This is a genomic window from Metapseudomonas cellulosilytica, assembly GCF_049334135.1.
Classification (GTDB): domain Bacteria; phylum Pseudomonadota; class Gammaproteobacteria; order Pseudomonadales; family Pseudomonadaceae; genus Metapseudomonas.
In genome coordinates this window covers 230,686-337,452 of record NZ_JBHZGN010000002.1, presented here as the reverse complement: position 1 = coordinate 337,452, position 106,767 = coordinate 230,686, and the positions used below count along the sequence as shown (strand labels likewise).

The window sequence follows — 106,767 nt, the reverse complement described above, 5'->3', positions numbered from 1 at the left end:
GCTGGAGGATGCGCCATGAACATTGAGCCCATGTCCTGGTTCTGGCTGGGCCTGACCCTGGCCGGCTATCTGGCCAGCCGCTGGATGTACCGCCGCACCGGCCGCTACCTGCTGTCGCCGCTGATCTTCGTGCCCGCGCTGCTGCTGGCCGTGGCCGTGCCGCTGCACACCGCCTACGCCGAATACGCCGGCGCCACCCACTGGCTGATGCTGCTCCTCGGCCCGGCCACCGTGGCCTTTGCCGTACCCATCTGGCAGCAGCGGGCCTTGCTCGCCCGTCATTGGCCAGCGCTGCTGCTGGGCATGCTGGCCGGAAGCGCGGTGGCCATCGGCAGCTCCTGGGGCCTGGCCAATGCGCTGGCGCTGGAATCCCAGGTGAGCCTGTCGCTGGTACCGCGCTCCATCACCACGCCCTTCGCCATGCCGGTGGCCCGGGACCTGGGCGGGGTGCCCGAGCTGGCGGCGGTCTTCGTCATGCTCACCGGGGTGTTCGGCGCCCTGGCCGGCAGCCTGCTGATCCGCTGGCTGCCGCTGCGCAGTGCCTTGGCCCGTGGCGCGCTGTTCGGCGTCGGCGCCCATGGCGCGGGCGTCAGCCGGGCCCAGGAAGTGGGCCGGGAAGAGGGCACCGTGGCTGGTCTCGTGATGGTGCTGATGGGCCTGCTCAATCTTTTCGCCGCGCCCCTGGTGGCGAGCCTGATCTGACCCGCAAGGCCACTAAGCTGGCCGCCAGGGCGACTATCGCCGTGGCGGCCCCTGGCTAGACTCGTCGGACACACGACAACAACGAGGTTTCGCCATGACCGCCGCCCAAGCCCTCCCTTCGCTCGACCTCAAGGACAAGGTGTCCGCCGCCGAGTGGCAGACCCGCGTCGACCTGGCCGCCTGTTACCGCCTGATCGCCCTCTACGGTTGGGATGACCTGATCTTCACCCACATCTCCGCCAAGGTTCCCGGCACCGAAGACTTCCTGATCAACCCCTACGGGCTGATGTTCCACGAGATCACCGCCTCCAGCCTGGTGAAGATCGACCTCGCCGGCAACAAGCTCATGGACACCCCTTACGACATCAACCCCGCCGGCTACACCATCCACAGCGCCGTGCACGAGGCGCGCCCGGACGTAGGTTGCGTGCTGCATATCCATACCCCGGCCGGGATCGCCGTGTCGGCGCAGAAGCAGGGCCTGCTGCCGCTGTCCCAGCAGTCGTTGTTCGTCCTCGCCAGCCTCGCTTACCACGGCTACGAGGGCGTCGCCCTGCACCACGAGGAGAAAGCTCGCCTGCAGGCCGACCTTGGACCAGCCAACTTCATGATCCTGCCTAACCACGGCTTGCTCACCGCCTTCGGCAGCATCGCCGATGCCTTCCTCGGCATGTTCACCTTCCAGCGTGCCTGCGAGATCCAGGTGATGGCCCAGGCCGGTGGCGGCGAACTTATCCACATCCCACAGCAGATCCTCGACGGCGCCAGGGCGATGATCGCTGGCGTGATGAAGACCTCCCAGGGCATGGGCGGCTCGCTGCCCTGGCCGGCGCTGTTGCGCAAGCTCGACCAGCAGATGCCCGGGTACGCCCAGTGACGGCACTGGCCGGCATCCCCCTTGTTGACTGGCGCGCCTGGGCACGGGACATGGACTTCCACGGCCAGCGCATCCGCTACTGGACGGCGGGGGAGGGCGAGCCGCTGCTGCTGATCCACGGCTTCCCCACCGCTTCCTGGGACTGGCATTACCTCTGGGCGCCCCTGGCGCGGCGCTTCCGGGTCATCGCCTGCGACCTGCTGGGGTTCGGCTATTCCGACAAGCCGCGAGTCCACGACTACCGGCTGCTGGAACAGGCGGACATCAACCAGGCCCTGCTCGCCCACCTGGGCGTCGACGGCCCGGTACATGTGCTGGCCCACGACTACGGCGACAGCGTTGCCCAGGAGTTGCTGGCGCGGCACCACGAAGGACGTTTGAAGCTGGCCAGCTGTGTCTTCCTCAACGGCGGGCTGTTCCCGGAAACCCACCGGCCGGTGCTGGTGCAGAAGCTCCTGCTCAGCCCCCTTGGCGGTCTCGTGGGCCGGCTGTTCTCGCGGCGCAAGCTGGCCGCCAGCTTCGCCCAGGTGTTCGGGCCCGGGACACAGCCCAGTGAGATGGAGCTGGACGACTTCTGGCGGCTGATCGCCGAGCAGGACGGTCCCGCGGTGATGCATCGGCTGATTCAATACATCCCCGAGCGGCGCCAGCAGCGCGATCGCTGGGTGGCCGCCATGCAGAAGGGCGGGGTGCCGCTGCGGGTGATCGATGGCGCTGTGGACCCCATTTCCGGTGCCCACATGGTGGCGCGCTACCGCGAACTCATCCCGGATGCCGACACCGTTCTGCTCGAAGGCATTGGCCATTACCCGCAGACCGAGGCCCCGGACCAGGTGCTGGAGCACTACCTGGCTTTTCGAGACCGACACGGATAACAGAAATATCCACAACCGAATCGGACCTGGCCGCCTCCTGCAACCGGAGGCGCGGCACTAGCATTTTCGGCCTCATCCACTGGCCGGGCGATGGCTGCCCGGCGACTCCGAGGCCTGACCATGATGTTCCGCACCCTAGTGTTCCTCTACCCCGTGATCCGCACCCTCGGCCCGCCCGTGGCCGCCCTGCTGTTCATTGCCGGCCTCAGCTTCGTCGGCTACGCCTGGCTCCGCGAGCCCGGCCTGTGGGGCTGGCTCGCCGCCGTCGGTTGTCTGCTGGCGGCGGGGCTGCTCGCCCTGCTCTGCCACAGCTACCACTGGTGGCTGTTCAAGCTGCGCCCGCACGGCTGCCTGTTCATCCCCATCAAGTAGCGTCGTCCTTATCGGCCACCATTCATGGCGGCTCCAATTCTTGTGGACCCGGCCGAGCTGCCCGAGACTCGGCGCAAACCCAGGCCTGCCAAGGAGCCCAACCCCCATGAGCGATGCAATCCGCTTCGAAGACAAAGTCGTGATCGTCACCGGCGCCGGTGGCGGCCTTGGACGTGCCCATGCCCTGCTGTTCGCCCGTCATGGCGCCAGGGTGGTGGTCAACGACCTGGGCGGCAGCACCCACGGCGAAGGCGCTAATGCTTCGGCGGCGGATCGCGTGGTGGCGGAGATTCGCGAGGCCGGCGGCACCGCCGTGGCCAGCCATGATTCGGTGACCGACGGCGAGAAGATCGTGCAGGCCGCCCTCGACCATTTCGGCCGCGTCGACGTGGTGGTGAACAACGCCGGCATCCTGCGTGACAAGACCTTCCACAAGATGGACGACTCTGACTGGGACCTGGTTTACAAGGTCCATGTCGAAGGCGCCTACAAGGTCACCCGTGCCGCCTGGCCGCACCTGCGCGAGCAGGGCTACGGGCGGGTCATCTTCACCTCGTCCACCTCGGGCATCTACGGCAACTTCGGCCAGTCCAACTACGGCATGGCCAAGCTCGGCCTCTACGGCCTGACCCGCAACCTGGCCATCGAAGGCCGCAAGAACAACATCCTGGTCAACGCCATCGCCCCCACCGGCGGAACCCGCATGACCGAAGGCCTGATCCCGCCGCAGGTGTTCGAGCAGCTCAAGCCCGAGCTGGTCAGCCCGCTGGTGGTGTTCCTCGGCAGCGAGCAGTGCCAGGAAACCTCCGGCCTGTTCGAAGTGGGCGGCGGCTGGATCGGCAAGGTGCGCTGGGAGCGCAGCCTGGGCTGCGGCTTCGACCCCAAGGCTGGTTTCGACGCCGAGGAGGTGGCGGCCAACTGGCAGCGCATCTGCGACTTCAACGATGCCGCGCACCCGGCGGACAACGTCGAAGCCTTGCGCGAGATGATGGCCAACCTGCAGAAGTACGCCCTCTGATCACGCCGTTCAGCGGAGCGGTTCGGCCAGCGGGCTGAACATTCTTCCGGGAAAGCACTATGTTGAAGGCCGGCATCGTTGCCGGCCTTTTTCATTGGCGATGTAGTGTCGTTAGGGCGAAATCCTGTAGGGGCGAATTCATTCGCCAAGGGTTGCGCAGCAGCCCCCTTCGGGCCAGGCAGGGCAGACCTTCGGCCTGCATGGCGAATGAATTCGCCCCTACAAGAACGTTTGCTATCCACGGTTCACCAGGAGCCCCCATGAACATCAGAGTCGAGAAGAACGGCCCGGTCACCACCCTGATCATCGACCGCCCCGAGGTGCGCAACGCCGTGGACAGGCCCACCGCCGATGCACTGGCGGCGGCGCTGCGGGCCTTCGAGCAGGATGAGGAAGCACGGGTGGCGGTGCTCACCGGGGCCGGCGGCACCTTCTGCGCGGGGGCTGACCTGGGCGCCGTGGCCGAGGATGGTGCGCGGCGCAATCGCCTGGAGCCCGAAGGCGACGGGCCGATGGGGCCGAGCCGGATGCAACTGCAGAAACCCCTGATCGCTGCCGTCGAGGGCCATGCGGTGGCCGGAGGGCTGGAACTGGCGCTGCTGGCGGATATCCGCGTGATGGCCGAGGACGCGGTGTTCGGGGTGTTCTGCCGGCGCTTCGGCGTGCCGCTGATCGACGGCGGCACCGTGCGCCTGCCGCGCATCATCGGCCAGGGCCGGGCCCTGGACCTGATCCTCACCGGGCGCCCGGTGAAGGCCCAGGAGGCGCTGGCCATGGGGCTGGCCAATCGTGTAGTGGCCAAGGGCGAGGCGCGTGCGGCGGCCGAGGAGCTGGCCCATGCCATAGCGGCCTTCCCGCAGCGCTGCATGCTGGCCGACCGCGCCAGCGCCTATGCCCAATGGGACCTGTCCTTCGAGGAGGCAATGGCCAATGAGTTCGCCGGCGGTATGAAGGTGATCCGCAGCGGCGAGACCCTGGCCGGTGCCCGCGCCTTCAGCGCCGGCAAGGGCCGCCATGGCAGTTTCAGCGGCTAATGATCACGTAGGTCTTGCGCAGGGTTTCCTTCACATCCCATACCCCCAGGCTGTTGGCCGGCAGCAGCAGGGCGTCGCCGGCCTTGATCTCGATGGGCTCGCCACCATCGGGGGTAAAGGTGCAGCGGCCGTGGGTGAAGTGGCAGAACTCCTGCTCGACGATCTGACGGCGGAAGCGGCCGGGGCTGCATTCCCAGACGCCGGTTTCCACGCCGTCGGTGCGCTCCACCGAATGCACGCGGGTATGCGGCACCGGCTCGCCGATGGGCACCGCCACCGGGGCCGGGGCGGATAGCGGATGTTCGTGGGTGTTTTGCAGCAGGGTGGCTTTCATGTCTAGGGCTCCCGAGGTGGTTGGGTGTTATGCGGGGGTCAGCGCATCAGGCCTTCCATCAGGTCGGCCAGTTTCAGCGCCATGGCGCGGCGCCAGGGTGCGCTGTGGGGATCGGCCAGCACCCGGTCCTCGTGGACGAAGCTGCGGATGATGGCGTTGTAGCCGAGCCAGCGGCAGGGTTCGGGTTCCCAGGCGCCGAGGCGGTTCAGCGGACCGTCGCCCAACACCCAGGGTTGGCGGGTCAGCAGGCTTTCCTTGCCGAGGATCAGGTCGGCGAGGGTCCGCCCGCCCAGGTTGCTGGCGCCCACCCCTTCACCGCCGTAGCCGCCGGACAGGGCGATACCGTTCCTGCGGTCCACCAGCATGTGGGGGCGGAAGCGCCGCGCCATGCCCAGGTTGCCGCCCCAGCTGTGGCTGATGCGCACGTTGCGCAGCTGCGGGAAGAGTTCGCCGAGCAGGTAGCGGCGCAGGCCGACTTCCTCGTCGCTGAGCTGGAAGTCTTCCCGCAGCCGGCCGCCGAAGCGGTAGCCGCCACGGGCGCCGAAGGCCAGGCGATTGTCGGCGGTGCGCCGGCCATAGGTGACCTGGCGGCTGCTCTCGCTGAAGGCCTGGCCATGTTCCAGGCCGATCTCCGCCCATTGGGCGTCGGTGAGCGGCTCGGTGGCGATCAGCAGGCTCTGTACCGGCAACTGGTACTTGCCGAGCGGCGGCAGGCTGGCGGCATAGCCTTCAATGGCGGGCACCACCCAATGGGCCTTGAGTTCGCCCTGGGCGGTGCGCACCCGGCCCGGCTGCCAGTGCGTGGCGGGGCTCTGTTCGAACAGCTGCACGCCCAGGCGCTCCACCGCGCCGGCCAGGCCGCGTACCAGCCGCGCGGGCTGGATGGTGGCGCAGTGCGGGGTGTGGATGCCGCCGTAGGGGTTGGCCACCCGCAACTGGCCGTTCAGCTCATCCGGGCTGAGCCAGCGGTAGTCGGCTTCGCTCAGGCCTTCGGCATGCAGGGCCGCCAGTTGCTCGCGCAGGCGTTGCTCCTGTTCCGGGTAGCGGGCCGCGCAGTAGAGGATGCCGGCCTTGCGGTAGTGGCAATCGATGCCTTCGCGCTGCAGCACTTCGGCCACTTCGTCGGGGATGCCGTGGAGCAGATCGAAGGAGGCCTTGCGCACTTCGGCCGGCAGTGGCGCCAGGGCGCGGTCCTCACCCAGCAGGTTGCCCATCAGCCAGCCGCCATTGCGGCCGCTGGCGCCGAAGCCTGCGATCTGCGCCTCGACGATGGCGATTCTCAACTCGGGGGCCTGGCGCTTGAGGTAGTAGGCCGTCCACAGCCCGGTGTAGCCGGCGCCGATGATCGCCACATCCACCTCCAGCGAGCCGGTCAGCGCCGGTCGCGGCTTGAGGTCTTCATCGAGCTGGTCCATCCACAGGCTGATCGAGCGCCAGTTCGGCATAGGCAGGTCCCCGTTGGCAGGTTGTCGTCGCTGGCAAGGCTAGAGCCTGGCCGGGCGCTTGTCGTGTGCGCGGGCACGCTGGGAATGGGAAGGGCGTGTGCGGTCCGGTCGAGGTACAGGTTGTAGGGGCGAATTCATTCGCCAAGCAGGCCGCAGGTCTGCCCATTGACCTTGCAGGGGGCAGCGTTGCTGCCCTTGGCGAATGAATTCGCCCCTACATGTTTATTCGTGCATTTGCCTGAGATACGCCTTGGGCGACAAACCGGTGTGCTGGCGGAAGCAGCGGTAGAAGGCCGACAGGGAGTTGAAGCCGGCATTGAAGGCCAGTTCGTCGATCCGCACCGGCGGCACGACGGTCTCCAGCAGCCGGAGCAGATGCTGCAGGCGCGCCTGGTTGACGTACTGGTAGAAGCTTTGGCCAAGCATCTGGTTCAGCAGGTAGGAAATCTGGTTGCGCGTGTAACCCGTGGCGTTGGCCACCTGGTGCAGGTCCAGGGCCGGGTCGAGGTAGGGCTGGGAGCGCTGGAAGTAGTCCTCCAGATCCCGCGCCAGCAGGCTCAACTGGCGTGCCGAGAGGCCCAGGCGGCTGGCGGCCGGCCGTTGTGCCGATGCCTTGCCGGTCGGGGCGACGGGCTTGACCAGCAGGGCGTATTCGTTGATCCGCCAGATCAGGCCTTCGCGCACGGTGATGGCCTCGCTGGCGCGAAAGGTACCGCCGCCGCTGACGCGGATGGCGTACTGGATGAAGGCGGTGTCGCCGTCGATGCGGATGCGGTCGCTGTGCTCGAGGAAGTCATCTGGCCCACAAGGCATGGTGGCGCGGACGTAGTCCGCCAGCTCTTCGCGGTGCATGCAGCGGTTCTGGAAGAAGTCGTTGTATTCCACCCCGGGGTGGTAGAGCGCCAGTACGGCCTCGATGTCGCGGGCCTTCCAGCTCAGGTGATAACGCATCACCACTTCGCGGGTGATGGCGGTCTGCGGATCGGGGGCGTGGTCTGGCGAACTCATGGGGCGGTCACGGCAAGCGGAAGACCACAGCATGCCCGAGCCGCCCCGGGGGCTTCAATGCAGCGCCTGGATCTGGCCGAGCCGACGCAGGCGCTGGGCCAGCTGCAGATGCTGGGCAGGGCTGTCGCAGAGCAGCAGGGCGCGCTCCAGGTCGTAGCGCTCGGCCTGGGGGCAGTCCAGGCGCTGGTAGATGTCCGCGCGGGCCAGGTGGTCGTGCATGGTCGGCGGGCCAAGCAGCAGCACGCGCTCGGCGTCCTTCAGCGCGGCGAGGAACTCGCCGGCTTCCTGGTGCAACAGGCGAAGGTTGCGCGACAGGCGCTGGATCATCTCCTTGGCGCTGGCGGTCTGCAGGTGGACGGCCTGCAACTCGGTCTGCGGACCCACGGCCCGGGCCAGCAGGTCGCGGCAGTCGCGGGTATAGAGGCGGCGCCCGCTGCAGGGGTCGAGCAGGTGGTCGGCACCCGGCACCCGCAGCAGGAAGTGACCAGGAAAGCTGACGCCGGCCAGGGGGATGCCAAGACGTGCGGCCAGTTCCAGGGCGATCAGCGCCAGGGACAGCGGTTGGCCGCGCCGACGCGCCAGCACCTGCGGCAGCAGGGCCGCGCGCGGACGCAAGGGCACGTCGTCATCTTCGTGGAAGTCCAGCTCGTTCAGGCGGCGGAGCAGGGGCTGGGCCAGTTCCGCCGGCGGCAGGTTCGGCAGGCCGGCGGCCACCAGTTGGAGCAGGCCGCCGAAATCGCGCAGGACCTGTTCCGGGTCCAGGCGCGGGTCATGCTCGGCGGCGATCCACAGTGCCGCCTCGAGCATCGCCGGCGATTCGCGTTCGAGGCAGTCCAGACAGCGTTGGCGCGGGTCCATGGGGCATCTCCGAAGGGTTTTTTCCTTGTAGCCAACTGGTTGATTTTCGTCCAGTAGTGGCACTCGCCGCGGTTATCTCGGTGCCTCGGCTTATGTTCGGTTGCAAGCGGGCGCGTGCTGCAGTTCGGCCTATACTGGCCCTAAAGTCAGGAAGGGAGCCCGCCATGTTCGCCATGATGGAAACCGCCCGGCTGGAGGCGCTGCATCTCGCCAACGATCCCGCCACCGGACTCAAGGCCATCATCGCCATTCACAACACCCGTCTCGGCCCGGCCCTGGGTGGGTGTCGCTACCTCGCCTACCCCGATGATGAAAGCGCCATCCGCGATGCCATCCGCCTCGCCCAGGGCATGAGCTACAAGGCTGCCCTGGCCGGTCTCGACCAGGGCGGTGGCAAGGCGGTGATCATCCGCCCGGCCCATGTGGATAACCGCGCCGCGCTGTTCGAAGCCTTCGGGCGCATGATCGAATCCCTCGGCGGCCGCTACATCACCGCAGTGGACAGTGGCACCTCCAGTGCCGACATGGACTGCATCGCCCAGCAGACCCGCCACGTCACCAGCACCACGGCTGCCGGCGATCCCTCGCCGCACACCGCCCTCGGCGTCTTCGCCGGAATCCGCGCCACCGCCCATGCGCGCCTGGGAAGCGACGACCTGGAAGGCCTGCGCGTCGCCGTCCAGGGCCTCGGCCATGTCGGCTATGCGCTGGCCGAGCAGCTCCATGCGGTAGGCGCCGAGTTGCTGGTCAGCGACCTGGATGCCGGCCGGGTGCAGCTGGCGATCGAGCAGCTGGGCGCGCAGCCGGTGGCCGCCGCGGCCTTTCTCACCACCCCGTGCGACATCCTCGCGCCCTGCGGACTGGGTGGCGTGCTCAACGCCCAGACCGTCGGCCAGTTGCGCTGCGCGGCGGTGGCCGGCGCCGCCAATAACCAGCTCGCCAGCACTGATATCGCCGACGAGATGGAAGCGCGCGGCATCCTTTATGCGCCGGACTATGTGATCAATTCCGGCGGGCTCATCTACGTCGCCCTCAAGCACAAGGGCGAGGGGTTGCCGGCGATCACCGCGCACCTGTCGCGGATCAGCCAGCGCCTCACGGAGATCTACGCGCACGCCCAGGCCGACAAGCGATCCCCCGCACGGGTCGCCGACGCCCTGGCCGAGCGCTTGCTGTTCGGCTGAACGGCTGCCAACCAGCGGCCCGACCAGCACGCTCCCGGAGCCACAAGCCCCGGGCCCTGTACAGGCACCCAAAAGGTGTGAGGAGTGTTGCCATGTCCAATCGGATCGATCTGCCCTATACGCGCATCCTCGACCCCGAGGGGCGGCTCGTTGGCGAGCTGCCTGCCTGGGCCGACGACTTCAACCTGCTTACCGATCTCTACCGCCGCATGGTGCTGACCCGCCTCTTCGACCAGAAGGCGGTGGCGCTGCAACGCACCGGCCGCATCGGCACCTACGCCCCGACCCTGGGCCAGGAAGCCATAGGCGTCGCCATCGGTAGCCTGATGCAGGCGGACGACGTGCTGGTCCCCTATTACCGCGACACAGCCGTGCAGCTGATGCGTGGCGTGCGCATGGAGGAAATTCTCCTCTACTGGGGGGGCGACGAGCGCGGCAGCGACTTCCAGGACCCGCGCTCGAAGGAAGACTTCCCGATTTGCGTACCCATCGCCACCCAGGCGCTGCATGCCTGCGGAGTCGCCACGGCGATCAAGATCCGCGGTCAGCACCGCGCGGTGGTCACCACCTGCGGCGACGGCGCCACCAGCAAGGCCGATTTCCTCGAAGCGCTGAACGTGGCTGGTGCCTGGCAATTGCCAGTGGTCTTCGTGGTCAACAACAACCAGTGGGCGATCTCGGTGCCGCGGCGCATCCAGAGCGGCGCACCGACCCTGGCGCAGAAGGCCATCGGCGCCGGCTTCCACGGCGAGCAGGTGGACGGCAACGACGTGCTGGCTGTCTACGACCGCGTGCAGTGGGCGCTGGAGCGTACCCGCCACGGCAAGGGCCCGATCCTGCTGGAGTGCATCAGCTACCGCCTGGGCGACCACACCACCGCCGACGACGCCACCCGCTACCGCAGCGCCGAGGAGGTCAAGGCGGCCTGGCTGGAGGAACCGATCAAACGCCTGCAGGGCTTCCTCGCCAGCCACAAGGTCTGGGACGAAGGCCGCGAGCAGGCGCTGATCGCCGACTGCCAGCGCCAGGTCCAGACCGCTGTGGACAACTTCGAAGGCGCGGGCATCCAGCCGGTGGAAGCGGTGCTCGACCACGTCTACGCGCGCTGGCCGGCAGCCCTCGGCGAGCAGCGCGAGATGCTCCTTGAACGGGTAGCCCGCAGGGAGGGACAGGGTCATGACTAACCTCAATGCCACCACCGAAAAACGCGCCATGCTCGAAGCCGTCAACCTCGCCCTGCACCGGGCCATGCAGGAGGACGAGAACGTCGTGGTCCTGGGCGAGGACGTGGGCGTCAACGGCGGTGTGTTCCGCGCCACCCTCGGCCTGCGCGAGCGCTTCGGCTTCAAGCGGGTGATCGACACGCCGCTGGCGGAAACCATGATCGCCGGCCTGGCCGTGGGCATGGCCGCCCAGGGCCTGAAACCGGTCATGGAAATCCAGTTCCTCGGCTTCATCTATGCCGCCATGGAGCACCTGGTGTCCCACGCCAGCCGCATCCGCTGCCGCACCCGCGGCCGGCTGACCTGTCCCATGGTGCTGCGCAGCCCCATGGGCGCCGGCATCCGTGCGCCGGAGCACCACAGCGAGAGCACCGAGGCGCTGTTCGCCCATATCCCTGGCCTGCGGGTGGTCATTCCGTCATCGCCGGCGCGCGCCTACGGGCTGCTGCTGGCCGCCATCGACGACCCGGATCCGGTGATTTTCCTCGAACCCACGCGGCTCTACCGGATGAATCCGCAGCCGATCATCGACGACGGCAAGCGCTTGCCGCTGGACAGCTGCTTCACCCTGCGCGAGGGCTCGGACATCACTCTCGTCAGCTGGGGAGCCAGCGTCCATGAGACCCTGCAGGCCGCCGCCAAGCTGGAGGAGCAGGGCGTCTCGGCCGAAGTGATCGACGTCGCCAGCATCAAGCCGCTGGACCTGGACACCCTGGAGGCTTCGGTACGCAAGACCGGCCGCTGCGTGATCGTCCACGAGGCGCCGCGCAGCTGCGGCGTGGGCGCGGAGATCGCCGCCAGCCTCTACGAGCGCGTGCTGCTCGACCTGCAGGCGCCCATCCAGCGGGTCACCGCGCCGGACATTCCGCCGCCGCTGTATCGCCTGGAGCAGCTCTACATCCCCAGCCCGGAGGACATTCTCGCGGCCTGCGACCTGGTGCTGAACTACGCCTGAGACGAGGAGCACACGATGAAATACTTCAAACTGCCCGACCTGGGCGAAGGGCTGCAGGAAGCCGAGATCGTCCAGTGGCACGTGAAGGTGGGGGACAGCGTCAAGGCCGACCAGCTACTGGTCTCGGTGGAAACCGCCAAGGCCCTGGTGGACATTCCGGCGCCCCACGACGGCGTGGTTGCCCGGACCTTCGGCAAGGAGGGCGACATCCTCCACGTCGGCGAACCGCTGCTCGGCTATGAAGGCGAGGATGCCGACGCCGGCACCGTGGTCGGTCGCCTGGAAGGTGGGGGCAATGCCCATACCGACAGCTTCTTCGTCGGTGCCGCGCCCTCCACCCGTGAGCACCTGGCGCCGCGCGCCACCCCGGCCGTGCGCCAGCTGGCGCGGCAGCTGGGTGTGGAGCTGGCGGCGCTGGCGGGCTCCGGTCCCGACGGCCTGGTGACTCGCGCGGATGTCGAGCAGGCCGCGCAAAGCGCTCGCGACAGCTTCGGCGGTGAACGCCTGCGCGGCGTACGCCGCAGCATGGCGATCAACATGGCGCGCTCCCATGCCGAGGTGGTGCCGGTGACCCTCTTCGGCGACGCCGACCTGCACCGCTGGCCGGAAGCCCGCGACCCGCTGGTCCGCCTCGGAAGGGCCATCGCCGCCGCCTGCGAAGTGGAGCCCATCCTCAACAGCTGGTTCGATGGTCGCGCCCTGTCCATCCGTCGGCACGACAAGCTCGACCTCGGCATCGCCGTGGACACGCCGGACGGCCTCTTCGTGCCGGTATTGCGGAATGTGGGCGGACGCAGCGCCGAGGACCTCAAGGAAGGCATGGCGCGATTGCGTGCCGATGTGAAGGCGCGTTCCATCCCGCCGCAGGAAATGATGGGCGCGACCATCACCCTGTCCAACTTCGGCACCCTCTTCGGGCGTTACGCCAACCCGGTGGTGGTACCGCCCCAGGTGGCCATCATCGGCGCCGGTGGCATTCGCGATGAAGTGGTGGCCTGGCAGGGCAAGGTCGAGATCCACCCGGTGCTGCCGCTGTCGCTTACCTTCGATCACAGGGCGGTGACTGGAGGTGAAGCGGCGCGCTTCCTCAAGGCGCTGGTGGAGGCGTTGGAGCAGCCCTGACACGCTTGCGGTTCTGCACTTCCGTGTAGGGTGGATAGCGTCTTTCTATCCACCAGCGAGGCATGGCAAGACACCGCTGGTGGAAATCCCGAAAGGGATTTCCACCCTTGGACTGAGCACCCTCTTCCATCGATCGACAGCACGAGCACGGAGGCGGATTTGGCAGGCACGGAATGGCGGGGCGCCCTTTGGCTGGCACGGGATTTCTGCTTGCTGGATGGCCATGCGGGCAGCGCCGGCCCCCATGCCCACTATGCCCATCAGGTGCTGCTGGCCCGTGAGCGGCCGGTGTGCCTGCTGCTGGAGGGCGAGTCGCAGTGCGCGGACCTGCACTTCGTCGAATCCCTGCGCGAACATGCCCTGGTGGAACCCGGCCAGCCCGTGCTGGCGGTCTATGCCGAACCGCTGCGCCTGTCGCTGGCCACCTTGCGGGCGACGATCGAAGGCGCCATGCCTGAACTCGATGATCTGGCGGAACGCCTGCTGGCCGCTCCCCGGATCAAGCTCGATCCGCGTGTCGAACGGGCCCTGACCGCCCTCGATGCCATGTTGGCCGAGAAGATCAGCGCCCAGGTCCTGGCGCGCGAGGCCTGCCTTTCCCTTAGCCAGCTGGAGCGGTTGTTCGGCGATCAGGTAGGGCTCTCGGTACGGCGTCTGGTGCTCTGGCGTCGTCTGCGCCTGGCCCTGCGTCTCGCCCTCGAAGGACAGTCGCTGACCCGGGCCGCCTTTGACGCCGGCTTCGCCGATGCCGCGCACTTTTCGCGCACCATGCGCGCCACCTTCGGCATCCGCGCCGACCGCAACCTGGCGCGGCTGACGCTGAGGCTGATCGACTAGGTACGGCGCAATCCATCCGGCGCTTGCGGGTTCGTCCCGTGGGGCTGGGGACGGAAGGGTTCGACCAGTTGGGCCAGGTAGTCCCGGGGATAGTCCGGGCGACTGCCGATGCCCAGGTCATCGCCGCCCATGGGGTAGTCGCTGTGGAAGGCCGTGCCCAGCAGGCGGTCCCAGAAGCTGAAGAACAGGGCGAAGTTAACGTCGCCAGCGCGGCCGTACTTCATGTGGTGGAAGCGGTGCACCGGCGCCCAGGCGAACAGGTGCCGCAGGGGACCGACGCGGATGTCGACGTTGCTGTGCTGCAGCAGCAGTTGCAGGGCGATGGCGAAGGCGAGCAGCGCCGCTACCCGCTCCGTCATCCCCAGCGCCAGCAAGGGCGCGGTGCCTGCCAGCGCCTCGGCGGCCAGGTGCAGCGGGTGCTTCATCAGGCCGTTGAAACCGTACAGGCGCTCCACGCTGTGGTGCACGGCGTGCAGGCGCCAGAGCGGCTCCACCCGGTGGCTGAGGTAGTGCACCAGGGTAAGGCCGAGGTCGGCGATCAGGATGGCCAGCAGCAGCTGGAGCGCCAGGGGCCAATGCTCCGGCCAGGCGCCGAGGTCCGGTAGCCACACGGCGATCATGGGGACGGCCGCCACGCCGAGCAGGTTGAGGCTTTCGTTGACCAGCGCATGCAGCCCGTCGCGCACGCGGTCCCCCCGTGGACGGTTCCACTGCGGCTCATAAGGCAGCCAGGCTTCGGCGAGGAAGGACAGGGCGATGGCAGGGAGCAGCAGGAGCACCAGCCAGAAGGGCGGGTGATGGGCAGCGGTCCACAACGCGAGGGCGAGGAAGCCGGCGAGGAACAGTGGGGCGTAGAGGCAGGCGAAGAGTGAGCGCATGGGAAGGCTCCTTGATCAGGGCCTCCAGCGTGGCGCTCGGGAACCGGTCGGGATTGAAGAAACCGCGCAAGGTGGGCCGGGCGATTCCCGCCGGAGGGGAATCGCCCGGCTAGCCTCAGTCGTTCCTCTTGCCCATGCTGAACACCAGCACCAGGCCCGCCAGTATCCCGCCCATTCCCGCCATACCCAGAGGCGCCAGGGCGTTACCGAGGAAGAGGTAATCCATCGCTGCCGTGACCACCGGCACCAGGTAGAACAGGCTGGTGACGTTCACCAGGTTGCCCGCCTGCATCAGCCGGTAGAGCAGTAGCTGCGCCAGCACGGAGATCACCAGGGCCAGCCACAACAGGGGGATGGCGAAGTCCAGGGTCGCCTCGAAGTGGAAGGGCTTGTAGGGCACCAGCAGCAGGCAGGCGAGCAGGCTGGCGCCGTACTGCACCGGCAGCAGCTGCATGGGCGATTGCTTGAGGCCTTTCTGCAGGATGGCGCCGAAGGTCATGCTGCCCAGGGAGGCGAAGCCATAGACCAGCCCCAGCGTGGAGGCCTGGGCCTGGCCGATGCTCTGCCACACCAGCAGTACCAGCCCGCCAAGGGCGATCGCCAGTCCCAGCAGGCGCGCCAGGGGAAAGCGTCGTTCCATTACCAGCAGGGTGAGAATGGGCTGCACCCCGAGCAGCGCGGCGAGCACACCCGGGGTGAGGCCATGATCCAGCGCCAGCAGGTAGCAGATGGTGTAGCCGCCGATCAGCAGCAGGCCGATGCCCGCTACCTTCAGCCGGCTGCCGCGTTCCGGCAGTCCCTGGCGGCGCCATCCACAGACCAGCAATAGCGTGCCGCAGGCCAGGGCGAAGCGCAGGGTGAGGAAGGCGAAGGGCGAGGCATGGTCCAGGCCCAGGCGGGCGAAGATCGCGCCACTGCTCCAGAGCAGCACGAAGAGCGAAGTCGAGGCGAGCGAGCCCCAGACGGATTTGTCCAACGTCATGAATGTTCACCTGTCAGTGAGCAGCAACAGGCTCCGGCGTGCGCGAACGCCGACCGATTGAGGTCAGGACCGGAGCGGTTTCAGCGGCTGGTGATCAGCCGAGCAGCGCGTATGGGGGCGGCGGCGGAAAGCCGGCCCGCACGGCAGGCGGCGGTGCGACAGGTGGGGACATCGGCGACAGGCAGGCGCGCAGGCGGGCACCGAGGGGGTCGGTGGTCATCGCGAAATGGGCGCTTGCGTTGTTGGGCATCTGGGCTTCGCCGAAGAGGATGGGCCCCGGAATGGGGTCCTGGCGAAACTAGACCTTCCCGGTCCGGGCGTCAATTGGGAAAAAGGAACCCTCCCCAGGAACGGGGGAGGGCAGGGGAAAATCACTCGCCGGGCAGTTCCAGCTCCGCCAGGGCGTCGGGCTGGTTCTTGAAGGCGCGGGCGAAGGTGTCGCGGTGCTTGGCCATGAAGATGCCGATGTCTTCCACCTGCTGCTCGCTCAGGGATGGCACCGCCTTCTGCAGGACTTCGGCCAGGGACTCGGCCAGTTCGAGCATCTTGTCGTAACGGTCGGCTTCGGCCTTATCCATGAACAGGCGCTCCGGATCGCGGCTGCTGCGGTACACCACTTCGACGGCCATTCATCACCCCTCACCTTCATCGGTTGGAAAATACTGGATGTGCATACAGTATTCGGAATGATGGCAAATGGAAATACCCCGTAGGACATTTCCACCTGCCGACCGACTTCAGCGATCGCTGCGGATCGGCCCGTATTCCGCTGGAACCCAAGCATAGCCCTTGCCTTCACCTTCGCTGCGCACGTGGCCGAGGCCGGGGAAGGGCAGGTGGGCGCCAGCGACCCAGAGCTTGTCCTTGGCGGCCGCGGCGAATACCTGCTTGCGGCTGGCGATGGCCTTGGCGTTGTCCACGTCGAATTCGATGGCCACATCCGGGTTGGCGAACTGGGCGGCGTGGTTGTGCACCACATCGCCCCAGATCAGCAGGCCCTGACCCGCGGAGCTGAACAGGTAGCCGCTGTGGCCGGGGGTATGGCCCGGTGACGGGGCAGCGCTGACGCCTTCGACCAGGGCTTCGCCAGGGGCATAGGTCTTCAGCTTGCCGGCGGCCTGGTAGGGGGCCACGGCCTTCTGCGCCATCTCGAAGAACGGTTTTGAATCCGCCGGGGCCTTGGCGGCTGCCTCGGGGCTCAGCCAGTAGCCGGCCTCGTCCCTGGTGACAAAGACCGTGGCGTTGGCGAAGGCTGGCTTGCCCTCGGCATCCAGCAGGCCGCAGGCATGGTCGGGGTGCAGGTGGGTGAGCAGCACGCTGTCCACCTGCTCGGCTCGGTAGCCGGCTGCCTTCAGGTTGCCGAGGATGCCGCCGAGGGTGGGGCCGAAGCACTTGGACGACCCGGTATCCACCAGCACCAGGTGTTTGCCGGTGTTGATCAGATAGGCGTTGACCGCGGTCTGCACACCCTTGCTCGACTCGATGAACATGCGCGCCAGCAGGCTCTGGATGTCTTCGGCGCGGGCGCCCTTGAGCAGCTCGGTGCCGAGGTCGACGTAGCCATCGTAGAGGGCGGTGACTTCCAGCTCACCCACCGCCATGCGGTAAAAGCCGGGTACCTGGGTCTGCTGCTTGGCCACCGGTGCGGCTTGGGCGGCGATGGGGGCGGTGAATGGCAGGGCCAGGGCGAGGGCAGCGAGGAGGGCATGGCGGGGATGCAGCGGGCGGATCATGGCGAAGCTCCTTTTCTTGACGAATCGTGTTTATGCGGGCTGCGCCCCGGACTTGTCCAGTACGCAGCTTTTCCTGCGTGACCCACCTGGCGGTAAGGGCTGCGACAACCTGCCTCGTGGCGCGAGACCTGCCGCGGCCCCCATCCTGCATAACCCCAATGTCACCTTGTCCCGTCACCATCGGGCTCGTCGTACCAAGGAGCTGCATCGTGAAGATCAACTGGGCTGAAGAGTTGCGCGAAAACGTGCATGGCCTGGCCGAATCGCTGGGCAACCTGCTGGTGGAGAGCTTCCACTACCTGGCGCTGTTCGCCATCGGCGGCATCACCGCCTGGGCGGCGGTGGTGGCCTTCCTGGGGATGGTGGAGAAGGGGCATGCCACGGTGGATGACATCCTCCTGTTGTTCATCTACCTCGAACTGGGCGCCATGGTCGGTATCTACTTCAAGACCAACCACATGCCGGTGCGCTTCCTGATCTACGTGGCGATCACTGCGCTGACGCGGCTGCTGATCTCCGACGTTTCGCACCACCATCGCCCGGACCTGGGCGCGGTGTTCGTTTCCGGTGCCATCCTGTTGCTGGCCCTGGCCATCCTGGTGGTGCGTTATGCCTCTTCGCGTTTCCCGTCCGTGCAAACGGACGCCCCGCCGCGCAGGCGGAGCCTGGCGCGTCAGGTCGAGGCGGAAGAGGAAGCCTGAGCCCGTGCACAGATAGCGTGCATCAGACGCGCGCTATCTGTGCGACGTTGACCTGTCCCGTACGTACCGGTGCCACGTAGCCGCCGGTCATGCTGGTGAGCAACTCGCCCACCTTGTTCCCGCTCTCGATGGCGATACCCAGGCGGATGCTCTCGATCACCCGCTTGAGGCGTACCGGGTCGTTGCGCTGGGCCGCGCTGATCATGCGCCGTGCCACCACGCCGCGTTCGTTGGTCAGGGTCAGCATGATGTTGCCGCCCTGGCTTTCAAGGCTGAGGTTGACCCGGTATTCGGCCTGGAAAGCGTCGGTGAGGATCTGGAAGGGGTTGTACATGGCCTGTCACCTGGTTGATCGAGCGATGTGTCGATGGACGCCAGGAGAACTGCAAAGTTCGAACCGCAATGACCGGCGGCGCCTGCCCTATCCGACCGGATGTCGCGCATAGCCTGAATGGAGTCGTTCCGGCACGGACGAGCGTGGTGGCGCTGCTCCGACCCGCTCGACTGGTGCTGCTTCCCGTTCGCAGCGACGGGCGTACACTGATTCTGGCGGCGAGCCCCGCATCACCGCCAGGAGGTGTTCCATGCGACCCACGCTGCCCCTCATCGTGCTGGCCGTGCTGATCCTTTCCCCGGCCGCGCTGGCATCCACAACCGAGGTCAGCTTCACCCATCCGGAGAAGTACAGCGACGCACGCCTGTACCGCGACTACGGCCGCGGTGCGGATGACTTCGTGCTGAAGGACCTCAAGGCCCATATCGAGAAACTGGGCAAGCGCTACCTGCAGCCCGGGCAGACCCTCAAGGTGGACATCCTCGACATCGACCTGGCCGGCCGGTACGAGCCCTGGCGGGTGAACTACCAGAATGTGCGCTTGATGCGTGAGGTGACCTGGCCGCGGATCAAGCTGCACTACAGCCTGGAGCAGGACGGCAAGACCCTGGTCAGCCGCGACGCCACGGTGATCGACCAGACCTACCTGCAGCACGGCAACACCTACTTCAGCAACGACAGCCTGCGCTACGAGAAAACCATGCTGGACGACTGGTTCCGCTGGAATATCGGCCCGAAGGACAAGACGGTGTCGTATTGAGTTGGCTTGCAGGGCGGACCTGCGGTCCGCTTGGCGAGTGAATTCACCCCACAGGTGCTTTCACAGGTTTTGCATTTGCCCGTCCGGATTCCGCAATAATCTGAAAACGTGAAGAAATTCTCACTTTGCGCGTTGGATTGCGGGAACCGCAAAAACCGACGTGTGGTCAATTGCCAACAAACCTGGAGAAACCCTCATGCTTTCGCGTTCCTGCAATCGCCGTCTGGCGTCCTTCCTGATTGCCAGCCAGTTCGTCTTCCTCGCCCAGATGCCCGTGGCCCAGGCTGCCATGATCGGCACGCCGCAGGCCATGCAGGAACAACAACTGCCGCAACACCAGCCGGTCGACCAGGCCCAGCTGCGCGCCATGCTCGATGACAAAGAGGTGCAGCAGAAGCTCGAATCCCTCGGCGTGCCGCGCGAGCAGGTGGAGGCGCGTATCGCCAGCCTGACGCCGGCCGAGCTGCAGCAGTTCAACCAGCGCCTGGAGCAGGAGCCGGCAGGGGGCTGGGTGGGCATCATCGTGCTGTTCCTGGTGATCTTCATCATCACCGACATGCTGTGCGCCACTGACATCTTCAGCTTCATCAAGTGCATCAACTGATGCGCGTCTGGCTGGTCGCTCTGGCCGTGATCCTGTCCGGCTGTGCCGGACAGCAGCCGCTGCTTTCCCCGCAGAGCGACCACCTGCCGCAGCGTGTGGAGCTGATCCAGACGCCGTTCTATCCGCAGGAGATCTACCAGTGCGGCCCCGCCGCGCTGGCGACCGTGCTGGTGCAGCGTGGCGTGAAGACGACACCCGAGGCGCTGGTGCCCAAGGTCTACCTGCCGGCGCGGCAGGGCAGCCTGAAGCTGGAGCTGGTGGCTGCGGCACGCCAGCATGGCATGCTGGTGTATCCGCTGGAGCCGAACCTGGACGCGTTGCTCGCCCAGGTGGCAGGCGGCAATCCGGTACTGGTGATGCAGAACCTCGGCCTGGACTGGTTGCCGCGCTGGCATTTCGCAGTGGTGGTCGGCTTCGACCGGGCGAGGGGGGAGCTGGTACTGCGATCCGGTACCACCAAGCGCTGGGTAACCGACCTGCGCAGCTTCGACCGCACCTGGCAGCGAGCCGAGCGCTGGGCCGTGGTGACCGTGCCGGCGGATCACTTGCCGGCCGAGGCGCGCCTGGAAGCCTGGCTCAAGGCGGCCAGCGACCTGGAGGAAACCGCCCAGCGTCCGGTGGCCGAACGCGCCTATCGCACCGCGGCCGAGCATTGGCCGGATGAACCCTTGCCGCTCTTCGCCCTGGCCAATGCGCGCTATGCCGAAGGCGATCGCGACGGCGCCGAACGGGCCCTTCGGGAAAGCCTGAAGCGCAAGCCGGATTACGCCCTGGGCTGGTTCAACCTATCCGAGGTGCTCAACGAGAAGGGCTGCGCGGCCCAGGCTGGCCAGGCTCGCGCCTGTGCCCGGCAGCTGGCGCCCAACGATTCGCGCCTGGCGGTGCCGCTGGGTGCTGCGGCCACGGGCAAAGTCCAGTGCGAGGCGTTGCCGGTGTGTGGGGAAGGTGCGGTGATCCGCCAGTGAGGTAGGGCGCCAACCTGCGAGAAAGCGCCTTGCCGGAAACGAAAAAGCCCCGCGATTGCGGGGCTTTTTCATGGAGCCGAGCCTTACATGCGCAGGCCGCCGTCCAGTTCCAGGACACGACCGGTGAAGTAGTCGTTCTCCATGATGTAGGCCACCGAGTGGGCGATTTCCATCGGCTTGCCCAGGCGCTTGAGGGGGATGCCGGAGGTCATTTTTTCCAGGGCTTCCGGCTTCATGCTGGCGACCATGTCGGTTTCGATGAAGCCCGGGGCAACGCCGGCCACGCGAATGCCGTAGCGCGCCAGTTCCTTGGCCCAGACCACGGTGTCGGCGGCGACGCCGGCCTTGGCCGCGGAGTAGTTGGCCTGGCCCATGTTGCCGGCGCGGGAGATGGAGGAGATGTTGACGATCGCGCCTTCATTGTTCAGCTCGATCATCTTGGCGGCGACTTCGCGGGTGCAGAGGAACACGCCGGTCAGGTTGACGTCGATCACCGACTGCCACTGGGCCAGGCTCATCTTGGTCAGCTCGCCGTCCTTGACCTTGATGGTCAGGCCGTCGCGCAGGATGCCGGCGTTGTTCACCAGGCCGTTGATGGCGCCGAAGTCCTCGGCCACCTGGGCGACCATGTGGGTCACCTGCTCTTCATTGGCCACGTTGCAAATGTAGGCGCGGGCGTCACCACCGGCGGCCTTGCAGGCGGCTACGGCCTCATCGAGCTTTTCCTGGTTCAGGTCCACCAGGGCCAGTTTCGCGCCCTTGGCCGCCAGATACTCACCCATGGCGCGGCCGAGGCCCTGGCAACCACCGGTGATGATGATGACCTTGTCTTTCAGTTGCATGCGAATCCCCTCGAATAACAGTCGCTTTGCCCCCGCTGGCGCCGGTAAACCGCTATTCTGGGCGCTCGTCCGTTTTAGACGGATTCTCTGCGAGGAGTCATAAGGTGAGCGTGAAAGCCGCAAAGCATGCACGAGAATTGCTGCTCAAGGAATACCGTGGGGTGTTATCCACCCATTCCAAGGCCATGCCGGGCTTCCCTTTCGGATCAGTGGTGCCCTACTGCCTGGATGCCGAGGGCCGGCCGCTGATCCTGATCAGCCGCATCGCCCAGCACACCCACAACCTGCAGAAGGACGCCAAATGCTCGCTGCTGGTCGGCGAGCGCGGCGCCGAGGACGTCCAGGCTGCCGGGCGCCTGACCCTGCTGGCCGAGGCGCGGCAGATCAGCGACGCCGTCGAAGTTGAAGCCGCCGCCACCCGCTACTACCGCTATTTTCCCCAGGCGGTGGATTACCACCGCACCCACGATTTCGACTTCTGGCGCCTGGAGCCGGTGCGGGCCCGCTTCATCGGCGGCTTCGGCGCCATCCACTGGGTGGATCAACTGGTGCTGGCCAATGCGTTCGCCGGTGATGCGGAAATCGGCATGCTGGAGCACATGAACAGCGACCACGCCAACGCCATCGCTCATTACGTGGATCTGGCCGGGCTGCCGAAGGAACCCGCAGCGGAAATGGTCGGGATCGACACTGAAGGATTTCACCTACGTATCGGTCAGACGCTTCACTGGCTTCCGTTCCCAACATCCTGTAACAACCCAGGTGCTGTGCGTCAGGCCTTGGTACAACTGGCTCGCGCCGAATCCTGGCCGACCGGCGGAACGGTCGAGGCTTGAATTGGGGGGAGGGCGGCTTCATGTAGTGGGGTATCGGAAGCTGATCTTCCACCAAGGAAACCCCTGATGCGCGCCTTTCTCTTTCTGTTCCTGCTCTTTCCGCTGATCGAGCTGGCCGTCCTGATCCAGGTCGGCAGCGTGATCGGCGTCCTGCCTACCCTGCTGCTGGTCATCGGCACCGCCGTGCTCGGCAGCGTGCTGCTGCGGGTGGCCGGAGTCGCCACCGCCTGGCGCGCCCGTGAGCGCCTGGCCCGTGGCGAGGTGCCCGAGCAGGAAATGCTCGAAGGCCTGCTGATCGCCGTCGGCGGTGGCCTGTTGCTGCTGCCGGGTTTCATCAGCGACGTATTCGGCCTGCTTTGCCTGATTCCCTTCACCCGCCGCCTGTTCATCCGCAAGCTGCGCGAGCGTGCCCAGATCCAGGCCATGCGCCAGCGCGCCTTTGCCGACGACCTGGCCGCACGCAGCGGCCAGACCCGCCCGCACGTGATCGAAGGCGAATACGAGCGCCGCGATCAATAAAGTGCATATTTTTTTGCGCGTGCCCTTGAAATGCCTCTGGGCGCCCCTATGTATCAGTCACCGCAAGGTTCCTGCCCGAGGGCAGGTCTGATTCCAGCGGCGCGCCCTTAGCGCCGCAACCGGCCCCGCCGGACATTACCAACCCGCCGGTGCCCGCACCGGTAGAAAGAAAAAACAGTATTGGGAGAGATCGACAATGAAGCTTCGTCCTCTGCATGACCGCGTCGTCATCCGTCGCAGCGAAGAAGAGACCAAGACCGCTGGCGGCATCGTGCTGCCGGGTTCGGCTGCCGAGAAGCCGAACCGTGGCGAAGTCGTCGCTGTGGGCACCGGTCGCCTGCTGGACAACGGCGAAGTGCGTCCGCTGGCCGTCAAGGTCGGTGACCAGGTGGTGTTCGGCCCGTACTCCGGCAGCAACACCATCAAGGTCGATGGCGAAGAGCTGCTGGTGATGGGCGAGAACGAAATCCTCGCCGTCGTCGAAGCCTGAGCTCCGCGAATCTCCGTCTAATCACAAAAGAATTGAGGATCAATCAACATGGCTGCTAAAGAAGTCAAATTCGGCGATTCCGCTCGCAAGAAAATGCTGGTCGGCGTGAACGTACTGGCCGACGCCGTCAAGGCCACCCTCGGCCCGAAAGGCCGCAACGTGGTTCTGGACAAGAGCTTCGGCGCTCCGACCATCACCAAGGACGGCGTTTCCGTTGCCAAGGAAATCGAGCTGAAAGACAAGTTCGAGAACATGGGCGCCCAACTGGTGAAAGACGTGGCCTCCAAGGCCAACGACGCTGCCGGTGACGGCACCACCACCGCTACCGTCCTGGCTCAGGCCATCGTCAACGAAGGCCTGAAGGCCGTTGCCGCCGGCATGAACCCGATGGACCTCAAGCGCGGCATCGACAAGGCCACCAACGCCATCGTCGCCCAGCTGAAAGAGCAGGCCAAACCCTGCACCGACACCAAGGCCATCGCCCAGGTAGGTACCATCTCCGCCAACTCCGACGAGTCCATCGGCAACATCATTGCCGAAGCCATGGAGAAAGTGGGCAAGGAAGGTGTGATCACCGTTGAAGAAGGCTCGGGCCTGGAAAACGAACTGTCCGTCGTGGAAGGCATGCAGTTCGACCGCGGCTACCTGTCCCCCTACTTCATCAACAAGCCGGACACCATGGTCGCCGAGCTGGACGGCCCGCTGATCCTGCTGGTCGACAAGAAGATCTCCAACATCCGCGAAATGCTGCCGGTCCTGGAAGCCGTTGCCAAAGCCGGCCGTCCGCTGCTGATCGTGGCTGAGGACGTGGAAGGCGAAGCCCTGGCCACCCTGGTTGTGAACAACATGCGCGGCATCGTGAAAGTGGCTGCCGTCAAGGCTCCGGGCTTCGGCGACCGCCGCAAGGCCATGCTGCAGGACATCGCCATCCTGACCGGCGGCACCGTGATTTCCGAAGAAGTCGGCCTGTCCCTGGAAAGCGCTTCCCTGGAGCACCTGGGCAACGCCAAGCGCGTTGTGCTGAGCAAGGAAAACACCACCATCATCGACGGCGCTGGCGCCCAGGCTGACATCGAAGCCCGCGTTGCCCAGATCCGCAAGCAAGTCGAAGAAACCACTTCCGACTACGACAAGGAAAAACTGCAAGAGCGCCTGGCCAAGCTGGCCGGCGGTGTTGCCGTGATCAAGGTCGGTGCGGCTACCGAAGTCGAGATGAAAGAGAAGAAGGCCCGCGTTGAAGACGCCCTGCACGCTACCCGTGCTGCCGTCGAAGAAGGCGTGGTACCTGGCGGCGGCGTTGCCCTGGTTCGCGCCCTGCTGGCCATCGAAGGCCTGAAAGGCGACAACGAAGACCAGAACGTCGGTATCGCCCTGCTGCGTCGTGCTGTAGAAGCGCCCCTGCGCCAGATCGTGGCCAACGCCGGTGACGAGCCGAGCGTGGTGGTTGACAAGGTCAAGCAAGGTTCCGGCAACTACGGCTTCAACGCTGCTACCGGCGTATACGGCGACATGATCGAGATGGGTATCCTCGATCCGGCCAAGGTCACCCGTTCCGCGCTGCAGGCTGCTGCCTCCATCGGCGGCCTGATGATCACCACCGAGGCCATGGTTGCCGAAGTGGCTGACGACAAGGCCGGCCCGGCAATGCCTGACATGGGCGGCATGGGCGGCATGGGCGGCATGATGTAAGCCACCCGGCCATCCGGTCCGAAGAAGCCCCGCTGATGCGGGGCTTTTTCTTTCCCGGGGAATGCGCCATGCAATGGAGCATGGGTATGATCGGGCGACATGCGCCGATCGGAACACCGGCCGGCCCCCCCGGCCCGGTCAAAGGCGCTCGGGCCGGCAACTGGCCCTCAGTGTAAAGATGAATGGAGCTCAGCCGATGCGTATCCTGCTGGTCGAAGACAATTCCGACATCCTGGCCAACATGGTCGATTTCCTCGAACTCAAGGGCTATGGCGTCGACTGCGCGCGAGACGGGCTCTCCGGGCTGCACCTGGCAAGCAGCGAACACTATGACCTGATCGTGCTCGATATCATGTTGCCGGGTCTGGATGGCTACAACTTGTGCCGCCGCCTGCGCGAGGAGGCCCGCCGCGATACCCCGGTGATCATGCTCACCGCCCGCGATGCCCTGGACGACCGCCTGCAGGGCTTCAAGTCCGGCGCCGACGACTACCTGCTCAAGCCCTTCGCCCTTTCCGAACTGGCCGCGCGTATCGAGGCGGTGCTACGCCGTACCCAGGGGGGCGGCAAGCGCACCCTGCAGGTGGGCGACCTCAGCTACGACCTGGATACTCTCGAGGTCAGCCGTGGCGGCAAGCCGCTGAAACTCAACCCCATTGGCCTCAAGCTGCTCGCCGTGCTGATGCAGAAAAGCCCGCACCTGGTGCGTCGCGAAGCGCTCGAAGAAGCCCTCTGGGGTGACGATTGCCCCGACAGCGACAGCCTGCGCAGCCACATCCACCAGTTGCGCCAGGTGATCGACAAGCCTTTCGGCAAGCCGCTGCTGCACACCCTGCATGGGTTGGGCTATCGGCTGGCGGAGTCCGCGGATGGAGTTTAGGCAGAGCCTGGCACGGCGGATCCTCATCGCCTTCGTGCTGATGACCGCTCTGGTGGGCGGCACGTTCGCGGTGGGCATCATCGAGGTGGTGCATGTGATCGAGGAACAGCTGATTTCCCGCGATCTGAACAACGAGCTGAACCGCGTCCTCAGCCAGAACATCGCCAGGGGCCGTCCGCCGAGCTTGGACAGCGATACGCGCTTCTACAGCAGTGAAGGGCCCGTGCCCTACGCCATTCCCGAGAATCTGGCCGACCTGGAGCTGGGTTTTCACGAAGTCTTCGAGGGTGAGAATTCCTATCACGCGCTGGTTCGCGAGATCGAAGGCCGCCGCTATGTGATGATGCAGGACCAGAGCGACTTCGAGGCCCGCGAGCAGGTGCTCTACCGGGTGGTGATGGTCGGCTTCGGCCTCAGCGTACTGCTGGCACTGCTGCTGGGCTGGTTGCTCGCGCGCAAGGTGATCGAGCCGGTGGTACGCCTGGCCGGCCAGGTGCGTCATCGCGACCAGTTGCTGGGCATGGCGCCGCCGCTGGCGCCGGACTACGCCGCCGACGAAGTCGGCCAGTTGGCCCAGGCCTTCGACGACACCCTGGGCCGCCTGCATGAGGTACTCAACCGCGAGCGCTTGTTCACCAGCGATGTCAGCCATGAATTGCGCACGCCGCTGATGGTGCTGGCCAGTTCCTGCGAGCTGCTGGTGGAAAACCCAAGCCTCGACGCCCGGGCGCGCGCCCAGGTACAGCGAATTGCCCGCGCTACCGAGGAAATGCGTGACCTGGTGCAGACCTTCCTGATGCTGGCGCGTTCGCAGCGCGATGAAGCCAGCCTGGCGCCCCAGGCCAGTCTCAATAGCGTCGCCGACGAACTGGCCAGCCAATGGCGCGAGCCCATCGAGCACAAGGGCTTGCGTTTCGAGTACCGCTCCGGCGCGCTGCAGGACGAGCATTACAACGCCTCCTTCCTGCGTTCGGTGCTGGGCAACCTGCTGCGCAATGCGTTGCACTACACCGACACTGGCAGCATTCGCCTGGTGCTGAAAGATCGAGGGTTCGTGGTCGAGGATAGCGGCGTCGGCATCCCCGAAGCGGACCGCGAGGCCATGTTCCGTCCCTTCGTCCGCGGTCCCGCGCGGCGCGGCGACGGCCTGGGACTGGGGCTCTCTCTGGTGCAGCGGATCTGCGACAACCAGGGCTGGACCGTCAGCCTGACCGCGGTGGAACCCACCGGCTGCCGATTCGAAGTGGAATTGAAGGGGCAGCCTGACCCCGCGCCTTGACGCTTTTTTCACCTGCCTTTGACCAGCCTTTGACCGGGACCTGAGTACCCTGGTGCCGTCCTTCAGCGTGGGAGGGCCGGTTCGCTCCGATCAACCTGCCTGGGGTGACCGAGTCTGTCGCGAAGAGGGCCGGCGCCTATTCCTGCAACAATTGGCAGCTACCCTCTGCGGCCTGTGCGAGGAGGGAATCGCGTCCTCCGCAAGGCGACCTTGACTGCCCCGGGGAGGCCACGCCGGACCCTGTCCGGGCCCGGACCGGCCGTCTAGCGGTCAAGCGCCGGGAGGCAGCCTGTGGCAGTTTAGGCGCCATTCGTCACTGGATGAGGCGGAGTGGATAAGTCTGAACTACGGTTATGAAGCAGCGTTTGGCAGCGCTATCAAGGGGTTGCGATCATGAAGTTAGAAGTCACGCGAGCTATGTTTCTCGTCGGCGCCTTGGGAGTTGCTTCTCTGGCGGTGGCTGCCTGGCATCAGCCGTCGCCCTCGGTGGTCAGCGTCAACGGGCTGGGCTACTGCCCCTTGCCGCCTAACGCGCGGCTGAAGCAACAGGTCAGGCCTGACCACAATCTGCTGCTGTTCATGTTCGGCCTGTCCCAGGGACTGCGCGGCCAGGAATAAGCACTGGATTCACAGGAAACCCCGCGACAGCGGGGTTTTTTGTCAGCAGGGGATTCTCCAAGGGTGGATAGCGCTTCTTCCATCCACCATCGTGCCCTGGCCTGGCTCCGCTGGTGGACCGGTAAAGCGTGGTCCACCCTACGGGAAGACCTCACCACAAAAAGAAAGCCCCGCAATCGCGGGGCTTTCTTCATCGTGCCGGGGCTCAATGGCTCGCAGCCGGCTGGCCCGCCGGGTGCAGATCCTTCTTCGCCAGCAGCGTGTAGACGCAGGGCAGGACGAAGAGGGTGAAGAGCGTGCCGATGGACATGCCGGTGGCGATCACCAGGCCGATGTCGAAACGGCTCACTGCGCCGGCGCCGGTGGCGATGATCAGTGGCACCATGCCGAACACCATGGCCGCGGTGGTCATCAGGACCGGACGCAGGCGGATGGCAGCGGCTTCTTCCACTGCCTCGCGGGGGGACAGGCCTTTGTCCCGGCGCAACTGATTGGCGAACTCCACGATCAGGATGCCGTGCTTGCTGATCAGGCCGATCAGGGTCACCAGGCCCACCTGGGTGTAGATGTTCATGCTCGACCAGCCGAGGAACAGCGGGATCAGCGCACCACAGATGGACAGCGGTACCGTCACCAGAATCACCATCGGGTCGCGGAAGCTTTCGAACTGCGCCGCCAGCACCAGGAAGATGATCGCCAGGGCCAGGCCGAAGGTGACGTAGAGCGCCGTGCCTTCCTGCACGTACTGGCGCGAGGCGCCGGCATAGTCGAAGCCGTAGCCGCGTGGGGCTTCCTCGCGGGCGATCGCCTTCACGGTGTCGATGGCCTCGCCCATGCTCACCAGCGGGACGCCTTCGATGATGGCCGAGTTCAGCTGCTGGAATTGCTTGAGGCGGGTCGGCCGGGCGCTGTCATGCACGCTGATCAAGGTGGACAGCGGCACCATGGCGCCGCTCTCGCTCTTCACGTAGTAGTTGCTCAGCCAGCCCGGATTGTCGCGGTAGGCGCGTTCCACCTGGGCGATCACCTTGTAGCTGCGACCGTCGATGGTGAAGCGGTTGATCTCGCCTTCGCCGAGCAGGACGGCCAGGGTCGATCCCAGGTCTTCCATCGACACGCCCATCTGCGCGGCCTTCGCCCGGTCGATATCCACCACGACTTCCGGCTTGTCGAAGGCCAGGTCGACGTTGAGGAAGGCGAACTTGCCCGACTCCATGGCGCGCGCCTTGATGCGCTCGGTCACCTGCAGCAGCGACTCGTAGTCGTTGGGGGTGTTGATCACGAACTGGAACGGCAGGCCCTCGCCGGTACCCGGCAGCGACGGCAGGTTGAAGCCGAAGATCTGCAAGCCGGGAATCTGGTCGAGTTTGCCCTGAACGTCGTGGAGCAGCTGCATCTGCGTGCGTTCGCGCTCGTCCCAGGGCTTGAGCAGGAAACCGCCGATACCCGACTGCACACCGTCGAAGCCGTTGATCTGGAACGACGAGTAGTACTCGGGGAAGGCCTTGAAGATCTTCACGAACTCGTCCGTGTAGGCGTTCAGGTAGTCCAGGTTGGTCGGCTGCGGCGCCTTGGACATGATGAAGACGATGCCCTGGTCTTCGTCCGGAGCCAGTTCGCTCTTGGTGAACTTCAGCAGCACCGGGATCAGGCACAGCACGATCACCGCGAACACCACCACCACCGGGCGGGTGTTCAGGGTGCCGTGCAGGGCGTGCTGGTAACGCTGCTTGAGGCGTTCGAAAATCACGTCCAGCCGGTGCGCCAGGCCGGTTGGATTCTCGTCGTGGCGCAGCAGCTTGGAGCACATCATCGGCGACAGGGTCAGGGCGACGATGCCGGAGATGATCACCGCGCCGGCCAGGGTCAGTGCGAACTCGCGGAACAGCGCGCCGGTCAGGCCTTCGAGGAAGCCGATGGGCGCATAGACCGCCGCCAGGGTGATGGTCATGGAAATCACCGGCACGGCGATCTCGCGGGCACCCTCGATGGCCGCATCGAAGGGCGTCTTGCCCTCTTCGATATGCCGGTGGATGTTCTCCACGACCACGATGGCGTCGTCCACCACCAGGCCGATGGCGAGCACCATGGCCAGGAGGGTCAGCAGGTTGATGGAGTAGCCCATCAGCTGCATGAAGAACAGCACGCCGATCATCGACAGCGGGATGGTGATCACCGGGATCAGCACCGAGCGGAAGGCACCGAGGAAGAGGAACACGACCACGATCACGATCAGCACCGCCTCGCCCAGGGTCTTCACCACTTCGTCGATGGAGGCCTGGATGAAGCGGGTGGCGTCATAGGCGATGGACACCTTGAGATTCGGCGGCAACTGCTCTTCCAGCTCCGGCATGATGGCGCGCACGTGCTTGATCACGTCCAGCGGGTTGGCGCTGGGGGTGCCCTTGATACCGATGTAGACCGAGGGGATGCCGTCGAACGAGCTGATGGAGTCGTAGTTCTCGGCACCCATTTCCACCCGCGCGATGTCGCGTATCAGGACCCGGCTGTCGCCGACGGTCTTCACCGGGATGGCGCCGAAGGCTTCGGGCGACTTGAGGTCGGTGGCGGCGTTGATGCTGGTCACCACGTACTGGCCCTTCACCTCGCCGGCGGCGGAGAGGAAGTTGTACTTGCGCACGGCGTCGCTGACGTCGTTGGCGGTGATGCCGTAGGCGGCCATGCGCACCGGGTCCAGCCACAGGCGCATGGCGAAGACCTGGTTACCGAGGATTTCCGCCTCGGCCATGCCGGGCAGGGTGGCCAGCTTGGGCTGGATCACCCGGGACAGGTAGTCGGTGATCTGCGGGTTGGACAACTCGTCGCTGTAGAAGCTGATGTACATCAGCGCCGTCGAGTCCGCCGCTTCCTTGGACAGCACCGGGTCTTCGGCGTCCTGGGGCAACTGGTTCTTCACCTCGTTGGCCTTGGCCAGCAATTCGGTGAAGAGGCGGTCAGAGTTGGCGCCGATGCGCGCGTAGATCTGGATGACCGAGGCGTTCTGCTGGCTCGCCGAGGTCATGTAGTCGATGCCTTCGGCACTGGCCAGGCTCTGCTGCAGCGGCTGGGTGATATAGCCCTGGATGGTCTCGGCGTTGGCGCCCGGGTAGGCGGTGGTCACCGTGATCAGGGCGTTTTCCATCTGCGGGTACTGGCGGATCACCAGCTTGCTGAAGGCCTGCATGCCCAGCAGCACGATCAGCAGGCTGATCACGGTCGCCAGTACCGGGCGACGGATGAAAGGATCTGTGAAAGCCATGTTCCGTTCCTTCGCTCCAGCGCTTATTGCTGGACGCGGGCCTGGTTGTCCGTTTGGGTGTCCATCGTCTGGTCAGGCACGACGGCAATGGGGGAGCCGTTGTCCAGCTTGAGCTGGCCGGAGGTCACCACCTGCTCGCCGGCCTGCAGACCCTTGAGGACCACCACCTGGCCATCGCGGCGCTCGCCGGTCTCGACGAAGCGGCGCTCCACCACCAGTTGCGGCTTGCCGTCCTGGCCTTTCTCCGGCTGGCCTTCGGCGTTCTTCTTCTCGCCGATCACGTACACCGAGTTGCCGTAGAGGGTGTAGGTGATGGCGCTTTCCGGCACCACCACGCGTTCCTGGTCGCCCGGCAGCAGCACTTCGAGATTGGCGAACATGCCCGGCAGCAGCTTGCCGTCGGGGTTCTGCAGCATGGCGCGAACCTGCAGGTTGCGGGTGCTCTCCTCGACCTTCGGGTTGAGCGCGGCGATATCGCCTTCGAAGAATTCGCCGGGGAAGGCGGCCACGCTGATGCGCACCTTCTGGCCGACGGCCAGCAACGGGGCGGCCTGCTCGGGCAGGAAGAAGTCGACGAACAGGGTGTTCAGGTCCTGCAGGGTGGCGATGGTGGTGCCGGAGGAGAGGAAGTCGCCCACGTCCACCTGGCGGATGCCGATGGTGCCGGAGAAGGGCGCGACGATGCGCTTCTTGTCCAGCAGTGCCTTGAGCTGGGCGACCTTGCCACTGGCGGCCTGGAGCTCCGAGGACAGGCGGTCGAACTCGCTCTTGGAGATGTTCTGCCGGCTGACCAGGCTGCGGCCGCGCTGGAATTCGACCTGGGCCAGGGCCAGTTCAGCCTCGGCGGTGGCCAGGCTGGCGCGCTCGACGTCGCTGTCCATCTGGATCAGTGGCTGGCCCAGCTTGACCTTTTCACCGGAGAGGAACAGCACGTCCTGCACGGTGCCGCTGGCTTCCACGGTGAGGTCGACGCCCTGGAAGGCCTTGAGCGAGCCGATGGCGGGCAGGCGGCTCTGCCAGGGAACCTCCACGGACTCGGCGGCGGAGACGTTTATGGGAGGCTGGGGCGCAGAAAACCGCTGGATCTGCTGATAGATCGAGAAGCCTTTATAGGCGGCGAGGGCGAGCACCACGAGGGCAACGACGCCCAGCATGATGAGCATGCGGCGGAGCAACATATTCCGGTTCCTTGGCAGGGAAAAGAGGCCTGGGAATAGGCGAGGGAAGCACCTTAGTACCAGAGTTAGACCAAGTCAAAGACAAGAAATTGCAGAACGTTGCTTCCAGGGGAATCGACGGTCATGCGAGTAGGTGATCGCTGAAGATCGCGTCAGATCGATACAAGTCCATTGATGGCTATTTGGCATTTCCTGATCAACGGGCCAGGAGCGGGCGGCATATCCCTGTGCCGTTTCACCAGGCATGGAGTCGCGCCGTCAGCCGGGTGAGGACCTGGCCACGCTGGTGGACAGAAAAGCGCTGTCCACCCTACGGGCTACGGGCTACGGACGCGGGAAGCCTCGGTGCCTTTGTAGGGTGGAAATCGCGAAGCGATTTCCACCAGTTCCGCAGGATGAATCAGGCGAGATGCAGGTGGTTGTCCCAGAAACTCGCGGGCAGTTGCAGCGGGGTGGCGGTGAACGTTTTGCCCCGGCAGTCATAGAGGCGGCAGCGGCCCTGGCCGGAGGTCACCACGAAGCCGTCCTGCACCGCGCCGACACCGGCGCAGTCGGGCAGCGGCGCGTCCAGGCGCACGGCGCCGCTGTCCAGGTCCCAGATGAAGAAGCGGTTGCCGCGCGGCGCGGTCAGGGCCACCAGGCGCAGTTCGTCGTGGATGGCGACGCTGGCGGTGTACTGGACCATCGCCAGGCGCTGCTCGTCTTCCAGCGGGAAGGGCTGGAAAGGTTGGCCGGGCCGCTTGATGGCGAGCAGGTCGGCGTGGTCGCTGGCGTCGCCCATGTACTGCTGGCCGGCGACGATGGTGCCGTCGGCGCCGATGGCCAGGTGGCGGATGCTGTTCATCTGCTGCGGCAGGGTCTCCTTCGACAGCAGGCTGCCGTCGCGGCGCATCAGCACCAGGCTAGGTTCCATGGCGTCGAGGTTCATCTCCACCCGGCTTTCCGCCTCGGTGCGGATACCGCCGTTGGCCACCACCAGGGTCTCGCCGTCGGGCATCCAGGACACCTGGTGCGGGCCCAGGCCGTGGGTGGACACTTCGCCGTCGTGGATCAGTTGGCCGTCCTGGTAGCGGTAGCGGCCGAGCACGCCACGGCCGGGATCGGTGGTGTCGTTCTCGGTGGCGTAGAGCCATTCGCCACTCCTGTGGAACACACCATGGCCGTAGAAGTGGCGGTCCTTCTGCGAGACCAGGGTCTGCAGCAGGCGGCCGTCGGTGAGGTCCACCAGATAGCTCTCGGTGCCCGGCCGGCGGGCGACGAAGAGGGCTACCGGCTCGCTGGGATGCTCGACGATGTCGTGGCAGCGCTGGGCGACCCGGGTGGCGAACACCTGGGTGCCGTCCAGTCTGTAGCCCACGGCGTAGTGCTGGCCGTCGGCGTCGTCGCGGGCCGAGAGCAGCAGGGGGGAACCGCCCTTGCGGGCCAGGGTCCAGCCGCCCAGGCCGACGGCGCCGAGCAGCAGGCTGGCGAGGGTGAGGACCTGGCGACGCAGCATCTCAGTCACCGTCGTTGGCGTTGAAGCCGAGTTGCACGCCAAGGGCCTTGGCGAGTTCGCCGGAGTGCAGGCGCTGGAGGCGGTCGAGGCTGTCGTAGAAGTCGTTGAGCTGCTTGAGGCCGTCTTCGCTGGCCAGCAGTTCGCTGAGGGGCTGCTTGAGGGCGTCGAGCTTGCTGCGGCTTTCGGTGTAGGCGGCATCGATCTTCTCGGCCAGGGCCTTCTGCTCGTTCCCCAGCAGGCTGCGGATGCCGTGCTGGTCCTTGCCCAGCCAGAGGGCTTCGGCGCTGGCCAGGCTGGCGCTCAGGCTGCCCAGGGACGAGTCGCTGCGCCAGCCGTCCGCCTGCATCGGCTGCGGCAGGCTCTTGGTCTGGCGGCCCATGGGGGTGCCGAGTTTCTTCTTCAGGGTGTCCAGGGCAGTGACCTGGACCCGCAGCAGCTCGGAAATGGCTTCGTGGGAATCGGCGTAGCGCTGGTTGGGGAACTTGCTCAACTGGTCGAGCATGCCGTCCTTGCCGTTCCAGCGCGTGAGGATTTCCTCGGCCAGGCCCTTCTGGCGCTCGCCGATGGCTTCCAGCAGCGGACAGTAGCGGGATTTCTGCGCGTTGTCGGCCAGGTCCAGGTTGCTGTCGAAGAGGATGTACTCATAGGCGGACAGGCCCTGGACCACCACGCTGGCCTTGGCCAGGGCGGCGGCGTCGACCTGCGGCTGGGCCTTGATCAACTGCTCGACCTGACGGCCGACCAGGTTCTTCTTGTCCGGCCAGAACTGCACCTGCCAGGCGCGGTTGCCTTCGGCCAGCGGACCTACCATCAGCGGCTGCAACTCGGCCCAGGCCTTCTGCGCATTGATGAAATCGGCACGGGCCTTGGCCAGGTCTTCCTTGCCGGAACAGAACGCCAGGGCGCTGCTGGCGAGCTGGCGGTCCGCTTCGACCCAGCGGCTGTAGGCCGGCAGTATCACTTCCTTTGCCAGGGCGGCAGCAGTCTGCGCTTGCGGGTCTTGCGGGGCGCAGGCGCCCAGGGCCAGGGCGGCGAGGCTGGTGAACAGCAGTTTGGGGCGGAACATGCGGGGCTCCTTAAAGGGAATTCAGGAAGGCGAGCAGCGCAGCGCGCTGCTCGGCGTCGTATTTGAGGACTTTCTGCTTCGCCGCCTCTGCTTCACCGCCGTGCCAGAGGATGGCTTCCAGCAGGTTGCGTGCGCGGCCGTCGTGAAGGAACTGGGTGTGGCCGGTCACTTGTTCGGTCAGGCCGATGCCCCAGAGCGGCGGTGTGCGCCAGTCGCGGCTGCCGGCCTGGAACTCGGCGCGGCCGTCGGCGAGACCTTCGCCCATATCGTGGAGCAGCAGGTCGCTATAGGGGCGGATCAACTGGTTGGCCAATTCGGGTTCGGCGGCATCTTTCGCGGTGGTGAAACTGGGGGTGTGGCACGCCTGGCAGCCGGCCTGATGGAACAGACCCTTGCCTTCCAGCACCTGCGCATCGTCCACCTGGCGCCGGGCCGGCACGGCCAGGTTGCGGGTGTAGAACAGCACGAGGGAGAGGATGTTGTCGCTGACTTCAGGCGTACCGCCATTCACCGCGGCCTTGCAGGCGGTCTGCGCCGCGGTGCAATCGTCCTTTGGCAGGTGACTGGTGGTCAGGCCCATATCACCAGAGAAGGCGTGAAAATTCTGTTGATTCAGATTCGGCTGTCCGGCCTTCCAGCCGAAGCGGCCGAGCACGGTCTTGCCGGCGATGTCGTCCCATACCAGATTCGGGCGGCCGCGGATCCCGTCGCCGTTTGCGTCGTCCGGGTCGGCGTTGGCCCGGACAGCGGCTTCGGGAATGGCTTCCAGCAGGCCCAGTCCGATCATGGGCGGGGCCACGCGGGCGGAGAACAGAGTGTCCGGATGCATCGGGCCATAGCCGAGCTGGCTGATCTCCAGGCGCGGTTTGCGCAGCTCCACCCTGGTGCCGTCAGCGAAGCTCACAGGCACCGGCTCGTAGCTGACCCGTACCTTGCCTTCGGGCGTGACGCCGGGAATCGACACGTCCTGCAACTGGCCGCCGTACACCGGTTCCGGCACTACGCCCAGGCGCTCCAGCAGCCGCGCGTGCTCGGCCGAGGCGTCGGCCGGGATCGACAGGCGTACCAGCATGGACACGGCATTGTTCGCCCCCGGAGCCGGCGGATGGCCGCGGCCGTCCTTCACGTGGCAGTTCTGGCAGGCGTTGGTGTTGAACAGCGGACCCAGGCCATCGCGCGCGATGGTGGTGGCGGGGGCGATCACCCAGGGATTGCGGAAGAAACTGTTGCCGACGCTGAAGTCCAGGCGGCGCATCGGCGTGAGATTGGCCGAAGGCATGGAGAAGGCGTTGTGGTCGAACTGGCGAACCGTCGCGGCGCCGCCGGACAGGTGCTCGCCGGGTTCGGCCTGGGTGAACTTCGGCGCGTCGTCACAGGCACTGAGGCCAAGGGCCAGCAGCAGGGGCGACAGGCGGCGAAGGGCCGGTGGAGCGAGCATTGGCGAGGTCCGGTCGGCGAGAACAGGGCGGCAAGCTTATCAGGACTGGGGTGTTTGAATAAGAGGGATTTGCGTTTGGCAAAAAGGGCGAAGGGATTTCTGTAGGGGCGAATTCATTCGCCAAGCAGGCCGCAGGTCTGCCCTGGAAGGCCCATGGGGGCCGCTGCGCGTCCCTTGGCGAATGAATTCGCCCCTACAAGGTGAGGCCCAGGAAACAAAAAAACGGATGCGGCACTGGGCCGCATCCGCTTTTGTCTTACCGCTGCGTCGATCAGAACTGGTGATCGGCGTTATCCGGCTTCAGGTCGGTGATGCCGAGCTTGCTGGCGGCTTCCTCGATAGCGCCGGTCTGCTTGACCAGGGAGGCGATGGCGTCGCGTACCAGTTGCTGGCCGGCGGTGTTGTCGGCGGCGATCAGCTGGTCGAAGTGCACGCCTTTGTTGGCGCTGTCCACCAGGGCCTGCAGCTTGCCTTCGGTGGCTTCCAGGTCGGTTTTCACGGTGGTGTCGGTCTGGGCGTCGGCCTTGGCCACCAGGGAGGACAGGCTCGGGCCGGTCAGGGTGGTGCCGTCGACCTTCTTGTACTCGCCCAGGTACACGTTGCGGATGCCCTTGCCGTTGTAGAAGTGCGAGTTGTGGGTGTTATCGCTGAAGCAGTCGTGCTCGTCTTCGGTGGAGTTGGCTTCCAGGGCGACCTTCATGCGCTCGCCGGCCAGCTCGCCCAGGGACAGGCTGCCCATGCCGAACAGCATCTTGCGCAGGCCGGCGTCGACCGGCTCGGCTTCCAGCTTGGCGCGGTAGTTGTCGGCTACACCCTGCTTCCACTGGCCGACCATGTATTCCAGGTCGGCGACCAGCAGGTCGGTGGCGGCCTTCAGGTAGGCGCGGCGACGCTCGGTGTTGCCGCCGGTGGCGCCTTTGCCAACCACGTAGTCGGTGGCGGGACGGTTGCCGGCGCCCGGGCCGGTGCCGTTCAGGTCCTGGCCCCAGAGGAGGAATTCGATGGCGTGGTAGCCAGTGGCGACGTTGGCTTCGGAGCCGCCCAGTTCGTTCAGGCTGGCCAGCTTCTCGCCGGTGATCTCGGTGACATCGATCTTGTCTTCGCCGACCTGGATGGTGGTGTTGGCGATGATGTTGGCAGTGGCGCCGGGGTTGCCCAGGGCGTGCTGGTAGTCACCGGCGACGTAGTCGATCAGGCCTTCGTCCAGCGGCCAGGCGTTCAGCTGGCCTTCCCAGTCGTCCACCACCGGGTTGCCGAAGCGGAAGACCTCGGTCTGCATGTAGGGCGCGCGGGCGGCCAGCCAGGCTTCGCGGGCGGCCTTCAGGGTGTCGGCATTCGGTTTGGCGAGGAAGGCGTCGACGGCCTTCTGCAGGTTCACGCCAGTGCTGTGGGCATCGGTGAACACCGCCAGGGCGAGGTCGGCGTAGTGGGCAACGACCTTCTTGGCCTCGGCCTCGTCGACCTTGGCGGTTACAGCCGGAGCCGCGGCAGTGCTGGTGGCGGCCGGTGCGGCGGCTTGCGGTGCGGCGGCTTCTTTCTTGTCGTCACCGCAACCGGCGAGGGAGATGGCGACGGCGAGCAGGCTGGCGGTGGCCAGGGGCATACGAATCATGTGCGAGGTCCTTTGCTTCTGGTGATGGCAATGAGAATTTGCGCAATGGAAAACTGCGACATAATGCGAAAGATTTTCATTTTTGGAAAGGCTGTCATCGGGCCTTTTGCAATGGCTGTGTGCAAGGTCTCCGCGCCCCCGGCCAATTGCCATTAGAATCGCCGGAGCCCCCATGCCTCGCAGCCTGAAGGAGAAGCCTGCATGAGTCTGACCAGCGTTGCCCTGATCGTGGTCCTGCTGCTCGCCGCCGCCTACACGGTGATCCTCTATAACGCCCTGGTGCGCCTCAAGCACGGGGTTGGCAAGGCCTGGTCGAACATCGAGGTGCTGCTCAAGCAGCGCCATGACGAGCTGCCCAAGCTGGTGGAGACCTGCAAGCAGTACATGCAGCACGAGCGCACTACCCTGGAGCGGGTGATCGCCGCGCGCAACGCGGTGGCCAGCGCCCGCGAGAAGGGCGATATCGGCGCCCTCGGCCAGGCCGAGAGCGGCCTGCGCGCCGGCCTCGGCCAGCTCTTCGCGTTGGCGGAGAATTACCCGCAGCTCAAGGCCAACGAAAGCTTCCAGTTCCTCCAGCAGCGCATCAGTGGCCTGGAGAACGGCATCGCCGACCGCCGCGAGTTGTACAACGAGGCGGTGAACCTGAACAACGTGCGCATCGAGCAGTTCCCCGACGTGATCATCGCTGGGCTGTTCGGCTTCAAGGCTGCCGAGTTGCTGGAGTTCAGCGAGGCCGAGAAGGCCGACGTCGACCTCAAGAGCCTGTTCGGCTGAGATGGCGGTGGACGTAGCCGGGCTGGCCATCAGCCTGGGGTTCAGCCTCGGCGCCTTCGCCGGCGGCGGCTGGTGGTGCCTGCGCCGCCTGGCCCAGGCGCGGCTGCTGCTGGATACCCCGACCTCGAAGATCCGTTCCGCCGCCCAGGGCTACGTGGAGCTGTACGGCATGCTGCACGCCCAGGGCGACGGCCAGCTCAACGCGCCGCTGACGGGCAAGCCCTGCCTCTGGTGGCGCTACCGAATCGAGGAGTACAGCGAGAGTGGCAAGAGCAAGAGTTGGCGCGTGGTGGACAGCGGGGTCAGCGATGCCTGGCTGCGCCTGGCCGATGCCACCGGCGAATGCCTGATCGACCCGCGTGGCGCCGAAGTGCGCCCGGCTACCCGCGAAGTCTGGAAGGGCAGCTCGCGCCACCCGCGTGGCCTGGCCACTTCCGGCCTGGGCTCATGGATTGGCGGCGGCGAATACCGCTACACCGAGGAGCGCCTGCAGGCCGGCGAGCCGCTCTATGCCATTGGCGATTTCCATACCAGCGGTGGCGGTCGCCAGGGGTTGGACATCACGGCGGCCCAGGGCGCCGTGATCCGCGAATGGAAGGGTGATTTCTCCGGCCTGCTGACGCGCTTCGACGGCAATGGCGATGGTCAGCTGGACGAGGTCGAGTGGGGGCGTGTACGGCTGGCCGCGCGGCTGGAAGCCGAAGACCGCCATCGTCGCAGCAGCGCGGCGCCCGCGATGAACCAGATGCGTCGGCCGGCCGAATCCCAACCCTTTCTGTTGTCCAGCCATGGCGAGGATGTGCTGGCCCGGCAGTTCCGCTGGCAGGCCCTGTTCGGCGCCGTGCTCTGCGTGGGCGGGGCGGTGGCGACCGTTTACCTGCTGCGGGTGACCGGCCTTTTGTAGGGTGAATCACGCTTTACCGATCCGCCATCGGCGTTCGGCACCTGGGCTGGTGGATAGAAAGAGCGCTATCCACCCTACGGGGCCGCTGCGCGGCCCTTCGCGAATGAATTCGCTCCTACAGGAAAGCGGTTTCAGAGCGTCGCCGGATTCGAGGCCGCGTTGCTCAGGCGGCGGGCCTGCTTGAGGTGGAGGGTGAGTTCGCGGGCGGACAGGGGCTTGCTGTAGAGGTAGCCCTGACCCTCATTGCAGCCCTGGGCGATGATGTAGGCCTCCTGCTCGGCGGTCTCCACGCCTTCGGCGATCACCTGCATGCCCAGGTTGCGCGCCAGCTGGATGATGGCGCGGACGATGGTGGCGTCGTCCTCGTCTTCCAGCACGTCCTGCACGAAGCTCTTGTCGATCTTGATCTTGTCCAGCGGCAGGCTCTTCAGGTAGCTCAGGGAGGAGTAGCCCGTCCCGAAATCGTCGATCGCGATCAGCGCGCCGGAGCGGCGCAGGCTCAGCAGGTGCTGGGCGGCGGTGGAGATGTCCTCCATCAGGCCGGTTTCGGTGACTTCCATCTCCAGGCTGCGCTGGGGCAGGCGATAGACCTGCAGCAGGTTGTTCACCACCCGCGGCAGCTCGGCGTGGTGCAGCTGAACGGTGGAGAGGTTGATGGCCATGCGCAGTTCGGAGAATCCCTGGTCGTGCCATTCGCGCAGCTGGCGGCAGGCCTGGTCGAGGACCCATTCGCCGATGGGGATGATGGAGCCGTTCTGCTCGGCCAGGGGGATGAACAGGTCCGGCGGCACGAAACCGTGTTGCGGGTGCTGCCAGCGCAGCAGGGCCTCGACGCCGACGATGCGGTGGTCGCGGTAATCCACCTGGGGCTGGTAGACCAGGTGCATCTCGCCGCGGTTGAGGGCTTCGCGCAGGTCCTTTTCCAGTTCGCGGCGGCGGCGCATCTCGCTGTCGACGCTGGCGATGTAGAACTGGTAGCGATTGCGCGAGCGGCTCTTGGCCAGGGTCATGGTCTGCTCGGCCTTCTGCAGCAGCTTCTCGGTGCTGTCGCCATCCTCGGGGAAGAGGGTGATGCCGATGGTGGCGCGCAGGCGCACTTCCTGTTGTTCGAGGGAGAAGGGCACTTCCAGGTCGTCGAGCACGTTCTGGGCCAGTTCGGCGGCCTCGTAGGGCTGCTCGATGTCGGCCTGAACCAGGGCGAACTGGTCGCCGCCCAGGCGCGCCAGGGCACCGAGGCGGCCGCTGTGGCTGCGCAGGCGGTCGGCCAGGGCGATCAGCAGCTGGTCGCCAGTCTGGTAGCTGAACTGTTCGTTGACGCCCTTGAAGTCGTCCAGGCCGACGCAGAGCACGGCCACGCGGCGCTGCAGGCGGCCGGCGTCCTCGAGGATATGGTCGAGCTGCTGCTGCAACTGCTGGCGATTGGGCAGCCCGGTGAGGAAATCGTACTGGGCCATGCGCAGCAGGCTGTTCTCGGCTTCGCGGCGCAGGTGGGTATTGCGTTCGATGGAGGCCAGCAAGTCGTTGGCGGTATTTATCCACAGGCCCAGCTCGTTCCGTTCGTTGCCCTTGAGCATGGGCAGCTTGTGTTCGCTGGGGCGGTCGGGGTTGATGCTGGTCAGGTGTTCGATGATTTTCGACAGCGGCTTGGTCAGCAGCCAGTGGTAGACCAGGTAGAGCACCAGGCCCATGGCCAGGGCACGCAGCACGCCGGAAATGAAGATGATCACCGAGCTGGTGACGAAGTCCTCGCCGTAGGGCGCGGTGTCGAGGGTGATGCTGAGGTCGCCGTAGTACTCGCTGTAGGGGCTGCGGCCGATCAGTTGGGTGGTGAAGGTCTGTTCCTTGCCGAGAATGGGGTCGGTCAGCCAGCGTGTGGAGAGCTGCATGAGCGGCCTGTCCTTCTCCGCCAGCATGGGCTCGTTGGGATGACCGATGGAGGCGTGGCGTACCGATTCGTGCTGGAACAGGCCCTCGATCACCTGCATGCCCATCTCGCGGTCCAGGCTGTAGACGGCCTGGGTAGAGGGGTCGCGGAACATGCCAAGAATCCGATTGGCATCGCTGTAGACCGCCTGTCGCGTCTTGTAGATGTCGAACACGATCTGCGCACAGCTGAGCACCACACCAACCACGAGTGCGGACAGCAGCACCACGCGTAGCAGCTTCAGCGACAGGCTGTGCTTGAGATCCAGCTTCAAATGAAGATTCCTTGTTCGATGCCGCCAGGCGTCAGACGGATGTGAGTATTGGCAAACAGGACTTGGCCGTCAAAGGGCCAGCATGTGAATGCCACTATTCATTCAGTGACGTCGTAGCCACTTTCCGCCGCTTTCAACTCCACCCTTGATTCATGTCGGCGCGAACCCCGCCGAGCTGGAGGACCCATCTGCAGATATTTCCCTTCTACAGCTGGGCGACTAACGACACGCAAAAATGAAGAAACCCGGCGATTGGCCGGGTTTCCTTTAGCGCTGGAACGGGTCTCAGGCAGCGTAGTTCTGAGCTACGAAGTCCCAGTTGACCAGGTTCCAGAAGGCCTCTACGTACTTCGGACGCAGGTTGCGGTAGTCGATGTAGTAGGCGTGTTCCCAGACGTCGCAGGTCAGCAGCGGGGTGTCACCGCTGGTCAGCGGGCAGCCGGCGCCGATGGTGCTGGCCAGGGCCAGGGAGCCGTCAGCCTTCTTCACCAGCCAGGCCCAGCCGGAGCCGAAGGTGCCGATGGCGGTCTTGGTGAACTCTTCCTTGAACTTGTCGAAGGAACCGAAGGCGGCGTTGATGGCATCAGCCAGGGCGCCGGTGGGCTGGCCACCGCCGTTGGGCTTCAGGCCGTTCCAGTAGAAGGTGTGGTTCCAGATCTGGGCTGCGTTGTTGAAGATGCCGCCGGAGGAGGTCTTGATGATCTCTTCCAGGGTCTTGCCTTCGAATTCGGTGCCCGGAACCAGGTTGTTCAGGTTGACCACGTAGGCGTTGTGGTGCTTGCCGTGGTGGTATTCCAGGGTTTCGGCGGACAGGTGCGGCTCGAGGGCGTTCTTCTCATAAGGCAGCGGCGGCAATTCGAAAGCCATGTCTATCTCCTTCATCAGGTCGGGATTTTTGCGCCAGGCGCGGGGCCGTTCACGGTCGGCCGAATATGCGGCTGCGAGTTCGTACTCTTTTTTGCCGCGAAGCTCGGATCATAGCACCGGGCAAGGGGCTTAACCACGCAGCAACTGTGTGGTCATGCCGTTGCCAGGGCCTCTGGCACGCCTATCCCATCTTGACCCGGCCGCTTCAGAGTCCGTTCAACAATTGCGCGGCCATGCCGAACATCATCAGCGCCACGGCCAGGTCCAGCAGGCGCCAGGTGGCGGGGCGCGCCAGCCAGGGCGCGAGCCACGCCGCGCCCAGGGCGAGGGCGAAGAACCACACCAGCGAGGCGCTGGCGGCACCCAGGGCGTAGGCGCCGGGAACGCTCTGCTGGGCGCCGAGGGAGCCGATCAGCAGCACGGTGTCGAGGTAGACGTGGGGGTTGAGCAGCGTGACCGCCAGGGCTGCCATCAGCACGGTGCGGCGTGAGCGCGGCCCGGCTTCGTTGGCCTGGTTCAGCGCATTTGGACTCAGGGCCCGGCGCAGCGCCTGGACGCCGTACCAGGTCAGGAACGCCACGCCGCCCCAGCGGGCCACGGCCAGCAGCAGCGGGTTCTGGGCCAGCAGGGTGGCCAGGCCGAAGACCCCCGCGCTCACCAGCAGGGCGTCGCACAGCACGCAGAGCGCGGCGACCGGAAGGTGGTGTTCGCGACGCAGGCTCTGGGCGAGGACGAACGCATTCTGCGCGCCAATGGCAATGATCAGGCCGGCGGCCATCAGCAGGCCGTTCAGGTAGCTCTGCCACATGCTGATTACTCCGACTGAGCGTTGGCCGCCAGGGCCCGCAGGGTGGACAGTGCGCGCTCGGCGTCCCGGCTGGCGACGAACAGGTGGTCGTGGAAGTAGCCGGCCACCACATTGCAGCTGATTCCGGCCTGGGCAAGGGCACCGGCAAAGGTCGCGGTCAGGCCCACGGCGCTGAGGGAGGAGTGCACTTCCAGGGTGATCCAGGCGGCGGTGTAGTCGTAGGCCAGGCCCTGGCGGTCGGCCGCGTCGCGCTCGAGGATCACCGTCAGCCCCTCGCGTTCGCGGAAGCTGCCCAGCGGCGTGCAGCCTTCGAGGTGTTCGGCGTCGTCCAGGGTGCAGAACACGTACTGGCCGGGGTTGAGTCGTGGCGACAGGTTGCGGATAAGGGTGGTGAGAGCGGTTTCGCCGGCCATGGTGATTCCTTTTTATGGAACGGGTTTGGATGTGGCGAGTCTGGGGTCGAAGGTTGTATAAGGAAAACAAATCCTGCTGATAAGTCATTAGAAAAACTGATTTGTTCGACTACAAGTTGCTGTCCGCCCTGGCGGCGGTGGTGGAGCAGGGTGGCTTCGAGCGCGCCGCCCAGTTGCTGGGCTTGTCCCAGTCGGCAGTCTCGCAGCGGATCAAGCTGCTGGAGGCCCGAGTCGGCCAGCCGGTGCTGGTACGTGCCACGCCCCCGGCGCCCACCGAAGTGGGAACCCGCCTGCTCAACCACGTGCAGCAGGTGCGCCTGCTGGAGCGCGACCTGCAACGCCAGGTGCCGGCCCTGGAGGAGGGTGCGATGCCGGAACGGCTGCGCATCGCGCTCAATGCCGACAGCCTGGCCACCTGGTGGGCGGCGGCAGTAGGGAGTTTCTGCGCCGAGCAGCAGGTGCTGATGGAGTTGGTGGTGGAAGACCAGGAAGTGGGTCTGAAACGCATGCGTGCCGGCGAGGTTGCGGCCTGCGTCTGCGCCGCCGAGCGCCCCGTGGCCGGTGCCCGCAGCCTGCCGCTGGGGGCCATGCGCTACCGCGCCCTGGCCAGCCCGGACTTCCTCCATCGGCATTTCCCCAATGGGGTGACGCCGGAGGCCCTGCCTCGCGCGCCGGCCATCGTGTTCGGCCCGGACGACACGCTTCAGCACCGGTACCTGGCTGCACTCGGCGTCGAAGGCGGCTTCGTTCACCACCTTTGTCCGTCATCCGAAGGTTTCGTGCGCCTGACCGAAGGTGGCCTGGGCTGGGGGCTGGTGCCGGAACTACAAGTGGGCACCCTGCTGGCGCGGGGTGAACTCCAGGAGCTGATCCCCGACCGTCCCATCGACGTACCGCTCTACTGGCACCACTGGCGTCATGGTGGCGAACTGCTCGGCCTGCTCACCGACCATCTGGCCCGCGCTGCCGCGCGCTGGCTCGTGCCATTGAGGGCATAGCGCGGGCCAGGCTTCAGCGGTGCCGCCGTTCCATACGGCAGGACGTTATCGGCAGCGCGAGCCGAGTGCCGGGGAACGTTGTGCATCCCCGGTGTTCAGAGTCGCAGGATTGGCTTGCGACGCCACCTGCGTTGCGCTGAAGGGCTGCTAGAGTCGCGAGCACGACGACGAATTCCGGGGGTGATGGATGAAGATTCTGGTGACGGGGGCGAGTGGCTTCATCGGTGGGCGTTTCGCCCGTTTCGCCCTCGAGCAGGGGCTGGCGGTGCGGGTGAACGGTCGCCGTCCCGAGGGGGTGGAGCATCTGGTGAAACGCGGTGCCGAGTTCGTCCAGGGCGATCTGTCCGATCCCGGCCTGGCGCTTCGCCTCTGCCACGATGTCGAGGCGGTGGTGCACTGCGCTGGCGCGGTGGGCGTCTGGGGCAAGTACGAGTACTTCCACCAGGCCAACGTCCAGGTCACCGAGAATCTCGTTGAGGCCTGTCTGAAGCAGCGGGTCCGGCGTCTCCTGCACCTGTCGTCGCCGTCCATCTACTTCGACGGCAAGCCCCATGTGGGCATCCGCGAAGACCAGGTGCCCAAGCGTTTCTCCGATCATTACGGCGCCACCAAGTACCTGGCCGAGCAGAAGGTCTTCGCCGCCGAGGAGTTCGGCCTGGAGGTCCTCGTCTATCGCCCGCGTTTCGTCACCGGTGCCGGCGACACCAGCATCTTTCCGCGGCTGATCGCCATGCAGCGCAAGGGGCGCCTGAAGATCATCGGCAATGGCCTGAACAAGGTCGACTTCACCAGCGTGCAGAATCTCAATGACGCCCTGTTCAGTGGCCTGCTGGCCGCAGGCCCGGCGCTGGGCCAGGCCTACAACATCAGCAACGGCCAGCCGGTGCCGCTCTGGGACGTGGTCAACTACGTCTTGCGCAAGCTCGGCGAGCCCCAGGTGACCCGCCATGTGCCCTACGGGCTGGCCTACACCGCCGCGCTGCTCAACGAGTCGGTCTGCCGGCTGCTGCCGGGCCGACCGGAACCGTCGCTCTACCGCCTGGCCGTGGCGGTGATGGCCAAGGATTTCTCGCTGGATATCAGCCGCGCGCGACAATCCCTCGACTACGACCCCAAGGTGAACATCTGGTCGGCGCTGGACGAGTTCTGTGCCTGGTGGGGCGCGCAGCAGCCCTGAAGACTTCAGCCGCGCAGCGGGCCGGCGTACTGGGTGTACTTGCGCACCAGTTCCTCTTCGCTGAGCGCCGGCGGCATGAGACGCACCCCGGTGAGGCTGCTGAGGCGTTCGCCGAGCTCGCGGGTGGCGTCGTGCTGGGATTCGGCGCAGGCGCTGAGCATGGACAGGATGGCATCGGGCTGGCTGAGGCGGATATCCACAGCCTGTTCTTCACGAAGCTGGCGCCGCAGCGTCTGCATGCAGTCCAGCACGGCCTTGGTCAGTTCCATTCCTTCTTCCCCCACGGTCGAAGAGTGCTCCGCTTCCCTTCGTCCCGAGGGGGCTCGGAGCCTGCTGGAGCCATCCGCTCCACCTTGCGCTTCCCTGGCATGCCCCGTCCGGGGCTGGCAACTGGCTAGCAAGCCCCGTACCAGGCCGGAGGTCCCGGAACTGCTGGGCTGTGCGGTGGTCAATCGAGGACCACTGCTCCTGTGCAGTGCATCGCGCACCAACTGGGCGCGACGCTGAAGACCGTGGTGCGAACCGGTATACTTCCGGGCATCCGCGGTTCTGCTTTCTCTCCAAAGGTTCCCCCATGCGCAACGACGCCCTCGACGAAGTGGATGATGTCCCCAGCCTGACCACCGATGACCGTGATCGCGACGAGTTCGGTCATCACCCGGCCGCTGCCGAGTCCCTGCATCGCCAAAACAGCTACACCGCCACCGCCCCCACGGCCAAGGCCTCCGGCACCGGCCCGCTCTGGGCCCTGGTAGTGGCCTTGGTGGTCGCCCTCGGCGGCCTGGGCTTTTGGAGCTTCCAGCAGATCAGCCTGATGGAGCAGCAACTGGTCGCTACCCAGGAAAGCTTCGCCCGCATCAGCGAAGAGGCCGCCGGCCGCATCCAGGACATTTCCGGCAAGGTGGTCGCCACCGAATCCAACGTCACCAGCGGCAGCGAGTCCCTGAAGCTGCAGATCAAGCAGCTGCAGGCGCGGGTGGCCGAGCTGGGCAAGCAGCAGCAGAACACCAGTGCCCAGGTGGGCAGCCAGGGCAAGCGGGTCGACCAGCTCGCCGCCGACGTCAAGTCCGCCCAGGGTGCCGCCAGCCAGGTGGGCGCCCAGTTGAGCGGCAAGCTGGACAGCCTCGCTGCCGAGCAGAACAAGCTGAAGGCCTCCCAGGGTGATATCGCCGAGTTCGACAGTCGCCTGAAGGGCCTGGGCAGCGATATCGAAGCCCTGAAACGGCAGGGCAACCCGAACCAGGCCATCAAGAGCCTGGAGCAGGACATGCTGGTGCTGCGTAGCGAACTGGACAACCGTCCGGCACCGTCCCAGGGCGCCAGCACCGCCGAGTTCGATGCCTTCCGTGCACAGATGACCCGCAACATCAGCGCCCTGCAGAGCCAGGTGCAGAACCTGCAGCAGCAGCTGAATATGCGCTGAGGCACTGTCGCCCAATGAAAAGCCCCCAGGCTGTAGCGGCCTGGGGGCTTTTTGTTTTCCACACGCGCGTGCTCGGGCTGGGCTCCGATGGTGGATCGGTGAAGCGTGATCCACCCTTGTGGCGGTGGAGGTGCGAGTAGGGGGATAGATTTGTAGGATGGGTGGAGCTTGCGATACCCATCAGCTCTGTCTGCATGGGTATCGCTCCGCTCCACCCATCCTACGACTTCCGGGAAAACGAGTAGGGTGGATAGTGCTTTTCTATCCACCAGCGCGCTTCGGGGCGGGCTCAGAAGCTGTAGATGTAGCTCAGGTAGAAGCGCTCCGCATTGTGGGTGATGATCCCCGCCGGGCCCCGGGAGGTGGCGAAACGGTGGATGCCATCCGGCTGGCCCTTGGTGTGGAATTCGTTGTGCAGCCAGATCAGACTCAGGCCTTTCAATGCGCCGGTGAAGTTGTATTGCAGCAGGCTCTGGAATTCCCGGCGGGAGAAACCGTCATATCCGGCGGCGTGATCGGAAAAGGCGTAATGGACATCCAGTCGCAATTGCGGAAGTCCGATGGCGGAGAAGTTGCTGCCGCCCAACAGCTTGAACATCTCTTCATCTTCCAGTCCGAAGAAGTAGAACAACTTGGCGCTGCTGTTCCAGGCACCGTGATCCTTGCTGAAGAACAGCCGGTCGAAGTCGTCGCCGCGGACTTTGTTATAGGTCATGCCTGCGTAATAGTCGGCTGTCCTGTATTTGGCTGAAAGATCTACATAACGCGCATCGTGGGAAGACTCGGCTTCATAAAGTCCAGGTACTCCTTCCTGTTCGAAGAGTTTGCCGGCGTCCTGCTGCATGCCGTGGGTAGCGTAGAGCTCGATGGAGCGGCCGGCACCCAGGTCGATGACCTGCTCCAGCTTGACGGAGGCGGCGCGCAGGTACTGCTCGGACTCGGCGTATTCGGCCAGCAGGCGAGTGTTCGAGGGCAGTTGGTAACCCAGGGCGAAGAGCTGCAACTTGTCGATGGCTTGGCCACGGAAGTTGGTCAGGTCGTCGCTCCAGCCATTCTCGTTGCGCGGGCTGAAGCCGTCGATATGGCTGTAACGCATGTTCAGGCCGTCGACGCGGTAATCCAGGTCGAGGCCCAGGGTGGCTGCAGGCAGGATACGGCTGGTGTCGTCGTAGTACTGGGCGTAGCGGCGGATCTTCTTGCCGCCGCCCAGCACCAGTTCGCCGGCGTCTCCCTGCAGCCGCCCGCGCAGGTAGGCTTCGATGGGCTTGGCCAGGCCGTGGGGCGACTGCACCGAACCGTCCGGCTCAAGGTTGCTGATGCTGGTGGCGTGGTCGCCGACGTACAGGTCGTCGGCCAGTCCGTAGCTGTAGTCCAGGCCCAGCACGTCGCGGAACCAGCCGGAGTTGAAACTGAACTGGGCGCCCTGGACCCATTCGTCACGGGTGGGGCCCACGCCGTCGCCATTGTTTTCCTTCCAGTAGAACTGGCTGTAACGCAATGACGTGATGCTGTTATCGATGAAGCCGTCGGCGTTTGTACTTCCGACCAATAAGCATCCGGCAATTCCGGCCAGATAGTTGCAGCGAACTTTGCGCATCTCATCACCTTTATTCTTGTGTTCTGACGACGGGGCCGATGTGCGGGCCGGGGTCTATTGTCTAAACACGGAAATAAAGGGCAATTGAATTGGGTTCCACGCTATGGAATCGTCGCTCGATATCAATAAAAAAATGGTGCGCGAAGTTGTTTCCGCAAGTTATTGAGGGAACTTCGCGTATCTACAGGACGTTCGGTCAGCCGAGGCTGAGCTGCAACTGGCTGACGGTTGCGGCCAGGCTACCCAGGTGGCGTTGCTGCACGCTTGCCACGCTGTAGGTGTCCCGTGGCCAGTGCAGGGCGATGCTGCCCACCAGGCGGTCCTGGCTGCGTACCGGCAGCGCCACGGCGCGGATCAGGAAGGGCAGGCGCACGGCGTATTCCCAGGTGCCCTCGGTGCGTTCGCCGAAGCCCTGGGTATGGGCCTGCTTGTGAATGCGCAGCAGCTCGTCGCCGCTGAGTCGGTGGCGCAGGGCCAGGCGCTGCACTTCTGCACTGTCCAGTTCGCCCAGGCAGGCCTTGCCCATGGCCGAGTGAAACAGGCTGGCCTGCAACCCGATCACCAGGCGGTTGGCCGGGTAGCGCTTGCGCAGCACTTCGGGAATCGCGCTTTCCATCACATGCAGGTCGTCGCCATCGAAGAACGACAGGTCCGTCACCAGGCCGGTACGTTCGCTGAGCTCCTGCATCAGCGGCGCGGCCTGTTCCACCAGGTGGCGGCTGAAGCGCTGGCGCGGGTCGCCGAACAGTCTCCGGGAGCAGAGGCGGTAGCGCCGGTCGCACAGGCCACGGTAGAGCCAGCCCTGCTCCAGCAGCGTATGCAGCAGGCGCGAGACAGTCGCCTTGGGCAGGCCGGTGAGGTAATGCAGCTCCTCCAGCCCCAGTTCCCGGTGTTCGCCGAGCAGCTCGACGATCGCCAGTGCGCGCTCCACCGACCGTACCGTGCCGCCCTCGTCTCTGCCGTGCATGTTCGTTCCCTGTCGTGCCCCTTGTGGGCTCACCGCGAAGACGCTGCAAGATACAGGCCCATGCGTGGTGGCGGGTGGCTTCACGCGTCTAGGGAGCATCTTGCAGCAGCGGCGGCGGGCAATTGCGTACCCACTGGGTGAGTTGTTCATGGGCATGGGCCAGTTGCAGCACCGCCAGGTCGGCCTGGGCCGGACCCATGATCTGCAGGCCCATGGGCAGCCCGGCCGGGCTGAAGCCCACCGGCACGCTCATGGCCGGGATGCCGGCCAGAGTGGCGCCGATCACCACTTCCATCCAGCGGTGGTAGGTGTCCATGTCCCGTCCGGCTATGGCCTTGGGCCAGTGCAGGGTTGCATCGAAAGGAAACACCTGCGCACTGGGCAGCAGCAGGAAGTCGTAACGCTCGAACAGCTTATCCACGGCGCGGTACCAGTCGCTGCGGTCCAGGGAGGCCTGGTAGACGTCCGCCGCGCTGAGGCGCAGGCCGTTTTCCACTTCCCAGACCGCTTCGGGCTTGAGCAGGGCGCGGCGGGCCGGATCGGCGTGGGCCTGGGCCAGGTTGCCGGCCACCAGCCAGGCGCGGTGCGCCAGCCAGCAGCGCCAGAGGCGCTGCGGGTCATAGTCCGGCAGGCAGTTTTCCACTTGGCAGCCGAGGTCGCGGAAGTCCGCCAGGGCGCTTTCACACAGGCTCAACAGGCCGGGCTCCATCGGCAGGTGGCCGCCAAGGTCACCGAGCCAGCCGATGCGTGCTCCGGCGAAATCGCGTTGCAGCGGGCCGATCAGGTCGGCCGTGCTGGACAGTGCCAACGGCGTGGCGCGATGGGGGCCGGCCTGGGTGCGCAGCAGGGCCGCCACATCGGCCACGCTGCGGCCCATGGGGCCTTCGGTCGCCAGTTGCTGGGCGAACAGCTCGGGTGTGGGGCCGAAGGGCACGCGCCCCTGGGAGGGGCGCAGGCCATAGACGTTATTGAAGGCCGCCGGGTTGCGCAGCGAGCCCATCATGTCGCTGCCGTCGGCCACCGGCAGCAGGCGCAGGGCCAGGGCCGTCGCCGCACCACCGCTGCTGCCGCCGGCGCAGAGCGTCGGGTCATAGGCGTTGCCGGTGGTGCCGAACACGCTGTTATAGCTCTGCGAGCCGAGGCCGAACTCCGGCACGTTGGTCTTGCCGACGAAGATCGCCCCCGCGGCGCGCACCCGCGATACGGCGATGGCGTCATGCTGCGCTACCTGCCCGGCGAACAGCGGCGAGCCCATGCTGGTGGGCAGACCGGAGCAGGCGGCGAGGTCCTTCACCGCCTGGGGCATGCCGTGCATCCAACCCAGCCATTGGCCGTTGGCCAACAGGTGGTCGCGCTCGTCGGCCTCGGCCAGCAGTTCCGTCGCCGGGCGCATCGCGACCAGGGCGTTGACCTTCGGGTTGTAGTGCTCGATCTGCTCCAGGTAGGCCTGCATCACCTCGCGGCAGGACAGTTGGCGGGTGCGGATGGCCTCCGACAGGGGCAAGGCGTCCAACCCTACGATTTCCTGTTGCAGCGAGGCAGGGACGTTCTGGGGAATCTCGAAACGGGTCATTCACAGGCTCCGGGCAGAGGTAACGATGGGGTTGCGGCGCTGGCGGCGCTCCAGCGCGGCGGGGGCGCCCTCGCGCAGGAAGCAGGTGGCGGCAAGGCCGATCAGCGAGGCGAAGAGCACGTACCAGGCCGGCGCCACTGGCGTGCCACCCACCTGGGTCAGCCAGGTGACGATGAAGGGCGCAAAGCCGCCGAACAGCATCACCGCGACGTTGTAAGCCAGGGCCAGGCCGGTGGAGCGCACGCGGGCGGGGAACTGCTCGGCCACGGCGGTGGGCGCGGGGCCGTAGGAAATGCCGATCATGGTGCACAGCAGCACTTGCATGACCAGCAGGCGCTCGATGCCGGGGGACTGGGCCACCCAGGCGAACAGCGGATACACCAGCAGGAAGAAACCCAGGGTGCCGCCGAGCAGTACCGGTCGCCGGCCGATGCGGTCGGACAGGGCACCGGCCAGCGGGATGATCAGGGTCATCAGCGCCACCGCCAGCATCTGCACCATGAACACCTGGTCCAGCGGCAGGCCGAGTTGCTTGTGGGCGAAGGTGGGCATGTTCACCAGCACCACGTAGAAGGCCACGGTACCGCTGATGGTCGTGCCCATGGTCACCAGCACCGCGCGGCGATGTTCGCGCAGCACCTGCAGCAGGCCGAAGGATTCGCCCTGGTGCGCGTCGCGGGCGTCGAGGAAGGCCTCGGTCTCCTCCATGTGGCGGCGCATCCACAGCCCCACCGGGCCGATCAGCAGGCCGAGAATGAAGGGCAGGCGCCAGCCCCAGCTGTCCAGCGCCTCGGGGGAAAGGGTGTGGGTCACCAGGGCGCCCATGCCGGCGCCGGCGAACACCGCCAGGCACTGGCCGAACAACTGCCAGGCGCCGTAGAGACCACGGCGGTTGGCCGGCGCGCTTTCCACCAGGAAGGCCGTGGCGCTGGCGTATTCGCCGCCGGTTGCGAAGCCCTGGAGCATGCGCGCGACCACGATCAGCACCGGTGCGCCGATGCCGATGGCAGCATGGTCGGGGGCGAAGGCGATCAGCGCGATGGACAGGGTCATCAGCAGGATGATCAGCTGCATGGCCGCCTTGCGACCCTTGCGGTCGGCGTAGAGCCCGAGCAGCACGCCACCCACCGGGCGCATGAAGAAGCCGACGCCGAAGGTGGCCAGGGCCATCAGCAGCGAGGCGTATTCGCTGTCGGTGGGGAAGAAGAGACGGGCGATGATGCTCGACAGGAAGCCGTAGACGATGAAGTCGTACCACTCGAGGGCGTTGCCGATGACGGCGGCGGTCACCTGACGGGCGCGCGAGGGTCCGCTCTGGGAAGCGTGCATGGGGAATTCTCCGGAAACGTTGAGGTCAGGCGGCAGTGGTTCGAGCCTGGAAATCGGCCGGCGTCGCCTGCAACCAGGCCTCCGTCAGCGCGGCCCAGTACGCGGCGCCGCGTACCAGGATGTCGTCGTTGAAGTCGTATCCGGGGTTGTGGACCATCGGCCGGTCGGCGCCGGAGCCGTTGCCGATGAACAGGTAGCTGCCGGGGCAACGCTGGAGCATCCAGGCGAAGTCCTCGCTGCCCATCACGGTGGGGGCGTCCAGCACCTGTCCGGCGCCGGCCAGTTCTTCGCCCACCTGGCGGGCGAAGGCGGTTTCCGCGTCGCTGTTGACCAGCACCGGGTAGGCCGGGCGGTGCTCGATGCTGGCGCGGCAGCCATAGCTTTCGGCCTGGCTGTGGATAATCGCCTGCACCCGTTGCAGCACCTGCTCGCGCACCCCGGCGTCGAGGGCGCGCAGGCTGAGGCGCAGCAGGGCGCTCTGGGGGATCACGTTGGCCGCTTCGCCGGCCTGCAGGGCCCCGACTGTGACCACCGCCGCCTGCTGCGGGTCGACATTGCGCCCGACCACGGTCTGCAGCGCCATCACGGCGCTGGAAGCGGCCACCAGTGGATCGACCGACAGGTGGGGCATGGAGCCGTGGCCGCCGACGCCTTCGATCACCACTTCCAGCAGATCCTGGGAAGCCATGAGCGATCCTGCGCGGAAGCACAGGTGGCCGGCTTCCAGGCCGGGCATGTTGTGCATGCCGAACAGCGCTTCGCACGGGAAACGTTCCAGCAGGCCATCGGCGAGCATCGCCTCGGCGCCGCCCTGGCCTTCCTCGGCGGGTTGGAAGATCAGGTTGAGGGTGCCCTGGAATTTGCGGGTGGCCGCCAGGTAGCGTGCCGCACCCAGCAGCATGGCGGTGTGGCCGTCGTGGCCGCAGGCATGCATGCGCCCGGCGTGGCAGCTGCTGTAGGCGAGCCCCGTGGCTTCGATGATGGGCAGTGCGTCCATGTCGGCGCGCAGGCCCAGGGTGCGGCTGGCATTGCCGTTGCGCAGCACGCCGACCACGCCGGTCTGGCCGATGCCGGTGTGAACCTCGTAACCCCATTCGCTCAGCAGGCGGGCCACCAGGGCGGCGGTGCGCTGTTCTTCGAAGCCGAGTTCGGGGTGGGCGTGGATGTCCTGGCGCAGCGCCTTTAGATCGGCGGTGATGTCGTCGAGCCAGGCCTGGATGTGTGCGTAACGGGCCATTGTTGTTGTTCTCCTCGTTGGGTCGGCTGCCGCTTGCGCGGCTGGGCATCAGCTAACCGCGCGGGCGAAAGGAGGACAATCGAAGGTGGTTCCGCAGGGTGGAACAGTGCGCCCTCACCCCCGGCCCCTCTCCCTGAAGTGGAGAGGGGTGACTCGCGCTTGATCGAACGATTCAACCCTGATGCATCCTCATGGCCTGAAAAATTGTGAAGAAGGTGGGGCGGCGACTCCGCCCCTTCAGGAGGCCGAGCGGAATCGCTGTGGAGGGGGATGAGCGGCATGGATGCCGCGACAGGCGCGCAGGGCCATGGATGGCCCTTCGCGCCGTGCCCCCGGAGCAGCGATGGAGTGAGGGGAGTCCGGCGAAGCCGGACCCGGATGCAGGGGCAAGCCTTTGGTTTCTTTTGGGTGGTGCGGCATTCCGACGACTGCCAAAAGAGACTCGCCGGGAGGCGAAACAAAGAGCTGAAGCCCGCTCGGTAATGAGCTGAAAAACGAGTCGGGTGCTGTGTTTCAAAGTGTACCGTCCGCCTCCGACATCAACCGACAGCCCTGGTGCGGACTCACCCACGCAGCCGTGCTGCTGCGGCCCAGGCCGCCGGCGGTCACGCGCTTGTGTTCGGCGTCGTCGACAAAGCCGCTGGTGGGCACGTACTGCTTCACATAGCCCTGGCAGTAGTCGGCATCGTTGCCCATTACATAGCGGCAGGAGCAGTACTCCTTGGCGGTGTAGGCGCTGATGATGCCGGGGAAGGCGGCCAGGTGGGCGCGGTTCTGCCAGGCCAGGGCGGTGAGCAGGAACAGGGCCAGCGCCAGCAAGCTGAGGACGGGACGGCGGGCGATCACGGCTGCACCTCCGGGGCGAATGCGGCCAGGGCCAGCTTGAGGAAGTCGTTGTGCCGGTAGCTGCCGTCGCGGTCATCGGCGTAACGCACGATCACCAGCTTCTGGCTGGGCAGCACGTAGAGCGCCTGGCCCCAGTGGCCGAGGGCGGCGAAGGTGTCGTCCGGCGCGTCTGGCCAGGGTTTGGGGGCTCCTTCCAGTGGCGTGTTAAGCCACCAGTGGCCGCCGGGCACCGCTTCGCCGGGGGGATCCGGGGCCGGCTGGTACTTGGCGAAAGGCGTGCGGTTGAAGGCCACCCAGTCCGCCGGCAGCAATTGGCGTTCGCCCCAGCGGCCGCCGCGTTGCATCAGCAGGCCGACGCGGGCCAGGTCGCGGGCGGTCAGGTAGCTGTAGGAGGAGCCGACATAGGTGCCGGCGGCATCGGTTTCCCACACCGCCGAGCGGATGCCCAGGGGCTCGAACAGCGCGGTCCAGGGATAGTCGACGTAGGCCCGCTCGCCGACCATGCCGCGTAGTGCAGCGGAGAGCAGGTTGCTGTCGCCACTGGAGTAGCGGAAGCGCTGGCCCGGCACCGCGTCCAGCGGATGCCCGGCGGCGAAGGCAGCCATGTCGGCGCGGCCACGGGTATAGAGCATGGCCACCACCGAGGATTTCAGCGGCGCGTACTCGTAGTCCTCCTGCCAGGCCAGGCCCGAGGCCCAGTGCAACAGGTGGGCGAGCTGGACGTCGGGGTGACCGGCGAAGGCCGGGTAGTAGCGCGCCACCGCGTCATCGAGCTTGAAGCGGCCCTCGCCGTAGGCGACGCCGAGGACAGAGGCCAACAGGCTCTTGCTCACCGACCAGGTGAGGTGCGGTGTCTCGGCACGGGTGGGGCCGGCATAGTGTTCGTAGATGAGTTCGCCGTCGCGGATCACCACCACCGCGTCGGTGCGCACGCCCTTGCGGCTGGCATCGTCGCGCTGGGCAAAGGCGTAGGTCTCGAAGGCCCGCACCGCGGCGCCGCCGGGAGCCGGACCCCGCTGCCAGTCGGCGGCGGGCCAGGTTTCGGCCTGGGCCAGGCCCGCCAGCAGACCAAGGGCGAGCGCCAGCGGACGAAGGAAGGGGATGGGCATCGGAGCGCCTCTCCTGGTTATCGGAGGGCGCAACCTAGCACGGGGTTCATGACCGTAAGTAGCGCCGGCTGATGGGGCTATTCGGCGGGGTTGGCCGGTTCAGCGCGGCAGTCGGTAGTCGTCCGGGCCCATCAGGTCAATGCCGCATTCCAGGCTCTCGATCCAGTAGAGGAAGGCGCTGATCATTTCCTTGCCGACGAAGGGCCGGCCGTGTTGCGGGACGATCATCGCCACATCCATGCGGCGCACCATCTCCGCCCACAGCCGGCAGATCTTGTTGCTGGCCATGTAGCGCCGGTGGAAACCTTCCATGTTCGGCACGTGGTTGACGAAGTCGCGCACGGGCGTGGCGTCATCCACCAGCGAGGCGCCCATGTCGCCCGAGAAGAGGATGCGGCTGACCGGGTCGTAGAGCTGGAAGTTGCCCACCGAATGGAGGAAGTGTGCTGGCACCGCCTTCAGCTGACAGCGGCCGAGGGGGATGGAATCGCCGCGGTCGGGCAGGGCGATGATGCGGTCGTAGGTGGAAATGCCGTGGCTGATGGCCAGGTAGTTGGCCGTGAGGTGCGGCAGGAAACGCGCCCAGAGCTTGGAGCAGATCACCCGTGCGCGGGTGTGCAGCAGCCACTTGTCCAGGGAGGCGATGATGTCCGGGTCCTGGTGGGAGGCGAAGATGTAGGTCAGGTCCTGCACTGGCATGTGCTTGGACAGTTCCAGCGACAGCGGGGTGTAGGTCAGGTCGCCGCCCGGGTCCAGCAGCAGGTACTGCTCGTGGTCGGTGATCAGGAACTGGTTGGACTGCACGCCGTCGCCGCTGACCAGATCGTCGAACATCAGGCATTGGTGGGTGCCGTTGTCGAACAGCACGATGGGGTCGCGACGCATGGAAACCTCGAATGAAATTGCGGCGCGCATTTGTAGGACATTTCTGAAGGGCGAGTGCTGACCTGGATCAAGGGGACCGGCGCCGCCCGACCCATCCTACGGGGCCGACGTCGCCGCAGGATGGGTGGAGCGGAGCGATACCCATCGATCGGTTTTCGCCCTGGAGGGCGAGGGTGCATCAGTTGTCAGAGGCCCAAGGCGGCCAGCGCCTTCTCCAACCGCTTCGCCCGCGGCCCGCTGGCGATCTCCAGCACACCCTGGTCGCGCTGCCAGAGGCTGGCCCATTCCGCCGGGCCGCCGGCGACGGCGGCGTCCAGCTCCGGCTTGAGGGCCTTGAACTCGGTGAAGAGCGCCGCCAGCAGCAGGTGCATCGCCGGGGCGGTGGCACACTGGCGGGAAACCTCCGCAGCGCCGGCGAGCAGCCCCAGGAGGCGCAGTTGCAGCGCCTGGGGCCAGGCGCAATCGCAGCCTACGCCGTACAGCCAGGCGCAGAGGGCGGCGAGGACGTGCAGGTCCTCGATGCTGCGGAAAGGCTTCACGTAGGCGTCCCAACCATCCCCGGCCAGGCGCTCGCAATGGGCGCCTTCCAGATGCAGGCGGGCGTGGGGCACGTCGGGCATCAGCGGCAGCGGCTTGAGGGTCTCGATGCGCACGCCCGGATCGCCGTTGCGCACCACGGTCAGAGCCAGGCGCGGCGACTGCCCTGCGGGCTCCTCGCGGGCCGCCACCAGCAGCCAGTCGGCGGCATTGCCGGCGGTGACGAAATCCTTGCGGCCCTGGAGGCTGAGTCTGTCGACGCGGGTCTGCATGTCCGCCGGCCGTACCGAGCGGTTCTCGGTAACGCACAGCGCGCCGAGGCTCAGCGGTGCCGACGGCCAGAGCAGGCGCAGGGCGCCCTGGTAACCGGCGAGAAAGGCCAGCCCCGGAGTGGGTGCCAGCCTGCCGCCGAGTACGGCCAGTTCGAATGGCGTCACTTCGCCCAGGCGTTCCAGCAGGGCGTTGAACCAGTCGTCCAGGGCCTGGCCGGAGGGCAGACGGGCGGAGGCTTCGAACAGGCGTTGCCAGGGCATCGGGGATTCCTCAGGGGGCTGTCATACAAGGATCATCGGAGCGTCACGGAGGTGACACCGGGTCTACCTAGCCTGAGCTTGCACAACAAGATCGTCCGGCTGCAACCGGGATCGAGCCGGCCTACGGAGGCTTATTCATGACCCAGATCGCCATGACCCGCGACAGTGTCGCAACCAACGGGAAAAGCCCTCGCCGCCTGCAGGCCGAGCGCCTGGACGGCATTGCCGCGCTGCGCGAGGCGCAGGCCCTGCGCTTCCGCGTATTCAGCGCCGAGTTCGACGCCAAGCTGCAGGGTGCCGAGTTCGGTCTCGACATGGATGACTACGATCCGCACTGCCAGCACATCGGTGTGCGCGACCTGGACAGCGGCGAGCTGGTGGCCACCACCCGACTGCTCGACCACCACGCCGCCCGCGACCTGGGCCGCTTCTACAGCGAAGAGGAGTTCCGCCTCCACGGCCTCGGCGAACTGCAGGGCCCGGTGCTGGAAATCGGCCGCACCTGCGTCGCCCCGGCCTACCGCAATGGCGCCACCATCGCCGTGCTCTGGGGCGAACTGGCCGAAGTGCTCAATCAGGGCGGCTATCGCTACCTGATGGGCTGCGCCAGCATCCCCATGCAGGACGGCGGCATCCAGGTCCAGGCCATCATGCAGCGCCTGCGTGATCGCTACCTGTGCACCGAACACCTGCGTGCCGAACCGAAGAATCCGCTGCCGGTGCTGGAAGTGCCGGGCAACGTGATCGCCGAGATGCCACCGCTGCTCAAGGCCTACATGCGCCTGGGCGCGAAGATCTGCGGCGAACCCTGCTGGGACCCGGACTTCCAGGTCGCCGACGTCTTCATCCTGCTCAAGCGCGACGAGCTCTGCCCGCGCTATGCCCGCCACTTCAAGGCGGCGGTCTGAGCATGCTGAAGTCCCTGCGCTTCTACGCCCGTGTCGTCCGCCTGCTGGCGGTGATCGGCCTGGGCATTGCCCTGGCGGTCTGGGTCGGTGCGCTGGAGCGACTGGGTCGCAGTGAGCTGATGGCCACCCGGCAGCGCCTGACCTGCTGGTTTCTCGCCCGCCTCGCCGGTGCCTTGCCGTTCCGCGTCCGGGTCAGCGGCGTTGTGCCGGAGCAGCCGATGCTCTGGGTCAGCAACCATGTGTCCTGGACCGATATCCCGTTGCTCGGCGCCCTGGCCCCGCTGTCCTTCCTTTCCAAGGCCGAAGTGCGTGCCTGGCCCGTGGCCGGCTGGTTGGCGCACAAGGCTGGCACGCTGTTCATTCGCCGAGGGTCCGGGGATAGCGGTCTGGTGGGGCAGCAACTGGCCCGCCACCTGGGGGATGGGCGCAACCTGCTGATCTTCCCGGAAGGCACCACCACCGATGGCAGCCTGCTGAAGACTTTCCACAGCCGCCTGCTGACCAGCGCGGTGGAAACCGGAGTGCCGGTGCAGCCAGTGGCCATCCGCTACCTGCGTGATGGTGGGCGTGACGAGATCGCCCCCTTCATCGGTGAGGACGACCTGCTTTCGCATCTGGTGCGCCTGTTGCGCAGCGATCGGGCGGAGGTGCAGATCCAGTTGCTCGAGCCCATCGCCAGCCAGGGGCTGAGCCGTACGGCCCTGAGCCAGCAGGCCAAGAGCGCCGTGCAACAGGCGCTCTTCGGTGAGGAAGAAGAAGCGCTGGCAGCCTGACCTGGCCCCAGCGCTCCGGATCACTCCTTGTCGTTCTCCGGCCATTGGATCGGCGGCACCGCCAGGATGTCGCAGTCCAGTTCGCGCATCGCGGCGTCCGCCACGCTACCCATCAGCACCCGCTTCATGCCCGTGAGCCCGCGCGTGCCCATCACCAGCAGATCGACGGGTTCGCGTTTGAGCACCTGGCGCAGGGCCGTTATCGGCTGGCCTTCCTCGATCAGGCGCTGGTCGATGAAGGTTCCCAGTTCTTCCTTCAGCAGGAACTCATCCAGGGCGGCGGTGGCGCGACGGCGTTCGGCGGCGGCGTAGTCGCCGGGAATCGCCCCGGCTCCGGCACCGGCTGCCAGCAGCATGGCACCGCCCAGCGGATCGAAGGCATGCAGCACGCGGGCGCCCGGCGCTGGCAGCAGGCCCAGTTCATGGGCGGCGCGGGCGGCCTGGGCGGAGGCCGCGGAGCAGTCGGTGGCCAGCAAGGGGGCCAGGTAGTCGCCTTCGGCGGCCCGGTTCACCAGCAGGATCGGCACATGGCTGGTGCGCACCAGGCGTTCCAGGGTGGTGCCGACGAATATGTCGCGCAGCGGATTCTTGCGATGGCTGCCAACCACCAGCAGATCGACGTCGGCCCAGCGCGTGCATTCGGCGATGTGCTTGGCCGGATCGCCCACTTCCACCCAGAGTTGCGGTGTACAGCCAGCCAGTTCGCTGTAGAAGTCGAGCTGTTCGTTGAGGTAGCGCCGGACCTGCCCCACTTCCAGCTCGATCCGCAATTGCGGCTGGTCCTCGTCGACCACATGGAGGATGAACCAGGGGCAGTCGAACTGCCGGACCAGGCGAGCGGCACGGCGCAGGGCGCGCTCGGAACGATTGGACAAATCTGTCGCCAGCATCAGAGCTTTCATCAGGCACCTCCAGAATAGGGTTTATGAACCCATTGCACTGCAGGTACCGGAGTCCGCTCTTGATGCAGGTCAAGCGATGGCTTGCTGAGTCCCGACGAATTGCTGGAGTTGTGGATAGAACAGGCGGAAGTCGTCGGACAACGGCTGATAGAGGTCTTCCAGCTCGGTCATGGCGCCGGCCAGCGCCTCGGGCCGCGAGATGCGCCGCGCCATGCCGGCGATGACCAGTTCCAGGGTTTCGAAGTCGCGGTAACTGCCGAGCCAGTCCTGTGCCGCCATGCGCGGGGCGATCAGCGCCAGGCGACCGGGCAACTGCGGCTCGCTGACCAGCACCTGGTAGACATGGCGGGTGAAGGCATCCAGCGGCTCGGCGGCATAGAGCCCCCAGTCGCGGGCCAGGCAATGGTCGAAGAAGACGTCCAGCAGGATGCCGGCGAAGCGCCGTCGCCCGGTGGGGAAGCGCAACTTGGCCTGGGCGATCAGCGGGTGGCTGTCGGTGAAGGCGTCGATGCGCCGGTGCAGGCGGATGGCGGCTTCGATATCCGCCGGCCAGCGTCCGTCCAGCGGCCCCTTGACGAAGTCGCCATAGAGGCTGCCGAGCAGTTGCGCCGGCTGCGAGCCGCCGAGATGGAGGTGGGCGAGGTAGTTCATTGGCTGAGCTTAACCCAGGGGCGTTCCATCATGACGGTCGATGATGACTATCGGCACAAACGATCCTGTATCGTCTTCGATCGATATAAAGTTCGTTCCATCTCGATATACGAATCCGGCCATGAACACATCCATAGACCTCGACGAAATCATCAAGGCGCTGGCGCACCCCGTACGGCGGGAGATGCTGCAGTGGCTCAAGGATCCGGAGAAGTACTTCGTCGAACAGGACCACCCCTTCGAGATCGGCGTCTGCGCCGGCAAGTTCGATCAGCGCTGCGGGCTGTCCCAGTCCACCGTCTCGGCGCATCTGGCGACCTTGCAGCGTGCCGGGCTGGTGACCAGCCGCAAGGTGGGCCAATGGCACTTCTTCAAGCGCAATGAAGCCGTTATCGCTGAATTTCTTCGCCAGATGAGCGACGAGCTGTAACTGCAGCACCTGCCTACAACCCGAAATTTCCAAGGAGCAGGCCCATGCCTACTGCGCTTCTCGTCCTCGCCTTGTCCGCGTTCGCGATAGGCACCACCGAATTCGTCATCATGGGCCTGTTGCCCGAAGTCGCCGCGGACCTGGGGGTATCGATCCCCGGCGCCGGCTGGCTGGTCACCGGCTACGCACTGGGCGTGGCCATCGGCGCGCCGATCATGGCCATGGCCACCGCCCGGCTGCCACGCCGCAAGGCGCTGCTGGTGCTGATGGGGGTGTTCATCGTCGGCAACCTGCTCTGCGCCATCGCCGCCAACTACGGCCTGCTGATGCTGGCGCGGGTGATCACCGCGCTCTGCCACGGCGCTTTCTTCGGCATCGGTTCGGTGGTCGCTGCCAGCCTGGTGCCGGCCAATCGCAAGGCGTCCGCCGTCGCGCTGATGTTCACCGGCCTGACCCTGGCCAACGTCCTCGGCGTGCCCCTGGGGACGGCCCTTGGCCAGGCCGCTGGCTGGCGCTCGACCTTCTGGGCAGTGACCCTGATCGGCATCGCCGCGCTGATCGGCCTCTGGCGTGTGCTGCCGCGCCAGCACGATGAAGAGGCCACCGACATCCGCGCCGAATTCGCCGCCCTGCGTGGCGCCGGCCTGTGGCTGGCGCTGTCCACCACCGTGCTGTTCTCCGCCGCGGTGTTCTGCATCTTCACCTATGTCGCGCCGCTGCTGGGCGAGGTGACCGGCGTCTCGCCCCGTGGCGTGACCTGGAGCCTGCTGCTGATCGGCCTGGGCCTGACCCTGGGCAATGTGATCGGCGGCCGCCTGGCGGACTGGAAGCTGGCGCAGACCCTGATGGGCGTGTTCATCGCCCTGGCCATCGGCTCCAGCGCCCTGACCTGGACCAGCGCCGCGCTGATCCCCACGGAAATCACCCTGTTCCTCTGGGCCACGGCGGCTTTCGCCGCGGTGCCGGCCCTGCAGGTCAACGTGGTGAACTTCGGCAGTGCCGCGCCGAACCTGGTTTCCACCCTGAACATCGGCGCCTTCAACGTGGGCAACGCCCTCGGCGCCTGGGTCGGAGGCCTGGTCATCGGCCAGGGCTTCGGCCTCACCACTGTTCCCCTGGCCGCTGCCGTGCTGGCGATCCTCGCCCTGGTCGCGACCCTGCTCACCTTCAGCAACCGTAATTCCGAGCTGCAAGCAGCGCTCGACTGACCCGAGGAATACGACATGACCACACTCTTCGACCCGATCAAGATTGGCGACCTGGAACTTTCCAACCGCATCATCATGGCGCCCTTGACCCGCTGCCGCGCCGACGAAGGCCGCGTGCCCAACGCGCTGATGGCCGAGTACTACACCCAGCGGGCATCCGCCGGTCTGATCATCAGCGAAGCCACCTCCGTCACCCCCCTCGGTGTCGGCTACCCGGATACCCCCGGCATCTGGTCCGACGAGCAGGTGAAGGGCTGGAGCAACATCACCAAGGCGGTGCACGCCAACGGCGGCAAGATCGTCCTGCAGCTGTGGCACGTGGGCCGCATCTCCGACCCCAGTTACCTGGGCGGCGAAGCCCCGGTGGCGCCCAGCGCCATCGCCGCCAAGGGCCACGTCAGCCTGCTGCGCCCGCTGCGTGACTACCCGGTGCCCCGCGCCCTGGAAACCGAGGAGATCGCCGACATAGTCGAGGCCTACCGCGTGGGTGCCGAGAACGCCCAGGCTGCCGGTTTCGACGGGGTGGAGATCCACGCCGCCAACGGCTACCTGCTGGACCAGTTCCTTCAGGACAGCACCAACAAGCGCAGCGACCAGTACGGCGGCTCCATCGAGAATCGCGCCCGCCTGCTGCTGGAAGTCACCGATGCGGCGATCAAGGTGTGGGGTGCCGGCCGCGTCGGCGTGCACCTGTCGCCGCGCGCCGACTCCCATGACATGGGCGACTCGGACCTGGAGGCCACCTTCGGCCATGTCGCCCGCGAACTGGGCAAGCGGGGCGTGGCTTTCATCTGCGCCCGTGAGAAGGAAGGCGAAGACAGCCTTTCGCCGCAGCTCAAGGAAGCCTTCGGTGGCGTATTCATCGCCAACGAGCGCTTCACCCGGGACAGCGCCAGCGACTGGCTGGAGTCCGGCAAGGCCGATGCCGTGGCCTTCGGCATCCCCTTCATCGCCAACCCCGACCTGCCCGAGCGCCTGCGCCTGGACGCGCCGCTGAACGAGCCTCGCCCCGAACTGTTCTACGCCAAGGGCCCGGTGGGTTATATCGACTATCCGCGCCTGTAAGCAGCGCCGCCGCCGTTGGAAAAGCCCCGTGCCGCAAGGCCGGGGCTTTTTCCGTTGGTGGGGAAACGCGTTGCCGCGCCCAAAAATCCATTTCCTCTGGTAGCTTTGCACCCATTGCCCGCTCACCGGCTGGAATTTCGCCGGCTCGCGGCGGAACCCGGACGCGATCCTTGTGACCAATGGAACCCGGCCCGAGTCTTTCCGCCGTCAGCGACATGCCAAAGGAAGCCCGCATGCACAAATCGATACGCCCCCTCATTGCCCTGCTCGGCGCCCTGGCCCTGCCGGTCCAGGCCAGCTGGTATCTGGACAACGAGTCGTCGCGCATCTCCTTCATCTCCACCAAGAACGGCAGCATCTCCGAGGTGCACCGCTTCCTCACCCTGCACGGCAAGATCGCCGGCGGCGGCAACGCGCGCCTGCGTATCGATCTGGAATCGGTGAGCACTGGGGTGCCGCTGCGCGACCAGCGCCTGCGGGAGCAGTTCTTCGAGATTGCCAAGTACCCCGAGGCCGAGGTCAGCGCCCAGCTCGACCTGCGCCCGATCACCGACCTCGCCCCGGGTGCCCAGCTGGAACTGGGCCTGCCGCTCAAGGTGAGGATTCGCGACAAGGAACAGCAGTACCGCGCCGAACTCCTGGCCACGCGCCTGGACGACCACCGCTTCCAGGTGGTGACCCTGGCGCCGCTGGTGCTGCAGGTGGAGGACTTCGGCCTGACCTCGGCGCTGGATGGGCTGCGCCGGCTGGCCGGCCTGCCGGGCATCAGCCTGTCGGTGCCGGTCGGTGCCGTGCTGATCTTTACGGAGCGCTGATGGGGCAGATCTTCCCCTGGAAGTCCGGCAACCGCTTCGAGCTGTTGATCGACGGCCCGCAGTTCTTTCCGACCATGCTCACCGCCATTGCCCGCGCCGAACACCAGGTCGCGCTGGAGCTCTATCTGGTGGAAGACGGCCGATGCAGCGAGGCCCTGGTGGACGCCCTTTGCGTGGCTGCCGTGCGTGGGGTGCGGGTGCGCTGCCTGTTCGACGGCTTTGGCTGCCTGAAGCTGGGCACGGCGCTGCGCCAGCGCCTGACCGGGGCCGGCGTGCTGCTGCAGTTCTACAACCCGCTGCGCTGGCGGCGCGGGTTCAGCAACCTGTACCGCGACCACCGCAAGATCCTGGTGGTGGACGACCGCGTGGCGTTCATCGGCGGCACCGGCTCCACCGACGAGTTCTGGAACCCCAGCCAGGAGACCAGCCGCTGGCATGAGGTGATGGTGGCCATCGAAGGGCCGCTGGTCGCGCACTGGCAACTGATCTTCGACTACCAGTGGCTGGCCAACCTCGGCCGCCGCCCCTGGAAGCCGGGCGAGGCGCCGGGCCTGGCCCATCTGCCGCCTTATCCGGCGGTGGGGGAGGGGCTCGGGCGGCTGGCCTACGCCGACGCCAGCCAGCACCGCGACATCGTCCAGTCGCTGGTCCGCAGCCTTCGCACGTCGCGCAACCGCGTCTGGCTGGCGACGCCCTATTTCCTGCCGAGCTGGAAGGTCCGTCGCGCCCTGATCAAGGCGGCCCGGCGCGGCGTCGAGGTGCGCCTGCTGCTCACCAGCCGGCACACCGACCACCCGCCGGTGCGATTCGCCGGCCAGCGCTATTACCCGCGTCTGCTGCGTGCCGGCGTGCGGATCTTCGAGTACCAGCAACGCTTCCTGCACCTGAAGATGGTGCTGGCCGACGACTGGGTCAGCGTCGGCTCCTGCAACTTCGATCACTGGAACCTGCGTTTCAACCTGGAAGCCAACCTGGAGGCGCTGGACCCGGAATTCACCCTGGCGGTGGACGCCTGCATGCGCCAGGACTTTGCCGACAGCCGCGAGATCACCCTGGACGACTGGCATGCCCGCCCACTGTTCAAGCGTTTGCGCCAGCGACTCTGGGGATGGCTGGATCGGGTGGTGGTCAACCTGCTGGACCGCCGCCGCTAATACGCTGCGGGCGGGCCGCACTTTCGTCGGGTGTGCGCGGATCGAGGCACGGCTAGGCTTGCCCGACAACGACGAGAGGGAGTGGCTGCATGGGCCGCCGATACCTGCCGATTCTGCTGGCCTGTGCCGTGCTGGGCGGCTGTTCCACCTCCGGCGCCTTTTTCGGCGCCCCCGACGGGCCGCTGTTCAAGGCCGATTCACCGCATGATGGCGGGCACGCCCTGGTCTACCTCTATCGGCCGCGCAGTGACTGGGCTGACCAGGAACTGGAAGCTCCCGGCATCTTCCTCGACAACCAGTTGATCGGCAGCCTGCCGAGCAATGGCCACCTGGCCCTGGAATTCGAAGCCGCCAGCTACCGGCTGGAAATGCGCCGACCGCTGTTCGGCAGCTACTGGACGCTGTTCGCCGAGGGGCCGCTGGACTTCACGATCATCACGTCCTTTGCCCTGGATGCCAGCGCCGGGCGCACCTATTACCTGCGCTACGACGAACTCGACCCGCCGCCGAAGAACAGCGGGCAGCCCGGTGGTCCCGGCAGCGGGCCCCTGCAACGGGTGGAGGAGTCCCTGGGCCGCGAGGAAATCGCCGCGACCCGCCAGGTGCAGCCGAGCGAGCGCTTTGCCGCCAACGGCGGCCGGATACGGCCACAGCAGGGCTTCTGGCGCGGCATCGGCCGTGCCTTGGACAAGATCGGCATCTGAAGCCGACCATCCGCCTCGGTTGGTAGCTTTCGCGAAAGGGCGTCGGAGATAATTGGCTAACCTTTGAAGCTCAGGGCTTCCAATCCAGGAGGAGGATTCGACATGGCCGCGAAGAAGATTCTGATGCTGGTTGGCGATTACGCCGAAGACTACGAAACCATGGTGCCGTTCCAGGCGCTGCTGATGGTCGGCCATACGGTGCATGCCGTGTGCCCGGACAAGATCACCGGGCAGACCGTGCGCACCGCCATCCACGATTTCGAAGGCGACCAAACCTACAGCGAGAAGCCCGGCCACAACTTCGCGCTCAACTTCGATTTCGCCAAGGCCAGGGCGGAGGACTACGACGCCCTGCTGATCCCCGGCGGCCGCGCGCCGGAGTATCTGCGTCTGAACGCGAAAGTCCTGGAGCTGGTGAAGGCCTTCGACACGGCCGGCAAGCCCATCGCCGCCGTCTGCCATGGCGCCCAGCTGCTGGCCGCCGCCGGTGTGCTGGAGGGCCGCGAATGCAGCGCCTACCCGGCCTGTGGCCCGGAAGTGCGCATGGCCGGCGGCAAGTATGTGGATATCCCGGTGGATGCCGCCCATGTGCAGGGCAACCTGGTGACCGCCCCGGCCTGGCCGGCCCATCCGGCCTGGCTGGCGGCCTTCCTCAAGCTGCTCGGGACGAAGATCGACCTCTGATGCGGAAACCGTAGGGTGGAAACCGCTTTTTGTTTCCACCGTCGAGGCCATGCTGAGCTTCGTTGGTGGATCGGTGGAGCGTGATCCACCCTTGCGCCGCGCTTGCAGACACGTAGGGTGGAAACCATTTTTTGTTTCCACCACCGGTGTCATGCCGGGCTCCGCTGGTGGATCGATGGAGCGTGATCCACCCTACTCAGTGCTCACCCGTCCATGGCCCAATGAAATCCGGGAAGCTTCAGGGGCTCGGAGCATTTCCTGATCAGCAGACCTGTTCCACCCAGTCGTTCAGGTTGTAGTAGTTGGTCACGCGGGCGATCTTGCCGCAGTGGATATGGAAGAAGGCGCCGGCCGGCAGCACGTAGGTCTGACCCTTGGCGGGCGGCAGGCCCTCGTCGTTCGCCAGGTACTGGCCGTGAACCACGAATTCGGCGGCGGCGCGGCTGCCGTCGACGCTCTGCATGACCACGATGTCGGACAGGCGCTCCTTGTAGCAGCGATTCATCTTGTCCATGAAGGCGGCGAATGCGGCCTTGCCCTGCTGGCGCTCGCCCTGGTTGATGTCGTGCACCACGTCCTCGCTGAGCAGGCCGAGGAAGGTCGGCATGTCGCCGGCGTTGAAGGCGTCGTAATAGGCTTGCACGAGTTCGATAGCGGTCATGGTTGGGTTCCTGTCGCAATGAGGTCAGTCGGTCCGTGCCCGGGATGATAGGGTCATGGCTCGAGCCCGACTTAGCCAGACGCGTCATCCACATCGCCAGAACGACCTCTCCCATGCATATCCGCCTACTCCAGGGCGCTGCCATCGCGCCCCACATCGATGACCTGGCGCGCCTGCGTCTGACGGTGTTTCGCGAGTTTCCCTACCTCTACGACGGCACGCTGGAATACGAAGCGCGCTACCTGTCGACCTATGCCGAGTCGCCGGAGAGCCTGTTCGTACTGGCGCTGGACGGGGAGCGGGTGGTGGGGGTGTCCACCGGCCTGCCGATGATGGACGAGACCGAGGAATTTCAGCGCCCGTTCCGCGAGCAGGGCTGGAACCCGGAGCGGATCTTCTACTTCGGCGAGTCCGTGTTGCTGGCCGAGTACCGGGGCAGCGGCCGCGGCGTGCTTTTTTTCGCCGAACGCGAAGCCTACGCGCGGCGTCTGGGGCGTTTCGACCATTGCGCCTTCTGCGCGGTGGAGCGTCCGCTCGACCACCCGCGCCGGCCGCCCGGCTACCATCCGCTCAACGAGTTCTGGGTACGACGCGGCTATCGCCATCATCCGGAGCTGCGCACCGAATACCACTGGCGCGACCTGGACGAAGACAGCGAGTCGGCCAAGCCCATGTCCTTCTGGCTCAAGGAGCTCACCCCATGATCAGGATCGCCGCCTGCCAGTACGCCATCGAACTCCATGAAAGCTGGGAAGCCTATGCCGCCCATCTGGAGAGTCTCTGCGCCGAGGCAGCGGGCCAGGGCGCGAAGTTGCTGGTGCTGCCGGAGTACGCCGGCCTGGTGCTGGCCGGCCAACTGCCGGCGGAGCAGCGCGGCGACCTGCAGGCGTCCATCGAAGGCATCCAGCCGTTGCTGCAGGACTGGCGGGCCCTATGCACCGGTATCGCGGCGAGGCTCGGCGTCTACCTGCAGCCCGGCAGCCTGCCGGTGCGTGATGCCGATGGCCGGTACCGCAACCGCGCCTGGCTGTTCGGCCCCGGCGGCGAACTGGGCTACCAGGACAAGCTGATCATGACCCGCTTCGAGCGCGAGCAATGGGGGATTGCGGCGGGGCAGGGGCTCAGGGTGTTCGACACGAGCCTGGGGCGCCTGGGGATCCTGATCTGCTACGACAACGAGTTCCCCATGCTGGCGCGCAGCCTGGCCGAAGGCGGCGTCGACCTGATCCTCGCCCCCAGCTGCACCGATACCGAGGCTGGCTACCACCGTGTGCGCATCGGCGCCCAGGCCCGCGCCCTGGAAAACCAGATCGCGGTACTGCAGGCGCCCACTGTGGGCCTGGCGCCCTGGTCGCCGGCCCTCGACGAAAACATCGGCCGCGCCGGCCTCTATGTGCCACCGGACTACGGCATGCCGAGCGATGGGGTGATCGCCGAGAGCGCGGAGCTCTGCCCGGCCACCAGCCGCTGGCTGGTCTGCGAACTGGACCTGGCCGAGGTGCGCCGGGTGCGCGCCGAAGGCCAGGTCTTCACCCGCCGCGACTGGCCGGAGCAGTTCGAGCAGGCGCGCTTGCTCCGGAGCTGACCCCGGGACCGCCGCACGCATTCAACGCTGCGGCTCGCAGTCAGAAGTCTCGGAAGTAGGGGGCAGCCACTTCGCCATAGCGACGTGCACCGATCTCGTTCAGGTGGTGCTTGTCCTGATAGATGAGGGTGTTGTCGGCGAAGGGCGCGGAGGCGAACAGCGGATCCCCGGAAAGATCGAGGAAGCGTGCGGACGGGTGCCGGGCGACCATTTTCGCGATTGTGGAGTTGGCGGCCTGCCACTGGCCATTGAGCGTGCGGCTGACCGGCAGGTGCAGTTGCTCGAAGCGGCTCATCCGCAGCATGTCCGAGTCGAACATTGGCAGCTGGGCCATCACCAGCACCTTCTGCCCCTTGGCGTCGGTGCTGTCGAGGAATCGCTCGAAGGCCTGCAGGAACGCCGGGCTCTGGACCTGGTACTGCCACATGGCCGCGATCACGATCTTCTGCGCACTGCGGATGAAGGGTTCTGCGGCAGCGATCTGCGCGGTGCACGGGGGCTGGGCCCAGTCGGGCAGGCGTTCGACGTCGAACCCCGGGATGGTCACGCAGCTGCTGCCGGTGATGATCCGGGCCGCAGAGTGGTTGGTCGTGCCCACCGCGTCGAAGAACAGGTTCAATTGCGCGGCATGGCTGTCGCCGAGGACCAGCAGCGTCTCCGGGCTGGTCCGGTCACCGTGGGTGCAGTCGCCGACTATCTTGCCGTGGCAGATCTCCGCATCCACGGCATAGCGAGTCTGTTCGACGGGAAGCGGCACAGTGATGGAGCCATTGAGCTTGCTGGAGGTGGCGATCAGCGGAACCGCCACGATACCCAGCGCCAGGACCCGCGCAAGCGTTGTGCGGAGGTTGCCGGCGGAGCGGAATGGGCGCTCGATCCATCGGTAGGACAGGTAGGACAGGCTGAGGGTGAGCAGGGCGAATGCCAGCAGCTCGACAGGTTGTAGTTCGTACCTGCCGGTGTAGTAGCGAATCGCCGCCAGAACCGGCCAGTGCCAGAGATACAGCGAGTAGGAGAGGCCGCCGATCCAGACCATGGGGCCGGTTGACAGGAAGCGGCTGACCGGGCCGTGCCGCGAGGCGATCATCAGCACGGCGCCGAGGCAGGGCAGCAGCGCGATCCAGCCCGGGAAGGCACGGGACTCGTCGATCCAGACCAGGCTGCCGACCACGGCTGCCAGCCCGATCCAGGCCAGGACGCTGGCCAGGCGCGGCGAAGAGATGCCGCCGGGTTTTAATACGGCCAGGCAGGAACCGACGAGGAACTCGGGAATGCGGGCCAGCAGGGAAAAGTAGGTCGCCTGCCGGTTTCCGCTGTCGGCGAGGCGGTAGCCCACGTAGGCGGTCACCAGCAGCACCAGGGCCGGCAGCAGCCATTTGTACAGGCGTGCCGGGACCAGGGCCAGGAGCAGCGGCAGGATCAGGTAGAACTGCATCTCCACGGCCAGGGACCAGGTGTGCAGCAGGGGAAGTTCGTGGGCGCTGGGAGCGAAGTAGTCGCCGAATCCGGCGAAATAATGGTTGCTGTTGAAGTAGAGCGCCGCGTTGAGGCTCTTCTTGAAGAATTTGAAATCGGTCGGGGTCAGCAGGGCCGCCATCACGGCCGTCACTGCCACCAGCAACACCAGATAGGCCGGGACGATGCGCCGGAACCTGCCCAGGTAGAAGTCCTTGACGCTGAAGCGCCCCTGTTCCCGCTGGCGCAGGATGATGGAGGTGATCAGGAAGCCGGATATCACCAGAAAGATATCGACCCCGATGAATCCGCCCGGGAGCCAGGCCTTGTTCGCATGGAAGATGATCACCGCCAGCACGGCGATGGCACGCAGCCCCTGGACGTCATTGCGCATCGAGAGATCGGATGCTGGCGATCTGGGGGCGCTGGCGAAGGCGGCGTCCTTGCGTAGGGAAGGACCGACGTAGGTGTTCATACTGGGCAGATCATCCTCGGGCAGTGGGCACCCAATGTCGCTGGCGGTTTGCGTGGGAAATTGGAACCGCCCAGCAAACGAAATGCCCGGCATTGTGCCGGGCATTTGTTCTTGCGTCAGTGGCTTATTTCACTTCCACCGCCAGGTTCTCGGCGATCTTCTGTTGCCAGATCGCCGGACCGGTGATGTGCACCGACTCGCCATTGGTGTCGACCGCAACGGTCACCGGCATGTCCTTCACGTCGAACTCATAGATGGCTTCCATACCCAGTTCGGCGAAGGCCAGGACCTTGGACTTCTTGATCGCCTGGGCCACCAGGTAGGCGGCGCCGCCGACGGCCATCAGGTAGACGGCCTTGTTGTCCTTGATCGCTTCGATGGCGATGGGGCCACGCTCGGACTTGCCGATCATGCCCAGGAGGCCAGTGCTTTCGAGGATCTGGCGGGTGAACTTGTCCATCCGGGTGGCAGTGGTGGGGCCGGCCGGGCCAACCACTTCGTCACGCACCGGATCGACCGGGCCGACGTAATAGATGAAGCGACCTTTCAGGTCCACCGGCAGCTCTTCGCTCTTGTTCAGCATGTCCACGATGCGCTTGTGGGCAGCGTCACGGCCGGTGAGCATCTTGCCGTTGAGCAGCAGGGTCTCGCCCGGCTTCCAGCTCTGCACTTCTTCCGGGGTGATCTTGTCCAGGTCGACACGGCGCGCGGACGGGCCGGCTTCCCAGACGATTTCCGGGTAGGCGTCCAGCGGCGGAGCTTCCAGTTCGGCCGGGCCGGAACCGTCGAGCACGAAGTGGGCGTGACGGGTGGCGGCGCAGTTGGGGATCATGCACACCGGCAGGGAAGCGGCGTGGGTCGGGTAGTCCATGATCTTCACGTCGAGCACGGTGGTCAGGCCGCCCAGGCCCTGGGCGCCAATGCCCAGTTGGTTGACCTTGTCGAACAGCTCGAGGCGCATTTCCTCGATCTTGTTCTGCGGGCCGCGGGCCTTCAGCTCGTGGATGTCGATCGGGTCCATCAGGACTTCCTTGGCCATCACAGCGGCTTTCTCGGCGGTACCGCCGATGCCGATGCCGAGCATGCCCGGCGGGCACCAGCCGGCACCCATGGTCGGAACGGTCTTCAGCACCCAGTCGACGATGGAGTCGGACGGGTTGAGCATGGCCATCTTCGACTTGTTCTCGGAGCCGCCGCCCTTGGCCGCGACGTCCACTTCCACGGTGTTGCCGGGAACGATGGAGTAGTGGATGACCGCCGGGGTGTTGTCCTTGGTGTTCTTACGGGCGCCGGCCGGGTCGGCCAGGATGGAGGCGCGCAGGACGTTTTCCGGCAGGTTGTAGGCGCGACGCACACCCTCGTTGATCATGTCGTCCACGCTCATGGTGGCGCCGTCCCAGCGCACGTCCATGCCGACGCGGACGAACACGGTGACGATACCGGTGTCCTGGCAAATCGGGCGGTGGCCGGTGGCGCACATGCGCGAGTTGATCAGGATCTGCGCCATGGAGTCGCGCGCGGCGGGCGACTCTTCGCGCAGGTAGGCCTCGTGCATGGCCTGGATGAAGTCCACGGGGTGGTAGTAGGAGATGAACTGCAGGGCGTCGGCGACACTCTGGATCAGATCGTCTTGCTTGATCACGGTCATGGGTGCGCTCCTCTTGGAGGGAACATCAGGGAAGCGCCGGACCACGACCCGGCGCGCGAGGCTAAAAAAGGCGCCGCAGTATAGCGCGTGCCACCCGCCGGGCACAGTCGTCGGTGGTCGACCATGGTCGGTTGTCGGACACTTCCTACGCACTAGGAAATTTGTGATCACAAGAGTAAATTGGAGGCATTGTGCCATTACGGGAAGGAGTCCATGAGGCCATCCAGCCAGCGGGTCAGCCATAGAGCCTTGCAGAGTCTGCTGCTGAAGCGCTTTGGCATGGCCGTGGCGACCTACTCGATGATTCTCCTGCTGTGTTGGATCGCCCTGCTCGGGGGGCTGTTCCGGGGGCCCGCATCCACCGCCCTGATCGCCAGCGGTCTGGTGGTCCTTTCCCAACTCGCGTTGTTCTGGCTGTTCGCCAACGGACACAACCTGCGCTTTTCCGACCCCAGCCTGACCGAGCCCCAGGTGCTGCTCGCCCTGGGCTGGAACACCTGGCTGATGACCATGCTGGACAATGCCCGCGGCACCCTGCTGGCGGTCTACGTGCTGATCATGCTGTTCGGCATTTTCCAGTTGAAGCCCGGGGTATTCGCCCGTTGCGCGGCGATCGGCTTCTTCGCCTTCGCCGGCCTCAACCTGTTCGAGGCCTATCGGATGCAGCTGCCCGACCCGGCCCTGGCACTGCTGCAGGTTTGCGTGCTGTTCGTGCTGATGGTCTGGTTGAGCCTGTTCGCCAGTTATGTCCAGGCGCTGCGCCAGCGCATGCGTCAACGCCGCTTCGCACTTCAGGCGCACCAGGACACCCTGCGCGGCATGATGCGTCAGCTGGAGGACCTGGTGGCCACCGATGAGTTGACCGGGTTGTTCAATCGCCGTCATTTCCTGCGCCTGGCCGGCCGCGAGCTGGACAATCTGGCGGCCAACCGCCTGCACGGCCTGGCGCTGATCGACCTCGACCATTTCAAGCGGATCAATGACGCCCACGGCCACGCCGCCGGCGACCGGGTGCTGCAGACCTTCGCCGCGGTGGCGCGGGCCTGCCTGCGCGACGGCGATGTGCTGGCGCGCTATGGCGGTGAGGAGTTCGTGCTGCTGGTCCCCAATTGCAATGCGGATCGCCTCACCGCCTGTTGTGAACGGCTGCGCGAGGCCTTTGCCGGCGCCGAACCGGTGGGTGTGCAGGTGGAGCGGCTGAGCCTGTCGGCGGGCATGACCCTGTTGGTCGCCGGGGACGATCTGGATGATGCGCTGCAGCGGGCGGATCAGGCACTCTATCGGGCGAAGCGCGGCGGGCGGAACCGTTGCGACGCAGCCTGGGAGGGGCAGGGTGCCTGAACTCGAAGTTTCCGGAAAACGCTGGACCGTGGCGCCTGCCAGCAACTTGCTGGACGCCCTCAATGCGGGCGGATGCAAGGTGCCCTACAGCTGTCGGGCGGGCAGTTGCCATGCGTGCCTGGTGCGCTGCGTGGCGGGCGAACCGGCGGATGCGAAACCCGAGGCACTGGACTCCAGCCAGCGCGCCGAGGGCTGGCGACTGTCCTGCCAGTGCCTGGTGGTGCAGGACCTGGTGGTGGAGGTCTTCGACCCATCCCGCGACGGTATGGAGGCTGCGGTGACCGCCGTCGAATGGCCCGCACCGGACGTGCTGCGCCTCTATCTCGCTCCCGAGCGACCGCTACGTTACCGCGCCGGCCAGCACTTGCTGCTTTGGAATGATGAAGGTGTCGCCCGTCCGTATTCCCTGGCCAGCCTGCCCGGTACCGATGAGTTCCTGGAGTTCCACCTCGATTGCCGCCATCCCGGTCTGTTCAGCGACCGCGCCCGCCGCCTGATGCCGGGGGACAAGCTGCGCCTGGGCGAACTGCACGGCGGTGCGCTCCACTACGATCCTTCGTGGGACGGCCGGCCGCTGCTCTTCCTGGCCTCGGGAACCGGACTGGCGCCGCTCTGGGGGCTGCTGCGGGAGGCGTTGCGTAATCATCATCAGGGGCCCATCCGCATCATTCATCTGGCCCATGACGCCAGCGGCCATTATCTGGCCAAATCCCTCATCCCACTGGCTGCAAGCCATTCGGGGCTGGCCGTCCAGATGATCACGCCGGCCGAGCTGCCAGAGGTTTTGGCGCAATTCCGGCTTGTTTCGCGGCAAACCATCGCCTTACTCTGCGGCCACCCCGCCAGCGTCGAGGAGTTCGCACGCCGGCTCTACCTGGCCGGCCTGCCCCGTAATCAGCTGCTGGCCGATTCCTTCCTGACCCGCGAAGCCTGAAGAAGCGGGCCCAAGTACATCGAGGATTTCCCATGAGCGAGCACATTCTGGTCGAGCGCGAGCAGGGCCTGCTGACGTTGTGCATGAACCGCCCGGACAAGAAGAACGCCCTGACCCGCGCCATGTACAGCCGCATGGCCGAGGTGCTGGATGCGGCACGGGACGACCGCGAGGTCCGTGTGGTGCTGATCACCGGCAGCGAGGAGTGCTTCACCAGCGGCAACGATATCGTCGACTTCCTGCAGGAGCCGCCGAGCGGGATGGACAGCCCGGTGTTCCGTTTCATGCGCGCGCTGTTCGACTTCCCCAAGCCGGTGGTGGCCGCCGTGAGCGGCCCGGCCGTAGGCATCGGTACCACCCTGCTGCTGCACTGCGACCTGGTCTACGTGAGCGGCGATGCCAAGCTGAAGATGCCCTTCGTCAACCTCGGCCTGTGCCCGGAGTTCGGCTCCAGCCTGATCCTGCCGCGCCTGCTTGGCCATGCGAAGGCGGCGGAGCTGCTGCTGCTGGGCGAGGGCTTCACCGGTGAACAGGCCGCCAGCTGGGGCATCGCCAATGCCGCCCTGGAAAATGGCGAGGTGACCTTCGCCCGCGCCAAGGAAGCAGCGCTGCGCTTCCTCGACCTGGCGCCCTCGGCCCTGGCGGACAGCAAGCGCCTGATGCAGGCGCCCGGCCGTGAGGAACTGCGCCGGGTCATCACCGAAGAAGGCGAGCTGTTCAGCCAGCGCCTGCGTTCGCCGGAAGCGGTGGAAGCACTGTCGGCCTTCACCCAGCGGCGCAAGCCGGATTTCTCGAAGTTCGTGTGAGGACGCGCGTACTGTTGCTGGTGGGCGTTGATGCTGTAGGGGCGAATTCATTCGCCAAGGGCAGCTCCGCTGCCCCCCTCGGCGGTGCGGGGCAGACCTTCGGCCTGCTTGGCGAATGAATTCGCCCCTACAAGGTTTCAGTCCACACCATGAAAAAAGCCGCCCCGAGGGGCGGCTTTTTCGTTCCAGGCTGGATCAGACCAGCAGATCGCCCACGTGGAGGATCTTCATGGTGTTGGTACCGCCCTGGGTGGTGTAGCTGTCGCCCTTGGTCAGGATCACCCAGTCACCCTTGGTCACCACGCCGCGTTGCAGCAGCTCGTCCACGGCCATCTGGCTGACTTTCTCCGGCGGCAGCGCGGCGGCGTCGAAGGGAATGGTCTCGACGCCACGGAACAGCGCCACGCGGGCCTGGGTCTCGCGGTGGGGGGAGTAGGCGAAGATCGGCACCGAGGAGCGGATGCGCGACATGATCAGCGGGGTGTAGCCGCTTTCGGTCAGGCAGATGATGGCCTTGATGCCGGGGAAGTGGTTGGCGGTGTACATCGACGCCAGGGCGATGCTCTCGTCGCAGCGTTCGAAGGTCTGGCCGATGCGGTGATGGGAGCGGCGGGTGTCGGGATGCTTTTCGGCGCCCTGGCAGATGCGCGCCATGGCTTGCACGGCCTCCACCGGGTATTCGCCGGCGGCGCTTTCGGCGGAGAGCATCACGGCGTCGGTGTAGTCGAGCACGGCGTTGGCTACGTCGGAAACCTCGGCGCGGGTCGGCATCGGGCTGTGGATCATCGACTCCATCATCTGGGTCGCGGTGATCACGGCTTTGTTGTAGCGGCGGGCGTGCAGGATGATCTTTTTCTGGATGCCCACCAGTTCGGCGTCGCCGATTTCCACGCCGAGGTCGCCACGGGCCACCATCACCGCGTCGCTGGCGCGGATCAGGCCGTCCAGGGCCTCGTCGTCGGCCACCGCTTCGGCGCGTTCGATCTTGGCCACCAGCCAGGCCTTGCCGCCGGCCTCGTCGCGCAGGCGGCGGGCCAGTTCCATGTCGGCAGCGTCGCGGGGGAAGGAGACGGCCAGGTAGTCCAGTTCCATTTCCGCGGCCAGCTTGATGTCGGCCTTGTCCTTGGCGGTCAGGGCCGGCGCGGTCAGGCCGCCGCCACGGCGGTTGATGCCCTTGTGGTCGGACAGCGGGCCGCCGATGGTCACGCGGCACTGCAATTCGTCGGCGGTGGTGGCTTCCACGCGCATCACCACGCGGCCGTCGTCCAGCAGCAGCTCGTCGCCCACGCCACAGTCCTTGACCAGGTCCGGGTAGTCGATACCCACCACTTCCTGGTTGCCGGCATCGCGCGGATGGGTGACGGAGAAGCGGAAACTGTCGCCTTCTTTCAGTTCGATGCGCTTGTTGGTGAACTTGGCGATGCGGATCTTCGGCCCTTGCAGGTCGCCGAGCAGGGCGACGAAACGGCCGTGCTTGGCGGCCAGCTCGCGCACCAGGCGGGCGCGCGCCTTGTGTTCCTCGGGGCTGCCATGGGAGAAGTTCAGGCGGGCGACGTTGAGCCCGGCGATGATCAGTTGCTCCAGGACCTCCGGGGAGTTGCTGGCCGGGCCGAGGGTGGCGACGATTTTTGTGCGGCGGAAGGGCATGCGAGGACTCCATTTTTCAAGCAGAGCCCGAGGCTACTACGCGAAAAGACTGTAGTCATGGTTACTTTTCACTACCCGCTGAATTGTTTCACTTGGTCCGCCAAACGGTTTCAGGAGGCATTGCGATTGAGTATCTGGTCGAGGTGGCGCGAGGCCTTTTCGCTCAGATCGCTCTCGGGGAACTGCGCCAGCAACCGGCGCAGGTAGCCGATGGCCTTGTCGCGGTTGGCGTGGGGGTTGTCCGGGGCCATGTACATCAGGGCCAGCTGGTAGAGGGCCTTTTCCTTGATATCCGGCTGCACGTGGGCGTCGGACAGCGCCAGCAGGTAGAGGTCCTCCGCCTCGGCGACGCGGTCCTTGAGCACCGCCCGGCGGGACAGCAGGGTCATGTCCGGGTCCAGGCCCGGCTTGTAGAGGTCAAGGTTGTTGCTGGGGTGTCACGTGGCGAGCAACTCGCGAGAGGTCTTGCGCACCGGGTCCTTCGCCCGTTGGTGGAGCATCAGGATGCGCGCCTGGGCACGTTCGGCGACGCGGCTGCCGGGGAATTCGTTCAGCACCCGTTCCAGGTAAGCCTGGGCCTTGGCGTCGTCGCGTTGGTCGTTGTAGCGGCTCATGTAGATCAGGCCGATCTGATAGAGGGCGATGGCGCGCACGTCATCGCTGAATGCGTCGTCGCGATAGCCAACCAGGTAGAGCTCCTCGGCCTCCGCGCTCCTGGCGTCGCGTATGGCCATGGCGCTGTAGGTGAGCAGGTCGCCTTCCTCTTCCACCGCGGCGGCCATGCGCTTGCTCTTCATCGCCTTGTACTCCACCACTTCGTTGGTGGTGACCTGGGCGACGAACAAGGGGGTGGTGGGGGAGCAGGCGCCCAGCAGGAAGCAGAGGGCGAGCAGGGCAGGGCGCTTGGAATGCATGACGGGACCGGGGCCGAAGTGGACGCCGCGAGTCTAGCAGTGGCGCATTGCCGTCCGGGGCGGGCGGCAGCAGGACCAATCGGAGGTTATGCTTGGCGCTTCGCCATCGAGCGGTGGACTGAAGAAGCGGCGCGCCCGGCCGATATTCCGGTGGACGGAGGAACCAACCATGCGAACCCTGATCATCTTCACGCTGCTGGCGGCCACGACCGGCTGTACGCGCTGGTCCCTCGACCACCATCTGAACAGTGCCTACCGCTCCTTTGAAAACGGCGATTGCGAGGATGTACTGCTCGAACTGTCCAAGGCCGAGCGCAAGAGCCGCTCCCGGCCATACCTGCAGCCGGAAATCTCGCTGCTGCGCGGCCAGTGCCTGGAGCGTCAGCACCTGTTCGTCGACGCGGCGCAGACTTACCAGTTCATCATCGCCCGCTACCCGACCAGCGAATATGCCTACCGGGCCAGGGCTCGCCTGGAGACACTGCAGCAACTCGGCCGCCTGGGCGAAAGCGGCGCGAGGAGCAGTGGGGCGCCGCTCTGATACCCAACCCCGCCGTCGGTCGTTGCCTGCTTGAGCGGCGCGCGGCCGGGACTAAGCTGACCATCTACCCGAGGAGCCAAGGAATGCGCCGACTGTTGTGTTGCCTCCTGCTGGTGCCGGCCCTGGCCGGTGCCGAGATCTACCGTTGGACCGATGCCCAGGGGCAGGTGCATTTCAGCGAAAAACCCCAGGCGGGTGCCGAACAGGTGTCGGTGAAGCCGCAGGTGGTGGAGCGCGACCAGGCGACCCGGGAGCGGGAAGCGCGCACGGCGAAGTTCTACGACGCCCGCCGCCAGGAGCAGGCGGTGGCGGCCAGCCGTTCCGCCGAGGCGAGGGGGCAGCAACAGAAGAAGTGTGGCCAGTTGCGCGAACAGCAGGACCAGCTGAACCGCGGCGGCTCGTTTTACCAGCTCGACGAGCGCGGCGAGCGCCAGTACTACACTGATGATCAGATCGAGACCTTCCGTCGCAAACTGGCTGAGCAACTGGCTCGCGAATGTATTTGATGTTTGGTCTGGAGCTGCAACAGGTTCATACTCACGTACCATTAATAGCGATTTGATATCATGCCGACCAAGCGCCATATCGAACGCCATCAGTTGCCTTATTACCTGAAGGTGTTCAATCGCATCACCGACAAGCCCATGGGCTACCTGGGCAATGTCTCCATGGATGGCCTGATGCTGATCAGCCAGCTGCCCATGCTGGTGGGGGCACGCTTCGACATGCGGCTGAAGATTCCTGGCAAGGATGGGCAAGTGCATTTCGTCGACTTCTGCGCCAACTGCCAGTGGTGCCACGAAGACGTGAACCCCGGGAACTACGATTCGGGCTTCTCCCTGGTGGCCTCGCCTGCCGAGTACGCCGACCTCATCGACGCCCTGCGCTTCTATTTCAGCTTTCGCCCCCTGGCCGCCTCGGCCTGAGTCTGTCTGAAATTTTGCATCCGGCCGGCGCCGGAGGCCTCGGTGTGGGCGAGAAATGAAAAAGGCGCCCGAAGGCGCCTTTTTGCAGTGGATGGACTCAGGGCCGGATCTCGATCAGCGTGCCGTCCTGCACCAGGCTCCAGATTTCGCGCATGTCCGCATTCTTCATGGCGATGCAACCCTCGGTCCAGTCCAGGGAGTGGAAGTACCACTCCGGGTATTCCTCATCCAGCGGGGTGCCGTGGATCATGATCATGCCGCCCGGGGAAACGCCCTTTTCCCGAGCCTTGGCGGCGTCGCGGGCGTTGGGGTAGGAAATGTGCATGGCCAGGTTGAACTTGTCGCTGGTCTTGCGCCAGTCGATCCAGTAGAAGCCTTCCGGGGTGCGCTGGTCGCCTTCACGCAGCTTGGGGCCGGCTGGCACCTTGCCGAGGGAGATGCGATAGGACTTGAGCACGTCCCCGCGGTTCATCAACAGCAGCTTGCGCTCCGACTTCACCACCAGAACCTTGTCGATGGCCTTGCCACCGAGTGTCGGCGAGGTGCTTGCCTGGGCGAGAGCGGCAAGGCTCATGAATAGTACGACTAGCAACCAGCGCATCGGCACAGCATCCCCACAGTGTTCTCGTAAGCAGTTTGGCGGTCAGGCTTTCTTGTAGTAGGCCAGCAACGGCGCGAGCGGCTCGTTGCGCACCGGGAAGACCTGGCCGGCGCGGTCGGCGAAGTAACATTCTAAGGTACGGCCCACGGTCGGAAAAGCCAGCTCGGACCACGGAATCTCCCGTTCGTGGAACAGACGCACTTCCAGGCTTTCGTCACCAGCCGCGAAGTCCAGGTCCACCAGTTCGGCGCGGAAGAAGGTGTACACCTGACTGATGTGCGGCAGGTCGAAGAGGGTATAGAGGCTGAGGTTGCGCACGCGCGCGCAGGCTTCCTCCAGGGTTTCGCGGGTGGCGGCCTGCTCCATGGTCTCGCCGTTCTCCATGAACCCGGCGGGAAGGGTCCAGTAGCCCTTGCGCGGATCGATGGCGCGGCGGCAAAGCAGCACCTGCTCACCCCAGACTGGCAGGCAGCCGGCGACGATTCGCGGGTTCTGGTAATGAATGGTGTGGCAGCTGTCGCATACGTAGCGCAGGCGATTGTCGCCTTCGGGAATGCGCTGGACCACCGGCCCGCCGCACTGGCTGCAGAATTTCATCAAAGATCCTCGGGGCTCAGGCGCCCATCTTGGCGCGGCATGGTGTCGCACGGCAAGCCGCGGGGGGCCGACCCCCGGATGGTGAATGATGCGCCCTGTCGGTCCGGGGGTTGGGCGGTCCGGTGGTTCATGCCATGATGCCCGGCAGTCGAGAACAACGAGAACGTCCATGCTGGATGACCTGCTCCGTCGCGTGCAGAGCTATTCCCCGAGAACCCTGGTAACCGATCGCCACTTCCCCGAAGCCGCGGTGCTGGTGCCGGTCACCCGTAGCGACGAGCCCGAGCTGGTCCTGACCCTGCGCGCCAGCGGCCTGTCCACCCACGGCGGTGAAGTGGCGTTTCCCGGCGGCCGCCGCGATCCGGAAGACCAGGATCTGATCCGCACCGCCCTGCGCGAGGCGGAAGAGGAGGTGGGGTTGCCTCCGGGACTGGTGGAAATCATCGGCCCCCTCAGCCCCCTGGTTTCCCGCCACGGCATCAAGGTCACCCCCTTTGTCGGGCTGGTCCCGGACTTCGTCCAGTACAAGGCCAACCACGGCGAGATCGATTCCGTCTTCAGCGTGCCGCTGGAGTTCTTCCGCGACGACCCGCGCCAGGTGACCCACCGCATCGACTACCTCGGCCGCAGCTGGTACGTGCCCAGTTACCAGTACGGCGAATACAAGATCTGGGGGCTGACCGCGATAATGGTCGTCGAGCTGGTCAACCTGGTGTACGACGCCGGGATCGACATGACCCGCGCGCCCGAGAACTTCATAAAACTCAAATAAGCCCCGCTCGAGGAGCGCCTGATGAAATACCGCCTTGGAACCGCCCGGGTCGAAGCCCACCCGGACAGCTGGACCGCCCCCACTGCCACCCTGGTGGGCAAGGTTCGCCTGGACGCCGGTGCCAGCGTCTGGTTCGGCGCCGTACTGCGCGGCGACAACGAGCTGATCCACATCGGTGAGAACAGCAACGTCCAGGACGGCACCGTGATGCACACCGACATGGGCTATCCGCTGAACATCGGCCGCTCCGTCACCATCGGCCACAACGCCATGCTGCACGGCTGCTCGGTGGGCGACTTCAGCCTGATCGGCATCAACGCCGTGGTGCTCAACGGCGCGAAAATCGGCAAGTACTGCATCATCGGCGCCAATGCGCTGATTCCCGAAGGCAAGGAAATCCCCGATGGCTCCCTGGTCATGGGCTCCCCCGGCAAGGTGGTGCGCGAGCTCACCGAGCAGCAGAAGAAGATGCTCGAGGCCAGCGCCGCCCACTATGTACACAACGCCCAGCGCTATGCCCGCGACCTGGCGGAACAGGACGACTGATGGACACCGAACGCCCCGTCCGCTCGCCCTGCGTGCAGGTCTGCGTGCTGGACGACCACGACATCTGCAGCGGCTGCCAGCGCAGCGCCGATGAAATCACCCGCTGGGGTCGCATGGACAACGCCGAGCGCCGCGAAGTGCTGGTCCGCTGCTTCGAGCGCGCCAAGGCCAGTGGCCTGTTCGTGACGCCCCCGACCCAGGTTTCTTGACTCCCCCCGAGGAAACGACATGCCCCGTATTGGAACCCCCTTGTCGCCCAGCGCGACCCGTGTACTGCTGTGCGGCTCCGGTGAGCTCGGCAAGGAGGTGGTGATCGAGTTGCAGCGCCTGGGCTGCGAAGTGATCGCCGTCGACCGTTACGCCGACGCCCCGGCCATGCAGGTGGCCCATCGCAGCCACGTGATCAGCATGCTCGACGGCGCCGCCCTGCGTGCGGTGATCGAACAGGAAAAGCCGCACTACATCGTGCCGGAGATCGAGGCCATCGCCACCGCCACCCTGGTCGAGCTGGAAGCCGAAGGCTTCACTGTGGTGCCCACCGCCCGCGCCGCACAGCTGACCATGAACCGCGAAGGCATCCGCCGTCTCGCCGCTGAAGAACTGGGCGTGCCCACCTCGCCCTACCACTTCGCCGACAGCTATGAGCAATACAGCGCCGCCGTGGCCAGCGTCGGCTACCCCTGCGTGGTCAAGCCGATCATGAGTTCCTCCGGCAAGGGGCAGTCGGTGCTGAAATCCGACGCCGACCTCAAGGCCGCCTGGGACTACGCCCAGGAAGGCGGTCGCGCCGGCAAGGGCCGGGTCATAGTCGAAGGCTTCATCGACTTCGACTACGAGATCACCCTGCTCACCGTGCGCCATGTGGGCGGCACCAGCTTCTGCGCCCCCATCGGCCACCGCCAGGTGAAGGGCGACTATCACGAATCCTGGCAGCCCCAGGCCATGAGCCCGAAGGCCCTGGCCGAATCCGAGCGCATCGCCCAGGCCGTCACCGAGGCCCTGGGCGGCCGCGGCCTGTTCGGCGTCGAACTGTTCATCAAGGGCGACCAGGTGTGGTTCAGCGAAGTCTCGCCGCGCCCCCACGACACCGGCCTGGTCACCCTGATCTCCCAGGAACTGTCCGAATTCGCCCTGCACGCGCGGGCCATCCTCGGCCTGCCGATCCCGGCCATCCGCCAGACGGGACCGTCCGCCTCGGCGGTGATCCTGGTCGAAGGCAAGTCCAGCCAGGTCAGCTTCGGCAACCTGGGCGCCGCCCTCAGCGAGCCGGACACCGCCCTGCGTCTGTTCGGCAAGCCGGAAGTGGACGGCCAGCGTCGCATGGGCGTGGCCCTGGCGCGGGACGAGTCCACCGACCTGGCGCGGGCCAAGGCGACCCGTTCGGCCCAGGCGGTCGACGTCCAGTTGTGATCCACCTGGCCGGGCTGTGCTGGTGGGCGGTGGCGCTGCCGCTGCTGCCCCTGGCGTTGCCCATGGCCGTGCACACCCGCCATACCGCCTTGCGCCTGACACCCGCCGCCGGGCCCGAGCGCGGCCTGGCCGGGGGCGAGCTGGAAGGCGAGCCCCTGCGTCTTTTACTGATCGGTGAGTCCACCGTCGCCGGCGTCGGCGCCTCCTGCCTGGATTTTGCCCTGGCTGGCCAACTGGCGGCGGCCCTGGCCGCGCGCCTCGGGCGGCCGGTCGCCTGGCGTGCCTGCGGCGAGAACGGCATCACCGCTGACGAAGCCCTGGAGCGGCTGCTGCCTCAGGTAGCGGAACAGCCCGTCGACCTGGTGCTGCTGGTCTTCGGCGTCAACGACACCACCCATTTCAGCTCCAGCCACAGTTGGCGGGACTCGCTTGCGGGATTGGCCCGGCACTTCGTCGAGCGCGGTGCCCAGGTCGCCCTGGCTGGCGTGCCGCCGCTGCAGCACTTCAGTGCCTTGCCCTGGCTGCTACGCCAGTTGCTGGGCTGGCGCGCACGCCTGCTGGATCGCCAGCTGCGGGAGCTGGCGCTGCGGGAAGGTGTGGGGTATTGCGCCACCCGTCTGCAGATGCGCCCGGAGTTCCTGGCGCCGGATGGCTACCATCCATCGCCGCTGGGTTACCGCGTCTGAGGCGAGGCGCTGGCGGACTGGTTCGCTGCCGTGGTCCCGCCGCCCCGTGAGACAGAGGGCCTGGTGCTCGACCTCAGCGCGTGAGGCTGCAGGGCTCCTTCAGGCAAAGCACCGCTGCCGACCCTATCGACCCAGCTTGCAGGCGGTCACCGGGAAGGGCCTAGGCGCTTGGCGTAAGGCCAGCACGCCAGGCGAGCACGCGCTGCACGCGGTTCTCGCCGGACTGGAGGATTTCCAGGCGGTAGGGGCCGACTTTCAGGCAAACGCTGCAGTCGGGAATCTGTTCCAGGGCCTCGGTGATCAGGCCGTTGAGGGTCTTCGGGCCGTCGCAGGGCAGGTGCCAGCCCAGCACCCGGTTCAGTTCTCGCAGGTGCAGGGAACCGTCCAGCTCGTAGCGGCCGTCGTCGCGGGACTGGATGCCGGGGTTGGGGGCGAAGTCTTCCAGGCTGCCGAACTCGCCCACCAGTTCCTGGAAAATATCCTCGAGGCTGACCAGGCCCACCACGTCGCCGTATTCGTCGACCACGATGCCGAGGCGGCGCTTCTGCTTCTGGAAGTTCACCAGCTGGGTCAGCAATGGCGTGCTTTCCGGCACGAAGTAGGTTTCCCGGCTGGCGACCAGCAGGGCTTCGGCGCTGGGCGGGCCTTCGGCGAGCAGGCGCGGCACCTGGCGCAGGTGGAGGATGCCCTCGATCTGGTTGATGTCCTCGCGGTAGAGCGGCAGGCGCGTATGGGTGGCGTCCTTCAGCTGGGTGAGGAGTTCATCGGGCGTGGCGTCCAGGTCGATACCCTGGATTTCGCTGCGGGGGATCATGATGGAGCTGATGGTGACCCGCTGCAGCGCATCGGTCACGGCCACCGGCAGGCGGGATTGCGGCTGGATTTCCACGCCGTGGCGGCGTCGACTCGCCAGCCAGGCGACTACCGCCCCGGCAACCAGGGAGAGCGTGATTCCGAGGAGCAGGCCAGCGAGCAGTCCGTGCATGGGCGGTCAGACGTGGAGGATGAATTCGCGGACCAGCTTGCTGCCGAAGTACGCCAGCATCAGCAGGCAGAAGCCCACCAGGGTCCAGCGGATGGCCTTGTGCCCGCGCCAACCGAGGTGGTGGCGGCCCCAGAGCAGCACGCCGAACACCACCCAGGCGATGCAGGAAAGGATGGTCTTGTGCGCCAGATGCTGGGCGAACAGGTTGTCGACGAATACCAAACCTGACAGCAGCGACAGCGACAGCAGGCCCCAGCCGGCCCACAGGAAGCCGAACAACAGGCTTTCCATGGTCTGCAGCGCCGGGAAGTTCTTGATCAGCCCGGAGGGGTGCTTGTGCTTGAGTTGGTGGTCCTGCAGCAGCAGCAGCAGGGCCTGGAACACCGCCATGGTCAACAGGCCATAGGCCAGGATCGACAGCAGGATGTGCGCCAGGATGCCCGGTCCTTCGTTGATGGCCTGGACGGTGCCGCCCGGTACCAGGGCGGCGGCCAGCACCGTCAGGGCGCCGAGGGGCAGCAGCAGGAGCAGCAGGTTCTCGATCGGAATCCGCGCGATGGCCACGATGGTCAGCAGGATCACCGCGGCGGCGATCAGGCTGGCGGCGTTGAAGAAGTCCAGGTAGAGCCCGGCGGGGGTCAGCAACTGGAGGAAGAGTGCGGTGCAATGGGCGAGCAGGGCCAGGCCGCTGCCGAGGATCAGCAGGCGCTTGTCCGGCGTGGTGCGCTGGCCGAGGCGAAGGCCCTGGTAACCAGTGGTGCCCGCATAGAGGAATGCAGCCAGGAGGCTGGGCAGCAGAGGGTGCATAAGTCCTTGTAAGGCAAGCCCGAAAGGCAGTGAGTGTGGCATACATGCCCTGCCGGTGAAAGACCGCTGGCGGTGTCGGCGACGCCGACACTTGGTTATACTCCGCCGCCTGCAGCAAGCTCAGCCTGGGCCCACGAGAGCCCGAAAGGAACGCGCATGTTTGAAAACCTAACCGACCGCCTCTCGCAGACGCTGCGCCATGTCACCGGCAAGGCGAAGCTGACCGAGGACAACATCAAGGACACCCTGCGTGAAGTGCGCATGGCCCTGCTCGAGGCCGACGTCGCCCTGCCGGTGGTGAAGGACTTCGTCAACAAGATCAAGGACCGTGCGGTCGGTACCGAGGTTTCCAAGAGCCTGACCCCCGGCCAGGCCTTCGTGAAGATCGTCCAGGCCGAGCTGGTGGAGCTGATGGGCGCCGCCAACGAGGACCTGGCGCTGAACGCCGCACCGCCGGCGGTGATCCTGATGGCCGGCCTGCAGGGTGCGGGCAAGACCACCACCGTGGGCAAGCTGTCGCGCTTCCTCAAGGAGCGCAAGAAGAAGTCGGTGCTGGTGGTCTCCGCGGACGTCTACCGCCCGGCGGCGATCAAGCAGCTGGAAACCCTGGCGAGCGACATCGGCGTCACCTTCTTCCCCTCCGATACCAGCCAGAAGCCGGTGGACATCGCCCAGGCGGCGATTCGCGAGGCCAAGCTCAAGTTCATCGACGTGGTCATCGTCGACACCGCCGGTCGCCTGCACGTCGACGCCGAGATGATGGACGAGATCAAGCAGGTCCACGCGGCGATCAAGCCGGTGGAGACCCTGTTCGTCGTCGACGCCATGACCGGCCAGGACGCCGCCAATACCGCCAAGGCCTTCAATGACGCCCTGCCGCTGACCGGCGTGGTGCTGACCAAGGTCGACGGCGACGCCCGTGGCGGTGCCGCCCTTTCGGTGCGCGCCATCACCGGCAAGCCGATCAAGTTCCTCGGCATGGGCGAGAAGACCGAAGCCCTCGATCCCTTCCACCCGGACCGCGTCGCTTCGCGCATCCTCGGCATGGGTGACGTGCTCAGCCTGATCGAGCAGGCCGAGCAGAACATGGACCGCGAGAAGGCCGAGAAGCTCGCCAAGAAGATCAAGAAGGGCAAGGGCTTCGATCTCGAAGACTTCCGCGACCAGCTGCAACAGATGAAGAACATGGGCGGCCTTGGCAGCCTGATGGACAAGCTGCCGATGCTTGGTGGCGTCAACCTGTCGCAGATGGGCAACGCGCAGAACGCGGCGGAGAAGCAGTTCAAGCAAATGGAGGCGATCATCAACTCCATGACCCCCGCCGAACGCCGCGACCCGGAAATGATCAGCGGTTCGCGCAAGCGCCGCATTGCCCTGGGCTCCGGCACCCAGGTGCAGGATGTCGGACGCCTCATCAAGCAGCACAAGCAGATGCAGAAGATGATGAAGAAGGTCACCGCCAAGGGCGGCATGGCCAAGATGATGCGCGGCATGGGCAGCATGTTCCCCGGCGGCATGCCGAAAATGTGAAAGAAGAGCTGCAAGCGACAAGCCGCAAGCTGCACGTTGAGTCCCTCGCAGCTTGAAACTTGCGGCTTGCAGCTGCCACCGACAGGTGGCCCCTAAAAGAGATTTGCAATCGGCCGGATAATCCTTAGAATATGCGGCCTTTCGGGCCCATGGCCCATGCTTGAAAAGCACCGACTATAGGAACGAAGTTCAATGGTAACCATCCGTCTTGCCCGTGGCGGCTCCAAGAAGCGCCCCTTCTACCACCTGACCGTGACCAACAGCCGCAACGCGCGCGACGGTCGCTTCGTAGAGCGCATCGGTTTCTTCAATCCGGTCGCCACTGGCGCGGAAGTCAAGCTGTCCGTGAACCAGGAGCGCGTCAGCTACTGGCTGAGCCAGGGCGCCCAGCCGTCTGAGCGCGTTGCTCAGCTGCTGAAGGAAGCTGCCAAGGCTGCTGCCTAAGCAATTTTATGAGCACGACGCCGGCCCCCGCCGATGAATTCATCGTTCTCGGCAAGATTTTCTCGGTGCATGGCGTACGTGGCGAGGTGAAGGTCTACTCCTTCACCGATCCGCTGGATAACGTGCTCGATTACCGCCGTTGGACGCTCAAGCGTGACAACGAGGTAATGCAGGTCGAAGTCGCCAGCGGACGCGTGCACGGCAAGTTCCTGGTGGTGAAGCTGAAGGGGTTGGTCGATCGCGAGATCGCGCGGACCTATGCAGGTTTCGAAATCTGCGTCCCCGCCAGCGAACTGCCGGAGCTCGACGAAGACGAGTTCTACTGGCACCAGTTGGAAGGTCTCAACGTGATCAACCAGGACGAGCAACTGCTCGGCCGTATCGATCACCTCCTGGAGACCGGCGCCAACGACGTGATGGTGGTCAAGCCCTGCGCTGGCAGCCTCGACGATCGCGAACGCCTGCTGCCCTACACGGAGCAGTGCGTACGGTCGATCGACCTGGACGCCGGCGAGATGCGGGTGGAATGGGACGTTGATTTCTGAGGGCCTGACATGAAAAGCATGCAGGTCGAAGTCATCAGCATCTTTCCCGAGATGTTCGCCGCCATCAGCGAGTACGGCATCACCAGCCGTGCGGTGAAGCAGGGGCTGCTCAGGCTCAACTGCTGGAATCCGCGGAGCTTCACCGAGGACCGCCACCAGACGGTGGACGACCGGCCCTTCGGCGGCGGCCCTGGCATGGTGATGAAGGTCCAGCCCCTGGAGCGGGCCCTGGCGGCAGCCAAGGCAGCGACGGGGGAGAAGGCGAAGGTGATCTACCTCTCGCCGCAGGGGCGCCAGCTGAAGCAGGCGGCCGTGCGTGAGCTGGCGAACGAGGAAGCGTTGATCCTCATCGCCGGGCGCTATGAAGGCATCGACGAACGCTTCATCGAGGAGCACGTCGACGAGGAATGGTCGATCGGCGACTACGTCCTGTCCGGCGGTGAGCTGCCGGCCATGGTGCTGATCGATGCGGTGACGCGGTTGCTGCCCGGCGCGCTGGGCCACGCGGACTCCGCCGAGGAGGACTCCTTTACGGATGGCCTGCTCGATTGCCCGCACTACACCCGTCCGGAGCTGTATGCAGGCAAGCGTGTTCCTGAGGTGCTGCTCAGCGGCAACCACGAACACATCCGGCGATGGCGTTTGCAGCAGGCGCTTGGGCGCACCTGGGAACGTCGGGCCGATCTTCTGGATTGCCGCTCGCTTTCTGGAGAAGAGAAAAAGCTGCTGGAGGAATACATCCGCCAGCGGAACGATAGTTAACGTATCGATGGCACGCCCAGAAGGCCTGTCTTAGGAGCATAGCGATGACCAACAAGATCATTCAGCAACTCGAAGCTGAACAAATGAACAAAGAGATTCCGGCGTTCGCCCCGGGCGACACCGTAATCGTTCAAGTGAAAGTGAAGGAAGGCGACCGTTCCCGTCTGCAGGCCTTTGAAGGTGTGGTCATCGCCAAGCGTAACCGCGGCCTGAACAGCGCTTTCACCGTACGCAAGATCTCCAACGGCGTTGGCGTTGAGCGTACCTTCCAGACTTACTCCCCGCTGGTCGACAGCCTGAGCGTCAAGCGCCGCGGCGACGTGCGCAAGGCCAAGCTGTACTACCTCCGCGACCTGTCCGGCAAGGCAGCTCGTATCAAGGAGAAGCTGGCCTAATCGCCACAGCTTTCCCGAAAAACCCGCCCAGGTTCGCCTCGGCGGGTTTTTTCTTGTCCGCGAGCGGAGGATAATCCGCTCCCCGTTCCTGCCCGATCCGGCAGCGCACAAGAATCACAAGAGTCGCCGCACCCGTGGCAGCCACATGGTTTTTCTTCAGGTAGTAGTGGCATGACCCCGAGAGAGCAAGAAATCGCCCGCCGGACCGAGTTGTCCGAGAGCCGGGTGACCAAGGCGGTATTCCCGCCCAGCACCAACCATCACAACACCCTGTTCGGTGGCACCGCCCTGGCCTGGATGGACGAGGTGTCCTTCATCACCGCCACGCGCTTCTGCCGCCTGCCGCTGGTGACCGTCTCCAGCGACCGCATCGACTTCAAGCACCCGATTCCCGCCGGTTCCATCGTCGAACTGGTGGGGCGCGTGGTGAAGGTGGGCAACACCAGCCTCAAGGTGGAGGTCGAGGTGTTCGTCGAGGACATGTACCGCGCCACCCGCGAGAAGGCCATCAGCGGCCTGTTCAGCTTCGTCGCCATAGACGAGGACAAGCGGCCGGTACAGGTCCTGCCGGATTTTCCCCAGGCCGCCAGCGCTGCATGAATGAAAAGGCACCCAGTGGGTGCCTTGTTCGTTTCCGCCCCGGACAGCTCGGCAGTCATCCGCATTGTCCCGGCGTTCCCGGACACGCGATGCCGGTTCAATCGCGATCCGGGGCTCCCAGCGGGAACAGCGGCCGATACGGCCGCGCTTCTTCCACTGCGCGGGCGAAGGACGGACGCTCCAGCAGGCGTTGCCGATAGGCCCGCAGGTGGCCGTAGGTGGTATCGATGGGCTTCACCCAGTCGGCATAGAACAGCGACGGCGCGGCGGCGCAGTCCGCCAGGCTGAAGCTGTCCCCCGCCGCCCAGGTACGTCCCGCGAGCCGTTCGTTCAGCCAGGCATAGCCGCGTTCCAGCAGGGCGTGCGCCTCCTCGACACCGAAGGCATCACGCCGCTCCTGCGGGCGTAGCCTGTCGCCCACGGCCTTCTGCACCGGCGTCATCACGTACAGATCGAAGCAGCGATCCAGCATCCGCACTTCCAGCGCCGCTTCCGCTGCCTCGGGGATCAGCTTCACCGGCCCTGCATGGTGCTGCTGCAGGTATTCGATGATGATGCTCGACTCCAGCACCGGTCGCTCGCCATCCAGCAGCAGCGGCATCTTCCCAGTGGGCGACAGGCGCTGGAACTCCGCGCCATTGGCCGCTTCCTCTGGCGACAGCAGGCGAAACTCGAAAGGAATGTCGTTCTCGTAAAGCGCGATCAGCACCTTCTGGCAGTAGGAAGAGAAGGGGTGGGCGAAGAGTTGCAGGGACATGGTCGACTCCTGTTGCGGTATGCAGGCCGTGGCGTTGCGGCCATGAAAGGCGGATTCGCCAACTGGTCGATTGCGGCGAGGCGAAATCGACAGGTGTTCGCTTGCCAAGGCGCCTTTCCAACAATAGCGACCATTGCGCAACGGATGCGTATCCCGGGGCTGCCGCGAGGTGCCTCGTGCCGCTCTCAGGGAGGCTGGCGTCCATTGGTGGCGCCCTTTTTCCGGCGCAGGACATGAATCAGCGGTGCAGGCTGATCTTCAGGGAGGCCCGGGACAGGTCGATATTATTCAGCGTGAGACTGCCAAAGCTCTGGCCTTGGGGCGCGCCGGCGACGCGGATGTTCTCGAAGCGCAACTCGCCGATGGAACTGGGGAGGTGCAGGTTCACCGAACCGTCCGGGTTGACCACCGAGGCCATTCGCTCAGTGGCGTAGACCACGTCCGTCATCGACGTCTCGGCGTCCAGCCTGTCCAGCACCGGCATCACCAGCTTCGCCAATTGCTTGAGCGCCCCAGGGCCTTCGCCGTTTTCCGCCTGCAGGAACAGGCCCTGCAGCACCTCATCCAGCCCCTGGGCGCTGACATTGCTCATTTCCACGTCGGTCAGCGGTTGCAGGCGCTGGATATCGGCGCTGGCCATCTGGAACGCGCTCATCAACGCGGCCACGAGCGTCGCCGCCAGACGCAGGTTGTTCTGTTTCTTCAGGGCCTTGGTCAGTTGCTTCTGGGTCAGCAGGCCTTGCGCTATCAGTACTTCACCCAGCCGCATCTTGTTGGTGAGCTGCATCTCGATCGCGGCATCCAGCTGCCGGGGGGTTATCAGGCCCTTGCTGATGAGGATCTGACCCAGGCGGGAGTTCAGTTGATTGGCCATGGTCTGGTACCGGCGGTGGGTGATAGCAAGATGAAATCATCCGCGGCCAGTCCGATCCTGTCACCCAACCAAGGATAGGTTGGCACCGCCGCCTGTCAGTGTGATGCGGCCAGGAAGTGATCGGCGGTAACACCAGGTTGCACGTCGATTTCGATCGGGCGCGCCAGCGGCCGGTCCGCTGCCGGTACGGGGGCGAATCGCTTCCGGGGCGGAGGCTCGGCCGCCTCCGGGATGAAATGGGGTGGGCGCTGTGGAACACTAGCGGCTTGTCACTGAAAAGCAGTCCCTCATGCCCGCGCTGGACCACCCCCTTGTCGACCGCTTCCTCGACGCCCTCTGGTTGGAGAAAGGCCTTTCCGAGCACACCCGTTCGGCCTACCGCAGCGACCTCGCGCACTTCAATGGCTGGCTCGATGAGCGCGGCCTTGCCCTGGACAAGGCCGGGCGCGACCTGATCCTCGACCATCTCGCCTGGCGTCTGGAGCAGGGCTACAAGGCCCGTTCCACTGCGCGTTTCCTGTCCGGCCTGCGCGGCTTCTACCGTTTCCTGCTGCGGGAGGAGCTGATCGTCGAAGATCCGACCCTGCAGGTCGAACTGCCGCAGCTGGGACGGCCCCTGCCCAAGTCGCTGTCCGAGGTGGACGTGGAGGCGCTGCTGGAAGCGCCCGACCTGGACGACCCCATCGGCCTGCGCGACCGCGCCATGCTCGAAGTGCTCTATGCCTGCGGCCTGAGGGTCACCGAACTGGTGAGCCTGACGCTGGAACAGGTCAACCTGCGCCAGGGCGTCCTCAAGGTCTTCGGCAAGGGCAGCAAGGAGCGCCTGGTGCCCCTGGGCGAGGAAGCCATCGCCTGGCTCGAGCGATACCAGCGCGAAGCACGACCCTTCCTGCTCGACGGCAAGCCCAGCGACGTGCTCTTCCCCAGCCTGCGGGGCGAGCAGATGACCCGCCAGACCTTCTGGCATCGCATCAAGCACCAGGCCCAGGTAGCCGGCATCAGCAAGTCACTGTCGCCCCACACCCTGCGCCACGCCTTCGCCACCCACCTGCTCAACCACGGCGCCGACCTGCGGGTGGTGCAGATGCTGCTCGGTCACAGCGACCTCTCCACTACCCAGATCTACACCCATATCGCCCGCGCCCGCCTGCAGGAACTGCACGCCCGCCATCACCCCAGGGGGTGAGCCGGGTGAGCCGGAAAAGGCGACGCATGCGTCGCCCCGGCGAACGACCGGCCATGGATGGCCGGGCCGGGGCTGCGCCTGGCGATGGAGTCTCGACAGGGATGTCTACACCGGACCATATCCCTGCACAGCGTCGCCCCGGCGAACGACCGGCCATGGATGACCGGGCCGGGGGCGATCCCTGCAAGGAGTCGCGACAGGGACGTACGCGAAATGGCGGGCTTTCACAGCGCATCGCCCCGGCGTATCCGTCGGGCATCCGACGACTGCGTGCGGAGGCTTCTGTGGTAGGCTTGAACAGTTTCCGTACGTCCGCCGCTCGACAGGAGTACTCATGCGCGTGACTCGTCTCATTGCCGGCCTGGCCCTCGGCCTCGCCAGCACCATCAGCCTCGCCGACGATCCGGACCAGGCCATCCGCAAGACCCTCGACGCCCTGCAGCTCGGCCTGCCCATCGAATCCATCGGCGAAAGCCCGATGAACGGTGTCTACCAGGTGCAGCTCAAGGGCGGCCGCATGCTCTACACCAGCGCCGATGGCCAGTTCCTGATGCAGGGCTACCTCTACCAGGTGAAGGATGGCAAGCCGGTGAACCTCACTGAGCAGGCCGAGAGCCGTTCCATCGCCAAGGAGATCAACGCCATTCCCACGAAGGACATGGTGGTGTTCTCGCCCAAGGAGCCGGCCAAGGCCCATATCACCGTATTCACCGATACCGACTGCGGCTACTGCCAGAAGCTGCACAGCGAAGTGCCCGAGCTGAACCGCCGTGGCATCGAGGTGCGCTACGTCGCCTTCCCGCGCCAGGGTATCGGCAGCCACGGCTACAACAGCCTGGTCAGCGTCTGGTGCGCCAAGGACCGCCAGGCGGCCATGAACAAGGCCAAGTCCCGCGAGGAACTGCCGCCGGCCCAGTGCGACAACCCGGTGGCCAAGCAGTTCGAGCTGGGCCAGCTGATCGGCGTCAATGGCACGCCGGCCATCGTCCTCGGCAATGGCCAACTGATCCCGGGTTACCAGCCGGCACCGCAGCTGGCCAAATTGGCGCTGGAGGCCAAGTAATCCGGGTGTCCGCCTTGATTGACCAATATTCAGCCGCTTCGTAAAGTGCGGCTCTTTTCCTCGGCCGGGACTCACCCCGGCCGTTTTCGCAGTGATGATGGGGAGTTCAGCGTGAAGCCGGTAAAAGTAGGCATCTGTGGTCTGGGGACCGTCGGTGGCGGCACCTTCAACGTACTCAAACGCAACGCCGAGGAGATTGCCCGCCGTGCCGGGCGTGGAATCGAAGTTGCCCAGATTGCCGCTCGTCGCCCCAACCCGAAGTGTGAAACCGGCGCTACCCCCATCACCGCCGACATCTTCGACGTGGCCAACAACCCGGAAATCGACATCGTCATCGAGCTGATCGGTGGCTACACCCAGGCCCGCGAACTGGTGCTCAAGGCCATCGAGAATGGCAAGCACGTGGTCACCGCCAACAAGGCGCTGATCGCCGTGCACGGCAACGAGATCTTCGCCAAGGCCCGCGAGAAGGGCGTCATGGTCGCCTTCGAGGCGGCCGTCGCCGGTGGCATCCCGGTGATCAAGGCGATCCGCGAGGGCCTCTCGGCCAACCGCATCAACTGGCTGGCCGGCATCATCAACGGCACCGGCAACTTCATCCTCACCGAAATGCGTGAGAAAGGCCGTGCCTTCGAGGACGTACTGAAGGAAGCCCAGGCCCTGGGCTATGCCGAAGCCGATCCGACCTTCGACGTCGAAGGCATCGACGCCGCCCACAAGCTGACCATCCTGGCGTCCATCGCCTTCGGCATCCCGCTGCAATTCGACAAGGCCTACACCGAGGGCATCTCGAAGCTGACCAGCGCCGACGTCAATTACGCCGAAGCCCTGGGCTACCGCATCAAGCACCTGGGTGTGGCGCGCCGCACCGACAGCGGCTTCGAACTGCGCGTGCACCCGACCCTGATTCCGGCCGATCGCCTGATCGCCAACGTCAACGGCGTGATGAACGCGGTGATGGTCAACGGCGACGCCGCCGGCAGCACCCTCTACTACGGCGCCGGCGCCGGCATGGAAGCCACTGCTTCCGCCGTGGTCGCCGACGTGGTGGACGTGGTCCGCGCCCTGACCACCGACCCGGAAAACCACGTGCCGCACCTGGCCTTCCAGCCGGATTCCCTGTCCGACCACCCGATCCTGCCGATCGAAGCCTGCGAGAGCGCGTACTACCTGCGTATCCAGGCCAAGGATCATCCGGGCGTGCTGGCGCAGGTCGCGACCATCCTGTCGGAGCGCGGCATCAACATCGAATCCATCATGCAGAAGGAAGTCGAAGAGCAGGACGGCCTGGTGCCGATGATCCTGGTTACCCACCGGGTCGTCGAGGCGCGCGTCAACGACGCCATCGCCGCGCTGGAAGCTCTGGAAGACGTGGTGGGCAACGTAGTCCGCATTCGCGTGGAACAACTCAATTAATCGCAGCCGCAAGCCGCAAGCCACAAGCTGCAAGTCCCCGTCGCTTGCAGCTTGAAGCTTGAGGCTTGAAGCTCAAACCGAAGGTTTGTACCTATGCGTTATATCAGTACCCGCGGCCAGGCTCCGGCCCTGAACTTCGAAGACGTGCTGCTGGCGGGCCTGGCCAGCGACGGCGGCCTCTACGTCCCGGAAAACCTGCCGCGCTTCACCCAGGAAGAGATCGCCTCCTGGGCCGGCCTGCCGTACCACGAGCTGGCCTTCCGCGTGATGCGCCCCTTCGTCACCGGCAGCATCAGCGATGCCGACTTCAAGAAGATCCTCGAGGAAACCTACGGCGCCTTCGCCCATAACGCCGTGGCGCCGCTGCGCCAGCTGAACGGCAACGAATGGGTGCTTGAGCTGTTCCACGGCCCGACCCTGGCCTTCAAGGACTTCGCCCTGCAGCTGCTCGGCCGCCTGCTCGACCACGTGCTGGTCAAGCGCGGCGAGCGCGTGGTGATCATGGGCGCCACCTCCGGCGATACCGGCTCGGCCGCCATCGAAGGCTGCCGTCGCTGCGAGAACGTCGACATCTTCATCCTGCACCCGCACAACCGCGTGTCCGAAGTGCAGCGCCGCCAGATGACCACCATCCTCGGCGACAACATCCACAACATCGCCGTCGAGGGCAACTTCGACGACTGCCAGGAGATGGTCAAGGCCAGCTTCGCCGACCAGGGCTTCCTCAAGGGCACCCGTCTGGTGGCGGTCAACTCCATCAACTGGGCGCGGATCATGGCCCAGATCGTCTACTACTTCCACGCGGCCATCCAGCTCGGTGGTCCGGCGCGTTCCGTGGCCTTCTCGGTGCCCACCGGCAACTTCGGCGACATCTTCGCCGGCTACCTGGCGCGCAACATGGGCCTGCCGATCAGCCAGCTGATCGTCGCCACCAACCGCAACGACATCCTGCACCGCTTCATGAGCGGCAACCAGTACGTCAAGGACACCCTGCACCCGACCCTGTCGCCGTCCATGGACATCATGGTTTCCTCGAACTTCGAGCGCCTGCTGTTCGACCTGCACGGCCGTAACGGTGCCGCCATCGCCAACCTGATGGACACCTTCAAGCAGGGCGGCGGCTTCAGCGTCGAGGAAGACCGCTGGACCGAAGCGCGCAAGCTGTTCGACTCCCTGGCCGTCGACGATGAAGCCACCTGCGAAACCATCGCCGACGTCTTCAAGGACTGCGGTGAGCTGCTGGACCCGCACACCGCCATCGGCGTGCGCGCCGCCCGCGAGTGCCGTCGCAGCCTCGCCACGCCGATGGTCACCCTCGGCACCGCCCACCCGGTCAAGTTCCCCGAGGCGGTGGAGAAGGCCGGCGTCGGCCAGGCCCCGGCACTGCCGGCGCATCTGACCGACCTGTTCCAGCGCCAGGAACGCTGCACCGTGCTGCCGAACGACCTGAAGCAGATCCAGGCCTTCGTCAGCCAGCATGGCAACCGCGGCAAGCCGCTGTAAGCCAGGCGCCAGAAACGAGAAGGCCGGCTCCCGAAAGGGGCCGGCCTTTTTGCTTCTGGCGATTGATCGCGAAGCTTGTAGGGGCGAATTCATTCGCCAAGGGATGCGCAGCATCCCCGTTCGGCCTCGCGGGGCAGACCTGCGGCCTGCTTGGCGAATGAATTCGCCCCTACAGAAAAGCCGCCCCGTTCGCCCTCAAATCGCCCCATCCCCCTTCAGCGCCGCCACCTGCTCGGCGCTGTAGCCCAGCCCGCCCAGCACTTCGGCGTTGTGCTCGCCCAACTCCGGGCCGATCCACTCGCTGGAGCCGGGGGTGTCGGACAGCTTGGGCACTATGCCCGGCATCTTGAAGGGCTTGCCGTCCGGCAGCTTGGCCGAGAGGAACATCTCCCGGGCGAGGAATTGCGGGTCATTGAACATGTCTTCGGCGGAGAAGATGCGGCTGGCCGGCACTTCGGCGCGGTTCAGCACCGTCAGCACCTCCTCCAGCGGCAGCGAGCCCACCCAGCGGTCGATCACCCCGTAGAGCTCGTCCCGGCGGGCGTCGCGGCCGTCATTGCTGGCGAGCGACGGGTCATTGGCCAGGTCATCGCGGCCGATGGCCTGCATGAATCGCTTGAAGATGGCGTCGCCATTGGCGCCGATCTGCACATGGCGGCCATCGGCGGCGGTGTGGATGGAGGAGGGGGTGATGCCCGGCATGATGTTGCCGCTGCGTTCGCGGATGAAACCGAACACATCGAACTCCGGGACCATGCTTTCCATCATGGCGAACACGGCCTCGTAGAGCGCCACATCCACCACCTGGCCCTGGCCGCCGTTCACTTCCCGGTGGCGTAGCGCCATCAGCGCGCCGATCACACCCCAGAGGGCAGCGATGGAGTCGCCGATGGAAATGCCGGTGCGCACCGGCGGACGGTCCTCGAAGCCGGTGATGTAGCGCAGCCCGCCCATGGACTCGCCTACCGCGCCGAAGCCCGGCTGGTCCTTGTAGGGGCCGCTCTGGCCGAAACCGGAGAGGCGCACCATCACCAGCTTCGGGTTCAGCGCGTGGATCACGTCCCAGCCCAGGCCCAGCTTCTCCAGCACACCGGGGCGGAAGTTCTCGATCAGGATGTCCGCCTCGGCCAGCAGCTTCTTGAGGATCTCGCGGCCCTCGGGGTGCTTGAGGTTCAGCGTCAGCGACTTCTTGTTGCGCGCCTGCACGAACCACCAGAGCGAGGTGCCCTCGTAGAGCTTGCGCCACTTGCGCAGCGGGTCGCCGCCGTCGGGGGATTCGATCTTGATCACTTCCGCGCCGAATTCGGCGCACAGGCGGGAGGCGAAGGGCCCGGCGATCAGGGTGCCGAGTTCGATCACCTTGAGGCCGGCGAGGGGTTTGGCAAGAGCGTTCATCGGGTTTTCCATGGGCCGGACGATGGCGGCGACTCTACTCCGTGGGGTCCGCTGCGAACAGTCCGGATTGCCGCTGGCGCCCCCTTCAAGGCCGACTTAAAGTGCTTGCAGGACCTTCGATCACGCGCGCGAACCACCATGCCAAGCCGCCTCGCGATCCCCTGCCGCCCGTCGCCGCGCCTGCGCCGGGAGGAGGGCCCATGCAGCTGAACATTCCCACCCTGGTGTTGGTGGATATCTATGTGCTTGCCCTGGTCGGCCTGCTGATGCTGCATGCCTGGCGCCGCGGCCGCCGCGAGCCGACCCTCGGCTACCTGGCCGCCACGCTGCTGCTCGGTGCCCTGGGAACCGTGCTGGGCAGCCTGCGCGGCATCGGCATGGACTTCCTGCCCCTGGTACTGGGCAACGTGGTGCTGCAGTTCTGCGCGGCGCTGAACTGGACCGCCCTGCGGGTCTTCACCGGACGCCAGCCGCACCTGCCGGGCATCTGCGCCGGGGCGGCGATCTGGGCGCTGCTCTGCCTCAATCCGGCCTTCTACGAGTCGCTGACTGTGCGCGTGGTGCTCAGCTCGATGATGACTGTCTGCTACGCCGGCCTCGGCGCCTTCGAGCTCTGGCGCAGCCGCAAGAGCCTGGAAGTGGCCTACATTCCGGCGCTGCTGCTGAGCCTTTTCCACATGGCCTTCTACTGCGTGCGCATCGTGGTCGACCGCGGCATGCCCTTCGACCGGGCGATCGCCAGCAGCGGGCAGGGCACCAGCTTCTTCTCGCTGCTGGTGTTCGAGACCCTGCTCTACGCCATCGGCATCGCCTTCGTCACCCTGGCCATGGTCAAGGAACGCGCCGAATTGAAGTTCCGCGCCGCCGCCTACTGCGACCCCCTCACCGGCGTCGGCAACCGTCGCGCCTTCATGACCACGGGCGAATACCTGCTGGAAAGCTGCGAGCACCGTGGCGAACCGGTGGCCCTGCTGCTTTGCGACCTCGACCACTTCAAGCGCCTCAACGACAACTATGGCCACGCTGCCGGCGACGAGGCCCTGGTGGCCTTCACCCGTATTGCGGTCGGCAGCATGCGCAAGCAGGACGTGTTCGGCCGCATCGGCGGCGAGGAGTTCGCCTGCCTGCTGGCCGATGCCGACGATGAGGCCGGCGCCCAGGTGGCCGAGCGTATCCGCCGCGAGTTCGCCGACCTGCCCTTCCAGGAACCGGGGGAGCTCAGCGTCAGTATCGGCATCGTCAGCTCCAAGGAGGCCGGCTACGATCTGTTCCGCCTGCTTTCCCTGGCCGACGATGCCCTCTACGCCGCCAAGGACAAGGGCCGCAACCGCATCCAGCGCTACCCCGCCGAATAGCCGGAAGGCCCAGCCAAGGTCGTGGAATCAGGGTAGACTTGCCGCCCTCCGCGAATAACCAAGAAGCCCGCCATGGCCCTTCAAGCGACCCCCTACAAAGTCGAACTCAACCTCACCGACCTGGATCGCAGCGTCTACGAGAACCTGCGTTTCACCGTCGCCAAGCACCCCTCGGAAACCGAGGAACGCCTGGCCGTGCGCCTGATCGCCTACGCGCTCTGGTACCACGAGCAACTGGCCTTCGGCCGCGGCCTGTCGGATGTGGATGAGCCGGCCCTGTGGGAGAAGAGCCTGGACGATCGCGTCCTGCACTGGATCGAAGTGGGCCAGCCGGACGCCGAGCGGATCACCTGGTGCTCGCGTCGCACCGAGCGCTTCAGCCTGGTGGCCTACGGCAACCTGCGCGTCTGGCAGAACAAGGTGCTGGACAGCGTGCGCAATCTGAAGAACATCAACGTCGTCGCCGTGCAGCAGGAAGCCCTGGAAGAGCTGGCCCGCGACCTGCCACGCTCGGTCAGTTGGAGCGTGATGATCAGCGACGGCACGCTGTTCATCACCGACGAACGCGGCCAGCATGAAATTCCGCTGGAGTGGCTGGCCGGGGAACGCTAACGGAAATCCGGAGGATTTCCGGGGGAGGGCGGTACGCCCTCGCCTCCAGGCCCTTTCCCGGGAGGGAGAGGGGAAGTCGAGTCAAAGAACGGACCTTCCATGCGTATCGAACACCGCGCTCTGCCCGCTGTCCTGCCCGACCTGGGCGACCTGCCGCCGCTGCTGACCCGCCTCTACGCCGCTCGTGGCGTGCAGTCCGCGGCTGAACTGGACAAGGGCCTGGCGCGGCTGATCCCGTACCAGCAGCTCAAGGGCATCGAGGCCGCCGTCGATCTGCTGGTGGAGGCCCTGGAAAAGCGCCAGCGTATCCTCTACGTCGGCGACTTCGATGCCGACGGCGCCACCGCCAGCAGCGTCGGCGTACTCGGCCTGCGCATGCTCGGCGCGGCCCATGTGGATTACCTGGTGCCCAACCGCTTCGAATACGGCTACGGCCTGACTCCGGAGATAGTCGCGGTGGCCCTGCAGCGTCGTCCCGACCTGCTGGTGACTGTGGATAACGGTATTTCCAGCGTCGAGGGCGTGACCGCCGCCAAGGCCGCCGGCCTCAAGGTGCTGGTCACCGACCACCACCTGCCGGGGCCCGAGCTCCCGGCGGCGGATGCCATCGTCAACCCCAACCAGCCGGGCTGCGAGTTCCCCAGCAAGTCCCTGGCCGGGGTCGGCGTGATCTTCTACGTGCTGATGGCCCTGCGTGCGCGCCTGCGGGAGCTGGACTGGTTCGCCCGTGCCGGGCTCAAGGAGCCCAACCTGGGCGACCTGCTGGACCTGGTGGCCCTGGGCAGTGTCGCCGACGTGGTGCCGCTGGACGCCAACAACCGCATCCTGGTCCACCAGGGGCTGGCACGCATCCGTGCCGGCCGCGCCCGGCCAGGCCTCAAGGCCATCCTCGAAGTGGCCGGACGGCAGGCGGGGCGTATCACCTCCACCGACCTCGGCTTCATCCTCGGACCGCGCCTGAACGCCGCCGGCCGCCTGGACGACATGAGCCTGGGCATCGAATGCCTGCTCTGCGAAGACGAAGCCCTGGCCCGCGACATGGCGGTACAGCTGGACCAGCTCAACCAGGACCGCAAGGCCATCGAGCAGGGCATGCAGCGCGAGGCCCTGGCCCAGCTGAAGAATCTGCCCATCGAGGACATGCCCTTCGGCCTCTGCCTCTTCGAGCCCGAATGGCACCAGGGGGTGATCGGCATCCTCGCCTCGCGCCTCAAGGAGCGTTACCACCGTCCGACCATCGCCTTCGCCGACGCCGGCGACGGCCTGCTCAAGGGCTCGGCGCGTTCGGTACCGGGCTTCCATATCCGCGATGCGCTGGATGCCGTCGCCGCCCGCCATCCGGGCCTGATCAGCAAGTTCGGTGGCCACGCCATGGCCGCCGGCCTGTCGCTGCCTGTGGAAAACTTCGGTGCCTTCGCCGCCGCCTTCGACGCCGAGACCCGCCGTCAGCTTTCCGAGGACGACCTCACCGGCCGCCTGCTCTCCGATGGCCAGCTGAGCATCGAGGAGTTCCACCTGGAACTGGCCCGCGCCCTGCGTCTGGCCGGCCCCTGGGGCCAGCACTTCCCCGAGCCGCTGTTCCACGGCGTGTTCCAGATCGTCCAGCAGCGTCTGGTCGGGGAGCGCCACCTGAAGTTGGTGCTGAAAAGCGAATGCGGTTCGGTCCAACTCGACGGCATCGCCTTCAACATCGACCGCGAACAATGGCCCAACGCCAGCGTCCGCTGGGCCGAGCTGGCCTACAAGCTGGACGTCAATGAATACCGTGGCCAGGAAAGCGTGCAATTGATGGTGGCGCATATCGCCCCACGCTGAGGGGCCTTCCCTGTAGGTTGGTGCCGAGCCTGCGAGGCCCAACGAACCGGGCACACTATGCGCGCCTGATTCGTTCCGACCGGACTCAGTCCCTTGTAGGGTGGACATCGCTTTTCATGTCCACCATTCGCCGCTCGGCCGGGCTCCGATGGTGGACCGGTGAAGCGTGGTCCACCCTACGTTAGCTTTGCGCTTTCGTTCGCCCGTCACTCCAAACTCGCAAGTCCTCCATCCGGGTCTACGCTGATCCAGTCCCGCGCTTCTGAAAAAATTTTCAGTCTGCTGTCGATCCCGTCGTTTCCCCTTCGACCAATAGGCACAGCCAGCAGGCAAAGGCCGCGGGCAATACAACAGGAGAATGACAATGCGCTTCATGGTGATAGTCAAAGCGACCAAGGATTCGGAAGCCGGCATCATGCCGAGTACAGAACTGCTCACGGCCATGGGCCAGTACAACGAAGAGCTGGTGAATGCAGGCGTCCTGCTCGCCGGCGAAGGCCTGCACCCCAGTTCCAAGGGGAAGCGGGTGGTGTTCAAAGGCAAGGACCGCAGCGTGATCGATGGTCCTTTCGCCGAAACCAAGGAGTTGATCGCCGGCTTCTGGCTGTTCAAGGTCGATTCCCTGGAAGAGTGCATCGCATGGGTCAAGCGTTGCCCCAACCCCATGCCCACCGAGTCCGAGATCGAGATCCGCCAGGTGTTCGAGGCCGAGGATTTCGGCGAGGAATTCACCCCCGAGCTGCGCGAGCAGGAACAGCGCATCTTCGAAAAGTCCCGGCAGCAGTGACCGCCAACCACCACGGACAGGAGACCCCTCATGAAAATCGATCCCTACCTCACCTTCGACGGCCAGTGCGGCCCGGCTTTCCAGTTCTATGCCAAGGTGCTCAATGGCACCCTGGAAGCCTTCCTGACCTTCGCCGAAAGCCCGGCCTGCGGTGATGTGCCTGAACATTTCCGCGACAAGATCATGCACGCCCGCCTGGCGGTGGGCGATCAGGTGATCATGGGCTCGGACTGCCCGCCCCAGGCGCCTTTCGAGGGCATCAGCGGCATCGCCATCTCGATCAACGTCGACCGCATCACTGAAGCCGAGCGGGTGTTCAACGCCCTGGCCGAGGGCGGCCAGGTGCAGATGCCCCTGGCGCAGACGTTCTGGGCCGCGCGTTTCGGCATGCTGATGGACCAGTTCGGCGTGCCCTGGATGATCAACTGTGAGAAGGATCAATAATTCTCAAAAGTGACCTCGGCGCCGGGAAAATTCCGGCGCCGTTGATAAGCTTTGAAGGATCGCCCATCCCAGGAACGATCCGATGCAACTGGTTCAACGGCTGCGACACCGCATCAGCCGCTTCCATTACCAGCGCGAATGGCTGCGCACCGATATAGTCGCCGGGCTGTCGGTGGCCGCCGTGCAGATCCCCACCGCCATCGCCTATGCCCAGATCATCGGCTTTCCTGCCCAGGTGGGCCTCTACGCCTGCATCCTGCCGATGCTGATCTACGCCCTGGTGGGCGGCTCCCGGCAGTTGATGGTCGGTCCCGACGCCGCCACCGCCGCTATGGTGGCAGCGGCCATCACCCCGCTGGCCGCCGGTGATCCGCAACGGCTGATCCACCTGTCGATGATCGTCGCCGTGATGGTCGGCCTGCTCTCCATCATCGCCGGTTTCATCCGCGCCGGCTTCATCGCCAGTTTCCTTTCGCGGCCGATCCTGGTGGGCTATCTGAACGGCATCGGCCTCAGCCTGCTGGCCGGCCAGCTTGGCAAACTGCTGGGCTACCAGAGCGAAACCAGCGGCTTCATCGCCGGCCTGCTGGCCATTTTCCGCAACCTCGCCAATACCCACCTGCCGACGCTGGCCCTGGGCAGCGCGACCCTGCTGCTGATGATCCTGCTGCCGCACCGCTGGCCGCGCCTTCCGGTGGCCCTGGTAGCCTTGGTGCTGGCCTCGGCCGTGGCCGCCTGGCTGCAGCTGGACCGCCACGGCGTGGCCTTGCTGGGTGCCGTGCCGGCCGGCCTGCCGGAGCTGAGCTGGCCCAGCGCCAGCTACCAAGAAATGCTCAGCCTGCTGCGCGATGCCACCGGTATCACCATCGTCAGCTTCTGCAGCGCCATGCTCACCGCCCGCAGCTTCGCCGCCCGCCACGGCTACGCGATCGACGCCAATCACGAGTTCATCGCCCTGGGCCTGGCCAACGTCGGCGCCGGGGTGTCCCAGGCCTTCGTCATCAGCGGCGCGGATTCGCGCACGGCGGTGAACGACCTGGTGGGCGGCAAGACCCAGTTGGTCAGCGTCGTGGTGGCCCTGGTGATAGTCGCGGTGCTGGTGTTCCTCCACGGCCCGCTGGCCTGGGTGCCCATCGCCGCCCTGGGGGCGGTGCTGATGCTGGCCGGCTGGGGGCTGATCGACTTGCGCGCGCTCAAGGCCTTCTGGAGTCTCAGCCGCTTCGAATGCGGCCTCTGCCTGCTGACCACGGTGGGCGTGCTGGGCGTCGGCGTGCTGCCCGGCATCTTCGTCGCCATCGCCCTGGCGCTGCTGCGCCTCCTGTACTTGACCTACCGCCCCAGCGATGCGGTGCTGGGCTGGGTGGAGGGTGTCGACGGCCAGGTGGAACTGAGCCGTTATCCACAGGCCAGCACCTTGCCGGGCCTGATGATCTACCGTTTCGACGCGCCGCTGCTGTTCTTCAATGCCGACTACTTCAAGCAGCGCCTGCTGCAGCTGGTGGAACAGGAGGACCACCCGCGCGCGGTGCTGCTCAATGCCGAAACCATGATCAACCTCGACGTCACCGGCCTCGCCACGCTGCGCGAGGTGCAGCAGACCCTGGCGGCCAAGGGCGTCCATTTCGGCTTCGCCCGCCTCCTGGGCCCGGCCTACGACCTGCTGCAACGCTCCGGCGAATTGGGCGAACTCAAGCCGCCGCTGGTGTTCAGTTCGGTCAGGGCGGGGATCAAGGCCTATGACCGTTGGCTGGCCAAGCAGGCCTTGCTGCAGCCGGTCGACGTCGCGTAAACAATCCGTTCAACCCATCGGAACACAAGGAACGACCATGGACCCCTTCATGCAAGCCGCCATCGAGGAAGCCCGCCAGGGCCTGGCCGAGGGCGGGATCCCCATCGGCTCGGTGATCGTCCACAAGGGCCGCATCATCGGCCGCGGCCACAATCGTCGCATCCAGGAGGGCAGTGCCATCAAGCATGGCGAAATGGACGCCTTCGAGAACGCCGGCCGCCAACCCGCCAGCGTCTACCGCGAGGCGGTGCTCTACACCACGCTGTCGCCCTGTTCCATGTGCAGCGGCGCGATCCTGCTCTACGGCATTCCCAAGGTGATCATCGGCGAGAACCGCACCTTCCTGGGCGAGGAAGAGCTGCTGCGCTCCCGTGGCGTGGAACTGGAGGTGCTGCAGGACGCCGAGTGCGTGAAGCTGATGGAGGACTTCATCCAGGCCCGGCCGGAGCTGTGGAACGAGGACATCGGCGAACCGGCGGACTGACGCCAACCGGGGCGCCTCCCCATCGCCCCCGGCGCCTGCCGGCGGGAAGCCCTTGCGAGATCCCCTCTCGCAAGGGCACCAGCCAGATGCCGTGCAGCGGCTATGCTGGACTCAGCAGTATCAGCAGTTGACCGTCGAAGCTGCTGCGCGCACGACCGGATAGGGACATCGAGGCCGGCATCCCGGCAGAAATGACGATCATT

Annotated in this window: 110 protein-coding genes and 1 pseudogene (1 of these 111 only partly in view); 67 read left to right on the top strand and 44 right to left on the bottom strand. The window is 65.9% G+C overall.

The window, feature by feature from the left end; translation table 11 throughout:
• The 7 genes from ACFW0H_RS03685 to ACFW0H_RS03655 form a co-directional block, all read left to right on the top strand.
• Positions 1-26, top strand: partial view of a CidA/LrgA family protein gene (locus tag ACFW0H_RS03685; RefSeq protein WP_422912542.1) — the end only. 361 nt of this gene lie to the left of the window's left edge; 26 of the gene's 387 nt are visible here — the last part of the coding sequence; its start codon lies beyond the left edge, outside the window; the stop codon is at positions 24-26.
• Entirely contained in the window at positions 16-702 is a 687-nt protein-coding gene (locus ACFW0H_RS03680; RefSeq protein ID WP_422912541.1) for an LrgB family protein, read from the top strand. The genes ACFW0H_RS03685 and ACFW0H_RS03680 overlap by 11 nt, the downstream gene beginning before the upstream one ends.
• A 94-nt stretch (positions 703-796) precedes the next feature.
• Positions 797-1,579, top strand: a complete 783-nt coding sequence (locus ACFW0H_RS03675) for a class II aldolase/adducin family protein (RefSeq protein WP_422912540.1) — start codon at positions 797-799, stop codon at positions 1,577-1,579.
• 50 nt (positions 1,580-1,629) lie between these two features.
• Positions 1,630-2,454, top strand: a complete 825-nt coding sequence (locus tag ACFW0H_RS03670; RefSeq protein WP_422912652.1) for an alpha/beta fold hydrolase — start codon at positions 1,630-1,632, stop codon at positions 2,452-2,454.
• 120 nt (positions 2,455-2,574) lie between these two features.
• Positions 2,575-2,826: a hypothetical protein gene (locus tag ACFW0H_RS03665; RefSeq protein WP_422912539.1), complete on the top strand. Its 252-nt coding sequence runs from the start codon at positions 2,575-2,577 to the stop codon at positions 2,824-2,826.
• A 106-nt stretch (positions 2,827-2,932) separates the two neighbouring features.
• Positions 2,933-3,844: an SDR family oxidoreductase gene (locus ACFW0H_RS03660; RefSeq protein WP_422912538.1), complete on the top strand. Its 912-nt coding sequence runs from the start codon at positions 2,933-2,935 to the stop codon at positions 3,842-3,844.
• Between the two features lie 260 nt (positions 3,845-4,104).
• Positions 4,105-4,878, top strand: coding sequence for a crotonase/enoyl-CoA hydratase family protein (locus ACFW0H_RS03655; protein ID WP_422912537.1), 774 nt, complete (start codon positions 4,105-4,107; stop codon positions 4,876-4,878).
• On the opposite strand, the gene ACFW0H_RS03650 is transcribed toward ACFW0H_RS03655, so the two are convergent.
• From ACFW0H_RS03650 to ACFW0H_RS03635, 4 genes are all read right to left on the bottom strand, one after another.
• Positions 4,868-5,212 (bottom strand): cupin domain-containing protein, encoded by a 345-nt coding sequence (locus ACFW0H_RS03650; RefSeq protein WP_422912536.1) that lies wholly within the window; start codon positions 5,210-5,212, stop codon positions 4,868-4,870. The genes ACFW0H_RS03655 and ACFW0H_RS03650 overlap by 11 nt on opposite strands.
• Before the next feature lie 38 nt (positions 5,213-5,250).
• Positions 5,251-6,657, bottom strand: coding sequence for an NAD(P)/FAD-dependent oxidoreductase (locus tag ACFW0H_RS03645; RefSeq protein ID WP_422912535.1), 1,407 nt, complete (start codon positions 6,655-6,657; stop codon positions 5,251-5,253).
• 222 nt (positions 6,658-6,879) lie between these two features.
• On the bottom strand, positions 6,880-7,665 hold the full coding sequence (locus ACFW0H_RS03640; protein ID WP_422912534.1) for a helix-turn-helix domain-containing protein: 786 nt from the start codon (positions 7,663-7,665) through the stop codon (positions 6,880-6,882).
• 54 nt (positions 7,666-7,719) lie between these two features.
• Positions 7,720-8,523, bottom strand: coding sequence for a SirB1 family protein (locus ACFW0H_RS03635; RefSeq protein ID WP_422912533.1), 804 nt, complete (start codon positions 8,521-8,523; stop codon positions 7,720-7,722).
• Positions 8,524-8,687: 164 nt separating this feature from the next.
• Here ACFW0H_RS03635 and ACFW0H_RS03630 point away from each other — a divergent pair, with 164 nt between their 5' ends.
• The 5 genes from ACFW0H_RS03630 to ACFW0H_RS03610 all read left to right on the top strand — a co-directional run bounded on the left by ACFW0H_RS03630 (position 8,688) and on the right by ACFW0H_RS03610 (position 13,844).
• The gene (locus ACFW0H_RS03630; RefSeq protein ID WP_422912532.1) at positions 8,688-9,707 is read left to right on the top strand and encodes a Leu/Phe/Val dehydrogenase; all 1,020 of its coding nucleotides are present in this window, start codon (positions 8,688-8,690) and stop codon (positions 9,705-9,707) included.
• A gap of 92 nt (positions 9,708-9,799) precedes the next feature.
• Positions 9,800-10,891 carry a pyruvate dehydrogenase (acetyl-transferring) E1 component subunit alpha gene (gene pdhA / locus ACFW0H_RS03625; protein WP_422912531.1) on the top strand — a complete coding sequence of 364 codons (1,092 nt, stop codon included), beginning with the start codon at positions 9,800-9,802 and terminating at the stop codon, positions 10,889-10,891.
• Entirely contained in the window at positions 10,884-11,885 is a 1,002-nt protein-coding gene (locus ACFW0H_RS03620; protein WP_422912530.1) for an alpha-ketoacid dehydrogenase subunit beta, read from the top strand. The genes pdhA and ACFW0H_RS03620 overlap by 8 nt, the downstream gene beginning before the upstream one ends.
• A 15-nt stretch (positions 11,886-11,900) precedes the next feature.
• Positions 11,901-13,007 (top strand): dihydrolipoamide acetyltransferase family protein, encoded by a 1,107-nt coding sequence (locus tag ACFW0H_RS03615; protein ID WP_422912529.1) that lies wholly within the window; start codon positions 11,901-11,903, stop codon positions 13,005-13,007.
• A 159-nt stretch (positions 13,008-13,166) separates the two neighbouring features.
• A complete protein-coding gene (locus ACFW0H_RS03610; protein ID WP_422912528.1) occupies positions 13,167-13,844 on the top strand; it encodes a helix-turn-helix domain-containing protein in 678 nt (225 codons plus the stop codon).
• Here ACFW0H_RS03610 and ACFW0H_RS03605 read toward each other — a convergent pair.
• The 4 genes from ACFW0H_RS03605 to ACFW0H_RS03590 form a co-directional block, all read right to left on the bottom strand.
• Positions 13,841-14,722, bottom strand: coding sequence for a sterol desaturase family protein (locus ACFW0H_RS03605; protein ID WP_422912527.1), 882 nt, complete (start codon positions 14,720-14,722; stop codon positions 13,841-13,843). The two genes, ACFW0H_RS03610 and ACFW0H_RS03605, sit on opposite strands and share 4 nt — an antisense overlap.
• A 115-nt stretch (positions 14,723-14,837) precedes the next feature.
• Positions 14,838-15,704 (bottom strand): DMT family transporter, encoded by an 867-nt coding sequence (locus ACFW0H_RS03600; protein WP_422912526.1) that lies wholly within the window; start codon positions 15,702-15,704, stop codon positions 14,838-14,840.
• A gap of 371 nt (positions 15,705-16,075) precedes the next feature.
• Positions 16,076-16,333, bottom strand: a complete 258-nt coding sequence (locus ACFW0H_RS03595; protein WP_151136672.1) for a YebG family protein — start codon at positions 16,331-16,333, stop codon at positions 16,076-16,078.
• A gap of 108 nt (positions 16,334-16,441) precedes the next feature.
• Positions 16,442-17,437 (bottom strand): MBL fold metallo-hydrolase, encoded by a 996-nt coding sequence (locus ACFW0H_RS03590; RefSeq protein WP_422912525.1) that lies wholly within the window; start codon positions 17,435-17,437, stop codon positions 16,442-16,444.
• Between the two features lie 209 nt (positions 17,438-17,646).
• Between ACFW0H_RS03590 and ACFW0H_RS03585 the strand changes: the two genes are divergently transcribed.
• Complete coding sequence (locus tag ACFW0H_RS03585; protein WP_422912524.1) at positions 17,647-18,138, top strand: phosphate-starvation-inducible protein PsiE; 492 nt, start codon at positions 17,647-17,649, stop codon at positions 18,136-18,138.
• A 22-nt stretch (positions 18,139-18,160) separates the two neighbouring features.
• Here ACFW0H_RS03585 and ACFW0H_RS03580 read toward each other — a convergent pair whose 3' ends face one another.
• A complete protein-coding gene (locus tag ACFW0H_RS03580) occupies positions 18,161-18,472 on the bottom strand; it encodes a DUF3509 domain-containing protein (RefSeq protein ID WP_422912523.1) in 312 nt (103 codons plus the stop codon).
• Between the two features lie 250 nt (positions 18,473-18,722).
• Here ACFW0H_RS03580 and ACFW0H_RS03575 point away from each other — a divergent pair, with 250 nt between their 5' ends.
• From ACFW0H_RS03575 to ACFW0H_RS03565, 3 genes are all read left to right on the top strand, one after another.
• Complete coding sequence (locus ACFW0H_RS03575; protein WP_422912522.1) at positions 18,723-19,232, top strand: DUF3016 domain-containing protein; 510 nt, start codon at positions 18,723-18,725, stop codon at positions 19,230-19,232.
• Between the two features lie 196 nt (positions 19,233-19,428).
• On the top strand, positions 19,429-19,836 hold the full coding sequence (locus ACFW0H_RS03570; RefSeq protein ID WP_422912521.1) for a PA2779 family protein: 408 nt from the start codon (positions 19,429-19,431) through the stop codon (positions 19,834-19,836).
• On the top strand, positions 19,836-20,801 hold the full coding sequence (locus ACFW0H_RS03565) for a PA2778 family cysteine peptidase (protein WP_422912520.1): 966 nt from the start codon (positions 19,836-19,838) through the stop codon (positions 20,799-20,801). The genes ACFW0H_RS03570 and ACFW0H_RS03565 overlap by 1 nt, the downstream gene beginning before the upstream one ends.
• 83 nt (positions 20,802-20,884) lie before the next feature.
• On the opposite strand, the gene ACFW0H_RS03560 is transcribed toward ACFW0H_RS03565, so the two are convergent.
• On the bottom strand, positions 20,885-21,643 hold the full coding sequence (locus ACFW0H_RS03560) for an SDR family oxidoreductase (RefSeq protein WP_422912519.1): 759 nt from the start codon (positions 21,641-21,643) through the stop codon (positions 20,885-20,887).
• Positions 21,644-21,747: 104 nt separating this feature from the next.
• Here ACFW0H_RS03560 and ACFW0H_RS03555 point away from each other — a divergent pair, with 104 nt between their 5' ends.
• The 7 genes from ACFW0H_RS03555 (at position 21,748) to ACFW0H_RS03525 (ending at position 27,954) form a co-directional block, all read left to right on the top strand.
• Complete coding sequence (locus ACFW0H_RS03555) at positions 21,748-22,479, top strand: HugZ family pyridoxamine 5'-phosphate oxidase (RefSeq protein ID WP_422912518.1); 732 nt, start codon at positions 21,748-21,750, stop codon at positions 22,477-22,479.
• A gap of 66 nt (positions 22,480-22,545) precedes the next feature.
• Complete coding sequence (locus ACFW0H_RS03550) at positions 22,546-22,998, top strand: FxsA family protein (RefSeq protein ID WP_422912517.1); 453 nt, start codon at positions 22,546-22,548, stop codon at positions 22,996-22,998.
• Between the two features lie 196 nt (positions 22,999-23,194).
• A complete protein-coding gene (locus tag ACFW0H_RS03545) occupies positions 23,195-23,488 on the top strand; it encodes a co-chaperone GroES (protein ID WP_003454482.1) in 294 nt (97 codons plus the stop codon).
• Between the two features lie 48 nt (positions 23,489-23,536).
• On the top strand, positions 23,537-25,177 hold the full coding sequence (gene groL / locus ACFW0H_RS03540) for a chaperonin GroEL (RefSeq protein WP_422912516.1): 1,641 nt from the start codon (positions 23,537-23,539) through the stop codon (positions 25,175-25,177).
• Positions 25,178-25,373: 196 nt separating this feature from the next.
• Complete coding sequence (locus ACFW0H_RS03535) at positions 25,374-26,057, top strand: response regulator transcription factor (protein ID WP_422912515.1); 684 nt, start codon at positions 25,374-25,376, stop codon at positions 26,055-26,057.
• On the top strand, positions 26,047-27,336 hold the full coding sequence (locus tag ACFW0H_RS03530) for a sensor histidine kinase (RefSeq protein WP_422912514.1): 1,290 nt from the start codon (positions 26,047-26,049) through the stop codon (positions 27,334-27,336). Before ACFW0H_RS03535 ends, ACFW0H_RS03530 begins: the two co-directional genes overlap by 11 nt.
• 393 nt (positions 27,337-27,729) lie before the next feature.
• Complete coding sequence (locus ACFW0H_RS03525) at positions 27,730-27,954, top strand: hypothetical protein (protein ID WP_422912513.1); 225 nt, start codon at positions 27,730-27,732, stop codon at positions 27,952-27,954.
• Between the two features lie 205 nt (positions 27,955-28,159).
• On the opposite strand, the gene ACFW0H_RS03520 is transcribed toward ACFW0H_RS03525, so the two are convergent.
• From ACFW0H_RS03520 to ACFW0H_RS03495, 6 genes are all read right to left on the bottom strand, one after another.
• Positions 28,160-31,213, bottom strand: coding sequence for a multidrug efflux RND transporter permease subunit (locus ACFW0H_RS03520; RefSeq protein WP_422912512.1), 3,054 nt, complete (start codon positions 31,211-31,213; stop codon positions 28,160-28,162).
• Positions 31,214-31,236: 23 nt separating this feature from the next.
• Complete coding sequence (locus ACFW0H_RS03515; protein WP_422912511.1) at positions 31,237-32,391, bottom strand: efflux RND transporter periplasmic adaptor subunit; 1,155 nt, start codon at positions 32,389-32,391, stop codon at positions 31,237-31,239.
• A gap of 400 nt (positions 32,392-32,791) precedes the next feature.
• Positions 32,792-33,886, bottom strand: coding sequence for a DUF1513 domain-containing protein (locus ACFW0H_RS03510; RefSeq protein WP_422912510.1), 1,095 nt, complete (start codon positions 33,884-33,886; stop codon positions 32,792-32,794).
• Between the two features lies 1 nt (position 33,887).
• A complete protein-coding gene (locus ACFW0H_RS03505) occupies positions 33,888-34,952 on the bottom strand; it encodes an imelysin family protein (protein ID WP_422912509.1) in 1,065 nt (354 codons plus the stop codon).
• A gap of 10 nt (positions 34,953-34,962) precedes the next feature.
• Positions 34,963-36,390: a di-heme oxidoreductase family protein gene (locus ACFW0H_RS03500; RefSeq protein ID WP_422912508.1), complete on the bottom strand. Its 1,428-nt coding sequence runs from the start codon at positions 36,388-36,390 to the stop codon at positions 34,963-34,965.
• 271 nt (positions 36,391-36,661) lie between these two features.
• Positions 36,662-38,002 carry an imelysin family protein gene (locus ACFW0H_RS03495; RefSeq protein WP_422912507.1) on the bottom strand — a complete coding sequence of 447 codons (1,341 nt, stop codon included), beginning with the start codon at positions 38,000-38,002 and terminating at the stop codon, positions 36,662-36,664.
• 201 nt (positions 38,003-38,203) lie between these two features.
• Between ACFW0H_RS03495 and ACFW0H_RS03490 the strand changes: the two genes are divergently transcribed.
• Both ACFW0H_RS03490 and ACFW0H_RS03485 read left to right on the top strand, forming a co-directional pair.
• Positions 38,204-38,776: a LemA family protein gene (locus ACFW0H_RS03490; RefSeq protein WP_422912506.1), complete on the top strand. Its 573-nt coding sequence runs from the start codon at positions 38,204-38,206 to the stop codon at positions 38,774-38,776.
• A gap of 1 nt (position 38,777) precedes the next feature.
• Positions 38,778-39,680, top strand: a complete 903-nt coding sequence (locus ACFW0H_RS03485) for a GIDE domain-containing protein (protein ID WP_422912505.1) — start codon at positions 38,778-38,780, stop codon at positions 39,678-39,680.
• Between the two features lie 131 nt (positions 39,681-39,811).
• Here ACFW0H_RS03485 and ACFW0H_RS03480 read toward each other — a convergent pair whose 3' ends face one another.
• The 4 genes from ACFW0H_RS03480 to ACFW0H_RS03465 all read right to left on the bottom strand — a co-directional run bounded on the left by ACFW0H_RS03480 (position 39,812) and on the right by ACFW0H_RS03465 (position 43,966).
• A complete protein-coding gene (locus ACFW0H_RS03480) occupies positions 39,812-41,878 on the bottom strand; it encodes a putative bifunctional diguanylate cyclase/phosphodiesterase (RefSeq protein WP_422912504.1) in 2,067 nt (688 codons plus the stop codon).
• Positions 41,879-42,163: 285 nt separating this feature from the next.
• A complete protein-coding gene (locus ACFW0H_RS03475; protein ID WP_422912503.1) occupies positions 42,164-42,745 on the bottom strand; it encodes a superoxide dismutase in 582 nt (193 codons plus the stop codon).
• A 205-nt stretch (positions 42,746-42,950) separates the two neighbouring features.
• Entirely contained in the window at positions 42,951-43,553 is a 603-nt protein-coding gene (locus ACFW0H_RS03470; protein WP_422912502.1) for a LysE/ArgO family amino acid transporter, read from the bottom strand.
• Between the two features lie 5 nt (positions 43,554-43,558).
• The gene (locus ACFW0H_RS03465) at positions 43,559-43,966 is read right to left on the bottom strand and encodes an ACT domain-containing protein (RefSeq protein WP_422912501.1); all 408 of its coding nucleotides are present in this window, start codon (positions 43,964-43,966) and stop codon (positions 43,559-43,561) included.
• Between the two features lie 101 nt (positions 43,967-44,067).
• Here ACFW0H_RS03465 and ACFW0H_RS03460 point away from each other — a divergent pair, with 101 nt between their 5' ends.
• Both ACFW0H_RS03460 and ACFW0H_RS03455 read left to right on the top strand, forming a co-directional pair.
• Positions 44,068-44,964: a LysR family transcriptional regulator ArgP gene (locus ACFW0H_RS03460; protein WP_422912500.1), complete on the top strand. Its 897-nt coding sequence runs from the start codon at positions 44,068-44,070 to the stop codon at positions 44,962-44,964.
• Positions 44,965-45,151: 187 nt separating this feature from the next.
• Entirely contained in the window at positions 45,152-46,141 is a 990-nt protein-coding gene (locus ACFW0H_RS03455) for an NAD-dependent epimerase/dehydratase family protein (RefSeq protein WP_422912499.1), read from the top strand.
• Between the two features lie 5 nt (positions 46,142-46,146).
• Here ACFW0H_RS03455 and ACFW0H_RS03450 read toward each other — a convergent pair whose 3' ends face one another.
• On the bottom strand, positions 46,147-46,410 hold the full coding sequence (locus tag ACFW0H_RS03450; protein WP_422912498.1) for a hypothetical protein: 264 nt from the start codon (positions 46,408-46,410) through the stop codon (positions 46,147-46,149).
• 305 nt (positions 46,411-46,715) lie between these two features.
• Between ACFW0H_RS03450 and ACFW0H_RS03445 the strand changes: the two genes are divergently transcribed.
• Positions 46,716-47,564 carry an ATPase gene (locus tag ACFW0H_RS03445; protein WP_422912497.1) on the top strand — a complete coding sequence of 283 codons (849 nt, stop codon included), beginning with the start codon at positions 46,716-46,718 and terminating at the stop codon, positions 47,562-47,564.
• A 289-nt stretch (positions 47,565-47,853) separates the two neighbouring features.
• Here ACFW0H_RS03445 and ACFW0H_RS03440 read toward each other — a convergent pair whose 3' ends face one another.
• From ACFW0H_RS03440 to ACFW0H_RS03400, 9 genes are all read right to left on the bottom strand, one after another.
• Positions 47,854-49,161 carry an OprD family outer membrane porin gene (locus ACFW0H_RS03440; RefSeq protein ID WP_422912496.1) on the bottom strand — a complete coding sequence of 436 codons (1,308 nt, stop codon included), beginning with the start codon at positions 49,159-49,161 and terminating at the stop codon, positions 47,854-47,856.
• Positions 49,162-49,357: 196 nt separating this feature from the next.
• Entirely contained in the window at positions 49,358-50,128 is a 771-nt protein-coding gene (locus ACFW0H_RS03435) for an IclR family transcriptional regulator (protein WP_422912495.1), read from the bottom strand.
• Between the two features lie 88 nt (positions 50,129-50,216).
• A complete protein-coding gene (locus tag ACFW0H_RS03430; RefSeq protein ID WP_422912494.1) occupies positions 50,217-51,701 on the bottom strand; it encodes an amidase in 1,485 nt (494 codons plus the stop codon).
• Positions 51,702-53,030, bottom strand: coding sequence for a citrate-proton symporter (locus ACFW0H_RS03425; RefSeq protein ID WP_422912493.1), 1,329 nt, complete (start codon positions 53,028-53,030; stop codon positions 51,702-51,704).
• Between the two features lie 25 nt (positions 53,031-53,055).
• A complete protein-coding gene (locus ACFW0H_RS03420) occupies positions 53,056-54,267 on the bottom strand; it encodes a M20 aminoacylase family protein (protein WP_422912492.1) in 1,212 nt (403 codons plus the stop codon).
• A gap of 513 nt (positions 54,268-54,780) precedes the next feature.
• On the bottom strand, positions 54,781-55,113 hold the full coding sequence (locus tag ACFW0H_RS03415; protein ID WP_422912491.1) for an amidase: 333 nt from the start codon (positions 55,111-55,113) through the stop codon (positions 54,781-54,783).
• The gene (locus tag ACFW0H_RS03410; RefSeq protein ID WP_422912490.1) at positions 55,110-56,222 is read right to left on the bottom strand and encodes a serine hydrolase domain-containing protein; all 1,113 of its coding nucleotides are present in this window, start codon (positions 56,220-56,222) and stop codon (positions 55,110-55,112) included. Before ACFW0H_RS03410 ends, ACFW0H_RS03415 begins: the two co-directional genes overlap by 4 nt.
• A 99-nt stretch (positions 56,223-56,321) precedes the next feature.
• The gene (locus ACFW0H_RS03405; protein WP_422912489.1) at positions 56,322-57,107 is read right to left on the bottom strand and encodes an oxygen-binding di-iron domain-containing protein; all 786 of its coding nucleotides are present in this window, start codon (positions 57,105-57,107) and stop codon (positions 56,322-56,324) included.
• A 185-nt stretch (positions 57,108-57,292) separates the two neighbouring features.
• The gene (locus ACFW0H_RS03400) at positions 57,293-58,177 is read right to left on the bottom strand and encodes an acyl-CoA dehydrogenase family protein (RefSeq protein ID WP_422912488.1); all 885 of its coding nucleotides are present in this window, start codon (positions 58,175-58,177) and stop codon (positions 57,293-57,295) included.
• A gap of 137 nt (positions 58,178-58,314) precedes the next feature.
• On the opposite strand from ACFW0H_RS03400, the gene olsB reads away from it, so the two are divergent.
• Together olsB and ACFW0H_RS03390 are read left to right on the top strand one after the other, a co-directional pair.
• A complete protein-coding gene (gene olsB / locus ACFW0H_RS03395) occupies positions 58,315-59,085 on the top strand; it encodes an L-ornithine N(alpha)-acyltransferase (RefSeq protein ID WP_422912487.1) in 771 nt (256 codons plus the stop codon).
• 2 nt (positions 59,086-59,087) lie between these two features.
• Entirely contained in the window at positions 59,088-59,858 is a 771-nt protein-coding gene (locus ACFW0H_RS03390; protein WP_422912486.1) for a lysophospholipid acyltransferase family protein, read from the top strand.
• A gap of 20 nt (positions 59,859-59,878) precedes the next feature.
• Here the strand turns inward: ACFW0H_RS03390 and ACFW0H_RS03385 are convergent, their stop codons facing one another.
• On the bottom strand, positions 59,879-60,760 hold the full coding sequence (locus tag ACFW0H_RS03385; protein ID WP_422912485.1) for a universal stress protein: 882 nt from the start codon (positions 60,758-60,760) through the stop codon (positions 59,879-59,881).
• Positions 60,761-60,829: 69 nt separating this feature from the next.
• A complete protein-coding gene (locus ACFW0H_RS03380) occupies positions 60,830-61,411 on the bottom strand; it encodes an acyl carrier protein phosphodiesterase (RefSeq protein ID WP_422912484.1) in 582 nt (193 codons plus the stop codon).
• A 121-nt stretch (positions 61,412-61,532) separates the two neighbouring features.
• Between ACFW0H_RS03380 and ACFW0H_RS03375 the strand changes: the two genes are divergently transcribed.
• The 7 genes from ACFW0H_RS03375 (at position 61,533) to ACFW0H_RS03345 (ending at position 67,471) form a co-directional block, all read left to right on the top strand.
• A complete protein-coding gene (locus ACFW0H_RS03375; RefSeq protein WP_422912483.1) occupies positions 61,533-61,841 on the top strand; it encodes an ArsR/SmtB family transcription factor in 309 nt (102 codons plus the stop codon).
• A 44-nt stretch (positions 61,842-61,885) separates the two neighbouring features.
• Positions 61,886-63,049: an MFS transporter gene (locus tag ACFW0H_RS03370; protein WP_422912482.1), complete on the top strand. Its 1,164-nt coding sequence runs from the start codon at positions 61,886-61,888 to the stop codon at positions 63,047-63,049.
• Positions 63,050-63,064: 15 nt separating this feature from the next.
• A complete protein-coding gene (locus tag ACFW0H_RS03365) occupies positions 63,065-64,114 on the top strand; it encodes an alkene reductase (RefSeq protein ID WP_422912481.1) in 1,050 nt (349 codons plus the stop codon).
• Between the two features lie 233 nt (positions 64,115-64,347).
• Positions 64,348-64,929, top strand: coding sequence for a YceI family protein (locus ACFW0H_RS03360; protein WP_422912480.1), 582 nt, complete (start codon positions 64,348-64,350; stop codon positions 64,927-64,929).
• Positions 64,926-66,083: a phospholipase D-like domain-containing protein gene (locus ACFW0H_RS03355; RefSeq protein ID WP_422912651.1), complete on the top strand. Its 1,158-nt coding sequence runs from the start codon at positions 64,926-64,928 to the stop codon at positions 66,081-66,083. The genes ACFW0H_RS03360 and ACFW0H_RS03355 overlap by 4 nt, the downstream gene beginning before the upstream one ends.
• An 89-nt stretch (positions 66,084-66,172) precedes the next feature.
• A complete protein-coding gene (locus ACFW0H_RS03350) occupies positions 66,173-66,787 on the top strand; it encodes a DUF2846 domain-containing protein (protein ID WP_422912479.1) in 615 nt (204 codons plus the stop codon).
• 102 nt (positions 66,788-66,889) lie between these two features.
• Positions 66,890-67,471, top strand: coding sequence for a DJ-1/PfpI family protein (locus tag ACFW0H_RS03345; protein ID WP_422912478.1), 582 nt, complete (start codon positions 66,890-66,892; stop codon positions 67,469-67,471).
• Between the two features lie 262 nt (positions 67,472-67,733).
• On the opposite strand, the gene ACFW0H_RS03340 is transcribed toward ACFW0H_RS03345, so the two are convergent.
• Positions 67,734-68,132, bottom strand: coding sequence for a nuclear transport factor 2 family protein (locus ACFW0H_RS03340; RefSeq protein WP_422912477.1), 399 nt, complete (start codon positions 68,130-68,132; stop codon positions 67,734-67,736).
• A 113-nt stretch (positions 68,133-68,245) separates the two neighbouring features.
• Here ACFW0H_RS03340 and ACFW0H_RS03335 point away from each other — a divergent pair, with 113 nt between their 5' ends.
• Both ACFW0H_RS03335 and ACFW0H_RS03330 read left to right on the top strand, forming a co-directional pair.
• Entirely contained in the window at positions 68,246-68,836 is a 591-nt protein-coding gene (locus ACFW0H_RS03335) for a GNAT family N-acetyltransferase (protein WP_422912476.1), read from the top strand.
• Entirely contained in the window at positions 68,833-69,717 is an 885-nt protein-coding gene (locus tag ACFW0H_RS03330; RefSeq protein ID WP_422912475.1) for a carbon-nitrogen hydrolase family protein, read from the top strand. Before ACFW0H_RS03335 ends, ACFW0H_RS03330 begins: the two co-directional genes overlap by 4 nt.
• A 40-nt stretch (positions 69,718-69,757) precedes the next feature.
• Here the strand turns inward: ACFW0H_RS03330 and ACFW0H_RS03325 are convergent, their stop codons facing one another.
• On the bottom strand, positions 69,758-71,647 hold the full coding sequence (locus ACFW0H_RS03325; RefSeq protein ID WP_422912474.1) for an acyltransferase family protein: 1,890 nt from the start codon (positions 71,645-71,647) through the stop codon (positions 69,758-69,760).
• A 124-nt stretch (positions 71,648-71,771) separates the two neighbouring features.
• Positions 71,772-73,295 carry a fumarate hydratase gene (locus tag ACFW0H_RS03320; protein ID WP_422912473.1) on the bottom strand — a complete coding sequence of 508 codons (1,524 nt, stop codon included), beginning with the start codon at positions 73,293-73,295 and terminating at the stop codon, positions 71,772-71,774.
• A 213-nt stretch (positions 73,296-73,508) separates the two neighbouring features.
• On the opposite strand from ACFW0H_RS03320, the gene ACFW0H_RS03315 reads away from it, so the two are divergent.
• Genes ACFW0H_RS03315 through ACFW0H_RS03305 form a run of 3 tightly spaced genes read left to right on the top strand, consistent with a single transcriptional unit; the run spans position 73,509 to position 76,376 of the window.
• The gene (locus tag ACFW0H_RS03315; protein WP_422912472.1) at positions 73,509-74,636 is read left to right on the top strand and encodes a GGDEF domain-containing protein; all 1,128 of its coding nucleotides are present in this window, start codon (positions 73,509-73,511) and stop codon (positions 74,634-74,636) included.
• A complete protein-coding gene (locus ACFW0H_RS03310; protein ID WP_422912471.1) occupies positions 74,629-75,570 on the top strand; it encodes an iron-sulfur-binding ferredoxin reductase in 942 nt (313 codons plus the stop codon). The genes ACFW0H_RS03315 and ACFW0H_RS03310 overlap by 8 nt, the downstream gene beginning before the upstream one ends.
• A gap of 32 nt (positions 75,571-75,602) precedes the next feature.
• Positions 75,603-76,376: an enoyl-CoA hydratase gene (locus ACFW0H_RS03305; RefSeq protein WP_422912470.1), complete on the top strand. Its 774-nt coding sequence runs from the start codon at positions 75,603-75,605 to the stop codon at positions 76,374-76,376.
• Positions 76,377-76,571: 195 nt separating this feature from the next.
• Here ACFW0H_RS03305 and pyk read toward each other — a convergent pair whose 3' ends face one another.
• Complete coding sequence (pyk, locus tag ACFW0H_RS03300) at positions 76,572-78,023, bottom strand: pyruvate kinase (RefSeq protein WP_422912469.1); 1,452 nt, start codon at positions 78,021-78,023, stop codon at positions 76,572-76,574.
• 110 nt (positions 78,024-78,133) lie between these two features.
• A pseudogene (locus ACFW0H_RS03295) lies at positions 78,134-78,937 on the bottom strand (tetratricopeptide repeat protein).
• 169 nt (positions 78,938-79,106) lie between these two features.
• On the opposite strand from ACFW0H_RS03295, the gene ACFW0H_RS03290 reads away from it, so the two are divergent.
• The 3 genes from ACFW0H_RS03290 to ACFW0H_RS03280 all read left to right on the top strand — a co-directional run bounded on the left by ACFW0H_RS03290 (position 79,107) and on the right by ACFW0H_RS03280 (position 80,404).
• Positions 79,107-79,478 (top strand): tetratricopeptide repeat protein, encoded by a 372-nt coding sequence (locus ACFW0H_RS03290; RefSeq protein WP_422912468.1) that lies wholly within the window; start codon positions 79,107-79,109, stop codon positions 79,476-79,478.
• Positions 79,479-79,561: 83 nt separating this feature from the next.
• On the top strand, positions 79,562-79,984 hold the full coding sequence (locus ACFW0H_RS03285) for a DUF4124 domain-containing protein (protein WP_422912467.1): 423 nt from the start codon (positions 79,562-79,564) through the stop codon (positions 79,982-79,984).
• Positions 79,985-80,044: 60 nt separating this feature from the next.
• Positions 80,045-80,404 carry a PilZ domain-containing protein gene (locus ACFW0H_RS03280; RefSeq protein WP_422912466.1) on the top strand — a complete coding sequence of 120 codons (360 nt, stop codon included), beginning with the start codon at positions 80,045-80,047 and terminating at the stop codon, positions 80,402-80,404.
• Positions 80,405-80,501: 97 nt separating this feature from the next.
• On the opposite strand, the gene ACFW0H_RS03275 is transcribed toward ACFW0H_RS03280, so the two are convergent.
• Together ACFW0H_RS03275 and ACFW0H_RS03270 are read right to left on the bottom strand one after the other, a co-directional pair.
• On the bottom strand, positions 80,502-81,005 hold the full coding sequence (locus ACFW0H_RS03275; RefSeq protein ID WP_422912465.1) for a L,D-transpeptidase family protein: 504 nt from the start codon (positions 81,003-81,005) through the stop codon (positions 80,502-80,504).
• A gap of 42 nt (positions 81,006-81,047) precedes the next feature.
• Positions 81,048-81,602: an NUDIX hydrolase gene (locus ACFW0H_RS03270; protein WP_377696410.1), complete on the bottom strand. Its 555-nt coding sequence runs from the start codon at positions 81,600-81,602 to the stop codon at positions 81,048-81,050.
• Between the two features lie 169 nt (positions 81,603-81,771).
• Between ACFW0H_RS03270 and ACFW0H_RS03265 the strand changes: the two genes are divergently transcribed.
• The 5 genes from ACFW0H_RS03265 to ACFW0H_RS03245 are packed head-to-tail and all read left to right on the top strand — an operon-like array spanning position 81,772 to position 85,016.
• Positions 81,772-82,374, top strand: coding sequence for a CoA pyrophosphatase (locus ACFW0H_RS03265; protein WP_422912464.1), 603 nt, complete (start codon positions 81,772-81,774; stop codon positions 82,372-82,374).
• Between the two features lie 21 nt (positions 82,375-82,395).
• On the top strand, positions 82,396-82,920 hold the full coding sequence (locus ACFW0H_RS03260) for a gamma carbonic anhydrase family protein (protein WP_422912463.1): 525 nt from the start codon (positions 82,396-82,398) through the stop codon (positions 82,918-82,920).
• On the top strand, positions 82,920-83,129 hold the full coding sequence (locus tag ACFW0H_RS03255) for a DUF1289 domain-containing protein (RefSeq protein ID WP_422912462.1): 210 nt from the start codon (positions 82,920-82,922) through the stop codon (positions 83,127-83,129). The genes ACFW0H_RS03260 and ACFW0H_RS03255 overlap by 1 nt, the downstream gene beginning before the upstream one ends.
• Positions 83,130-83,148: 19 nt before the next feature.
• Positions 83,149-84,330, top strand: a complete 1,182-nt coding sequence (gene purT, locus ACFW0H_RS03250; RefSeq protein ID WP_422912461.1) for a formate-dependent phosphoribosylglycinamide formyltransferase — start codon at positions 83,149-83,151, stop codon at positions 84,328-84,330.
• Entirely contained in the window at positions 84,327-85,016 is a 690-nt protein-coding gene (locus ACFW0H_RS03245) for an SGNH/GDSL hydrolase family protein (RefSeq protein ID WP_422912460.1), read from the top strand. The genes purT and ACFW0H_RS03245 overlap by 4 nt, the downstream gene beginning before the upstream one ends.
• A gap of 160 nt (positions 85,017-85,176) precedes the next feature.
• Here the strand turns inward: ACFW0H_RS03245 and ACFW0H_RS03240 are convergent, their stop codons facing one another.
• Together ACFW0H_RS03240 and ACFW0H_RS03235 are read right to left on the bottom strand one after the other, a co-directional pair.
• Positions 85,177-86,001 (bottom strand): transporter associated domain-containing protein, encoded by an 825-nt coding sequence (locus ACFW0H_RS03240; RefSeq protein WP_422912459.1) that lies wholly within the window; start codon positions 85,999-86,001, stop codon positions 85,177-85,179.
• Between the two features lie 6 nt (positions 86,002-86,007).
• Positions 86,008-86,808, bottom strand: a complete 801-nt coding sequence (locus ACFW0H_RS03235; RefSeq protein ID WP_422912458.1) for a cytochrome C assembly family protein — start codon at positions 86,806-86,808, stop codon at positions 86,008-86,010.
• Positions 86,809-86,964: 156 nt separating this feature from the next.
• Here ACFW0H_RS03235 and ffh point away from each other — a divergent pair, with 156 nt between their 5' ends.
• From ffh to ACFW0H_RS03205, 6 genes are all read left to right on the top strand, one after another.
• Positions 86,965-88,338 carry a signal recognition particle protein gene (gene ffh / locus ACFW0H_RS03230; RefSeq protein ID WP_422912457.1) on the top strand — a complete coding sequence of 458 codons (1,374 nt, stop codon included), beginning with the start codon at positions 86,965-86,967 and terminating at the stop codon, positions 88,336-88,338.
• A gap of 192 nt (positions 88,339-88,530) precedes the next feature.
• Positions 88,531-88,782 (top strand): 30S ribosomal protein S16, encoded by a 252-nt coding sequence (rpsP, locus tag ACFW0H_RS03225; protein ID WP_028630295.1) that lies wholly within the window; start codon positions 88,531-88,533, stop codon positions 88,780-88,782.
• A gap of 8 nt (positions 88,783-88,790) precedes the next feature.
• Positions 88,791-89,327: a ribosome maturation factor RimM gene (gene rimM / locus ACFW0H_RS03220; protein ID WP_422912456.1), complete on the top strand. Its 537-nt coding sequence runs from the start codon at positions 88,791-88,793 to the stop codon at positions 89,325-89,327.
• 9 nt (positions 89,328-89,336) lie between these two features.
• Positions 89,337-90,089 (top strand): tRNA (guanosine(37)-N1)-methyltransferase TrmD, encoded by a 753-nt coding sequence (trmD, locus tag ACFW0H_RS03215; protein WP_422912455.1) that lies wholly within the window; start codon positions 89,337-89,339, stop codon positions 90,087-90,089.
• 44 nt (positions 90,090-90,133) lie between these two features.
• Positions 90,134-90,484 (top strand): 50S ribosomal protein L19, encoded by a 351-nt coding sequence (gene rplS / locus ACFW0H_RS03210; RefSeq protein WP_028630298.1) that lies wholly within the window; start codon positions 90,134-90,136, stop codon positions 90,482-90,484.
• A 171-nt stretch (positions 90,485-90,655) separates the two neighbouring features.
• Complete coding sequence (locus ACFW0H_RS03205) at positions 90,656-91,084, top strand: acyl-CoA thioesterase (protein ID WP_422912454.1); 429 nt, start codon at positions 90,656-90,658, stop codon at positions 91,082-91,084.
• 97 nt (positions 91,085-91,181) lie between these two features.
• Here ACFW0H_RS03205 and ACFW0H_RS03200 read toward each other — a convergent pair whose 3' ends face one another.
• Together ACFW0H_RS03200 and ACFW0H_RS03195 are read right to left on the bottom strand one after the other, a co-directional pair.
• A complete protein-coding gene (locus tag ACFW0H_RS03200; protein ID WP_422912453.1) occupies positions 91,182-91,841 on the bottom strand; it encodes a glutathione S-transferase family protein in 660 nt (219 codons plus the stop codon).
• A 238-nt stretch (positions 91,842-92,079) separates the two neighbouring features.
• The gene (locus ACFW0H_RS03195; RefSeq protein WP_422912452.1) at positions 92,080-92,715 is read right to left on the bottom strand and encodes a hypothetical protein; all 636 of its coding nucleotides are present in this window, start codon (positions 92,713-92,715) and stop codon (positions 92,080-92,082) included.
• 289 nt (positions 92,716-93,004) lie between these two features.
• Here ACFW0H_RS03195 and xerD point away from each other — a divergent pair, with 289 nt between their 5' ends.
• The 4 genes from xerD (at position 93,005) to thrC (ending at position 97,883) form a co-directional block, all read left to right on the top strand.
• The gene (xerD, locus tag ACFW0H_RS03190) at positions 93,005-93,901 is read left to right on the top strand and encodes a site-specific tyrosine recombinase XerD (RefSeq protein WP_422912451.1); all 897 of its coding nucleotides are present in this window, start codon (positions 93,005-93,007) and stop codon (positions 93,899-93,901) included.
• A gap of 334 nt (positions 93,902-94,235) precedes the next feature.
• A complete protein-coding gene (locus tag ACFW0H_RS03185) occupies positions 94,236-94,964 on the top strand; it encodes a disulfide isomerase DsbC N-terminal domain-containing protein (protein WP_422912450.1) in 729 nt (242 codons plus the stop codon).
• A gap of 111 nt (positions 94,965-95,075) precedes the next feature.
• Positions 95,076-96,380 carry a homoserine dehydrogenase gene (locus ACFW0H_RS03180; RefSeq protein ID WP_422912449.1) on the top strand — a complete coding sequence of 435 codons (1,305 nt, stop codon included), beginning with the start codon at positions 95,076-95,078 and terminating at the stop codon, positions 96,378-96,380.
• 93 nt (positions 96,381-96,473) lie between these two features.
• The gene (thrC, locus tag ACFW0H_RS03175; protein ID WP_422912448.1) at positions 96,474-97,883 is read left to right on the top strand and encodes a threonine synthase; all 1,410 of its coding nucleotides are present in this window, start codon (positions 96,474-96,476) and stop codon (positions 97,881-97,883) included.
• Positions 97,884-98,078: 195 nt separating this feature from the next.
• On the opposite strand, the gene ACFW0H_RS03170 is transcribed toward thrC, so the two are convergent.
• Positions 98,079-99,278, bottom strand: coding sequence for a CaiB/BaiF CoA transferase family protein (locus tag ACFW0H_RS03170; protein ID WP_422912447.1), 1,200 nt, complete (start codon positions 99,276-99,278; stop codon positions 98,079-98,081).
• 200 nt (positions 99,279-99,478) lie between these two features.
• On the opposite strand from ACFW0H_RS03170, the gene ACFW0H_RS03165 reads away from it, so the two are divergent.
• From ACFW0H_RS03165 to ACFW0H_RS03135, 7 genes are all read left to right on the top strand, one after another.
• Positions 99,479-100,633 (top strand): GGDEF domain-containing protein, encoded by a 1,155-nt coding sequence (locus ACFW0H_RS03165; RefSeq protein ID WP_422912446.1) that lies wholly within the window; start codon positions 99,479-99,481, stop codon positions 100,631-100,633.
• A gap of 72 nt (positions 100,634-100,705) precedes the next feature.
• Positions 100,706-101,245 (top strand): YaeQ family protein, encoded by a 540-nt coding sequence (locus ACFW0H_RS03160; protein WP_422912445.1) that lies wholly within the window; start codon positions 100,706-100,708, stop codon positions 101,243-101,245.
• 99 nt (positions 101,246-101,344) lie between these two features.
• Positions 101,345-103,060, top strand: coding sequence for a single-stranded-DNA-specific exonuclease RecJ (recJ, locus tag ACFW0H_RS03155; protein ID WP_422912444.1), 1,716 nt, complete (start codon positions 101,345-101,347; stop codon positions 103,058-103,060).
• A gap of 364 nt (positions 103,061-103,424) precedes the next feature.
• Positions 103,425-103,847, top strand: a complete 423-nt coding sequence (locus tag ACFW0H_RS03150) for a YciI family protein (RefSeq protein ID WP_422912443.1) — start codon at positions 103,425-103,427, stop codon at positions 103,845-103,847.
• A 30-nt stretch (positions 103,848-103,877) separates the two neighbouring features.
• Positions 103,878-104,291, top strand: a complete 414-nt coding sequence (locus ACFW0H_RS03145; protein ID WP_422912442.1) for a VOC family protein — start codon at positions 103,878-103,880, stop codon at positions 104,289-104,291.
• An 82-nt stretch (positions 104,292-104,373) separates the two neighbouring features.
• Positions 104,374-106,080 (top strand): SulP family inorganic anion transporter, encoded by a 1,707-nt coding sequence (locus ACFW0H_RS03140; protein ID WP_422912441.1) that lies wholly within the window; start codon positions 104,374-104,376, stop codon positions 106,078-106,080.
• A gap of 37 nt (positions 106,081-106,117) precedes the next feature.
• The gene (locus ACFW0H_RS03135; protein ID WP_422912440.1) at positions 106,118-106,564 is read left to right on the top strand and encodes a nucleoside deaminase; all 447 of its coding nucleotides are present in this window, start codon (positions 106,118-106,120) and stop codon (positions 106,562-106,564) included.
• The last annotated feature ends 203 nt before the right edge of the window (positions 106,565-106,767 follow it).

What these genes read in the sequence shown, in the direction of transcription:
- ACFW0H_RS03515 (WP_422912511.1), bottom strand. Translation starts at nt 32,391, where the DNA reads ATGTTGCTCCGCCGCATGCTCATCATGCTGGGCGTCGTTGCCCTCGTG.
- ACFW0H_RS03665 (WP_422912539.1), top strand. Translation starts at nt 2,575, where the DNA reads ATGATGTTCCGCACCCTAGTGTTCCTCTACCCCGTGATCCGCACCCTC.
- ACFW0H_RS03375 (WP_422912483.1), top strand. Translation starts at nt 61,533, where the DNA reads ATGAACACATCCATAGACCTCGACGAAATCATCAAGGCGCTGGCGCAC.
- ACFW0H_RS03135 (WP_422912440.1), top strand. Translation starts at nt 106,118, where the DNA reads ATGGACCCCTTCATGCAAGCCGCCATCGAGGAAGCCCGCCAGGGCCTG.
- ACFW0H_RS03455 (WP_422912499.1), top strand. Translation starts at nt 45,152, where the DNA reads ATGAAGATTCTGGTGACGGGGGCGAGTGGCTTCATCGGTGGGCGTTTC.
- ACFW0H_RS03280 (WP_422912466.1), top strand. Translation starts at nt 80,045, where the DNA reads ATGCCGACCAAGCGCCATATCGAACGCCATCAGTTGCCTTATTACCTG.
- ACFW0H_RS03285 (WP_422912467.1), top strand. Translation starts at nt 79,562, where the DNA reads ATGCGCCGACTGTTGTGTTGCCTCCTGCTGGTGCCGGCCCTGGCCGGT.
- ACFW0H_RS03150 (WP_422912443.1), top strand. Translation starts at nt 103,425, where the DNA reads ATGCGCTTCATGGTGATAGTCAAAGCGACCAAGGATTCGGAAGCCGGC.
- ACFW0H_RS03160 (WP_422912445.1), top strand. Translation starts at nt 100,706, where the DNA reads ATGGCCCTTCAAGCGACCCCCTACAAAGTCGAACTCAACCTCACCGAC.
- rplS (WP_028630298.1), top strand. Translation starts at nt 90,134, where the DNA reads ATGACCAACAAGATCATTCAGCAACTCGAAGCTGAACAAATGAACAAA.
- ACFW0H_RS03490 (WP_422912506.1), top strand. Translation starts at nt 38,204, where the DNA reads ATGAGTCTGACCAGCGTTGCCCTGATCGTGGTCCTGCTGCTCGCCGCC.
- ACFW0H_RS03590 (WP_422912525.1), bottom strand. Translation starts at nt 17,437, where the DNA reads ATGATCCGCCCGCTGCATCCCCGCCATGCCCTCCTCGCTGCCCTCGCC.
- ACFW0H_RS03605 (WP_422912527.1), bottom strand. Translation starts at nt 14,722, where the DNA reads ATGCGCTCACTCTTCGCCTGCCTCTACGCCCCACTGTTCCTCGCCGGC.
- ACFW0H_RS03350 (WP_422912479.1), top strand. Translation starts at nt 66,173, where the DNA reads ATGGGCCGCCGATACCTGCCGATTCTGCTGGCCTGTGCCGTGCTGGGC.
- ACFW0H_RS03435 (WP_422912495.1), bottom strand. Translation starts at nt 50,128, where the DNA reads ATGCACGGCAGAGACGAGGGCGGCACGGTACGGTCGGTGGAGCGCGCA.
- ACFW0H_RS03205 (WP_422912454.1), top strand. Translation starts at nt 90,656, where the DNA reads ATGACCCCGAGAGAGCAAGAAATCGCCCGCCGGACCGAGTTGTCCGAG.
- ACFW0H_RS03320 (WP_422912473.1), bottom strand. Translation starts at nt 73,295, where the DNA reads ATGACCGTGATCAAGCAAGACGATCTGATCCAGAGTGTCGCCGACGCC.
- olsB (WP_422912487.1), top strand. Translation starts at nt 58,315, where the DNA reads ATGACCCAGATCGCCATGACCCGCGACAGTGTCGCAACCAACGGGAAA.
- ACFW0H_RS03535 (WP_422912515.1), top strand. Translation starts at nt 25,374, where the DNA reads ATGCGTATCCTGCTGGTCGAAGACAATTCCGACATCCTGGCCAACATG.
- groL (WP_422912516.1), top strand. Translation starts at nt 23,537, where the DNA reads ATGGCTGCTAAAGAAGTCAAATTCGGCGATTCCGCTCGCAAGAAAATG.
- ACFW0H_RS03495 (WP_422912507.1), bottom strand. Translation starts at nt 38,002, where the DNA reads ATGATTCGTATGCCCCTGGCCACCGCCAGCCTGCTCGCCGTCGCCATC.
- ACFW0H_RS03660 (WP_422912538.1), top strand. Translation starts at nt 2,933, where the DNA reads ATGAGCGATGCAATCCGCTTCGAAGACAAAGTCGTGATCGTCACCGGC.
- ACFW0H_RS03675 (WP_422912540.1), top strand. Translation starts at nt 797, where the DNA reads ATGACCGCCGCCCAAGCCCTCCCTTCGCTCGACCTCAAGGACAAGGTG.
- rpsP (WP_028630295.1), top strand. Translation starts at nt 88,531, where the DNA reads ATGGTAACCATCCGTCTTGCCCGTGGCGGCTCCAAGAAGCGCCCCTTC.
- ACFW0H_RS03165 (WP_422912446.1), top strand. Translation starts at nt 99,479, where the DNA reads ATGCAGCTGAACATTCCCACCCTGGTGTTGGTGGATATCTATGTGCTT.
- ACFW0H_RS03510 (WP_422912510.1), bottom strand. Translation starts at nt 33,886, where the DNA reads ATGCTGCGTCGCCAGGTCCTCACCCTCGCCAGCCTGCTGCTCGGCGCC.
- ACFW0H_RS03430 (WP_422912494.1), bottom strand. Translation starts at nt 51,701, where the DNA reads ATGACCCGTTTCGAGATTCCCCAGAACGTCCCTGCCTCGCTGCAACAG.
- ACFW0H_RS03290 (WP_422912468.1), top strand. Translation starts at nt 79,107, where the DNA reads ATGCGAACCCTGATCATCTTCACGCTGCTGGCGGCCACGACCGGCTGT.
- ACFW0H_RS03615 (WP_422912529.1), top strand. Translation starts at nt 11,901, where the DNA reads ATGAAATACTTCAAACTGCCCGACCTGGGCGAAGGGCTGCAGGAAGCC.
- ACFW0H_RS03530 (WP_422912514.1), top strand. Translation starts at nt 26,047, where the DNA reads ATGGAGTTTAGGCAGAGCCTGGCACGGCGGATCCTCATCGCCTTCGTG.
- ACFW0H_RS03565 (WP_422912520.1), top strand. Translation starts at nt 19,836, where the DNA reads ATGCGCGTCTGGCTGGTCGCTCTGGCCGTGATCCTGTCCGGCTGTGCC.
- ACFW0H_RS03385 (WP_422912485.1), bottom strand. Translation starts at nt 60,760, where the DNA reads ATGAAAGCTCTGATGCTGGCGACAGATTTGTCCAATCGTTCCGAGCGC.
- ACFW0H_RS03270 (WP_377696410.1), bottom strand. Translation starts at nt 81,602, where the DNA reads ATGAAATTCTGCAGCCAGTGCGGCGGGCCGGTGGTCCAGCGCATTCCC.
- ACFW0H_RS03380 (WP_422912484.1), bottom strand. Translation starts at nt 61,411, where the DNA reads ATGAACTACCTCGCCCACCTCCATCTCGGCGGCTCGCAGCCGGCGCAA.
- ACFW0H_RS03410 (WP_422912490.1), bottom strand. Translation starts at nt 56,222, where the DNA reads ATGCCCATCCCCTTCCTTCGTCCGCTGGCGCTCGCCCTTGGTCTGCTG.
- ACFW0H_RS03560 (WP_422912519.1), bottom strand. Translation starts at nt 21,643, where the DNA reads ATGCAACTGAAAGACAAGGTCATCATCATCACCGGTGGTTGCCAGGGC.
- ACFW0H_RS03340 (WP_422912477.1), bottom strand. Translation starts at nt 68,132, where the DNA reads ATGACCGCTATCGAACTCGTGCAAGCCTATTACGACGCCTTCAACGCC.
- ACFW0H_RS03315 (WP_422912472.1), top strand. Translation starts at nt 73,509, where the DNA reads ATGAGGCCATCCAGCCAGCGGGTCAGCCATAGAGCCTTGCAGAGTCTG.
- ACFW0H_RS03260 (WP_422912463.1), top strand. Translation starts at nt 82,396, where the DNA reads ATGAAATACCGCCTTGGAACCGCCCGGGTCGAAGCCCACCCGGACAGC.
- ACFW0H_RS03500 (WP_422912508.1), bottom strand. Translation starts at nt 36,390, where the DNA reads ATGCTCGCTCCACCGGCCCTTCGCCGCCTGTCGCCCCTGCTGCTGGCC.
- ACFW0H_RS03580 (WP_422912523.1), bottom strand. Translation starts at nt 18,472, where the DNA reads ATGTACAACCCCTTCCAGATCCTCACCGACGCTTTCCAGGCCGAATAC.
- ACFW0H_RS03485 (WP_422912505.1), top strand. Translation starts at nt 38,778, where the DNA reads ATGGCGGTGGACGTAGCCGGGCTGGCCATCAGCCTGGGGTTCAGCCTC.
- ACFW0H_RS03365 (WP_422912481.1), top strand. Translation starts at nt 63,065, where the DNA reads ATGACCACACTCTTCGACCCGATCAAGATTGGCGACCTGGAACTTTCC.
- trmD (WP_422912455.1), top strand. Translation starts at nt 89,337, where the DNA reads ATGAAAAGCATGCAGGTCGAAGTCATCAGCATCTTTCCCGAGATGTTC.
- ACFW0H_RS03600 (WP_422912526.1), bottom strand. Translation starts at nt 15,704, where the DNA reads ATGACGTTGGACAAATCCGTCTGGGGCTCGCTCGCCTCGACTTCGCTC.
- ACFW0H_RS03360 (WP_422912480.1), top strand. Translation starts at nt 64,348, where the DNA reads ATGCACAAATCGATACGCCCCCTCATTGCCCTGCTCGGCGCCCTGGCC.
- ACFW0H_RS03570 (WP_422912521.1), top strand. Translation starts at nt 19,429, where the DNA reads ATGCTTTCGCGTTCCTGCAATCGCCGTCTGGCGTCCTTCCTGATTGCC.
- ACFW0H_RS03475 (WP_422912503.1), bottom strand. Translation starts at nt 42,745, where the DNA reads ATGGCTTTCGAATTGCCGCCGCTGCCTTATGAGAAGAACGCCCTCGAG.
- ACFW0H_RS03630 (WP_422912532.1), top strand. Translation starts at nt 8,688, where the DNA reads ATGTTCGCCATGATGGAAACCGCCCGGCTGGAGGCGCTGCATCTCGCC.
- ACFW0H_RS03550 (WP_422912517.1), top strand. Translation starts at nt 22,546, where the DNA reads ATGCGCGCCTTTCTCTTTCTGTTCCTGCTCTTTCCGCTGATCGAGCTG.
- ACFW0H_RS03405 (WP_422912489.1), bottom strand. Translation starts at nt 57,107, where the DNA reads ATGCGTCGCGACCCCATCGTGCTGTTCGACAACGGCACCCACCAATGC.
- ACFW0H_RS03670 (WP_422912652.1), top strand. Translation starts at nt 1,630, where the DNA reads ATGGACTTCCACGGCCAGCGCATCCGCTACTGGACGGCGGGGGAGGGC.
- ACFW0H_RS03655 (WP_422912537.1), top strand. Translation starts at nt 4,105, where the DNA reads ATGAACATCAGAGTCGAGAAGAACGGCCCGGTCACCACCCTGATCATC.
- ACFW0H_RS03680 (WP_422912541.1), top strand. Translation starts at nt 16, where the DNA reads ATGAACATTGAGCCCATGTCCTGGTTCTGGCTGGGCCTGACCCTGGCC.
- ACFW0H_RS03595 (WP_151136672.1), bottom strand. Translation starts at nt 16,333, where the DNA reads ATGGCCGTCGAAGTGGTGTACCGCAGCAGCCGCGATCCGGAGCGCCTG.
- ACFW0H_RS03345 (WP_422912478.1), top strand. Translation starts at nt 66,890, where the DNA reads ATGGCCGCGAAGAAGATTCTGATGCTGGTTGGCGATTACGCCGAAGAC.
- ACFW0H_RS03545 (WP_003454482.1), top strand. Translation starts at nt 23,195, where the DNA reads ATGAAGCTTCGTCCTCTGCATGACCGCGTCGTCATCCGTCGCAGCGAA.
- ACFW0H_RS03650 (WP_422912536.1), bottom strand. Translation starts at nt 5,212, where the DNA reads ATGAAAGCCACCCTGCTGCAAAACACCCACGAACATCCGCTATCCGCC.
- recJ (WP_422912444.1), top strand. Translation starts at nt 101,345, where the DNA reads ATGCGTATCGAACACCGCGCTCTGCCCGCTGTCCTGCCCGACCTGGGC.
- ACFW0H_RS03200 (WP_422912453.1), bottom strand. Translation starts at nt 91,841, where the DNA reads ATGTCCCTGCAACTCTTCGCCCACCCCTTCTCTTCCTACTGCCAGAAG.
- ACFW0H_RS03440 (WP_422912496.1), bottom strand. Translation starts at nt 49,161, where the DNA reads ATGCGCAAAGTTCGCTGCAACTATCTGGCCGGAATTGCCGGATGCTTA.
- ACFW0H_RS03235 (WP_422912458.1), bottom strand. Translation starts at nt 86,808, where the DNA reads ATGCACCCTCTGCTGCCCAGCCTCCTGGCTGCATTCCTCTATGCGGGC.
- ACFW0H_RS03400 (WP_422912488.1), bottom strand. Translation starts at nt 58,177, where the DNA reads ATGCCCTGGCAACGCCTGTTCGAAGCCTCCGCCCGTCTGCCCTCCGGC.
- ACFW0H_RS03195 (WP_422912452.1), bottom strand. Translation starts at nt 92,715, where the DNA reads ATGGCCAATCAACTGAACTCCCGCCTGGGTCAGATCCTCATCAGCAAG.
- ACFW0H_RS03575 (WP_422912522.1), top strand. Translation starts at nt 18,723, where the DNA reads ATGCGACCCACGCTGCCCCTCATCGTGCTGGCCGTGCTGATCCTTTCC.
- ACFW0H_RS03370 (WP_422912482.1), top strand. Translation starts at nt 61,886, where the DNA reads ATGCCTACTGCGCTTCTCGTCCTCGCCTTGTCCGCGTTCGCGATAGGC.
- ACFW0H_RS03520 (WP_422912512.1), bottom strand. Translation starts at nt 31,213, where the DNA reads ATGGCTTTCACAGATCCTTTCATCCGTCGCCCGGTACTGGCGACCGTG.
- ACFW0H_RS03170 (WP_422912447.1), bottom strand. Translation starts at nt 99,278, where the DNA reads ATGAACGCTCTTGCCAAACCCCTCGCCGGCCTCAAGGTGATCGAACTC.
- ffh (WP_422912457.1), top strand. Translation starts at nt 86,965, where the DNA reads ATGTTTGAAAACCTAACCGACCGCCTCTCGCAGACGCTGCGCCATGTC.
- ACFW0H_RS03465 (WP_422912501.1), bottom strand. Translation starts at nt 43,966, where the DNA reads ATGGCCGGCGAAACCGCTCTCACCACCCTTATCCGCAACCTGTCGCCA.
- ACFW0H_RS03145 (WP_422912442.1), top strand. Translation starts at nt 103,878, where the DNA reads ATGAAAATCGATCCCTACCTCACCTTCGACGGCCAGTGCGGCCCGGCT.
- ACFW0H_RS03325 (WP_422912474.1), bottom strand. Translation starts at nt 71,647, where the DNA reads ATGAACACCTACGTCGGTCCTTCCCTACGCAAGGACGCCGCCTTCGCC.
- pdhA (WP_422912531.1), top strand. Translation starts at nt 9,800, where the DNA reads ATGTCCAATCGGATCGATCTGCCCTATACGCGCATCCTCGACCCCGAG.
- ACFW0H_RS03645 (WP_422912535.1), bottom strand. Translation starts at nt 6,657, where the DNA reads ATGCCGAACTGGCGCTCGATCAGCCTGTGGATGGACCAGCTCGATGAA.
- ACFW0H_RS03140 (WP_422912441.1), top strand. Translation starts at nt 104,374, where the DNA reads ATGCAACTGGTTCAACGGCTGCGACACCGCATCAGCCGCTTCCATTAC.
- ACFW0H_RS03445 (WP_422912497.1), top strand. Translation starts at nt 46,716, where the DNA reads ATGCGCAACGACGCCCTCGACGAAGTGGATGATGTCCCCAGCCTGACC.
- ACFW0H_RS03425 (WP_422912493.1), bottom strand. Translation starts at nt 53,030, where the DNA reads ATGCACGCTTCCCAGAGCGGACCCTCGCGCGCCCGTCAGGTGACCGCC.
- ACFW0H_RS03525 (WP_422912513.1), top strand. Translation starts at nt 27,730, where the DNA reads ATGAAGTTAGAAGTCACGCGAGCTATGTTTCTCGTCGGCGCCTTGGGA.
- ACFW0H_RS03305 (WP_422912470.1), top strand. Translation starts at nt 75,603, where the DNA reads ATGAGCGAGCACATTCTGGTCGAGCGCGAGCAGGGCCTGCTGACGTTG.
- ACFW0H_RS03470 (WP_422912502.1), bottom strand. Translation starts at nt 43,553, where the DNA reads ATGTGGCAGAGCTACCTGAACGGCCTGCTGATGGCCGCCGGCCTGATC.
- ACFW0H_RS03390 (WP_422912486.1), top strand. Translation starts at nt 59,088, where the DNA reads ATGCTGAAGTCCCTGCGCTTCTACGCCCGTGTCGTCCGCCTGCTGGCG.
- ACFW0H_RS03640 (WP_422912534.1), bottom strand. Translation starts at nt 7,665, where the DNA reads ATGAGTTCGCCAGACCACGCCCCCGATCCGCAGACCGCCATCACCCGC.
- ACFW0H_RS03335 (WP_422912476.1), top strand. Translation starts at nt 68,246, where the DNA reads ATGCATATCCGCCTACTCCAGGGCGCTGCCATCGCGCCCCACATCGAT.
- ACFW0H_RS03620 (WP_422912530.1), top strand. Translation starts at nt 10,884, where the DNA reads ATGACTAACCTCAATGCCACCACCGAAAAACGCGCCATGCTCGAAGCC.
- ACFW0H_RS03185 (WP_422912450.1), top strand. Translation starts at nt 94,236, where the DNA reads ATGCGCGTGACTCGTCTCATTGCCGGCCTGGCCCTCGGCCTCGCCAGC.
- xerD (WP_422912451.1), top strand. Translation starts at nt 93,005, where the DNA reads ATGCCCGCGCTGGACCACCCCCTTGTCGACCGCTTCCTCGACGCCCTC.
- rimM (WP_422912456.1), top strand. Translation starts at nt 88,791, where the DNA reads ATGAGCACGACGCCGGCCCCCGCCGATGAATTCATCGTTCTCGGCAAG.
- pyk (WP_422912469.1), bottom strand. Translation starts at nt 78,023, where the DNA reads ATGCCCTTCCGCCGCACAAAAATCGTCGCCACCCTCGGCCCGGCCAGC.
- purT (WP_422912461.1), top strand. Translation starts at nt 83,149, where the DNA reads ATGCCCCGTATTGGAACCCCCTTGTCGCCCAGCGCGACCCGTGTACTG.
- ACFW0H_RS03265 (WP_422912464.1), top strand. Translation starts at nt 81,772, where the DNA reads ATGCTGGATGACCTGCTCCGTCGCGTGCAGAGCTATTCCCCGAGAACC.
- ACFW0H_RS03505 (WP_422912509.1), bottom strand. Translation starts at nt 34,952, where the DNA reads ATGTTCCGCCCCAAACTGCTGTTCACCAGCCTCGCCGCCCTGGCCCTG.
- ACFW0H_RS03240 (WP_422912459.1), bottom strand. Translation starts at nt 86,001, where the DNA reads ATGCACGGACTGCTCGCTGGCCTGCTCCTCGGAATCACGCTCTCCCTG.
- ACFW0H_RS03420 (WP_422912492.1), bottom strand. Translation starts at nt 54,267, where the DNA reads ATGGCCCGTTACGCACACATCCAGGCCTGGCTCGACGACATCACCGCC.
- ACFW0H_RS03635 (WP_422912533.1), bottom strand. Translation starts at nt 8,523, where the DNA reads ATGGACCCGCGCCAACGCTGTCTGGACTGCCTCGAACGCGAATCGCCG.
- ACFW0H_RS03450 (WP_422912498.1), bottom strand. Translation starts at nt 46,410, where the DNA reads ATGGAACTGACCAAGGCCGTGCTGGACTGCATGCAGACGCTGCGGCGC.
- ACFW0H_RS03275 (WP_422912465.1), bottom strand. Translation starts at nt 81,005, where the DNA reads ATGCGCTGGTTGCTAGTCGTACTATTCATGAGCCTTGCCGCTCTCGCC.
- ACFW0H_RS03330 (WP_422912475.1), top strand. Translation starts at nt 68,833, where the DNA reads ATGATCAGGATCGCCGCCTGCCAGTACGCCATCGAACTCCATGAAAGC.
- ACFW0H_RS03255 (WP_422912462.1), top strand. Translation starts at nt 82,920, where the DNA reads ATGGACACCGAACGCCCCGTCCGCTCGCCCTGCGTGCAGGTCTGCGTG.
- thrC (WP_422912448.1), top strand. Translation starts at nt 96,474, where the DNA reads ATGCGTTATATCAGTACCCGCGGCCAGGCTCCGGCCCTGAACTTCGAA.